This window comes from Embleya hyalina (assembly GCF_003967355.1).
Taxonomy (GTDB): domain Bacteria; phylum Actinomycetota; class Actinomycetes; order Streptomycetales; family Streptomycetaceae; genus Embleya; species Embleya hyalina.
In genome coordinates, this window is sequence record NZ_BIFH01000032.1 from 129975 (window position 1) to 218296 (window position 88322).

The 88322-nt window shown below is 73.6% G+C and carries 55 protein-coding genes, 2 pseudogenes and 1 riboswitch (1 of these 58 only partly in view); of the genes and pseudogenes, 32 read left to right on the forward strand and 25 right to left on the reverse strand.

Annotated elements, in window-relative coordinates; all coding sequences use genetic code 11:
• The 4 genes and pseudogenes from EMA17_RS34835 to EMA17_RS34850 form a co-directional block, all read right to left on the reverse strand.
• A pseudogene (locus EMA17_RS34835) lies at nucleotides 1–3556 on the reverse strand (type I polyketide synthase) (its annotated part extends 4778 nt beyond the left edge of the window); the annotation flags it as partial.
• 163 nt (nucleotides 3557–3719) lie between these two features.
• Nucleotides 3720–13274 carry a type I polyketide synthase gene (locus tag EMA17_RS34840; RefSeq protein ID WP_126641166.1) on the reverse strand — a complete coding sequence of 3185 codons (9555 nt, stop codon included), beginning with the start codon at nucleotides 13272–13274 and terminating at the stop codon, nucleotides 3720–3722.
• 131 nt (nucleotides 13275–13405) lie between these two features.
• Nucleotides 13406–23005, reverse strand: coding sequence for a type I polyketide synthase (locus EMA17_RS34845; RefSeq protein WP_126641228.1), 9600 nt, complete (start codon nucleotides 23003–23005; stop codon nucleotides 13406–13408).
• Nucleotides 23006–23230: 225 nt separating this feature from the next.
• Entirely contained in the window at nucleotides 23231–26197 is a 2967-nt protein-coding gene (locus EMA17_RS34850; protein WP_126641167.1) for a helix-turn-helix transcriptional regulator, read from the reverse strand.
• 650 nt (nucleotides 26198–26847) lie between these two features.
• Between EMA17_RS34850 and EMA17_RS34855 the strand changes: the two genes are divergently transcribed.
• From EMA17_RS34855 to EMA17_RS34870, 4 genes are read left to right on the forward strand one after another with little or no spacing between them, the layout of a single operon-like run.
• Nucleotides 26848–28512 (forward strand): ABC transporter substrate-binding protein, encoded by a 1665-nt coding sequence (locus EMA17_RS34855; RefSeq protein ID WP_126641168.1) that lies wholly within the window; start codon nucleotides 26848–26850, stop codon nucleotides 28510–28512.
• Nucleotides 28509–29537: an ABC transporter permease gene (locus tag EMA17_RS34860; RefSeq protein ID WP_246127100.1), complete on the forward strand. Its 1029-nt coding sequence runs from the start codon at nucleotides 28509–28511 to the stop codon at nucleotides 29535–29537. Before EMA17_RS34855 ends, EMA17_RS34860 begins: the two co-directional genes overlap by 4 nt.
• Before the next feature lie 4 nt (nucleotides 29538–29541).
• Nucleotides 29542–30402: an ABC transporter permease gene (locus tag EMA17_RS34865; protein WP_126641169.1), complete on the forward strand. Its 861-nt coding sequence runs from the start codon at nucleotides 29542–29544 to the stop codon at nucleotides 30400–30402.
• Nucleotides 30399–32165 (forward strand): dipeptide ABC transporter ATP-binding protein, encoded by a 1767-nt coding sequence (locus EMA17_RS34870; protein ID WP_126641170.1) that lies wholly within the window; start codon nucleotides 30399–30401, stop codon nucleotides 32163–32165. Before EMA17_RS34865 ends, EMA17_RS34870 begins: the two co-directional genes overlap by 4 nt.
• On the opposite strand, the gene EMA17_RS34875 is transcribed toward EMA17_RS34870, so the two are convergent.
• Nucleotides 32143–32895 carry a TetR/AcrR family transcriptional regulator gene (locus tag EMA17_RS34875; RefSeq protein ID WP_126641171.1) on the reverse strand — a complete coding sequence of 251 codons (753 nt, stop codon included), beginning with the start codon at nucleotides 32893–32895 and terminating at the stop codon, nucleotides 32143–32145. The genes EMA17_RS34870 and EMA17_RS34875 overlap by 23 nt on opposite strands.
• Before the next feature lie 80 nt (nucleotides 32896–32975).
• On the opposite strand from EMA17_RS34875, the gene EMA17_RS34880 reads away from it, so the two are divergent.
• From EMA17_RS34880 to EMA17_RS34910, 7 genes are all read left to right on the forward strand, one after another.
• Nucleotides 32976–34457 carry a DHA2 family efflux MFS transporter permease subunit gene (locus EMA17_RS34880; RefSeq protein ID WP_126641172.1) on the forward strand — a complete coding sequence of 494 codons (1482 nt, stop codon included), beginning with the start codon at nucleotides 32976–32978 and terminating at the stop codon, nucleotides 34455–34457.
• A 479-nt stretch (nucleotides 34458–34936) separates the two neighbouring features.
• Nucleotides 34937–36406, forward strand: a complete 1470-nt coding sequence (locus EMA17_RS34885) for a hypothetical protein (protein WP_218043166.1) — start codon at nucleotides 34937–34939, stop codon at nucleotides 36404–36406.
• A gap of 109 nt (nucleotides 36407–36515) precedes the next feature.
• Nucleotides 36516–36944, forward strand: a complete 429-nt coding sequence (locus tag EMA17_RS34890) for a GNAT family N-acetyltransferase (protein ID WP_246127101.1) — start codon at nucleotides 36516–36518, stop codon at nucleotides 36942–36944.
• A gap of 167 nt (nucleotides 36945–37111) precedes the next feature.
• Nucleotides 37112–38629 (forward strand): CYTH and CHAD domain-containing protein, encoded by a 1518-nt coding sequence (locus EMA17_RS34895; RefSeq protein ID WP_126641174.1) that lies wholly within the window; start codon nucleotides 37112–37114, stop codon nucleotides 38627–38629.
• 226 nt (nucleotides 38630–38855) lie between these two features.
• Nucleotides 38856–40385 carry an ATP-binding protein gene (locus tag EMA17_RS34900; RefSeq protein WP_126641175.1) on the forward strand — a complete coding sequence of 510 codons (1530 nt, stop codon included), beginning with the start codon at nucleotides 38856–38858 and terminating at the stop codon, nucleotides 40383–40385.
• The gene (locus EMA17_RS34905) at nucleotides 40382–41440 is read left to right on the forward strand and encodes a PD-(D/E)XK motif protein (protein ID WP_126641176.1); all 1059 of its coding nucleotides are present in this window, start codon (nucleotides 40382–40384) and stop codon (nucleotides 41438–41440) included. The genes EMA17_RS34900 and EMA17_RS34905 overlap by 4 nt, the downstream gene beginning before the upstream one ends.
• Nucleotides 41437–44358, forward strand: a complete 2922-nt coding sequence (locus tag EMA17_RS34910) for a Z1 domain-containing protein (protein ID WP_126641177.1) — start codon at nucleotides 41437–41439, stop codon at nucleotides 44356–44358. Before EMA17_RS34905 ends, EMA17_RS34910 begins: the two co-directional genes overlap by 4 nt.
• 85 nt (nucleotides 44359–44443) lie before the next feature.
• On the opposite strand, the gene EMA17_RS34915 is transcribed toward EMA17_RS34910, so the two are convergent.
• The gene (locus tag EMA17_RS34915; protein ID WP_126641178.1) at nucleotides 44444–44665 is read right to left on the reverse strand and encodes a hypothetical protein; all 222 of its coding nucleotides are present in this window, start codon (nucleotides 44663–44665) and stop codon (nucleotides 44444–44446) included.
• Nucleotides 44666–44932: 267 nt separating this feature from the next.
• Between EMA17_RS34915 and EMA17_RS34920 the strand changes: the two genes are divergently transcribed.
• Nucleotides 44933–45319: a DUF427 domain-containing protein gene (locus tag EMA17_RS34920; protein WP_126641179.1), complete on the forward strand. Its 387-nt coding sequence runs from the start codon at nucleotides 44933–44935 to the stop codon at nucleotides 45317–45319.
• Here the strand turns inward: EMA17_RS34920 and EMA17_RS34925 are convergent.
• The 6 genes and pseudogenes from EMA17_RS34925 to EMA17_RS34950 all read right to left on the reverse strand — a co-directional run bounded on the left by EMA17_RS34925 (nucleotide 45282) and on the right by EMA17_RS34950 (nucleotide 50647).
• Complete coding sequence (locus tag EMA17_RS34925) at nucleotides 45282–46325, reverse strand: amidohydrolase family protein (protein WP_126641180.1); 1044 nt, start codon at nucleotides 46323–46325, stop codon at nucleotides 45282–45284. The genes EMA17_RS34920 and EMA17_RS34925 overlap by 38 nt on opposite strands.
• A 79-nt stretch (nucleotides 46326–46404) precedes the next feature.
• Entirely contained in the window at nucleotides 46405–46989 is a 585-nt protein-coding gene (locus EMA17_RS34930) for a 3-hydroxyanthranilate 3,4-dioxygenase (protein WP_126641231.1), read from the reverse strand.
• Nucleotides 46990–47085: 96 nt separating this feature from the next.
• Nucleotides 47086–47484 (reverse strand): annotated as a pseudogene (locus EMA17_RS34935) (RidA family protein); the annotation flags it as partial.
• Nucleotides 47485–47498: 14 nt separating this feature from the next.
• Complete coding sequence (locus EMA17_RS34940) at nucleotides 47499–48284, reverse strand: 2-keto-4-pentenoate hydratase (RefSeq protein WP_126641181.1); 786 nt, start codon at nucleotides 48282–48284, stop codon at nucleotides 47499–47501.
• On the reverse strand, nucleotides 48281–49135 hold the full coding sequence (locus tag EMA17_RS34945; protein WP_126641182.1) for a 2-keto-4-pentenoate hydratase: 855 nt from the start codon (nucleotides 49133–49135) through the stop codon (nucleotides 48281–48283). Before EMA17_RS34945 ends, EMA17_RS34940 begins: the two co-directional genes overlap by 4 nt.
• A gap of 48 nt (nucleotides 49136–49183) precedes the next feature.
• On the reverse strand, nucleotides 49184–50647 hold the full coding sequence (locus EMA17_RS34950) for a 2-hydroxymuconic semialdehyde dehydrogenase (RefSeq protein ID WP_246127102.1): 1464 nt from the start codon (nucleotides 50645–50647) through the stop codon (nucleotides 49184–49186).
• A 271-nt stretch (nucleotides 50648–50918) separates the two neighbouring features.
• Here EMA17_RS34950 and EMA17_RS34955 point away from each other — a divergent pair, with 271 nt between their 5' ends.
• From EMA17_RS34955 to EMA17_RS34965, 3 genes are all read left to right on the forward strand, one after another.
• Nucleotides 50919–51788, forward strand: coding sequence for an alpha/beta fold hydrolase (locus tag EMA17_RS34955; RefSeq protein WP_126641184.1), 870 nt, complete (start codon nucleotides 50919–50921; stop codon nucleotides 51786–51788).
• A gap of 107 nt (nucleotides 51789–51895) precedes the next feature.
• Nucleotides 51896–53047, forward strand: a complete 1152-nt coding sequence (locus EMA17_RS34960) for a cytochrome P450 family protein (RefSeq protein ID WP_126641232.1) — start codon at nucleotides 51896–51898, stop codon at nucleotides 53045–53047.
• Between the two features lie 249 nt (nucleotides 53048–53296).
• Entirely contained in the window at nucleotides 53297–53530 is a 234-nt protein-coding gene (locus EMA17_RS34965) for a hypothetical protein (RefSeq protein ID WP_126641185.1), read from the forward strand.
• A 72-nt stretch (nucleotides 53531–53602) separates the two neighbouring features.
• Here the strand turns inward: EMA17_RS34965 and EMA17_RS34970 are convergent, their stop codons facing one another.
• On the reverse strand, nucleotides 53603–54217 hold the full coding sequence (locus EMA17_RS34970; RefSeq protein WP_126641186.1) for a TetR/AcrR family transcriptional regulator: 615 nt from the start codon (nucleotides 54215–54217) through the stop codon (nucleotides 53603–53605).
• A gap of 83 nt (nucleotides 54218–54300) precedes the next feature.
• On the opposite strand from EMA17_RS34970, the gene EMA17_RS34975 reads away from it, so the two are divergent.
• A complete protein-coding gene (locus EMA17_RS34975) occupies nucleotides 54301–55782 on the forward strand; it encodes an MFS transporter (RefSeq protein ID WP_126641187.1) in 1482 nt (493 codons plus the stop codon).
• Nucleotides 55783–55985: 203 nt separating this feature from the next.
• Nucleotides 55986–56714: a polysaccharide deacetylase family protein gene (locus tag EMA17_RS34980; RefSeq protein WP_160161676.1), complete on the forward strand. Its 729-nt coding sequence runs from the start codon at nucleotides 55986–55988 to the stop codon at nucleotides 56712–56714.
• 100 nt (nucleotides 56715–56814) lie between these two features.
• On the opposite strand, the gene EMA17_RS34985 is transcribed toward EMA17_RS34980, so the two are convergent.
• Entirely contained in the window at nucleotides 56815–57279 is a 465-nt protein-coding gene (locus tag EMA17_RS34985) for a Fur family transcriptional regulator (protein WP_126641189.1), read from the reverse strand.
• Between the two features lie 100 nt (nucleotides 57280–57379).
• Between EMA17_RS34985 and EMA17_RS34990 the strand changes: the two genes are divergently transcribed.
• The 3 genes from EMA17_RS34990 (at nucleotide 57380) to EMA17_RS35000 (ending at nucleotide 61049) form a co-directional block, all read left to right on the forward strand.
• On the forward strand, nucleotides 57380–58699 hold the full coding sequence (locus EMA17_RS34990; protein ID WP_160161677.1) for a ferredoxin-like domain-containing protein: 1320 nt from the start codon (nucleotides 57380–57382) through the stop codon (nucleotides 58697–58699).
• Nucleotides 58700–58809: 110 nt separating this feature from the next.
• Nucleotides 58810–59436: a precorrin-8X methylmutase gene (locus EMA17_RS34995; protein WP_126641191.1), complete on the forward strand. Its 627-nt coding sequence runs from the start codon at nucleotides 58810–58812 to the stop codon at nucleotides 59434–59436.
• 68 nt (nucleotides 59437–59504) lie between these two features.
• Complete coding sequence (locus EMA17_RS35000; RefSeq protein ID WP_126641192.1) at nucleotides 59505–61049, forward strand: precorrin-2 C(20)-methyltransferase; 1545 nt, start codon at nucleotides 59505–59507, stop codon at nucleotides 61047–61049.
• A gap of 56 nt (nucleotides 61050–61105) precedes the next feature.
• On the opposite strand, the gene EMA17_RS35005 is transcribed toward EMA17_RS35000, so the two are convergent.
• Entirely contained in the window at nucleotides 61106–61906 is an 801-nt protein-coding gene (locus tag EMA17_RS35005) for a cobalt-precorrin-6A reductase (RefSeq protein WP_246127103.1), read from the reverse strand.
• Between the two features lie 17 nt (nucleotides 61907–61923).
• Here EMA17_RS35005 and EMA17_RS35010 point away from each other — a divergent pair, with 17 nt between their 5' ends.
• Nucleotides 61924–63018, forward strand: a complete 1095-nt coding sequence (locus tag EMA17_RS35010; RefSeq protein ID WP_126641193.1) for a cobalt-precorrin-5B (C(1))-methyltransferase — start codon at nucleotides 61924–61926, stop codon at nucleotides 63016–63018.
• Between the two features lie 11 nt (nucleotides 63019–63029).
• On the opposite strand, the gene cobM is transcribed toward EMA17_RS35010, so the two are convergent.
• The 6 genes from cobM to EMA17_RS35040 form a co-directional block, all read right to left on the reverse strand.
• Complete coding sequence (gene cobM / locus EMA17_RS35015; protein ID WP_126641194.1) at nucleotides 63030–63794, reverse strand: precorrin-4 C(11)-methyltransferase; 765 nt, start codon at nucleotides 63792–63794, stop codon at nucleotides 63030–63032.
• Complete coding sequence (cbiE, locus tag EMA17_RS35020; protein WP_170222310.1) at nucleotides 63791–65047, reverse strand: precorrin-6y C5,15-methyltransferase (decarboxylating) subunit CbiE; 1257 nt, start codon at nucleotides 65045–65047, stop codon at nucleotides 63791–63793. Before cbiE ends, cobM begins: the two co-directional genes overlap by 4 nt.
• 43 nt (nucleotides 65048–65090) lie before the next feature.
• Complete coding sequence (gene cobN, locus EMA17_RS35025; protein WP_126641195.1) at nucleotides 65091–68738, reverse strand: cobaltochelatase subunit CobN; 3648 nt, start codon at nucleotides 68736–68738, stop codon at nucleotides 65091–65093.
• Between the two features lie 189 nt (nucleotides 68739–68927).
• Nucleotides 68928–69029: riboswitch (cobalamin riboswitch) on the reverse strand.
• Nucleotides 69030–69177: 148 nt separating this feature from the next.
• Nucleotides 69178–70305, reverse strand: a complete 1128-nt coding sequence (locus EMA17_RS35030; RefSeq protein ID WP_126641196.1) for a threonine aldolase family protein — start codon at nucleotides 70303–70305, stop codon at nucleotides 69178–69180.
• A 97-nt stretch (nucleotides 70306–70402) separates the two neighbouring features.
• Nucleotides 70403–70603: a cold-shock protein gene (locus tag EMA17_RS35035; RefSeq protein WP_126641197.1), complete on the reverse strand. Its 201-nt coding sequence runs from the start codon at nucleotides 70601–70603 to the stop codon at nucleotides 70403–70405.
• 241 nt (nucleotides 70604–70844) lie between these two features.
• The gene (locus tag EMA17_RS35040; protein ID WP_126641198.1) at nucleotides 70845–72020 is read right to left on the reverse strand and encodes a CaiB/BaiF CoA transferase family protein; all 1176 of its coding nucleotides are present in this window, start codon (nucleotides 72018–72020) and stop codon (nucleotides 70845–70847) included.
• Between the two features lie 95 nt (nucleotides 72021–72115).
• On the opposite strand from EMA17_RS35040, the gene EMA17_RS35045 reads away from it, so the two are divergent.
• Entirely contained in the window at nucleotides 72116–72865 is a 750-nt protein-coding gene (locus tag EMA17_RS35045) for an ArsR/SmtB family transcription factor (protein WP_126641199.1), read from the forward strand.
• 4 nt (nucleotides 72866–72869) lie between these two features.
• Here EMA17_RS35045 and EMA17_RS35050 read toward each other — a convergent pair whose 3' ends face one another.
• A complete protein-coding gene (locus EMA17_RS35050; RefSeq protein ID WP_126641200.1) occupies nucleotides 72870–73949 on the reverse strand; it encodes a hypothetical protein in 1080 nt (359 codons plus the stop codon).
• 175 nt (nucleotides 73950–74124) lie between these two features.
• On the opposite strand from EMA17_RS35050, the gene EMA17_RS35055 reads away from it, so the two are divergent.
• Nucleotides 74125–74967 carry a DUF4344 domain-containing metallopeptidase gene (locus EMA17_RS35055; RefSeq protein ID WP_126641201.1) on the forward strand — a complete coding sequence of 281 codons (843 nt, stop codon included), beginning with the start codon at nucleotides 74125–74127 and terminating at the stop codon, nucleotides 74965–74967.
• Between the two features lie 27 nt (nucleotides 74968–74994).
• Here EMA17_RS35055 and EMA17_RS35060 read toward each other — a convergent pair whose 3' ends face one another.
• Nucleotides 74995–75552 carry a DUF4240 domain-containing protein gene (locus tag EMA17_RS35060; protein WP_160161678.1) on the reverse strand — a complete coding sequence of 186 codons (558 nt, stop codon included), beginning with the start codon at nucleotides 75550–75552 and terminating at the stop codon, nucleotides 74995–74997.
• 199 nt (nucleotides 75553–75751) lie between these two features.
• Between EMA17_RS35060 and EMA17_RS35065 the strand changes: the two genes are divergently transcribed.
• Genes EMA17_RS35065 through EMA17_RS35090 form a run of 6 tightly spaced genes read left to right on the forward strand, consistent with a single transcriptional unit; the run spans nucleotide 75752 to nucleotide 80554 of the window.
• Nucleotides 75752–76180 carry a TOBE domain-containing protein gene (locus EMA17_RS35065; protein WP_078974592.1) on the forward strand — a complete coding sequence of 143 codons (429 nt, stop codon included), beginning with the start codon at nucleotides 75752–75754 and terminating at the stop codon, nucleotides 76178–76180.
• Nucleotides 76181–76194: 14 nt separating this feature from the next.
• A complete protein-coding gene (modA, locus tag EMA17_RS35070; protein WP_170222306.1) occupies nucleotides 76195–77046 on the forward strand; it encodes a molybdate ABC transporter substrate-binding protein in 852 nt (283 codons plus the stop codon).
• Entirely contained in the window at nucleotides 77043–77873 is an 831-nt protein-coding gene (locus tag EMA17_RS35075; protein WP_246127104.1) for an ABC transporter permease, read from the forward strand. The genes modA and EMA17_RS35075 overlap by 4 nt, the downstream gene beginning before the upstream one ends.
• Nucleotides 77870–78970, forward strand: a complete 1101-nt coding sequence (locus EMA17_RS35080; RefSeq protein WP_126641203.1) for an ABC transporter ATP-binding protein — start codon at nucleotides 77870–77872, stop codon at nucleotides 78968–78970. Before EMA17_RS35075 ends, EMA17_RS35080 begins: the two co-directional genes overlap by 4 nt.
• A 39-nt stretch (nucleotides 78971–79009) precedes the next feature.
• Nucleotides 79010–79441 (forward strand): very short patch repair endonuclease, encoded by a 432-nt coding sequence (locus EMA17_RS35085; protein WP_174861482.1) that lies wholly within the window; start codon nucleotides 79010–79012, stop codon nucleotides 79439–79441.
• A 9-nt stretch (nucleotides 79442–79450) separates the two neighbouring features.
• Nucleotides 79451–80554 carry a DNA cytosine methyltransferase gene (locus tag EMA17_RS35090; protein ID WP_126641204.1) on the forward strand — a complete coding sequence of 368 codons (1104 nt, stop codon included), beginning with the start codon at nucleotides 79451–79453 and terminating at the stop codon, nucleotides 80552–80554.
• Between the two features lie 17 nt (nucleotides 80555–80571).
• On the opposite strand, the gene EMA17_RS35095 is transcribed toward EMA17_RS35090, so the two are convergent.
• Both EMA17_RS35095 and EMA17_RS35100 read right to left on the reverse strand, forming a co-directional pair.
• On the reverse strand, nucleotides 80572–81234 hold the full coding sequence (locus tag EMA17_RS35095; protein WP_126641205.1) for a hypothetical protein: 663 nt from the start codon (nucleotides 81232–81234) through the stop codon (nucleotides 80572–80574).
• Between the two features lie 130 nt (nucleotides 81235–81364).
• Complete coding sequence (locus EMA17_RS35100) at nucleotides 81365–82780, reverse strand: tetratricopeptide repeat protein (RefSeq protein WP_126641206.1); 1416 nt, start codon at nucleotides 82778–82780, stop codon at nucleotides 81365–81367.
• A gap of 740 nt (nucleotides 82781–83520) precedes the next feature.
• On the opposite strand from EMA17_RS35100, the gene EMA17_RS35105 reads away from it, so the two are divergent.
• The 3 genes from EMA17_RS35105 to EMA17_RS35115 all read left to right on the forward strand — a co-directional run bounded on the left by EMA17_RS35105 (nucleotide 83521) and on the right by EMA17_RS35115 (nucleotide 87987).
• Nucleotides 83521–86046: an ABC transporter permease gene (locus EMA17_RS35105; RefSeq protein ID WP_160161679.1), complete on the forward strand. Its 2526-nt coding sequence runs from the start codon at nucleotides 83521–83523 to the stop codon at nucleotides 86044–86046.
• A gap of 85 nt (nucleotides 86047–86131) precedes the next feature.
• A complete protein-coding gene (locus tag EMA17_RS35110) occupies nucleotides 86132–87340 on the forward strand; it encodes a sensor histidine kinase (protein ID WP_126641208.1) in 1209 nt (402 codons plus the stop codon).
• Nucleotides 87337–87987 carry a response regulator gene (locus EMA17_RS35115; RefSeq protein ID WP_126641209.1) on the forward strand — a complete coding sequence of 217 codons (651 nt, stop codon included), beginning with the start codon at nucleotides 87337–87339 and terminating at the stop codon, nucleotides 87985–87987. The genes EMA17_RS35110 and EMA17_RS35115 overlap by 4 nt, the downstream gene beginning before the upstream one ends.
• The last annotated feature ends 335 nt before the right edge of the window (nucleotides 87988–88322 follow it).

The following is an 88322-nucleotide window of genomic DNA, read 5'->3' on the forward strand; positions in this document are numbered from 1 at the left end:
GGCCGGTCGAGCCGATCCGGATCCGCAGCTCGGTCGCACCGGACGCGTGCAGCCGCACCCCGTTCCAGGCGAACGGCAATCGGCGCCCCTCGGCCGCGTCCGAGTCGGCCAGGCTCCGCACCGAGGCGATGTGCAGCGCGGCGTCGAGCAGGGCCGGGTGGATACCGAATCGGGCCGCGTCCCGGTGTTCGTCGGCCGGCAGCGCGGCCTCGGCCAGGATCTCGCCGCCGAGCCGCCAGGCGGCGCGCAGACCGCGGAAGGCCGGGCCGTAGTCGATGCCCGCCTCGGCCAGGACCGCGTACGCCCCCGCAACGTCGATCGGGCTCGCGCCGGCGGGTGGCCACGCCCCGGCGTCACCGGACCGGGTCGGGGCGTCGACGGCCTGCCGCGTGCCCTCCGACCCGCTCAGGAAGCCCACCGCGTGCCGGGTCCAGGACGCGTCCGCGTCGGCGTCGGCCGGTCGCGCGTACACCGCGATCGGCCGACGGTCGGCGGACTCATGGGCCCCGACGACCACCTGAAGCTGTACCGCGTCGCGCTCGCGCAGGATCAGCGGCGCCTCGATCACCAACTCCTCGACGGTATCCAGGCCGACCTCGTCCCCGGCCCGGATCGCCGCCTCCACGAAGGCCGTTCCGGGCACCAGGACCGATCCGAAGACCACGTGCCCGGCCAGCCACGGATGACTGCGCAGGGACAACCGCCCGGTCAGCACCACCGTCTCGGCACCGCCGTCGGCCGCACCGCCCGCCACCCGCAACGAGGCGGCGAGGAGGGGGTGATCGGCCGCGCCGAGCCCGAGCCCGGACGCGTCGTCGGCGCCGATCGCGGGCTGGTCGATCCAGAACCGCCGGTGTTGGAAGGCATATGTGGGCAGGTCCACCCGACGGGCGCCGGAATCGGCGTACCACGCCGGCCAGTCCACGGCCGCGCCGTGCACGTGGGCGGTGCCGAAGGCGAGCAGTGCGGTCTCGGCCTCCGGCCGGTCCCGGCGCAGCGCGGCGGCGAACGCCGGTACGCCCGGCGCCTCGGTCGCCGCCGCCGGTGCGTCCCCGGCCTCGCCCGCGTCGGCCAGGCTGTCCTGGGCCATCGCGGTCAGTACCCCGTCGGGTCCCAGTTCCAGGTAGGTGGTCACGCCCGCGTCGGCCAGGTGGGTGATCACGTCCCGGAAGCGCACCGCCTGCCGAACGTGTGCCACCCAGTGCGCGGCGTCGAGCGGTCGCTCGGCGTCGGCGGGTCGACCGGTGAGGTTGGAGATCACCGGGATGCGCGGCGCGTGGTGGGTCAGGCCGGCCGCGATCCGACCGAACTCGTCGAGCATCCCGCCCATCAGCGGCGAGTGGAACGCGTGGCTGACCCGCAGTCGTTTGGTCTTGCGGCCCCGCGCGGCGAAGTCGGCGGCGACCGCGAGCGTCGCGTCGGCGGCCCCGGACACCACGATCGAGCGTGGCCCGTTGATCGCCGCCACCGCCACCTCGGCCTCGCGACCGGTCAGCGCGGCGGCGACCTCCTCCTCGGTGGCCTGGACGGCGACCATCGCGCCGGTCGTGGGCATCGCCTGCATCAACCGAGCCCGGGCGGCGACCAGGGTCGCGGCGTCGGGGAGGGTGAGTACGTCCGCGACATGTGCGGCGGTCAGTTCGCCGAGCGAGTGTCCGGTGACGAAGTCCGGCCGCAGGCCCCAGGACGCGTACAACCGGTACAGCGCCACCTCGATCGCGAACAGCGCCGGTTGCGCGTACACGGTCCGGTCGAGTTGTTCGGCCGCGTCCTCGACCAGGCCGAACACCACGTCGCGCAGCGGGTACGGGACGTGCCCGGTCAGTTCGGCGTCGAGCGCCGCTGCGACCTCGTCGAAGGCGGCGGCGAACACGGGGTGGGTATCGTGCAGTTCGCGGCCCATGCCGACGCGCTGGCTGCCCTGGCCGGTGAACAGGTAGGCCAGTGGCCCCGATCCGCCCGCACCGCCGCGCACAAGGCCGGCGGCCGGTGCGTCGGCCGCGAGCGCGTCGAGCCCGGTCAACAATCCCGCCGGGTCGTCGGCGACCACGATCGCCCGCTCGTCGAACCGGGTCCGGGCGGTGGCCAACGAGTAGCCGACGTCGAGCACGTCGGCGCTCTTGAGCGCCGCGCCGCGCACATGCGCCGCCAGTCGGGCCGCCTGGGCGCGCAATGCGGTCGGGGTCCTGGCGGTGAGCAGCCAGGGCGTCGCGGAGGACGGTCGCCGCGCACCCGCCTCCCCCGGTGCGGCCGGCAGACCTCGATCGGCGGCCTCGGGTTGTTCGAGGATCAGGTGTGCGTTGGTCCCGCTCGCGCCGAACGCCGAGATCCCGACCCGCCGGGGCCGGCCGGTCTCCGGCCACGCCCGGGCCTCGGTGAGCAGCCGGACCGCGCCCGCCGACCAGTCCACGTGCGGGGTCGGTTCGTCGATGTGCAGCGTCCTGGGCAGTACGCCGTGCCGCATCGCCTCGATCATCTTGATCACGCCGACGATCCCGGCGGCGGCCTGGGTGTGTCCGATGTTGGACTTGGCCGAGCCGATCCACAGCGGTCGGTCCTCGGGCCGGTCCCGGCCGTAGGTCGCGATCAGCGCCTGCGCCTCGATCGGGTCGCCCAGGGTGGTACCGGTGCCGTGTGCCTCGACCGCGTCGACGTCGGCGGCGCTCAGCCGGGCGTCGCGCAGCGCCTGGCGGATCACCCGCTGCTGCGAGGGCCCGTTGGGCGCGGTCAGGCCGTTGGACGCGCCGTCCTGGTTGACCGCGCTGCCGCGCAGCACCGCGAGGACCCGGTGGCCCAGGCGGCGGGCGTCCGCGAGCCGTTCGACCAGGACCAGGCCGGTGCCCTCGGACCAGCCGGTGCCGTCGGCGGCGCCGGCGAACGCCTTGCAGCGCCCGTCGGCGGCCAGCCCGCGCTGTCGGGAGAACTCGACGAAGCCCAGCGGCGACGCCATCAGCGTCACCCCGCCGGCCAGCGCGAGATCGCATTCGCCGCCGCGCAGCGAGTGGGCCGCCAGGTGCAGCGCGACCAGCGAGGAGGAGCACGCGGTGTCCACCGTGACGGCCGGGCCCTCGAAACCGAACGAGTAGGCGATGCGGCCGGACGCGACGCTGGCCGCGTTGCCGTTGCCGATGTAGCCGCCGACCTCGTCGGGCACCCGGCTCAACCGGGCCGCGTAGTCCTGGCCGTTGAGGCCGGCGAAGACCCCCGTGCGGCTGCCGGCGAGGGTGGTGGGGTCGATGCCGGCCCGCTCGAACAGTTCCCACGCGGTCTCCAGGAGGAGCCGGTGTTGCGGGTCGGTGGCCAGCGCCTCGCGCGGCGAGATGCCGAAGAACTCGGCGTCGAAGCCCGCGATGTCGGGCAGGAACGCGCCCTGGCGCGTGTACGACTTCCCCGGCCGGTCGGGGTCGGGATCGTACAACTCCTCGACGTCCCAGCCACGATCGGCGGGGAAGTCGCCGACCACGTCGATGCCTTCGGCCAGGATGCGCCACAGCTCCTCGGGGGATTCCGCGCCGCCGGGCAGCCGGCAGGCCGCCGAGACGATCGCGATCGGCTCGGGCGTCGGGTTGCGCGCCTCCTCCAGCCGGGCCTGCGTGTCGTGCAGTTCGACGGTCAGCCGCTTGAGCAGGTGGCGGATCTGCTGGTCGCTCATGGTGGTTGTGCCTTTCGCGTGGACCGGCCGGTCGGGAGCCACCGGCGGGTCGGGGAATACCGGCGGATCAGGAGATGCCGAACTGCTTGCCGATGAATTCGATGAGTTCGGCGTCGGTGGCGGCGTCGATCTCCTCGTCGATCGCGCCGACTTCGGGCCCGTCGGGCGCGGTGGCGGGCGCCGCGGCCGCGGCCCAGCGGGCGGCGATCGTGGTCAACCGCTCCGCCGAGGCCGCGTGTTCGGCCGGATCGGCGGCCGGGTCGCCGGCCGCCTGGGCGAGCAGCGCCTCCAGGCGGTCGATCTCGGCCCGCACGGTCTCGGCGTCCGGGATCGTCCGCGGGACGAGTTCGCCGTGCAGGAACTCGGCGAGCGCGTTCGGGGTCGGATGGTCGAAGACCAGCGTCGCGGGCAACTTCAGCCCGGTCTCGGCGGTCAGCCGGTTGCGCAGTTCGACCGCGGTCAGCGAGTCGAATCCCTGGTCCCGGAACGGCTTCCCGGCCTCGACCGAGGCGGCGGACGCGTGCCCGTGCACGATCGCCGCCCGGGTCCGGACCAGGTCGACCAGGTGTGGTCGGCGCTGCTCCTCGGGGAGTTCGGCGAGCAGCGCGGTCAGCCTGCTCGCGGGCGTGTCGGCACCGGCGGTGGCGCCGTGCGTCGCGGCCGCTCGGGCCGCCGGCGCCCGAAGCAGCTCGGCGACCAGCGGGTGCGGGCGGTCCCGGAACAGCACGTCCCAGTCGATGTCGCAGACCGTCAGGTGGCTCTCGTCGGCGTCGAGGACGTGTCCGAGCGCCTCCGCCGCGCGGACCGGGTCCAGCATGGTCAGGCCCTGCCTGCCCAGTCGTTCCTCGATCTCCGGCGCGGCGATCCCGCCGCCGGCCCAGTGTCCCCAGGACACCGAGGTGGCGGCCCGCCCGGCCTGCCGGCGGCGGGCCGCCAGCGCGTCCAGATAGGCGTTGCCCGGCGCGTAGTTGCCCTGCCCGGCAACTCCGCAGATGCCGGCCACCGAGGAGAACAGCACGAATGCCGACAGGTCGAGATCGCGGGTGAGTTCGTCCAGGTGCCGGGCGCCGTCCACCTTGACCCGCGACACCCGCTGCTGCTGCTCCGGAGTCAGGTCCCCGATCACCGCGTCGTCCAGGATCGCCGCCGCGTGCAGCACCGCAGTCAGCGGGAACGGTTCCGGGACCCGGTCCAGTACGGCCGACAGCGCGGCTCGATCGGCCACGTCGCACGCGGCGAACGAGACCGTGGCGCCGAGCGCGGTGATCTCCTCCGCGAGACGTGCCGCTCCGGGCGCGTCCGCGCCGCTGCGACTGACCAACAGCACGTGTTCGGCGCCGCGTCCGGCCACCCAGCGGGCCACGTGTCCACCGAGCGCGCCGGTGCCTCCGGTGATCAAGACCGTGCCGGACGGCCGCCAGGTTCCGGTCGGCCGTGCCGCGCCGCGCGGCGCGCGCACGAGTCGGCGGCCCCGAAGCCCGCTCGCCCGAACCGCCACCTCCTTCTCGTCCGCCGCCCCGGCCAGCACGGCCGTCAGTCGGGCCCACACCGGTGCCGCGGCGTCCCCGGTCGGGTACTCGCCCGGCAGATCGATCAGGCCGCCCCACGACCCGGGACTCTCCGCCGCGACGACCCCGCCGAAGCCCCACACCTGCGCCTGCTCGGGCACCCGTACCGGATCCCGCGCGTCGATCGACACCGCGCCGTCGGTCGCCACCCACAGCGGCGCCGACACCCCGGCATCGTCCAGCGCCTGGACCAGCGCCACTGTGGCCGCCGAGCCCCACGGCACCGCGTCGAACCCGGGCGCCGTGCCGTCGGCGAGCGCCAACAACGAGAGCACGCCGGCGATCGGCCCGCGCGGTCCCGTCACCAGGCCCCGCAGCGCCGCCCGTTCGCCCGCGCCGCGCGCCACCGGGATCGGCTCCACCCGGGCCCCGGCGGCCGTCAGGACCGCCGTCAGGAACTCCGCCCAGGCCGTCGCCGCCTCCGTCTCCGGGACCGGGAGCAGCCAGGTGCCGGCGAGCCTGCCGGGCCCGGCATCGCCGACCGGACGCCAGACGACGCGGTGCCGCCACGCGTCGATCGTGGCGTCCGAGCGCCGCCGGTCCCACCACGACGACAACGCGGGCAATACCTCGCCCACCGACTCGGCCGAGGCGTCCGTCCCCAGCGCCGCCGCCAGTTCGACCCGGTCGCCACGCTCCACCAGGTCCCAGAACGCGGCGTCGATCGACGCCGAACCCGACGCCGAACCGGTCGCCGAGGCACCCTGCGCGGCGTCCCGAATCCAGTACCGCCTGCGTTCGAACGGGTAGGTCGGCAACTCGACCACCCGTGCCCGCACCCCGGCGAAGCCGGCCGTCCAGTCCACCGCGACCCCGCGCACGAACGCCTCGGCAAGCGAGGTGTGCAGGCGCTCCGCGCCACCCTGATCGCGCCGCAACGTGCCGACCACGACCGGGTCTTCCACGCCGACCTCGTCGAGGGTGGCCTCGATCGCGGCGGTCAGCACGGGATGCGGACTCGCCTCGACGAACACCCCGTGCCCGGCGGCGGCGAGACCCCGAACCGCCTCCTCGAAGCGCACGGTCTCGCGCAGGTTGGTCGCCCAGTACGCGCCGTCCATCTCCGCCGTGTCCAACCACCCCCCGGTGACCGTCGACCAGAGCGGAATCGTCCCGGAAACCGGCGCCAGCCCGGCCAAATCGTCGACGATCCGGGCGCGTATCTCCTCCACCTGCGCCGAATGCGACGCGTAATCCACCGGGATCAGCCGGGCCCGGCCGTCCTCCTCGGTCACCGCCGCCACCAACTCGGCCAACGCGTCGGGCTCGCCGGACACCACCACCTGCCCGGGACCGTTCACCGCCGCGACCGAGATCCGCCCGTCCCACGCCGCGATGCGCTCGCGCACCGCCACGAGCGGCTCGGCCACCGAGGCCATCCCGCCGCGACCGGACAGCGCCCCGATCGCCCGACTCCGCAGCGCCACCACCCGCGCACCGTCGCGCAGCGACAATCCGCCGGCCACCACCGCGGCCGCGATCTCGCCCTGCGAGTGCCCGACGAGCGCGTCCGGGACGACCCCGTACGCCCGCCACACCTCGGCCAACGACACCAACACCGCCCAGAGCACCGGCTGGACCACATCCACCCGATCCAACGACGGCGCACCCGCGACCCCGGTCAACACCTCCACCGGCGACCAGTCGACGAACTCCGCGAGCGCGGTCGCGCACTCGGCGAACCGGGCCGCGAACACGGGCGACTCGTCCAGGAGTTCCGCGGCCATACCGGTCCACTGCGAGCCCTGCCCCGGGAACACGAACACGGTCTTGCCGACCGGCCCGGCCGTCCCGGTCACCACACCCGTCGGGTGATCACCCCGGGCCAGCGCCTCCAGGCTCGCCGCTCGATCCGCCGCGCCGACCAGTACCGCACGCTCCACGAACGACGCCCGCGAGGCGACCAGCGAGAACGCCACGTCCACCGGGTTCTCGTCGAGCACGCCCCGCGCCCGGGCGGCCTGCGCCCGCAGCGCGTCGGGTGTCCGGGCCGACAACACCCACGGGAACACGTCGTCGACGGCCGGTCGTTCGTCGGCCGGTTCGCTCTCCTGCGGGGACGATTCGAGGATCACGTGCGCGTTGGTCCCACTCACCCCGAAGGCGGACACCGCCGCCCGCCGGGGCCGATCCACCTCCGGCCAGGCGCGGGCCTCGGTCAGCAGCCGCACGCCGCCCGAGGACCAGTCCACGTGCGGCGTCGGCTCGTCCACGTGCAGCGTCTTCGGCAACACACCGTGCCGCAGGGCCTCCACCATCTTGATCACCCCGGCCACCCCGGCGGCGGCCTGGGCGTGCCCGATGTTGGACTTCAACGAGCCCAGCCACAACGGCCGGTCCTCGTCCCGGCCCCGGCCGTAGGTGGCCAACAACGCCTGCGCCTCGATCGGGTCGCCCAACGTCGTCCCGGTCCCGTGCGCCTCCACCACGTCCACACCACCGGCGGACAATCCGGCATCGGCCAACGCCGCCCGGATCACCCGCTGCTGCGAGGGACCGTTCGGCGCCGTCAACCCGTTCGACGCACCGTCCTGGTTCACCGCCGAGCCACGCAGCACGGCGAGCACCCGACGACCCTCGCGCCGCGCGTCCGACAACCGCTGCAACACCACGAGCCCGACCCCCTCGGCCCAGCCCGTGCCGTCGGCCGCGCCGGCGAACGCCTTGCACCTGCCGTCGACGGACAGGGCGCGCTGCCGGGAGAATTCCACGAGCATGTTCGGCGAGGCCATCACCGCGACCCCGCCGGCCAGCGCGAGATCGCTCTCGCCCGAGCGCAGCGACCCGGCCGCCAGGTGCAGCGCCACCAGCGACGACGAGCACGCGGTGTCCACCGTCACCGCCGGGCCCTCGAAGCCGAGGGTGTACGAGATCCGACCCGAGGCGACGCTGCCCGCGTTGCCGGTGCCCAGGTAGCCCTCCAGGCCCTCCGGGGTCTCGGTCAGGTCGCGCAGGTAGTCCTGGCCGGCCAGGCCGGCGAACACCCCGGTCCGGCTGCCGCGCAGCGTGTCCGGGTCGATCCCGGCCCGCTCCAGCGCCTCCCACGAGGTCTCCAGGAGCAGCCGCTGCTGCGGGTCCATCGCCAGCGCCTCGCGCGGCGAGATGCCGAAGAAGGCGCCGTCGAACTCGGTCGCGTCCGGCAGGAAGGCGCCGTTGCGGGTGTACGACGTGCCGGCCCGGTCCGGATCGGGGTCGTACAGCCCCTCGACGTCCCAGCCCCGGTCGGTGGGCAGGCCGCCCACCGCGTCCGTCCCGGCCGTCACCAGGTGCCACAGATCGGCGGGCGAGGCCACCCCGCCGGGCAACCGGCAGGCCATCCCGACGATCACCACGGGATCGTCGGTGGTGTCCACCCCGGAGGCCGCCTCGACCACGTCGACCGCCTCGACCCCGCCCAGCAGTTCGCCGCGCAGGAACTCGGCGAGCGCGTTCGGGGTCGGGTAGTCGAAGACCAGCGTCGCGGGCAGTTTCAGCCCGGTCTCGGCGGACAGCCGATTGCGCAGTTCCACCGAGGTCAGCGAGTCGAATCCCTGATCCCGGAGGGGCTTTGCCGCATCCACGGCGGCGGGGCTCGCGTGCCCCTGGACGACGGCGGCCTGGGCCCGCACCGCCTCCACGAGGAAGCGCGGACGGTCGGCCGCACCGAGCGCGGCGAGTCGGGCGGCGAAGCCGTCGACGGTCGGGGCGTCGAGCGCGGCCGGGCGGGCACCGGTGCCGCCGCCGGTCGCGTCGAGCAGTTCGCCGACCAGCGGGGCGCGGCGATCGCGGAACAGCACGTCCCAGTCGATGTCGCAGACCGTCAGGTGGCTGTCGCCGGCGTCGAGGACCTGGCCCAGCACCCGGATGGCGAGTTCGGGATCGAGCATGCGCAATCCCTGGCGCCCGAGCCGTTCCTCCACCTCGGGCGCGGCGATGCCGCCGCCGGCCCAGTGGCCCCACGAGATCGCCGTCGCGGGCAGTCCCGCGGCCCGACGGCGGGCCGCCAGCGCGTCCAGATGGGCGTTGCCCGGCGCGTAGTTGCCCTGTCCCGGCACACCGCAGATGCCCGCGAGCGAGGAGAACAGCACGAACGCCGACAGGTCGAGATCGCGGGTGAGTTCGTCCAGGTGTCGAGCGCCCTCCACCTTGACCCGCAACACGCGGTCGAGTTGATCGAGGGTCAGATCGGCAATCACCGCGTCGTCGAGCACCGCGGCGGTATGCACGACGGCGGTCAGCGGCAGGTCGGCCGGGATGCCGGCGAGTACGTCGGCCAGCGCCGCACGATCGCCGACGTCGCACGCGGCGAAGGAGACCCGGGCACCGAACGCGCCCACCTCGGCCGCGAGCGCCGCCGCTCCCGGGGCGTGCGCCCCGGACCTGCTCACCAACAACACGTGCGGCGCGCCGCGTTCGGCCGCCCAGCGGGCCGCATGCCCGCCCAGCGCCCCGGTGCCGCCGGTGACGAGCACGGTCCCCGTGGGCTGCCAGGGCGTCGGTTCCGGGCCGGTGGTCGGCGCGGCCCGGACCAGCCTGCGCGCCCAGAGCGCCGTGCCCCGCAGCGCGATCTCGGTCTCACCGGTGGCCCCGGAGAGCACGGCGACCAGTCGGTCGGCCGCCGCCGCGGTCGGGATCCGCTCCGGGAGGTCGATCAAGCCGCCCCACAGGTCCGGGAGTTCGGCCGCGGCGATCCCGCCGAAGCCCCATACCTGGGCCTGTTCGGGCACCCGTACCGGGTCCTCGGCACCGATCGACACCGCACCGTCGGTCACGGCCCACACCGGGGCGACCACACCCGCGTCCCCCAGGCCCTGGACCAGCGCCAGCGTCGCCGCCGCACCCCACGGCACCGCGGCGAAGCCGGTCACCGGGCCCTCGGCCAGGGCGAGCAACGACACGATCCCGGCGACGGGTCCGTCCGCCGCCGCGACCGCGTCCGTCAGCCGGTCCCGCAACACTCCGCGATCCGCGTCCTCCCGCGCCACGGCCAGCGGCAACACCCGGGCACCGGCCGCCGCGAGCGCATCGCCGAACCACGTGGCCCAGGGCGCGGCTTCCGCGTCGTCCGGCACCGCGAGCAGCCAGATCCCGCCCGGCCGCGACCGCCCGGCATCCGCCACGGGACGCCATACGATCCGGTGTCGCCAGGACCGGGTCACCGCGCCGGACCGCCGCCGCTCCCACCAGGACGACAGGGCCGGGAGTACCGCGCCCAACGGCTCGGCGAGATCACCGTCCACGTCTCCGAGAGCGGCGGACAGCCCCGCCGGATCGCCACCCTCGACGAGTTCCCAGAAGGCCGAGTCCGCCGCGGCCTCCACCGGTTCGGTGTGCTCGCCGGTGTCCAGCCAGAACCGCTCGCGCTGGAAGGCGTAGGTGGGCAGCGAAACCCGCGGCAGGGTGCCCTCGGCGAACGCGAACGCCGCCTCCCACGACACCGGCACCCCACGCACGAAGGCCTCGGCCAGCGAGGTGTGCAGCCGGAGCAGATCGCCCTGCTCCCGGCGCAGCGTGCCGACCACGACCGGGTCGACCGCGCCGGCCGCCTCCAGGGTGTCCTGGATCGCGGCGGTCAGCACGGGATGCGGGCTCACCTCGACGAACACGCCGTGTCCGGACTCGGCCAGCCCGCGCACCGCGTCCTCGAACCGCACGGTCTCGCGCAGGTTCGTCGCCCAGTAGTCGGCGTCCATCCCGGCGGTGTCCAACCAGTCCCCGGTCACCGTCGACCACACCGGCACCGACCCCGAAACCGGCACGATCCCGGCCAGATCCGCCACGATCCGGCCCCGGATCTCCTCCACCTGCGCCGAATGCGACGCGTAATCCACCGGAATCAACCGCGCCCGACCACCCTCGTCGGTCACCACGGCCACCAACTCGGCCAACGCATCAGGCTCCCCGGACACCACCACCTGCCCCGGACCGTTCACCGCCGCAACCGAGATCCGCCCACCCCACGCCGCGATCCGCTCACGCACCACCGGCTCGGACAACGCCACCGACGCCATCCCGCCCCGCCCGGACAGCGCCAGGATCGCCCGGCTGCGCAGGGCGACGACCGCGGCGCCGTCCTCCAGGGACAACCCGCCCGCCACCACGGCCGCCGCGATCTCGCCCTGGGAGTGCCCGACGAGCGCGTCCGGAACGACCCCGTACGCCCGCCAGACCTCGGCCAACGACACCAACACCGCCCAGAGCACCGGCTGGACCACATCCACCCGATCCAACGACGGCGCACCCGCGACCCCGGTCAGCACGTCGACCAACGACCAGTCCAGGTGCGGTTCGACGGCCTTGGCGCACTCGTCGAAGCGGGCCGCGAAGACCGGTGCCTCCGCGTACAGGTCGGCGGCCATGCCGGTCCACTGCGAGCCCTGGCCGGGGAAGACGAAGACGGTGCGGCCGGGTGCGCCCGCCGTCCCGGTGACCACGGTCGGGGTCTGCTCGCCGCGCGCCAACGCGGCGAGTCCGTCCGCCAGTTCCGCACGATCCGCGCCCAGGACGACGGCGCGCTCGCCGAAGACCGAGCGTGCGGAGACGAGGGAGAGGCCGACCTCGGCCGCGCCGGGCACATCGATCAGTCGAGCCGCCTGCGCGCGCAGCGCCGGTACCGACTTGGCGGAGAGCACCCACGGAATCGACGGCGCCGACACGGTCGTCGGCGACTCGGCGACCTCGCGGTCCTCGTCCGGCAGTTCGATGATCACGTGTGCGTTGGTCCCGCTCACCCCGAACGCCGACACCGCCGCCCGCCGAGGCCGATCCACCTCCGGCCACGGCCGAGCCTCGGTCAACAACCGCACCCCGCCCGACGACCAGTCCACATGCGGCGTCGGCTCGTCCACATGCAGCGTTCCGGGCAACACGCCGTGGCGCAGCGCCTCGATCATCTTGATCACCCCGGCCACTCCCGCGGCGGCCTGCGCGTGGCCGATGTTGGACTTCAACGAGCCCAACCACAACGGCCGTTCCGGCGCCCGGTCCCGGCCGTAGGTGGCCAGCAGGGCCTGGGCCTCGATCGGGTCGCCCAGCCGGGTGCCGGTGCCGTGCGCCTCGACCGCGTCCACGTCGGCGGGGGTCAGGCCGGCGTTGGCGAGCGCCCTGCGGATCACCCGCTGCTGCGACGGGCCGTTGGGGGCGGTGAGTTGACTGCTGGTGCCGTCCTGGTTGACCGCGCTGCCCCGAAGGACCGCCAGCACCCGCCGGCCGGCTCGGCGGGCGTCCGAGAGCCGTTCCAGGACGAGCAGGCCGACGCCCTCCGCCCAGCCGGTGCCGTCGGCGGCGCCGGCGAACGCCTTGCAGCGGCCGTCGGCGGACAGTCCGCGCTGGCGGGCGAACTCGACGAACATCCCGGGCGAGGCCATCACGGTGGCCCCGCCCGCGAGGGCGAGATCGCACTCCCCGCCGCGCAGCGACTGCGCCGCCAGATGCAGCGCGACCAGCGAGGACGAGCACGCGGTGTCCACGGTCACCGCCGGGCCCTCGAAGCCGAAGGTGTACGAGATCCGCCCCGACGCGACACTGGTGGTGCCGCCGGTCAGCACGTAGCCGTCGACCCGGTCGGGCGTGGACTTGTACAGGCGCGGCGTGTACTCCTGCGCGATCACGCCGGCGAAGACTCCGGTGGCCGAGCCGCGGACCGCCGCCGGGTCGATCCCGGCGTCCTCCAGCGCCTCCCAGGCGGTTTCCAGGAGCAGCCGCTGCTGCGGGTCGGCGGCCAGCGCCTCGCGCGGCGAGACGCCGAAGAAGGCCGCGTCGAACTCGGCCGCGTCGTAGAGGAATCCGCCCTGTCGGGTGTACGTCCTGCCGACCGCGTCCGGGTCCGCGTCGTAGAGGCCGTCCAGGTCCCAGCCACGGTCGGTGGGGAAGCCGCCGATCGCGTCCCGACCCTCGGCCACCAGCCGCCACAGGTCCGCCGCCGAGTGCACGCCCCCGGGCAGTCGGCAGCCGATGCCGACCACGGCGATCGGCTCGTTCCGGGCTTCCTCGTTCTCCCGCAACCGGCGCCGGGCCTGGTGCAGGTCGGCGGTCACCCGGGTCAGGTAGTCACGCAGCTTCTCTTCGTTCGCCATGGGGTATCAGCCTTTTTCCGTGCGGCGGCTTCGCCGTGATGTGGTACGCGTCGGGGTGCCCTGCGGGCCCGCGTGGATCCACGCGGGCCCGCTCGGGCCTGCTCGGGCCCGGGCGAGGGTGCTGCGCCGGCTCAGGAGATGCCGAGTTCGTTGTCGATGAAGTCGAAGAGGTCGTCGTCCGTGCCCGCGCCGAGTCGGGCGATCACCGCCGAGGTCGGGTCCTCGGGGGCGTCGACACCGAGCCGGCCGAGCAGCCCGTACAGCCGGGCGACCGCGTCGGCGCGGAAGCCCTCGTCGGGATCGGTTCCGGCGTCGAGCAGGTCGGCCAACGAAAGTTGCCAGCGGTCGAGTTCGTCGAGCAGTCGACCGCCGTCCGGGGCCGCCGGGGCCGGGGCGAGCAGGTCGCGCAGGTGCTCGGCCAGCGCGATCGGGGTGGGATGGTCGAAGGCCAGCGTGGAGGGCAGGTCCAGGCCGGTGCCGGCGTTGATCCGGTTGCGCAGCTCGATCGCGCCGAGCGAATCGAACTCGGCTTCCAGGAACCCGCGTTCGGGCACGATCGAGGCCGGTCCGTCGTGGCCGAGCACGGCTGCGGCGGTGTGGCGCACGAACAGCAGGAGTTCGCGGCGCTGTTCGTCGACCGAGCGGCCGGCGAGTCGGTCCCGCAACCCGGCCGCGGGTTTGCGGCCGCTGCGCCCGGCGCCGCGCTGAGCGGGCACCCGGGCCTGACCGGCCGCGCGGGTCAGGCCCGCGAGTACGCCTCCGGTCGCGTCCGGGCGCAGCGTGCCGGTGTCGATCCGGGCGGCGATCGGTGCGGGCAGCGGGGTGTCCAGGGCCCGGTCGAGCAGGTCGAGGGCGGTGTCGGTGCGCATCGGGGCCAGACCGCTGCCCGCGAGCCGGCGCCGGTCCACGTCGGTCAGGTGTGCGGCCAGGCCGCCCGCCTCGGCCCAGTGGCCCCAGCCGATCGAGGTGGCGGCCAGGCCGAGGCTGTGCCGGTGGTGGGCGAGCGCGTCCAGGAAGGTGTTGGCCGCGGCGTAGGCGCTCTGGCCCGGGTTGCCGAGTACGCCGACGGCGGACGAGTAGAGCACGAAGGCGGACAGGTCCAGGTCGGCGGTGAGCGTGTGCAGGTGCCAGGCGGCGTCGACCTTGGGCCGCAGTACGGCGTGCAGGCGATCGGGGTCGGTGCCGGTGAGCGCGCCGTCGGCGACCACACCCGCGGTGTGCACGACCGCGGTCAGCGGGTGTGCGGTCGGGATGCCGGCCAGCAGTTCGGCGAGCGCGGTCGGGTCGGCCACATCGCACGCGGCGATCTCGACCGCGGCACCGGCCGCGGCCAGTTCGGTGCGCAGTTCGGCGGCGCCGGGGGCGGCCGGGCCGTGCCGGCCGACCAGGAGCAGGTGTCGGGCGCCGTGTTCGGCGACCAGGCGGCGGGCGGCGAGGGCGCCGAGGGTTCCGGTGCCGCCGGTGATCAGGACCGTGCCGGTGGGGTCGAACGGGGTGCGGGTGGGCGCGATGGTGAGGACGAGTTTTCCGGTGTGTCGGGCCTGGCTCAGCCGGCGCAGTGCCGGGATCGCGTGTCGGGCGTCCCATGCGGTGACCGGCAGCGGGGTGAGCGTTCCGGCCGCGAACAGCGGGGCCAGGGCCCGCGACATGCGGGCGATGTGCGCGGGGTCCAGGGTCAACAGGTCGAAGGCGCGGTAGTCGATCCCCGGGTGGGCGGCGCGTACCTCGGCCGGGTCGCGGGGGTCGGTCTTGCCCAGTTCGACGAACCGGCCGCCCGGAGCGAGCAGTCGCAGGGACGCGTCGGTGAACTCGCGGGCGAGCGCGTTGAGCACGATGTCGACGCCCCGGCCGGCGGTGCCGGCGCGGAATCGGTCCTCGAAGTCGAGGGTGCGGGAGGAGGCGATGCGTTCGTCGGGCAGGCCCTGGGCGCGCAGAGTCGGCCACTTGGCCGGGCTCGCGGTGCCGTGTACGTCGGCGCCCAGGTGGCGGGCGAGTTGTACGGCGGCGGTACCGACCCCGCCGGTCGCGGCGTGCACCAGGACCGATTCCCCGGCGCGCAGTCCGGCCAGTTCGACCAGGCCGTGCCAGGCGGTCAGGAACGCGACCGGGACGGTCGCGGCCTGGGCGTACGTCCACCCGGTCGGGATCGGGGTGAGCAGGCGGTGGTCGACCACGGCCTGTGACCCGAGCACCCCGGGCAGCAGGCCCATCACCCGATCGCCGACCGCGAATTCCGTGACGTCCGGAGCGACTTCGAGGACCCGGCCGGCGCCCTCCGCGCCGATCCTGGCGGTGCCGGGGTAGACGCCGAGGGCGATCAGTACGTCGCGGAAGTTCAGTCCCGCGGCGCGCAGCGCGATCCGCACCCGGCCGGGCGCCAACGGCGCGGCGGCCTCGGGGGCCGGCAACATCGCGACGTTGTCGATCGTGCCGGGTTCGGTGACGTCGAGCCGCCACGGCACGTCGGCGTGTGGTGGTTCGAGCGCGTCGTCCGGACGCACCCGGGCCACGCGCGGGGCGAGGATGTCGCCGCCGCGCAGCGCGAGTTGCGGTTCCGGGCCGGCGAGTGCGGCGGGCAGCGCGGCGAGCGAGTCGGGATGGGTGTCCAGGTCGAGCACCCGCAACCGGCCCGGGTGTTCGCCGGAGGCGGCCCGGACCAGGCCCCACAGGCCGGCGGCGGTCGGGTCGCGCACGTCCTCGCCGGGGTGGGTGGCGATCGCCTCGCGGGTGACCAGGACCGGTGCGATGTCGCCGAGTTCGGGGTCGGCCAACCAGGCGCCCAGCAGCGTCACGGCCCGCTCGGTGACCGCGTGTGTGGCCACGACGGTGCCCAGTTCCGGGACGGGTCGGGCGAACGGGACCAGGACGCGGGCGGGTCGGGCCGCGCCGGCGGCCAACGCGGTACGCAGTGCGTCGAGGTCGCGGTGGAATACGACGGGCCGGTCGTCGGCTTCGGCGAGCGCGGTGAGACCGAACGGGTCGGCGGGCTCGCCGAGCACCACCCAACCCCCGTGCGTCGCGGCCGACTCCCCCGGCGGCACCGGCATCCAGTCCACCCGGTACCAGGAGTCCGCGGCCGAAGCCGGGCCCGAACCGGGACCGGCGCCCGGTCGGGTCGCGAGCCGGTCCACCGGGATCGCGCGCAGGGTCAGCCGGTCGATCGTCACGACGGGTGTGCCCCGGTCGTCGGTGGCGGTCAGGGCGACCGTGTCCGCGCCGATCGTGTTGATCCGGACCCGCAGTTCGCGCGCCCCGTCGCCGTGCGCGGTGACCCCGGCCCAGGCGAACGGCAGCCGGGTCGGCGCCGCCGGGTCGGCGCCGGGCAGCAGCGCCACCACGGCGTGCAGCGCGGCGTCGAGCAGCGCGGGGTGGACCCGGTGGCCGATCTCCGCGACCTCTTCGGGCAGTTCCACCTCGGCGAGCAGGTCGTCGCCGGCCTGCCAGGCGGCGATCAGGCCCTGGAAGGTCGTGCCGTAGTGGTAGCCCAGGGCGGCCAGGCGGTCGTAGACGTCGTCGACGTCGATCGGGCTCGCCCCGGGCGGCGGCCACGCCGTGTCGGTCGGCGCGGGCGTCGTGTCCCGGGCCGGGTCCAGCCGGCCGGTGGCGTGTCGGGTCCAGGTCTCGGTGTCGGCGGCGCGCGAGTGCACGGTCAGCTCCCGGGTGCCGTCCGGCTGTTCGGCGCCGACGGCGAGTTCGATCCGGACCGGTTCCGCGTCGGGCAGCACCAGCGGTGCGGCCAGCACGAGTTCGCCGACGCCGCCCGCGCCGGTCTGCTCGGCGGCGTACAACGCGAGGTCGACGAAGGCGGTGCCGGGCAGCAGGACCGTGTCCTGTACCGCGTGGTCGGCGAGCCAGGGCAGGGTCCTGGTGGACAGGGTTCCGGTCCAGACCCGGCCGGAGCCGTCCGCGCGGGTCAGATCCGCGCCCAGGAACGGGTGTTCGCTCGGGTCGAGCCCGGCCGAGGTCGGGTCGGCGCCCGCCCGGGGCGTGTCCAGCCAGTACCGGCGACGCCGGAACGCGTAGGTGGGCAGCTCGACCCGGCCCGCCTCGTACCCGTCGCGGGTCGCGGTCCAGTCGATCGGCGTGCCGGTGACGTGCAGCCGGGCCAGCGCGTGGGTGAAGGTCGCCGGTTCGGGGCGGTCGGCGCGCAGCGCGGCGACCACGACCGCCGACGGGTCGTCCAGGTTCGCCAGGGCGAGCGCGGTCAGCACGGCGTCGGGGCCGAGTTCGAGGAAGGTGGTGGTGCCGAGGTCGGCGAGTCGGCGGATGCCGTCGCGGAAGCGCACCGCCTCGCGGATGTGCCGGACCCAGTAGTCGGGATCGGCGAGCTCGGCGGCGTCGGCGAGGTCGCCGGTCAGATTGGACACGATCGGGATGCGCGGCGCGCCGAAGCGTATGCCCGCCGCCACCGCGCGGAACTCCTCCAGCACGGCGTCCATGTGCGGGGAGTGGAACGCGTGGCTCACGTGCAGTCGTCTGCTCTTGCGACCGGCGGCCCGCCACCGGTCGGCGAGCGCTTCGACGAGGTCGGCCGTACCCGAGATCACCACCGAGTCGGGGCCGTTCACGGCCGCGATACCGACCTCGGTGCGGTGTTCGGCGATCAGCTCGTCGATCTCGTCCTCGCTGCCCTGGAGTGCGATCATCCCACCGGTGGCGGGCAGTTGCCCCATCAATCGGCCCCGGGCGACGACCAGCGCGGCGGCGTCCGGGAGGTCGAGCACACCGGCGATGTGGGCCGCGGTGAGTTCGCCGATCGAGTGGCCGATCAGGTGGTCCGCACGCACCCCGTACGCCTCGGCGAGGCGGTACAGCGCGGTCTCGATCGCGAACAGCGCGGGCTGGGTGTACGCGGTTTCGCCGAGCAACGCGGCCTCGGCGCTGCCCGGTTCGGCGAACAGCAGGTCACGCAGCGGCCGTTCGAGGGCGGCGTCCAGGTGTGCCAGCGTCTCGTCCAGGGCGCGGGCGAACACCGGTTCGGCGGCGTAGAGTTCGCGGCCCATACCGACACGCTGGCTGCCTTGCCCGCTGAACAGCACGGCCAGCGGCCCGCTCGGGCGGGCGGCGCCCTCGATCACGTTGACCGCGTCGACCCCGTCGACGAGCGCGTCGAGCCCGCGCAGCAGGTCGTCCCGGCCCCTCCCGGTGATCACCGCGCGGTGGGCGAGGGTGTCCCGGGTGCCGGCCAGGGCCAGGGCCAGGTCGCCGAGCGCGAGGTCGGGACGCTCGGCCAGGTGTGCACGCAACCGGGCGGCCTGGGCGGGCAGCGCGTCCTCGCTCGCGGCGGACAACGTCCACGGCCCGGCGTCGTCCCGGACGGCGGCGGTCGGCGGCGCCTCGATCGGGGCCTGTTCCAGGATCACGTGCGCGTTGGTGCCGCTGATCCCGAACGAGGACACCGCGGCGCGGCGCGGCCGGTCGGTGGCGGGCCAGGGGGTGGGCTCGGCGAGCAGGCGCACCCCTCCCCGGGCCCAGTCCACGTGCGGTGACGGTGCGTCCAGGTGCAGCGTGCGGGGCAGTTCGCCGTGCCGCATGGCCTCGATCAGCGCGATCACGCCGGTGACGCCGGCGGCGGCCTGGGTGTGGCCGAGGTTGGACTTGACCGAGCCGACGAGGAGCGGGCGATCGGCCGGCCGGTCCGCGCCGTACGTGGACAGCAGCGCCTCGGCCTCGATCGGGTCGCCGAGGGTGGTGCCGGTCCCGTGTGCCTCGACCGCGTCGACCTCGGCCGCGCTCAGCCCGGCGTCGTGGAGCGCGGCGCGGATCACCCGCCGCTGCGCGGGCCCGTTGGGCGCGGTCAGCCCGTTGGACGCGCCGTCCTGGTTGATCGCGCTGCCCCGGAGCACGGCGAGTACGGGATGCCCGTTGCGGCGCGCGTCGGAGGCGCGCTCCAGGAGGACCAGGGCGGCGCCCTCGGCCCAGGCGGTGCCGTCGGCGGCGGCGGCGAACGGCTTGCAGCGGCCGTCGGGGGCGAGCCCGCGCTGCCGGCCGAACTCGGTGAACATGCCGGGCGTGGACATCACGGTGACCCCGCCGGCCAGCGCGAGGGTGCACTCGCCCGCGCGCAGCGAACGCGCCGCCAGGTGCAGCGCGACCAGGGACGACGAGCACGCGGTATCGATGGTGAGCGCCGGGCCCTCCAGGCCGAGGGTGTACGCGAGCCGCCCGGACGCGACGCTCGTCAGCGCGCCGGTGAGCAGGTGTCCGGCGTAGTCCCCGGGGGCCTCGTGCAGGCGCGGCCCGTACTCCTGCGGCATGGTGCCGACGAAGACGCCCGCCCGGGTGCCACGCAGCGTGCTCGGGGCGATGCCCGCCCGCTCGACCACCTCCCACGCGGTCTCCAGGAGCAGTCGCTGCTGCGGATCCATCGCGGCGGCCTCGCGCGGGCTGATCCCGAAGAAGCCCGCGTCGAAGGTGTCGGCGGCGTGCACGAACCCGCCCGCGCGTACGTAGGTCGTCCCGGGTCGGCCGTGCTCGGGGTCGGGGTCGTGGAGCGCGTCGAGGTCCCAGCCCCGGTTGGTCGGGAACGGGCCGATCGTGTCGGTGCCGGTCGCGAGCAGGTCCCACAGCGCCTCGGGGGTGTCCGCGCCACCGGGCCACCGGCCGCCGGCCGCGACGATGACGATCGGGTCGTCCTCGGGCGCGGCCGGCGCCGGGCCGGTCCCGGGCCGGCCGGCATCCGCGGGCACGGTGCCGGCCGTGCGGTGCGCGAGATGGCCGGCGACGGCCCGGGGGGTCGGGTGGTCGAACGTGAGCGAGGCGGACAGCGAGGTCCCGCTCGCGGCGGCCAGTCGGTCGCGGAACTCCAGCGCGCCGACCGAGTCGAAGCCGAGGTCCTTGAAGGTGCGATCGGGGTCGACCGCACCGGGGCCGGCGTGGCCGAGGACAACGGCGGCGGTGGCGCGGACCAGAACGAGGGGGTCGGGGGCGGCGGTACGGGGCTCGGCGTGGCCGGACCCGTCGGCGCGATGCGAACCTCCGGTGCCGTCGGCGCCGTCGCCCGCCTCGGCGGGCACCGCGCTCCGGGCCGGCGCGGATCCGGCTTCCCCGCTCGCCGGCGCGTCGTGCGGCGTCCCCGGCGGTTCCGCGATCCAGTGCGGTGTCGGCAGGAAGGCGTACGTGGGCAGTTCGGTCCGTCGGGCGTCGGCCGGCAGTGCGGCGGTCCAGTCCACGGGGACGCCGTGGACGTATGCCTGGGCCAGCGAGGTCAGCAGTCGGCGGGCCCCGCCGTCGTCGCGCCGCAGCGTGCCCACCGTCAGCGCGGCGGCGGCCCCCTCGGAGCCGGCTCCGTCGAGGATCTGCCGAAGTCCCATGGTGAGCACGGGATGCGGGCTCGCCTCGACGAAGGTGCGCCGGCCGTCGGCGAGCGCGGCGTGGACCGCGTCCTCGAAGCGCACGGTGCCGCGCAGGTTGCGGTACCAGTAGTCGACGTCCAGCCCGGCGGTGTCCAGCGGGCCGCCGGTGACCGTGGAGTAGAACGTGATGTCGCTCGATACCGGTGCGAGCCCGTCGAGTTCGCGGGCCAGGTCGGCGCGCAGCGGCTCCACGTGCGCCGAGTGCGAGGCGTAGTCGACCGGGATGGACCGGACGTCCACGCCGGCCTCGGTGTAGTCGGCGAGCAGCGTGTCCAGCGCGTCGCGGTCGCCGGAGACCACGGTGGACGACGGCCCGTTGATCGCGGCGATCGCGATCCGGCCGGCCTGTACGGCCGGAGCGGCGCGCACCTCGTCGGCCGGGAGCGGTATGGAGGCCATGCCGCCGCCGGGCGCGAGGCCGGCCAGGAGCCGGCTGCGTCGGGCGACCAGGCGCGCGGCGTCGGCCAGGGTGAGCGCACCGGCGATGTGCGCGGCGGCGATCTCCCCCTGCGAGTGGCCGACCACCGCGTCCGGGCGCACGCCGAACGCCTCCCACAGACGGGCCAGCGAGACCATCACGGCGAACAGCGCGGGCTGTACGACGTCGACGCGGTCGAGCCCGGGCGCGCCGGGCACGTCCCGCAGGACGTCGTGCGGCGACCAGTCGACGTGCGGCGCGAGCGCGTCCGCGCAGGCGTCCAGGTGTGCCGCGAACACCGGGGACTCGGCGCGGAGTCGCCGGGCCATGCCGATCCACTGGGAGCCCTGGCCCGGGAAGACGAACACGGTGGAGGTGTGCGGGTGGGCGACACCGGTCACCGCACCGGCACTGGGCAGTCCGGCCGCCAACGCGGCGGCCGCGTCCCGGAGTTCGGTCGAGTCCTCGCCCAGGAGCACGGCCCGGTGGGCGAATGCGGTGCGGTGGACCGCGAGGGTGAGCGCGACGTCCCCGGGCGCGGCGTCCACCGTCGCGAGCCGGCCGGCCTGGCCGGGCAGCGCGCGCGGGTCCCGGGCGGACAGCGGCCACGGCAGGACGGGCGCGACGAGCGCGCGGGGGCCGTCGGGCGCGGGCGCCTCACCCGCCCTCGCGGGGGCCTCGCCCACCACCACATGGCAGTTCGTCCCACCCATCCCGAACGAGCTGACCCCCGCGAGCAGCGGCCGGTCCGGGTGCGGCCACGGTCCCGGTTCGGTCCGCACCCGCAGTCCGTTTCCGGCCGGGTCGATCGCCGGGTTCGCGGTGGTGTGGTGCAGGCTCGCGGGCAGCGTGCGCCGGCGGATCCCGAGCACCGTCTTGAGCAGTCCGACGATGCCGGAAGCACCCTCCAGGTGACCGATGTTGGTCTTGACCGAGCCCACCGCGAGCCGGTCCGCGCCGGTGCGGCCGGCGCCGTAGGCGATACCGAGCGCGGCGGCTTCGATCGGGTCGCCGACGCGGGTGCCGGTGCCGTGCAGTTCGACGTACTGGATCCGGTCGGGCGCCACCCCGGCGGCGCTCGCGGCGCGGCGCAGCACGTCGGTCTGGGCGCCGACGTCCGGCACCGTCAGGCCGTCGGTGTCGCCGTCGCTGGTGACCGCGCTGCCGTGGATCACCGCGTGGATCGGGTCGCCGTCGGCGAGCGCCCGGTCCAGCGGCTTGAGCAGCAGCACCGCGCCGCCCTCGCCGCGCACGAAGCCGTTGGCGCGGGCGTCGAAGGTGAACGAGCGGTGGTCCGGGGACAACGCGCCGAAACGTTCCGCGGCGACGGTGCTCTCCGCCGCCAGGTTCAGGTGCACGCCGCCGGCGAACGCGACGGTGGACTCGCCGCTGCGCAGGCTCTCGCAGGCCAGGTGTACCGCGACCAGCGAGGAGGACTGCGCGGTGTCGACGGTCAGGCTCGGGCCGTGCAGGTCCAGGGCCCAGGACAGGCGATTGGCGATCAGCGCGCGGGCGACGCCGGTGAAGGTGTGCCGGGTGATCGCGTCGGTCCCGTACCGGTGCACCACGGTGGACCAGTCGCCGGCGATCGCGCCGACGAACACGCCGGCCCGGGTGCCCGCGAGGGATCCGGGCACGAGGCCGGCGTCCTCGGCGGCCTCCCACCCGAGTTCGAGGGCCAGCCGCTGGTGCGGGTCCATCGCGTCGGCCTCGCGCGGCGAGATGCCGAAGAACGCCGCGTCGAAGGTGTCCACCCGGTCGAGGTATCCCCCGGGACGCAGGTCCGCGCCGCGTCGGCGCTCGGCGCCCGCCTCGCCGACGGCGTCCACGCCGTCGGCGAGCAGTCGCCAGAACGCGGCCGGGTCGGCGGCGCCCGGCAGCCGGCAGGCGGTTCCGATGACGGCGATCGCGGCGCCGTGCCGGTCGCGGTCGCCGGCGGTGTTCTCACTGGTCGTCATCATCGCGGAGTGTCGCCCCCCATGCCGATCGGTCCGATCCCGAACGGCGACGTGTGCGCCGAACGACCTCAGGATTCGTCCGGCGCACCCCGCCCGAATACCCCTGTCGATCCCCTACCGACCCCATAGCGGAGGGGGTCCGGAACGACCCCTGTCGGGGCATGCCGAGGGCCGCCGAACGTGCGGCTCGGCGGCCCTCGGTCGTGCTCCCCGATCGGGGTCTTCTCAGCCCGCGATCTCCTCCTCCAGCCAGGGCGGCAGGTCCAGTCGGCGGGCCACCCCGAGCTTGCGGTACACCCGGGTCAGGTGTTGTTCGACGGTGCTGACCGTGATGAACAGCCGGCGGGAGATCTCCCGGTTGGTCTGGCCCTGGGCGGCCAGCGCGGCGACGCGGCGTTCGGCGTCGCTCAGGCCCGCGCCGGGCTGCTCGTCGACGCCCGGGGAGGCGCTCGGGGACGTGGGCGGGGACGTGGTCGGCAGTGTGATGCGCGCCGTTTCGCGGTGTTCGGGTCGCCCGGGGCGTTCGGCGATCCGGTCCGCCTCGCGGTTCGTCGCGGGTTCGTGGATCGGCGCCGGTTCGGGGGTCGTGCCGCGCAGGCGCGCTATCGCGCCGTCCCGGTCGGGTACGGCGGCCAGCCGGTCGGTGCGCGGCAGGGTGTGCGGCAGCTCGGCCCGGCACACCTCGGACAACTGCCGGGCGCGGCGGGCCGCTCGCCGGGCCCGGCCGAAGTCGCCCAGTTCGCGGTAGGCGTTGCCGAGCTGGGCGAACACCAGGGACAGCTCGAAGCGGTCCCCGCAGGCCTGGAGTTCGCGGATGGACTCCCACAACAGCGCCGGACGGCGCCGCAGTTCGACCACCGACGCCTGCACGCCGAGCGCCAGCCCCCGGGTGCGCGACGGTTCGTCCGCGAGCCGGTCGAACTGTTCGGCCAACAACTCGCGGGCCGCGTCGTGGTCGCCGAGGTGCACGTGGGCCCGGGCCGCCTCGACCCGCCAGGGCACCAGGCCGGGCAGGTCGATCCGCCACGCCGTCATCAGCTCGCCGCAGGACAGGAAGTCGTGCAGCGCCGCGTCGGCGCGGCCGGTGGCCAGGTTGTACCGCCCGCAGGCGTGCAGGTAGTGCAGTCCGGCCGGGGTGTGGAACATCGCGCCGGGGACGGGGAGTTCGAGGAGCCGGGCGGCCTGGTCGCGGTCGCCGCGCGCGACCGCGGCGACGATCCGGGCGGCCAGCGGAACCCCTACTGCCACCCCCCAGCCCTCGGGGGCGATCCGGGTCAGCGCGGTCGCGGCACTCTCCTCGGCGCCGAGCAGGTCGCCCTGGCGGACGGTGATCTCGCCGAGCACCGCCGAGAACAGCGCGTGGGCGATCGGACTGCGCCGCCCGGCCGCCCGGTCGATCAGCGCGACGCACCACTCCTGGGCCTCGGCGGCCCGGTCCGCGTAGACCAGTGCGGTCAGCGCGGAGGTGAGCGATTCCACCGTGGCGTCCTCCAGGCGCGAGCCGCGCAGGATGCGCTCGGCCCGGTCGCAGACCCGGTCGGCGTCGAGCCGGCCGGCCAGGACGTCGGTGAGCAGGTCCAGTCCCTCGATCCGGCCGATGGTCGCGGGCAGCGGGGACACCTCGGCCCCGTATTCGGGCAGGTCCGCGTCGACGGCCGGGTACCAGTACTTGAGCCAGACCCGCGCGGCCCGGGTCTCGGCGGCGGTGACCCACTCGGCCGACTCGCCGGGCGAGCAGGACTGCCGGCCCGCCTCGATCACGGCCCTGGCCTCCTCGAGCCGGCCGTACCAGGCGAGGTAGCGCACGCACGCCAGCGCGTCCCGGCCGCTGAGCCGGCCGTCGCGCACCGCGGTGGCCAGCCACGGCACGTGTCGCGCGGCGGCGGCCGGGTTGACCAGCCACTCCAGTCCGATCAGGAAGGCCTTGATCGACACCCGGGTGCATTCGTCCGGCGCGATGCGTTCGGCCAGTTTGAGGTAGTCGACGGCGAGGCGCAGATCACCCTCGGCGACCACCGCCTCGGCCGCCTCGCGCAGCGTGCGCACCGCCCACGGCGCGCGGAACTCCCCGGCGCCCGCGAGGTGTTTGGCCACCGCCTCGGACGGCGCGCCGTCGATGTGGCGCAGCGTGGCGGCCCGGCCGTGTCCACGTTCGCGTTCCGGCCGGGTCATCGTGTCCAGCACGGCCGCGCGGGCACGATCGTCGCGAAATCGTCCGCAGGCGACCAGTCCGGCGTCGTTGAGGGTGCGCGCCGCGCGGGTGGCGGTGGCGGGTTCGAGGCCGACCAGCTCGGCCAGGCCCTCGCTCGTGCCCGACTCGCCGAGCAGCGCCAACCCGCGCGCGACCTCCACGGTGGCCGGGTCCAGGCGGTACAGGCAGCCGACCAGTGCTCGGCAGTAGGCGTCGGCCGCGGTCGCCCGGAGCGGGCGCCGGGCGCTGTCGGAGCGGTGTCCCGCGCCCATGTCCTCCAGTAAGGCTCGGATCAACAGCGGGTTGCCGCCGCTGAGTTCGAGGACATCGGCGGTCAGCCGGGCGGCGGCGGTCGGGCCGACGGCGGGTTCGAGCAGTTCGCCGACCGAGGCGCGGCCGAGCAGGCCGAGCCGGATCCGCCGGTGGTGCGGCTGGCGTTCGACGTCGGCGGAGAAGCCGGCGAACGCCGCCGAGGCGGCCGCGGCGTACTCGCGTTCGCCGAGCAGGACCAGCACTCGCGCGGTGCGGATCCGCCGGATCAGGTGGGCCAGGAACTGCAACGACACCGGATCGGCGTGCTGGATGTCGTCCACGACCACCACGACCGGCCGCGACTCGGCCAACGTCAAGACCACCGCCGACAGTTCGTGCACCGCGCGGACCGTGGTGGCGTCCAACGCGTCGGTGCCGCCGAAGGCGGCGGTATGGGCGCCGTCGTCCAGGAGCCGGTCGATCCGGGCCGGGTCCTCGTCGGCGAGCGGGGCCGACTGGAGCAGTTGGCGCACCACCCCGAGCGGAAAGTCCTGCTCCATCGGGGTGCCGACGGCGCGCAGGAACAGCGCCTCGTCGGCGGCGGGCCGCTCGGCGAAGGCGTGCAGGAGGGCGGTCTTGCCGACCGCCACGGGCCCGCAGACGGTGGTCGCGCCGCCGACCCCGGTCGCGCAGCGGGCCCGGGCGGTATCCAGTCGGCTGAGTTCCTCGGTTCGCCCCACGAAAAACACGTGCCACTCCCCCGGCGGAAATCCAAGTGTTTCCGCTTGTTGAATTAGCTATTGCCTCTGATTAACATTTGCGCACGCCGGTGACACATCGGGGCCGCGGCGTCGCGGAATATCCCGGTTCGGCGGCTCGTCGACGCGCGACGGCCGGAACACGCGTTGTCGGGCCCGATCCGCGGGGGCCGCCGGGCCTGCCGACACGCCGAGGCAACCTCGGACGTCGGGGTGTGATCGATCCGACCCCGGTCGGATCACGGAGGATTCAGCGACACAGCCCGCTGGACATGCGGGCGAGATCCACGTCGAGGCGGGACACCAGTGCGAGGCGCCAAGCGCTCGCTCCACGGGTCCCCTGCACGGCCGTCTCCGAAAAAAGAAGTGGAAGAGTCCCGAATCGGTGATTCGGACTTTCGCTCCATAGCTGACCGGCAGTCTAGAAATCCGCCCGCGTCGCGTCAACACGAAGGTCCCGCGAAAGAAAGGCGACATGCGGGCGCGAGGATCGTCCGGGTCCGCACGCGCAAGGGTCGGTAGGGGTCCGCTAGGGGTGCTGGGCGTCCCGACGGCGCGGCTAGTTTCCTCAGGGCCGGGGCCGGTGTTCGCCCCGCTCTGCGCCGCTTCGTGACATCCCCGACTCTCGACAGGACTCGACCATGCGCGTCATCCGACCACGCCTACCCAGAATCGTCGGTGCGGCCCTGGCCGCCGCGTTCGTCCTGTCGGCCTGTTCCTCCACCACGAAGACGGGCCCGAACGCGGCCGAGCCGGCGGCGGGACCGCCGGTCAAGGGCGGTTCGGTGACGGTGGCGATCAACACCGAGCCCACGTGCTTCGACATCCACGTGAGCCCCCAGGACATCACCGCGTCCATCCAGCGCAACGTGTTCGACTCGCTGGTCGCCCAGGACGATCAGGGCAACTTCCAGCCGTGGTTGGCCACTTCGTGGGAGGTGACGCCGGACCTGACCGGCTACACGTTCAAGCTGCGCACCGACGTGAAGTTCACCGACGGCACCCCGTTCGACGCGAACGCGGTCAAGGTCAACTTCGACCGGATCGCGGCCAAGACCACCAAGTCGCAATACGCGGCGAGTCTGCTCGGCCCCTACGCCGGCACCGAGGTGCTCGACCCGGCGACGGTGAGGATCTCCTTCACCAAGCCGTTCGCCCCCTTCCTCCAGGCCGCGAGCACCGCCTACCTGGGCTTCTACTCGCCGCAGACGCTCGCCGCCAACGGCGACAAGCTGTGCGCGGGCGGACCGCAGCTGGTGGGCACCGGCCCGTTCCGCTTCGCCGCGCACACCAAGGGCCAGAGTCTGACCCTGGAGAACAACCCGGCGTACAACTGGGCACCGGCCGGCGCCAAACACCAGGGCGCCGCCTACCTGGACAAGCTGACGTTCCGGTTCCTGACCGAGGACTCGGTCCGGGTCGGCGCGTTCGCCGGCGGCCAGGTGGACATCGCCGGGTCCATCCCGCCGGTCAACGTCAAGAGCCTGGAGGGGCGTTCGGACGTTCGCATCCTGCGCCACGACTTCGCGGGCGCGGTCTACAGCCTGTTCCTGAACACCACCCGGGCGCCCTTCGACGACGAACGGGTGCGGCGGGCGGTACAGCGCGCGATCAACATCGGGCCGAACGTCCAGTCCATCTACTTCGACCAATACCGGCGCGCCTGGGGCCCGTTGGGACCGGCCACCCCGGGCTACGACAAGGCGCTGGAGAACACCTGGCCGTACGACCCGGCGCTGGCGGGCCGGTTGCTGGACGAGGCCGGGTGGACGGGTCGCGACGGCGACGGATACCGGACCCGGGACGGCAAACGTTTGAGCGTGCAGTGGCCCAGCGCTCCCGCCGCCGTGCGCGAACAGCGCGACATCCTGGCCCAGGCCGTGCAGTCGGATCTGAAGAAGATCGGCGTCGAGGTGCAGCGGCCGGCCCTGGACCTGGGCGCGTTCACCACGAACGCCTACGCGGGCCGGTACGACGTGCTGGACATGAGTTGGGCCCGCTTCGAACCGGACGTATTGCGGCTGTACTTCAACTCGGCGAACCTGCCCAGCGCCGGTGGGCAGAACGCCGCCTGGCTGAGCAATCCGCAGATCGACCAGTGGACCGACGCGGCGGCGGCGACGCTGGACCGGGCCGCCCGCGACCGGCTGTACGCGCAGACCCAGGGGTGGGTGATCGAGCACGCGGCGGTGGTCCCGCTCTACGCGGCCACCACGCTCTTCGCCACCGGCAGGCAGATCAACGGACTGCGTCTGGACCCGAACGCCTGGCCGCTGTTCCACGACGTGTGGAGCACGCGGCGATGAGTTCCCCACCGACCATGGCGGACGCGCCGACCCCGGTCGACGCGTCCGCCCCGGCCGAGGCCGCGCCGTCCGCCGATCCGGGCCCGCGGGCGCCGATGCGGCTGCTGCGCGCGGTCGGCGCCCGACTGGTGGCCGTCGCCTCCGTGCTGCTCGGCGCGGCGACGCTCGCCTTCGTCGGGCTCAAGCTGCTCCCGGGCGATCCGGTGGCCACGCTCCTGGGCCCGCAGACCACCGCGTCGCCGGCCGTACGGGCGCAGATCCGCGCCGACTACGGCTTCGACGAACCGGTCTTGCGGCAGTACCTGCACTATCTGGGCGAGTTGCTGCACGGCCGACTCGGCGAGTCCTATCAGCTCCAGCAACCCGTCTCCGCGCTGATCGGCGAGCAGTTCCGGCCGACCCTCGAACTGGCCTCGGCCGCGCTGGGGTTGGCGGTGGTGATCGCCGTGGTCTCGGCGATCACCACCGCCGGGCGCCGGTCCGGGCTGCGTTCGGCGTTGAGCGCGTGGGAGTTGGTCGCGGTCTCCACGCCGTCGTTCTGGCTGGGCATCGTGTTGCTCACCGTGTTCTCGTTCCGGCTCCAGTGGTTCCCGGTGGCCGGCACCGAGGGTGTACAGACCCTGGTGCTGCCGGCCGTGACGCTCGCGCTGCCGATCGCGGGGGTGCTGGCCCAGGTGTTGCGCGAGGGCTTGGAGACGGCGCTGGCCGAGCCGTTCGTGGTCACCGCACGGGCGCGCGGGCTGAGCCGGATCGCGGTACGTGTGCGGCACGCGTTCCGGCACGCGGCGATTCCGCTGCTGACCCTCTCGGGCTGGCTGACCGGCACCCTGCTCGGCGGCACGGTCCTGGTCGAGAAGGTCTTCGCCCGACCCGGGATCGGCGCACTGACCCTGCAGTCGGTGAACACCAAGGACATGCCGGTGGTGATGGGCGTCGTCCTGCTCGCCGCCCTGGTGTTCGTGGTGATCTCGCAGGTCACCGATCTGCTCTACCTCGTCATCGATCCACGGCTGCGGAAGGGGTGACCCGATGGCCCAGGCAACGATCGACAAGGCCAGGCCGGTACGGATCCGGCGACGCGGGCGGGTCGGCCCCGGGGTGGCGAGCGCATTCGCCGTCCTCGCGCTGTTCGCGCTGATCGGCCTCGCGCCGGGGTTGTTCACCGACACCTCGCCGATCGAGACCGACCCGCTCGCCGCGCTGCGCGGACCCGGCGCCGGGCACTGGTTCGGCACCGACCAACTCGGCCGGGACGTGTTCGCGCGAGTGCTGCACGGCGCCCGCCCCTCGCTGCTGCTCGGCCTGGGCGCCACCGTGTTCGCGCTGATCGGCGGCACGCTGTGGGGACTGGCCTCGGCCCTGGGCGGGCGGGTCGCCGACCAGGTGGGCATGCGGCTGGCCGACATCATGCTCTCGCTGCCCGAGTTGTTGCTCGCGCTGTTCGTGGTCACCCTGCTCGGGCGCGGCACGGTCGACGTGATGATCGCGGTGGCGGTGGCGGCGATGCCCGGCTACGCGCGGCTGGTCCGGGCGGAGGCGCTGGTGGTGCGCCGATCGGGCTATGTGGAGGCGGCGGCCGGCCTCGGTCTGCTCCGGGGGGTGCTGATCGTGCGGCATGTGTTGCCGAACGCGATCGGGCCGCTCCTGGTGCTCGGCACGGTCGGCTTCGGCACCTCGCTGATCTACGCGTCCGGGCTCAGCTTCCTGGGCCTGGGCGCGCAACCGCCGTCCCCCGAGTGGGGCGCGATGCTCTCCGAGGGGCGCGGCTTCCTGGAGACCGCGTGGTGGATCGGGGTGTTCCCCGGCGCCGCGGTGACCTGCGCGGTGATCGCGGTGAACGTGGCCGGTCGACACGCCCGCGCCCGCTTCGCCGGAGGGATCGCCCGATGAGCACCGACTTCTCCCCCGCTCCCGCCTCGGTCTCGGCCTCGGCCGAGCCCCTCCTGGTCGTGGACGGACTCGACGTCGCCTTCCCCGGCCGCGAACCCGTGGTGCGGGACGTGTCGTTCACCCTCGACCGGGGCGAATGCCTGGCCGTGGTGGGCGAATCCGGATCCGGGAAGAGTGTCACCGCCCGCACCCTGGTCGGACTCACCGGCGGCGGCGCCCGGGTGACGGCCCGTCGGCTGGCCTTCGACGGCACCGACCTGAGCGCGCTGTCCGAGAAGCGGTGGCGCGCGCTGCGCGGGCGGCGGATCGGTCTGGTGCTCCAGGACGCGCTGGTCTCGCTCGATCCGCTGCGCACGGTCGGTGCCGAGGTCGCCGAGGCACTGCGTACGCACGCGGTGTTGCCGCGCGGGCAGGTCGGCGCCCGGGTGCCCGCACTGCTGACCGACGTCGGCATCCCGGATCCGGCCCGGCGGGCCCGGCAGTATCCGCACCAGCTCTCCGGCGGCCTGCGCCAGCGTGCGCTGATCGCCTCGGCGCTGGCCGCCGGGCCGGAGCTGCTGCTCGCGGACGAGCCGACCACCGCCCTCGACGTCACGGTGCAGGCCCAGGTCCTCACGCTCCTGGGCCGACTCCGGGACGAGGGCACGTCGGTGCTGATGATCAGCCACGACCTGGCGGCGGTGGCCCGGCTGGCCGACCGGGTCGCGGTGATGTACGCCGGTCGCGTCGTCGAACACGGGCCCACCGAGCGGGTCCTGACCGAGCCGGAACACTCGTACACGCGGGCGTTGCTCGCGGCGGCGCCGACCGGGCGGGCCAAGGGCACCCGGCTGTCCGCGCCGGTCGGTCCGGCCCGGACGGCGACACCGCCCGCGCCCCCGGTCGGCGACGTCCTGCTCGACGTGACCGGCATCGGCAGGAGTTTCCGCGGCCCGGACGGGACCCGGCACCACGCGGTCCGGGACGTGTCGTTCACCGTACGTGCCGGGGAAACCCTCGGGGTGGTCGGCGAATCCGGCTCAGGCAAGACCACGGCCGCGCGGATCGTGCTCGGCTGGGAGCGCCCCGATACGGGCACCGTGCGCTTCCGGGACGCCCCGTGGAGCACGCTGCCGGAGTCCGCCCGACGGGCCTCGCGCGGCCGGATCCAGGCGGTGCAGCAGGATCCGCTCGGCTCGTTCGACCCCCGGTACTCGGTGGCCCGCATCCTCGGCGAAGCGGTCGCCGCCGCCGGTCTGCCGGGCGGGCGACTGCGCCCCACCCGCGCCGCGCATCGGGCCCGGGTGGCCGAACTGCTCGACCTGGTGGGCCTGTCCGCGGACCTGCTCGAACGTCGGCCCCGCGACATGTCCGGTGGTCAGCGGCAACGCGTGGCGATCGCACGGGCGTTGGCCCCCTCACCCGATCTGATCGTCTGCGACGAGCCGGTCTCCGCGCTGGACGTGTCCATCCAGGCGCAGATCCTCGACCTGCTCGCCGACCTGCGGGCCGAACTGGGCCTGGCCCTGCTGTTCATCTCGCACGATCTGGGCGTGATCCGGCACGTCAGCGATCGCATCCTGGTGATGAAGGACGGCCGGGTGGTGGAGAGCGGGGACGCCGAGCGGGTGTTCACCCGGCCCGAGGCCCCCTATACCCGGGAGTTGCTGGCGGCGATACCGCGTGCGCCGACACCGGTCGACGACGGCGCGGGACGCGGCGCCGGGCCGGATTCGGCGGAGCGTACGGCCGGTCGGGTGCTCAGCGGCGGGGTGGTGCCGTGAGCGTGCCGGACGCGGGGGCGCCCTCGCCCGTGCCGGGCGCGGGTGGGCCGGCGGATTGCGCGCGCGGGGTGAACGCGCGCAGGAACGTGGTCACTCCGGCGGTCACCGCGCGGTGCAGGGCCGCGTCGTCCACGGGCCGGGTGCCGAGCGCGGTGAGCGTGGGCAGGTCGCCGGAGATCAGCGCGAGGAACTGGTTCGCGGCGGTGACCGGGTCGTCGATGTCCAGGTGTCCGCCGTGCGCGAGCCGGGCCAGCCGACCGGCCAGGGCGTCGACGATCCGGACCGTGCCGCCCTCGCGGATCGTGTCGTACAGGTCCGGGAAGCGTGCCGCCTCGGCGTACACCAGGCGCTGCAGCGCCCAACCCTTCTCGCCGGCCTGGCACTGCACCACGCGGTGCGCGATCGCGGTCAGGCGCGGATGCAGTTCCTCGGCGTCGGTCGGGAACACCTCGAGGGCGGCCAGGATCCGGCCGCTGGATTCGATCGCGGCCTCGACCACGACGGTGCGGAACAGGTTCTCCTTGCCGCCGAGGTGGTTGTAGATGGTCGGCTTGGACACGCCCGCCTCGGCGGCGATCGCGTCGATCCCGGCGAGTGTGTAGCCCTCGCGCGTGAACACCGCCTCGGCGGCGGCCAGGATCGCCCGCCGCTTGTCGATCCGGCCGCGGGTGGCGGCGGGCGCGGGGGCGGCCGGCGTCGTCGTCGTCGACCGTTTCGTTTCCTCGACCATGTTGCGACGTTACCAGACGTGCTGTTAATTTTTACTCGCGAGTTTAGTTAACTGATCTCATCGGTAACTTGGAGGCGTACATGCCCGCCGCACCCCCCGATCCCGAGACCAAAATCGACGGACCACTCCTGCGCCTGATGCTGGTCATGCTGCTCGGCGGCGTGATGGGCATCCTCGACACCACGATCGTCAACGTCGGCATCGACACCCTCGGCGCCCACTTCGACGCGCCGCTGGAAACCATCGAATGGGTGGCCACCGGCTACCTGTTGGCCCTCGCCGCGACCGTGCCGCTGGCCGGTTGGGCGGCCGGCCGCTTCGGCGGCAAAACCGTCTGGCTGACCGGCCTGATCGTCTTCCTGGTCGGCTCCGCACTGTCCGCGGTCGCCTGGAACGCGGGCAGCCTGATCGCCTTCCGGGTGATCCAGGGTGTCGGCGTCGGCGCCCTGGAGCCGACCCTGCTGACCATGCTGGCCGTCGCCGCCGGACCCAAGCGGGCCGGGAAGATGATCGGCATCGTCGGCGCGGTGGTCACCCTCGGCCCGATCCTGGGCCCGGTGCTCGGCGGCGTGCTGCTCGAACACGTCGACTGGCGCTGGATGTTCATCATCAACCTGCCGATCGGCCTGGTCGCCCTGGCACTGGCATACCGGCAGATCCCCGCCGACCCGCCGCGCGAGGGCGACCCGCCGCCGCTGGACGCCCGGGGCATCTCGCTGCTGTGCCCGGGATTCGCGGTGGTCGTCTACGGCCTCTCCCAGGCCGCGGGCGACAGCGGCTTCGGGGCACCGCGCGTGCTCGCGGCGCTGATCGCGGGCGTCGCGCTGATCGCCGGCTACGTCCTGCACGCGCTGCGCGTCGAGCACCCGCTGATCGACGTACGGCTGTTCCGGATCCGCGGCTTCGCCGGCGGCATCGGCGCGGTGTTCCTGACCGGCATCCTGCTCTTCTCGCTGCTGTTCCTGATCCCGCTCTACTACCAACTGGCCCGGGACCGCGGCGTGATGGCGGCCGGTCTGCTGCTGGTGCCGCAGGGGGTCGGGGTGTGGATCGGCATGCCGATCGCGGGGCAGCTGTTCGACAAGGTCGGTGCCCGCGCGCTGATCCCGTTCGGCGGGGTGTTGGCCGCGCTGGGCATCCTGGGCTTCAGTACGGCCGACGGGGGCACCGACACCGCGCTCCTGGTGGGCTATTCGGTGGTGACGGGAGCCGGACTCGGCTTCGTCGGGGCGCCCGCGATGTCGTCGGTGTTCGGCTCGGTGGCGCCCGAGTCGGTGCCCAGCGCCACGGCGGCGGTGTACCTGAGCAACCAGATCGGCGGCACGCTCGGCATCGCGATCGCCGCGCTGGTCCTGCAGAACCGCTCCGAGGCGCACTCGGTCGTCCCGGCCTTCCAGGGCACGTTCGGCTACCTGATCGCGATCGCCCTGGTGGTCGGCGCGGTCGGCCTGGTGCTGCGCCGCGGTCCGGCGGCGGACGCGCCCGCGCCCGCGCCCGCGCTCGCCGAGGCGGCGGAGGACGGCGACGCGGCCCTGCCCGAACCCGCCCGCCAGGAAGCCTGATCGGCACCGGGCCCGGTTCGCGTCCCCACGATCCGGCGACGCGAACCGGGCTCAGGCTCCGGTCGGGCACCTCGATCCGGGGCCGGAGTGACGCGGGTCACTCGCGCCGATCCGAAAATCTTTGCGAACGAACCGTGAGCACGCGCCGTTCGGCGTGTCCCAAGAGCACGCGACCCGACGGGAGTCGGTGCGTCTCGACGGTGCACACGGGGGATGCGATGGGCGATGGCAGACAAGCGGAAGCGATCGTTCCGGTCGATCTGCGCAAGGAGCGCCCGGCGGCGGGCGCACGAACGGGCACCGATGCGGGGCCGGCCGATCGGCCGGTCGAGCGATCCGGCGATCGGCCTGGAGACCGGGCCGGCGATCGGTCCCGCGATCGATCCGGCGATCGGTCCGGGAGCGCCACATCGTCGGACGAGCCGACCGGGCTGCTCTACCACCTGATCCGCTGGCCGATCCGTATCGTCGCACTGATCGTGCTGCTGCCCGCGCGCCTGGCCTGGGAACTGCTGAAGGTGGTCGGGCGCGGGGTCCGGGATTGGGTGCTGATCCCGGCGGGGCGACTGGCCGCGGTGATCGGGCGCGGGTTGCGGTGGTTGTTGTGGGACCGGCTCGTGGTACCGATCGCACACGCGCTCGCGGCCGTCGGCCGGGGGCTGCGCCGACTGGCCGTGAACGTGGTGTGGCGGGGGCTGACGGCGGTCGCCCGCGTGGTGTGGCGTGGGCTGCGCTGGGCCATGGTCGGGCTGTGGCGCGGGGCGACGGCGGTCACCCGCGTGACCTGGCGCGGGCTGCGGTGGGTCCTGATCGGGCTGTGGCGTGGGCTGCGGCTGCTCGGGAACGGCCTTCGGCGTGGGCTGCGGCTGCTCGGGCGATACGGGATCGTGCTGCCGCTGCGGTGGGTTCGGGATGCGCTGGCCCGGCCCCTGGCCGGCGGGCTGGTCACGGCCGGTCGGTGGGTCGCCCATGCGCTCGGGCGCACGCTGTACTACCTCGCGGTGGTGCCCGGACGGTGGTCGTGGCGCGTGGCTCGGGTACTCGCACGGGGCTTCGGGCGGTGGCTGTACTACGTCCTGGTCGTACCGGCGAAGGCGCTGTGGCGTGGCCTCGTCGCCTGTGGTCGGGTCGCGTCGCGCGGGATGGGCGCCCTGCTTCGAGGTCTGGCGGTGGTGGGGCGCGGTGTCGTCTTCGTCCTTCGACGGCTGGTGCTGATCCCCGCCCGGTGGGTGTGGCGGGGCGCGGTGGTGGCGACCCGGGCCGTCGGATGGGGCCTGTACCACGGCCTGTTCGTCCCGGCGCGCCGGCTCGCCCGCGGCTTCCTGCGCGGACTGCGCGCGACCGGGCGCGGATTGCGTGTCGGGTTCGTCGTACTCGTGGCCCGGCCGGTGGCCTGGGCCTGGCGCCGGGGCGTCCGGCTCGGCCGCGCGACCGGCCGGGGTCTGTACCTCCTGACCGTGCCGCCGGCGCGATGGGCGGCCCGCAAGGTCGTGCTCCTGGTCCGCTTGCTCGGCCGGGGGCTGTACGTCCTCACCGTGCTCCCCGCGCGATGGGCCGGTCGCAAGGTCGTGCTCCTGGTCCGCCTGCTCGGCCGGGGGCTGTACGTCCTCACCGTGCTTCCCGCCCGGTGGGCCGGTCGCAAGGTCGTGCTCCTCGGCCGGGGGCTGCGGTTCGTGGTCGTGCGGCCCGCGCTGTGGGGCGGGCGGCGTGCCCGATCGGGTGCGCGGATGGCCGGTCGCGGACTGCGGGCGACGGTGGTGCGGCCGTCGGCGTGGGTGCGTCGGACGGTTCTGGCGCCCGCCGGTCGGGCCGCCCGGTACGGCTGGGGGCAGGGCGTCGCCCCGGTCCGGGCCGTGTTCCGCACCGTCTGGGAGCAGACCCGCCTGGCCGGCCGCGACGTACGCCGCGCGCTGAGCTTCCGAAGGCGCGGCTCCTCCGACGACAGGTAGCTCGATACCGCCATTTCGCCCCGTACCATCCCGAGAGATCCCCCAATCATGGGGTGTCCATTGCCGACTGCGGCTTCTGGAATGGGACCAAATCTCGTTGAATGTCGTCGTGGATACGAATGTGGCGTCGATTCGGCGTGTGACGACGGTGGCCGATGTGCTCGCGGCCGGGGACCTGTTCGACGAACCGGTACGCCCGGACTGGGCCGCCCGCTTCCTGGGCGAGGCGGGCCATCACATCTTGCTCGCCTACGTGGCCGCCACCCCGGTCGGGATGGTCACCGGCGTCGAGACGACCCACCCCGACAAGGGCACCGAGATGTTCCTGTACGAACTGGCCGTCGCCGACGGCCACCGGCGTCTGGGCATCGGCCGCGCCCTCACCGAGGCCCTGGCCGAACTGGCCCGCAAACGCGGCTGCTACGGCATGTGGGTCCTGACCGAACGCGCCGACGAGCCCGCGATGGCCACCTACCGCTCCACGACCCCCACCACCGAGTCCGACCACACCATGTTCGCCTGGACCTTCGACACCTGACCCCGCCCGGCTCGACTCATCCGTGTCGGACCGGCCGATTCGGGCACACGTATCCGCGAGCCCGGTCGGCGGGCTCCGATCCCGGACGTGCCGACCATCCGCCCCCGAGGATCGTTCGACCTCACGGTCGAACGCCTCGTGCCGCCCCCAGGAAGCAGGTGCGTGCCATGGCAGAGGTCGTGCGTGAGGTCGAGCGGAAGTATGTGGCGCCGGACGGGGTGGGCGTGCCGGACTTCGTCGGGATGGCGGACGGGGTGCGGGTCGAGGTCCGCGAGACCGTCGAGTTGGACGCCATGTACTTCGACACGCCCGGCCTGGCCCTCGCCGCGCGCGGCATCACGCTGCGCCGGCGGACCGGGGGCGGGGACGCCGGGTGGCATCTGAAGTTGCCCGCCGGGGTGGACGCGCGCGACGAGGTACGGGCACCGCTGGGTGCGTCCGAGCGGGTGGTGCCGGACGAACTCGCGGTGCGGATCCGGGCGTACACGCGCGGCGCGGAGCAGGTGCCGGTGGTGCGCCTGCGGACCGTGCGCGAGGTGCGGATCGCCCGGGCGGACGGGCCCACGCTGGCCGAGATCGCGCACGATACGGTCACCGCGGACGTCTTCCTCGGGTCGAAGGTGACCACCACCTCCTGGTCCGAACTGGAAGTCGAACTGGTGGACGGCGAACCGGCGTTGTCGGACGCGCTGGAGCGGCGGCTGATCAAGGAGGGCTGGCGGCGCTCCGAGTCCGCGTCCAAGCTCGGGCAGGCGCTGGCCGAGGCGGGGGCGAAGCCGAAGCGTCGGATCGCGAAGCCGCGGTCGGGCACCGCCGGGGCGATGGCGCTGGACTACGTCCGGGAGCAGGTCGACACCCTGTTCGCGTACGACCCCCGGGTCCGACTCGACGAGCCCGACGCGGTGCACCGAATGCGCGTTGCCACGCGACGTCTGCGCAGCGCGTTCCGGGTGTTCTCACGGGTCCTCGACGAGCGGGTGACCCACATTCTGGGCGCCGAACTCAAGTGGCTGGCCGCCGAGTTGGGTCGTGCGCGGGATCAGGAGGTATTGGCCGCGCGGTTGCGCGAGCGGGTCGCCGCGCTGCCGGCCGAGGCGGTGCTCGGCCCGGTGGAGGCCCGCCTGACCGCCTGGGACGCACGGCGGCGCGGCGAGGCCCGGGCCCGGATCCTGGCCGATCTCGACGGCCCCCGCTACTTCGCCCTGCTCGACGCGCTGGACGCCCTGATCGCGCGGCCGCCGTTCACCGTCAAGGCGAATCGACCGGCCCAGCGACCGGCCGCGGCGGCCCTGCGCCGGGCCGACAACCGTACGTTCCGGCGCGCCCGCGTCGCACTGCGCACACCCGCCGGCCGGGCCCGGGACACCGCCCTGCACGAGGTGCGCAAGGCCGCCAAGCGGGTCCGCTACGCCGGCGAGGCCACCGGCCCGGCCCTGGGCAAGCCGGCCAAGCGGCTCACCAAGCGGGCCAAGGCGATGCAGGGCCTGCTCGGCTCGCACCAGGACAGCGTGCAGACCCGCAAGGCGCTGCGGCGGCTGGCGATCGCCGCGCACGCCGCGGGCGAGAACGCCTTCACGTGGGGCCTGCTCTACGGCGAGGAGGTCGCGCTCGCCCGGCGGGTCGAGGCCGACTTCCCCGCACACTGGGCGGACTTCGCCCGTTCCCGGCTGCGCCGCGAGCTCTGACGGCGGCCTTTCCGATCACGCCCCTCGGCCGCGATCTCCGGCCGTGTTTTCCGACCGTGTTTTCCGGCCATGATCCCGGCCCGCACATCTCCGCTCGGGAACCACCCGGTCACGACTCGGGGGTTCCGCTTTCGGCGCGTCGGTCCAACCGCTACGGTCGGTCCGGCGCAAGTGGGGGCGGGCGCGTGACAGCGCGCACCGAAGGTGTGGGGATCCAGGGGTGGGCATGGACGACTGGCGTATCGACGTACCTACGAGCGGCAGCAAGCACCTGCCTCCGGATCCCGGGTACATCAAGGGACTCGCCAGTCAGGGCTATCGCTTCGAGGAGGCGGTGGCCGACCTCGTGGACAACTCGATCGACGCCGGCGCGTCCGAGGTCGTGGTGCATTTCCGGCGTACCGGCGACCTGTTGACCTCGCTGGTCGTGGTGGACAACGGACGCGGCATGACCGAGGCCGAGTTGGACACCGCGATGACCGTCGGCAAGCGGCGGGCGTACGGCGACACGGCTCTCGGCATGTTCGGCATGGGCCTGAAGGCCGCGTCCTTCAGCCACGCCGACAGCGTCACGGTGATCAGCCGGGCCAAGCGCGCCGGCACCGTCGGCCGGCGCTGGCGGACCGAGTCGGCGCAGGAGAGCTTCCAGTGCGACATCGTCGAGGTGGAGTTCGCCAAACGTTTCCTCGACCTGTACGACGAGTACGTGGTGTGGAACGGCACGGCGGTGCGGTGGGACGGCGTCCGTGACTTCCCGGCGCGCGGTGACGCCGGCCAGACCGACATCTACGTGACCAAGACGATGCGTTCGTTGGCCGATCACCTCGGTCTGCACCTGCACCGGTTCCTGGCCGACGGGCGGATCCGGATCACCATCGCGGTCTCCGGTACCGACGCCGAGGTGCCGCCGATGACCTGGCAGGTCCAGGCCGTGGACCCGTTCGGCTACGCCGTGTCCGGACTGCCGGGCTACCCGCGCGTGTTCACCACCACGCTGGACGGCGTCGGTCCGCTCACGCTGACCGCGCACATCTGGACACCGCGCTCGAACGCCGAGCAATTCCGCCTGCCCGGCGGGATCCTGGCCCGTCAGGGCCTGTACGCGTACCGCCACGACCGGCTCGTCCAGGCCGGTGGCTGGTACGGCCTGCGCCAGAGCGAGCAGCACCTGTCGCTGGCCCGGGTCGCGTTCGACCTGCCGGCCGACTCCGAGCACGCGTTCGGGCTGACCGTGAAGAAGGCCGAACTCCAGCCCGTACCGGGCTTCGTGGACGCGGTCGAGCGGGCCGTGGACGCCGACGGGCACAGCTTCCTCGACTACCTCAAGGACGCCGAGGGCGCCTATCGGCAGGCCCGAACCACCACGCGAGAGCGCAAGGCGGTGCTGCCGCCCGGGAAGGGGTTCGCGCCGGAGCTGCGCGCGGCGATCGAGGAGGAACTGCCTTTCGTCCCGGGCGAGGAGCCGATCGAGGTGCGCTGGGTGCCACTCGGCGGGGACGTGTTCTTCTCGATCGACCGGGACGAGCGCCGACTGCTGCTGAACAAGCAGTTCCGCGCCGCGCTGCTCGGCGGCCGACGCGGCGGGCTCAACGACGTGCCGGTGATCAAGACGCTGCTGTACCTGCTGATGAACGAGGCGTTCACCGGCGAGCGCATCGGCCCCCGGGTCAAGGACAACCTCGACCTGTGGCAGTCGTTGCTGCTCACCGCGGTCAAGAGCGAGACGGCGAAGTACGGTTCGGAGGGCGGCGCGTGACCGGCGCGGACGGGCGGAGCCGACACCTGGGCTGCGAGGCGCTGCGCGACCATCTCGACAACGGGGCACCGATGTTGATCCCGGTCGAGGGCGACCCGCCGCTGTACTGGCACCTGGAGGCGGGCGGTCGGCGACCCGCCCTGCGCATCCCGGTCCCGGCCGGCACGAAGGCACCCCGGCTGGGCATGCAGGGCGTGCGGGCGGTGTGCGTCCTGGACGGCGGCGAGCAGTTCATGCATGTGTACACCGAACGGATCGAGCTGTTACGCGAGTTCCACATCGTGTGCTGCGAGATCGCGGATCGCGTGCAACTGGAGAGGACGGCGCCGGTCCAGGCGGTGCAAAGCACCGTGCTGGCGTGGCGCAAGCTGCTGGCCCGAGGACGACGCATGTCCCTGGAGGCGGAGATCGGCCTGTTCGGCGAACTGCTCACGCTGATCGGCCTGGCCGACACCCGAGGATGGCATGCGGCCGTCGACGCCTGGCAACACCCGGACTGCGCGGACCACGACTTCACCGTCGGGCCCTACGACATCGAGGTCAAGACCGTCACCGGACGCGCCCGCGTGCACACGGTCCACGGGCTCGGCCAACTCGCGCCCCACTCGGACCGACCATTGTGGTTCGTCTCGCACATCCTGGACGAGAGCGACACCGGCCGGTCGGTGCTCGGCCTGATCGAGGGCATTCGCTCGACGATCCGGGTGCACGCGCCGGGCGTGCTGGACGACTTCGACACCCGACTCCAGCTGGGGACCGACAACGAGGCCGCGATCCCCCGCGAGCGTCGGTGGACGTCGGCCGGGGACCCGTTGGCTTTTCCCGTCGACATCGGATTTCCCCGGCTGACCGGGAGCATCCTCGCGCCGCTGCCGGAGGCACTCGCACTGCGCATCGTCGACATCGACTACCGCATCGACGTCGCCGACCTGGTCCCGTCGATCGCGCCGGCCCCGGACGGAATCGACCACGCCGTCGACCTCGCCCGGGTGCTCCCACCCGACGTCGCGTCGGACCTGTCCGAGTCGTACCAGTCCAAGGACGGCGCCTTGTGACCGACGAACTCGCACTTCTCGCGCTGCACCGCGCGGCGTTCGGCGGGATGTCCGCCGGCCCCAGGAATCTGGCCAAGGCGCTCGCCTACCATGCCGACGAGCACCCCGGCCCGCTGCCCGACCTCGGCGAGACCGCATTGCGTCGGCGACTGCACCACGCGCACCCGGACGACGCGCTGCTCATCCTGTGGCGCGATCGACTCAGCCGCTGGGACTTCGCCGACGGCGACATCCCGCCCAACACCGACGCCCGCCGCGCGTCGACCTACGACGCCCTCGGCCTGGAGCGGGTCACACGTGACCTCCTGGATCGACGCGCGCCGTTCGCACGCGCCTCGGGTGCGGTGGTGATCACCGACGAGGGCTGGGATCCCTGGTACACGGAGGAAGTCGCCCGACACCACAGCCACTACTGGGACGCCTACCGGAACACCCTGCTCGGCAAACGATGGGCACCCGAGGCAGTCGCCGCGCTGGACCGAAACACCACCCGAGTCGTGGAACGCCTGGCCGATCCCACCTGCGAACAGCCCTACCAAGCCAAGGGGTTGGTGGTCGGCTACGTACAAAGCGGCAAGACCGCCAACTTCACCGGCGTCGCCGCGAAGGCGATCGACGCGGGATACCGCATGGTCATCGTGCTCACCGGCACCATCGAGGCGCTGCGCGCGCAGACCCAGCGCCGCCTGGACATGGAACTCGTCGGCGTCGAGAACATCTACTACGGCCAGGACCCGGACTCGGGCACCCTCGCCTTCCGCGACTACGACTATCTCGACGACCGGGACCGGCTGGACGGCAGGTTCCTGCGCCACGGAGCACTGCCGTCCCGACTCGGCGGGTTCGACATCGTGCGGCTGACCCGGCATCAGGACGACTATCAGGCGCTGCGTCAGGGGCTCAGCGCGCTGGAGTTCGAGAAGGCGGACCGGTTCACGCCGCTGTACGCACCGGAGAACCTGCATCGCAGTTCGGCCCGACTGATGGTGGTCAAGAAGAACGCGTCGGTGCTGAAGAAGCTGGTCAAGGACCTGGCCCGGATCAAGACCGAGCGCGGTGAGATCCCCGCGCTGATCATCGACGACGAGTCCGATCAGGCGTCGGTCAACACCTCCGACCCGAAGAAGTGGGCGCAGGACCAGGTCCAGCGCACGGCGATCAACGGGATCATCTCGGAACTGCTCGGCATGCTGCCGCGCGCCCAGTACATCGGTTACACCGCGACCCCGTTCGCGAACGTGTTCATCGATCCGGCCGACTCCGAGGACATCTTCCCGAAGGACTTCGTCATCTCGCTGGACCGCCCGGAAGGTTACATGGGCGTCGCCGACTTCCACGACATCGACTCCACGATCCCCTCGGCCGAGCGCACGGTGGCGAACTCGGCCGGGCTCGCGCACGTACGCTCGGTGCGGCCGGCGCATGACGACGACGACAGCGATCTGCGCGCCGCGATCGACATGTTCGTGCTGACCGGCGCGATCAAGCTGTTCCGCGAGGACCACGGGCTGGGCGCGGACCACTTCCGGCACCACACGATGCTCGTGCACGAATCGGTGCGCACCCACGTGCACCGGGACCAGGCCGAGCTGATCAACGGGATCTGGCGTCGTGCGGGGTATCTCGGCGCGGGGGCACAAAAGCGCCTGCGCGCGCTGTACGACGAGGACGTGTACCCGGTCAGCGAGGCGCACGCGGCGGGTGCCTCCATCCCCGACTCGTTCGCCGACATCGCCCCCTACATCGGCATCGCGGCGATGCGGATCGAGGACTCGAACGGCAGTCCCGTCGTGGTGGTCAACGGCGACAAGGAGATCGAGCAGCGCGCCGCCGACTTCGATCGCGACAAGGTCTGGCGGATCCTGGTCGGCGGTGCCAAGCTCTCGCGCGGCTTCACCATCGAGGGCCTGACCGTCTCCTACTACCGCCGCAAGACGCTGACGGCGGACACGCTCATGCAGATGGGCCGCTGGTTCGGCTTCCGCAAGAACTACCGGGATCTGGTCCGGCTCTACATCGGCCGCGACGAGGGTGGTCGCAACGGGGACCTGTACGAGGCGTTCGAGGCGATCTGCCGGGACGAGGAGGAGTTCCGCGACCAGCTCCGGTTGTACGCCGAACTCGTGGACGGCGCACCGCAGGTGACACCGGCTCAGATTCCGCCCCTGGTCACCCAGCGACTGCCGTGGCTCAAGCCGACGGCGCGCAACAAGATGTTCAACGCGGAACTCGTGGAGACCCGATCGCCGGGCCGCTGGGTGGAGCGTTCGGCCTATCCGAGCAAACCGGCGGAGCTGCGCCACAATGTGGAGCGGTTCGAGCCGGTGATCCGGTCGCTGGCGGCGGAGCGCACCGAACTGGCCTATCCCGTGGAGGATCGGCTGCTGCGCTTCCCCGCCTACATCGGGCGCATCGCGCACGCTCCGCTGTTGTCGGTGCTGCGCGAGCTGCGCTGGGCCGAACCCGCCCAGTTCCGGCCGGATCTGGCCTATCTGGAGAACCCGGAGATCGCCGCGAAGATCGACGACTGGGTGGTGATCGCCCCGCAGTTGCAGAGCCCCAATCTCGACCCCGTGACACTGCACGGCTTCGGTCCGCTCGACGTGGTGAGTCGACGTCGACGCGAGGGGGGACTGTTCGACCAGGTCAGCTTCGGTACCCATCGATTCGCGGCGCGGCGGATCGTCGGCACCGACACCTCGATCGGCGACCGGGTCGCGGACGGCCTGGCCGGACCCCGGCGGGGTTGCCTGCTGGTCTACCCGACCATGGAGCCGGAGAAGAACGACCTCGTGATGGCGTTCGCGCTCGTGCCTCCGGTCACCGCGGTCGGTCGGGATCGGCGGCTCGTGGCCTTTCGGGCCAAGGACTCCTCCCGGGGCGCGGCCGCGATCGTGGCGGCGCCGGCGGCGGTGTGACGCCGTCGGGCGGGGCGGCGTCGTCGTGCGATGACGCCGCCCCGCCCGACGAGGCGGTGGGTAGCCGTCCCTGGCTACCGATCCGTCAGTGCACCCAGAGGGCGTAGACGGTGCCGCCGTTGTTCAGACACAGGTACACCGGTCCATGCGCCGGGACCGTGGCCTTGCCCGCCGCGTCGCACGACTCGGCGTTCGGGTAGTAACCCCAGAGGTAGAAGCCGCTCGGATCCGCCATCGCGGGTTGCGCGGCAACCCCCACGCCCAACATTGCCGCGGCCAACGCGATACCCGCCATAGCCTTGCGCATGTGCTCGACTCCGTTCTCGACCCGAGGGCGACTCGGGGCGTTGGAAAGGTCGTTCGGGGCAGTACATGTGGAACATGTGGTGCCGGCGCGCACGCGGAAAACGCTAGCCGGTGCCCTCGACGCGAGCAATAGGTCTATACCAATTGAATCGATCCATACAGCTATCCACACGTTGCTCACACGTTCGGCCCGCGAACGGCCGGAATGCATCCCGGGTTCGGGCGGTTGTGCCGACGAAGGACACCCCCGCCCACCGGAGGAGACCCCGTGCCGACGTCCACACCCGGCCACGTCGTGACCACCGTGCACAGCACCCAGACCGTGACCGTCGAGATCGACGGCGAGGTGGTGGCCCGGTCCACCCGCCCCGTCGTGCTCTACGAGACGGGTCTGCCCATCCGCTACTACCTGCCGCCGGACGACGTCGACCTGACCCGTTTCGAGCCCACCGACACGCACACCACGTGTCCGTTCAAGGGTGAGGCGTCCTACTGGACCTACCTGGGCGGCGCCGACTCCGCCCCGCGCCCCGACGTGGCCTGGGAGTACCCCGAGCCCATCGCGTCGGTGCCCGACATCGCCGGCCACCTGTGCTTCTACGACTCGGTCGCGCGCGTCACGATAGAAGGCGAACCCCCGGCTCCGCCCGCCTGATCGCGGCCGGGTCGGCGAGTGCGAAGAAGCGTGCCGCGTTGCCGCCGAGGATCAGCGCCCGCTCGTCGGGGCTCAGCTCCGGACAGTCCCGGACCACCCCGCCGGGGTCCGACTCGCCCAGCGGGAACGGGAAATCGGTGCCGAGCATGACCCGGTCCGCGCCCATCACCTCGACCAGCAACCGCAGCGCGCGCGGGTCGAACACGGCCGAGTCGACGTAGAACCTGCGCACGTACTCCGACGGCGGCCTGGGCGAGTCGGCCCGCACCAGATCCCGGTTGTGCCACGCGTTGTCGGCCCGCCCGAGCAGGAACGCGAAGCTGCCGCCGCCGTGGCAGAAGCACAACTTCAACGACGCGGGCAGCCGTTCGAACGCGCCCCGCAGGATCATCCCCAGGATGCTCAACTGGGTCTCCGCGGGCATCCCGACCAGCCACGGCAACATGTGGTCGCGCATCCGGTCGCCGCCGAGCATGTCCCACGGGTGGACCAGGACCGGGATGCCCGCGTCCCCGCAGTGCGCCAGGAACTCGACGATGCCGTCGTCACCGAGGTAGCGCTCGCCGACGTGGTTGCCGATGTGTACGCCGCGATGCCCGGCCGCGACCGCCCGCGACACCGTCTCCCGCGCCGCGCCGAGGTCCTGCAACGGCACCTGGCACAGCGGCAGCAGCCGCCGCGGGTCGGCCGAGCAGTAGTCGAGGATGCGGTCGTTGACCAGGTCGCACCACTCGACCGCGCGCGCCGTCTCGGCCGCGTAGCCGAACATCAGCGGCGTCGAGGAGATCGCCTGGACGTCCACGCCGAGCGTGTCCATCTCGGCCAACCGACTTTCCGCGTCCCACAGCGGCGCGCGCACCGGGCGGTACTCGTCCGGGCCGCTCATCATCATCCCGGTGCCGTCCCCGCGCACCCGCAGCCACGGCTCGCCCGCGCCCGTCAGCACGCGGCTCTCGGCCCGCGAGATCCTGGGGAAAACGTGCGCGTGGACGTCGATGACAGTCACGGAACCTCCGTGGTGCACCGCCGGGCTCGGCCGGCGGTCGGGGCGTGGTGGCGGGAGCGGGCGGCGTCGCGGTCGGGGCTCACCCGGCCGCCCCGCGTCGGGGCACGATCCTCGGCCGCATCGCCTCGGGCCAGTCCCGGCCCGGGTGGATCGCGCCGCAGTGCGGGCAGGCGCGGTCGCCGGCGTAGAACGCCTCGAACAGCGGCGGCAGATCGTCCACGATCGAGCGCACCTGTACCGGCGAGCGGTGCACCAGGCGGTGGCACTCGACGCAGTACCACTCGAACGCGTCCACCTCGCCCTCGGCCCGAGCGGACTCGATCACCAGTCCGACGCTGTCGGGCTCGGGACGTTGCGGGGAGTGGCGTACGTGCGGCGGCAACAGGAAGACGTCGCCCTCGTCGATCGGGATGTCGACCGGCGGCCGGCCCTCCTCCTCCATCACCCGCAACACCATGGAACCGCGCAGCTGGTAGAAGAACTCCTCCAGCGGGTCGTCGTGGAAGTCGGTGCGCTGGTTGGGGCCGCCGACCACGGTGACCACGAGGTCGGTCCCGGTCCAGATCTGGACGTTGCCGACCGGCGGCCGGAGCAGGTCCCGATGCTCGTCGATCCAGGCGGTGAAGTTGAACGGCAGGCCGTTGCTCGGCTTCGGCAGGCTCATCTCGCCCTTTCGGGACTCGACGACGGAGGCGACGGTGGGAACGGTGGAGACGGTGGCGACGTTTCGGATCGTGGCGGCGTCCTCGGACGGCGCGGGCCGCGGGATGTAGGCGACGCAGGAGATCTCGATCAGCAGGTGCGGGTGCGGGAGTTGGTGCACGGCGACGGTGGTGCGCGTGGGGCCGGTCTCGTCGAAGTACTCGGCGTAGACCTCGTTGTAGCCGCCGAAGTCGTTCATGCTCACGAGGTACGTGGTCACCGAGACCGCGTCGGCGAGCCCGCCCCCGGCGGCGGCGAGCAGGTCGGCGATGTTCCGGATCACGGCCCGGGTCTGCGCGCGGATATCGAGGTCGGTGGTGCCCGTCGGGTCCACCCGGGCGCCGACGAAGCCGCCGTCGGGGCGCCGTGAACTGGTTCCCGACACGTAGACGAAGTCGCCGGCCCGTCGCACGTGCGGGAACCGGCCGCGCGGGGCGGCCTTGCCGGCGACCACGATGGCGTCGCCGGCGCTCACCGGGTGTTCACCTCGGCCCGGCCCAGCCCCGCCGCGGACACCCGTACGTGGACGCCCTTCGGCAGCGGCAGCGCGGCGGTGGCGGCGCCGGCCAACACGATCCACCCGGGCCGCAGTTCCAGGCCGGCCTCGGCGACGAGCCGGGCGGCGGCGATCAGCGAGCGCAGCGGGTTGCCCAGGATGGCCGCCGACGACCCGGTCGCCACGGGCCGACCGTCGATCTCCACGAGCAGGCCCAGGTTGGCCGGGTCGACCGCGCCCGGGTCCCGCCAGGGGCCGACGCCGAAGCCGGCCGCCGACGCGTTGTCCGCGATCACGTCGGGCAGGGTGAAGGCGAAGTCGGCGTAGCGCGAGTCCAGTACCTCGTAGGCGACCGCGACCCCGGCGACCGCGCGCACCGCCTCGGCCGGGGTGATCGCGCCGGCCAGCGGGCGGCCGATCAGGAAGGCGATCTCCGGCTCGATCCGCGGCTGGATCAGGCCGGCCGTGTCCAGGACCCCGCCCTCCTCGATCAGCATCGCATCGGTGAGCAGTCCCCAGATCACGTCGTCGACGCCCATCTGGATCATCTTGGCGCGGCTGGTGAAGCCCATCTTGACGCCGATCGGCGCCTCGCCCCGGGCGATCCGCCGCTCGATCACGGCGCGCTGGACCCGGTAGGCGGTCGCCGGGTCGAGGTCGGCGGTGTCGGTGGGGCGCTCGGCGGTACGCCCGGCGAGCGCGGCCTCGTCCAGCCGGGCGGCGAGCGCCGCGACCGGGTCCACGTCGTGTGCGTCGCTCATCGGTCGTCCTCCCGGGAGTCGACGGCGGCCTCGGCATCGCCGGCGGCGAACGCGACCCGGACGTCGCCGAGTCCGTCGATCCGGGCCTCCAGCACATCGCCCGGGGCGACCGGCACCATCGGGCCGAGCGCGCCGGTGAGCACGGTGTCCCCGGCGCGCAGCGGGCGGCCGAGGCGGACCAGGTGGTCGGCGAGCCACAGGGCCGCGTGCAGCGGATGGCCCAGGCAGGCGGCGCCGATGCCGGTGGAGACCGGTTCGCCGCGCCGCTCCAGGACCATGCCGGCGAGCCGCAGGTCGACGTCGGCGAGCGCCACCGGGCGGTTGCCCAGCACGTACATCCCGGAGGAGGCGTTGTCCGCGATCGTGTCCACGATGGAGATGTCCCAGTCGCGCACCCGGCTGCCGCACACCTCGATCGCGGGCAGGACGAACGCGGTGGCGCGGATCAGGTCGGCGACGGTGTGCCGCTCGTGCGTGAGGTCGGCGGCCAGCACGAGGGCCACCTCGGCCTCGGCGCGCGCTTGCGACACCGCGCCGACCGGGATCTCGGCCCCGTCGGGCACCGCCATGTCGGCGTACAGCATGCCGAAGTCCGGCTCGTGCACCCCCAGTTGACCCTGTACGGCGGCGGAGGTCAGGCCGATCTTGCGGCCGACGAGTCGGCGGCCCTCGGCGAGCCGGGCCAGGGTGAGTCGTTCCTGGACCGCGTACGCCTGCTCGACACCGTCGATCAGGTCGCGAACCGGTGTGCACGGCACGCCCGTTCGCTCCGCGTCGAGCAGTCGTGCGGCGGCGGCCTCGACGGCTCTCCCGCCGTTCGCCTCGCCGGCCGTCCCGCTGGCTTTCGTCACTGTTCCGGACCCTCCAGAGCCTTCGGTGTCTCGGCGTCCTCGACGCCTTCAGATCGCGATGCAGATGTTGACCGGCTCGGAGAAGAAGTCCAGCGAGTATTCGCCGCCCTCTCGACCGATGCCCGACGCCTTGATCCCGCCGAACGGGGTGCGCAGGTCGCGCAGGTTCCAGCAGTTGACCCAGACGATCCCGGCCGCGACGCGCGGGGCCACCCGATGCGCGCGGGACAGGTCGCGGGTCCAGACCGTCGCCGCGAGGCCGTACGGACTGTCGTTGGCCAGCGCGACCGCCTCGTCCTCGGTGTCGAACGGCGCCACGTGGCAGATCGGCCCGAAGACCTCCTCCCGCACGGTGCGCGCGCCCTGCGACAGGCCGGTCAGCACCGTCGGCTCCACGTGGAAGCCCCGATCGCGCTCGTCGCCGAAGGCCGGCACCCCGCCGCCGGCGACCACCGTGGCGCCCTCCTCGACCGCGAGCCGGTAGTAGGACAACACCTTGTCCCGGTGCGCGGCCGAGATCATCGGCCCGTATCCGGTCAAGGCACGTGCCCCGCGACCCAGTTCGGCGACGAAGTCGGCGTGGATCGAGCGCTCGACGTAGACCCGTTCGGTGCACAGGCAGATCTGCCCGGAGTGGGTGAAGGCGGAGCGCAGGGTGCCCGCCACGGCCTGCTCGAAGTCGGCGTCGGCGAACACGATCGCCGGGTTCTTGCCGCCGAGTTCGAAGGAGACCGGGGTGATGTGCTCGGCGGCCACCCGCATGATCGCGGTACCGGTGGCCGACTCGCCGGTGAACGCGATCGCGTCGACGTCCGGATGCGCGGTCAGGAACTCCCCGGCGGCGCCCGCGCCGTGACCGTGGATCAGGTTGAACGTGCCGACCGGCAGGCCGACCTCGTGGATCACCTCGGCGAGCAGCGTCGCGGTGGACGGCGTCTCCTCGGACGGCTTGGCCACCACGGTGTTGCCGGCCGCGAGCGCGGGCGCCACCTTCCAGGTGAGCAGCAGCAGTGGGAGGTTCCACGGCGAGACGATCGCGACCACGCCGAGCGGCCGGCGCACGCTGTAGTTGAGCGCCTGCCCGGTGCCGCCGCTCCAGCCGGGCACGGCGGTCGAGTGGGCCCGCTCGGGGCGGCCGTACAGCAGGTCGGCGTAGGCCCGGAAGTTGCCGATCGCACGCGGGATGTCCACGCTCGCGGCCAGGTCGCGCGGCTTGCCCGTGTCCGCGACCTCGGCGTCGACGAACTCGTCGAAGCGGGCCTCGACGCCGTCCGCGATCCGCCGCAGCGCCGCGGCCCGCACCTCGACGGAGGAGCCGCCCCACGCGGCCAGCGCCGCCCGGGCCGCCGCCACGGCCGCGTCCACCGTCTCCCGGTCGGCCTCGGGCACCTCGCCCACCACCGCCCCGTCCACCGGGTTCACCAGTGGGAACCGCGCGGCGCCGACGGACCGGAACTCCCCCGCCACGTAGTGCGCGGGCCGGACCGCCTTCCCGACCACCGAACGTGCCATCGCCGATCCCTTCGCCGCGGTGACGGTCGCCGTCGCCACCATCGTCCTCGTCGTTGTCCACCATCCATGCCCGGGTTTGTCACCTCGGGCGTTCCCACCCCGAGCCTCCCGCGCCGCGACATGTCCGTCCAATGCCTGTTGGAGGCTCCCGTATATCGCTTCGGGTATGCAACGCGAGCGAAGATCAAACTAATGCTTCACATCTCATTGACTCATTAGATCAAAGCTCGATAGAACTGACCCACCAGCCCGACGACGAAGGCAGAAGATCATGAACATCGCCGTGATTCCGCAGGTGGCGCACCGGTTCGTGGAGGTCGACGGGGTTCGGGTCTTCTATCGGGAGGCCGGGCCCGCGGATGCGCCCACGCTGCTCCTGCTGCACGGGTTCCCGTCGGCCTCGCATCAGTTCCGTCGGCTGATGGACGTGCTCGGCAACGACTTCCACCTGGTCGCGCCGGACTACCCCGGCTTCGGGCACACCGAGGCGCCGGACGGGTTCACCTACTCGTTCGAGCGGCTGGCCGACGTGGTCGAGGGATTCGTGGACGCGCTCGGGCTGGATCGCTACGTGCTCTACACCTTCGACTTCGGCGGGCCGGTCGGCATGCGGCTGGCCGAGCGGCGGCCGGCGGCGGTGGCCGGGCTGATCGTGCAGAACGCGAACGCGTACGCCGAGGGCCTGTCCGAGTCGGCCCGCGACTTCGTCGCGCTCACCCCCGAGGTCGCCGGTGCACGGGACCGGGCCGCCGAGTTGCTGGTCCTGCCGGTCACGCGCGGCCAGTACGAGGGCGGTACGGCCGACCCGACGCTGGTGGCCCCCGACGGCTGGACGCTGGACCAGCACTTCCTGGACCTGCCGGGGCGCAAGGAGGCCCAGGTCGACCTGGCCCTGAACTACCACACCAACGTCGCGCTGTACCCGAGGTGGCAGGCCTGGTTGGCCGAGCACCGCCCGCCGACGCTGATCGTCTGGGGCCGCAACGACATGTTCTTCCCCGAGGCCGGCGCGCACGCCTACCTCGCCGACCTGCCCGACGCCGAGGTGCACGTCCTGGACACCGGCCACTTCGCCCTGGAGGACAAGCTCGCGGAGGTGGCTCCGCTGATCGCCGACTTCCTGGGCCGAATCCCGCGCTGACGCGGGCCCGGGCGGAGCGGGTTTGGCTTCGCCCGGCGGCGTCGATAGGTTGGCGAAACGTGTTGTCGCCGATCGAAAAGCGGTTCCCGGTGGATGTCGCCCGCGCCATGGCCCACGATCCGCACGGCGTCTTCGCCCGCATGCGCGAGGCCGGTCCCGTACACACGATCGTCGCGCCCGACGGCAGCCCGGCGTGGCTGGTCACCCGGCACGCCGACGTGCAGGCGGCGCTCGGCGACCCCCGGTTCTCGCTGGACAAGTCCCGGGCCAAACCGGGTGGTTACAAGGGGTTCGAACTGCCGCCCGCCCTGGACGCCAACCTGCTGAACATGGATCCGCCGGACCACACCCGGCTGCGTCGGCTCGCCGGCCGGGCGTTCACCGCGCGACACACCGCGAACCTGCGCCCCGAACTGGAGCGTGCGGCCGCGGCGTTGGCCGACGATCTCGCCGCCCGCGAACGGGTGGATCTGGCCCGGGATTTCGCCACCCCGTTCGCGGTCGGCGCGATCTCCGAACTGCTCGGCGTACCGGCCGAGTCCCGGACCGACTTCCGCACCTGGACCAACGCGGTGCTCGGCGCCGACGCCACGCGCGAGGGCATCCGCTCGACCGTGCGCGAGATGTACGCGTTCTTCGTCGCGCTGCTTGCGGCCAAACGGGCGAATCCCGGTCCGGACCTGCTGTCCGCGCTGATCGCCGCGCGGGACGCCGACGATCGGCTGAGCGAGGACGAACTCACCTCGCTCGCCTTCCTGCTGTTGTTCGCCGGCTATGAGAACTCGGCCAATCTGATGGCCGGCGCGCTGTACGCGATGGTGGACGACGAGGTGTTGCGCGACGCGTTGCGGGCCGACCCGGAGGCGGTGCCGACCCTGGTCGAGGAGGTGGCCCGGCACATGTCGCCGGCGCTGCTCGCGATCCGGCGATTCCCGCTGGAGGACCTGGAGTTGGGCGGGGTGACCATCCCGGCGGGGGACACGGTGTTCCTGTCCATCGCGGCCGCCAACCGCGATCCGCGCCGCTATCCGCACGCGGACCGCATCCGGCTCGATCGGCCCGACCCGGCCCGCCACCTGAGCTTCGGCCAGGGCATCCACTACTGCATCGGCGCACCGTTGGCCCGCCTGGAGGGCGAGATCGCGGTCCGTACCGTCCTGACCCGCTTCCCGAAGGTCCGACGGCACGGGCCGATCTCCTGGCAACCCTCGGTCCGGGTGCGCGGACTGAGCAGCCTGCCGGTCGAACTCGGCGGCTGACCCGCCGGATCCGCCGCCCGCCGCGTGCCGTTCCCGCGGCGGGAATCCCCATGGTCGGTGTTGCCGGGACCAATGGACTGTCACAACTCTGTGAGAACCCTGTGCGGAGGGGTTCGCGCCCCGTGACGTCCGGGCCGAAAAGGACGAGAGTGGAGGCAGCACGGCAGGGGATCGACGGCGCGGGGCCACAACCGTCGAAGAGCGGCGTGCGATGGATGGGGAGTCGGAGAGATGGCTGTTCGTCGAGCGGTGGCAACGCGAACGCGCAACGACAACGAGCGGGCACCCGGCCGGGCGGCGGGCGTGCGCTGGTGGACCCGGCGGACCACACAGGCCGCCGCGATGCTCGCTCTGATGGTGGTGGCACTGGCGGTCGGGCCCTCGCTCGGCGTGCTGCCGTCGCTGTCCGAGCGGGTGCACGGGGTCAGCCGGATCACCGACGTGGTGCACGACTCCGATTCGCGGGGCCACAACCGGCACTGATCGTCGCACGGCTTCGGCGCCGGCTCGCGAGGCCGGCCCGTCGCGGGGCTCGACGCGCCCGCCCCCGGCGTCTCAGTACCGCACCGACTCGATCGCCCGGCGCAGGCCGACCTCCAGGATCTCCGGGTCCTCCCAGTCGCGGGTGACGTGGTCGAACAGCAGGCCCTGGAGCAGGGCGAGCAGGACGTGCCCGTCCAGGCGCGCGTTCGTCGATCCCAGAGCCAGTGCGACCAGTTCGGCGAAGCCGCGGAACTCGGCCTGGCAGCGGATCATCTCCTCGCGGATCAACGGCTCGCGCGCGCCCGCGAGTTCCAGCTCCAGCCGGGCCAACTGCACCTCGCGGCCGTCGTTCCACCAATCACGCACGAACCCGGCGATCCGCGGGTAGTCGATGGCGATCGGGCGCACCGCCGTCATCCGCATCAGCTCGTGGGTGATCTCGTTGGCGTACATCTTGTCCCGCGTGGCCATCCGGTCGATCACGGCCAGGATCAGCTGATCGCGCGTCTTGAAGTAGTACGTCACCGAGCCGTTGGGCAGCCCCGCCTCCTCCTGCACCGCGCGATGGGTCAGCCCGCGCAACCCCTGTGAGGCGAGCACCCGGATCGACGCGTCGAGCATCAGCGTGCGGCGGTCGGCCCGTGCGGGGGGCGGGGACGACGTGGCGGGTTCGTTGTCGTGCGGCATGGGTCCATTATCCCTGAGCTTGACGCTTGTAGAAATTTTCTCTACAACTATAGAAATTGCTTCTACGAACGTAGGAATGGCCGATGGCTGCCTCAGGGATACCCGTCACCGCCGCGCCACGGGGGATCGACACTTCCGCGTCCGGACGTGCCGGCCGCCCGACGAACCCCAGGCTGGTGCTGCTCCTGGTGTGCGTCGCCCAGTTCGTCCTGCTGGTCGACGACACGATCGTCAACGTCGCCCTGCCGACCATCGGCGACGACCTCGAATTCGGCGAGAGCTCGCTCTCCTGGGTCACCAACGCCTACTTCCTCACCTTCGGCGGCTTCCTGCTGATCGGCGGCGGGCTGGCCGACCTGCTCGGCCGGCGCCGGCTGTTCGGGATCAGCCTGACGATGTTCGTCCTGGCCTCGGCGGTCTGCGGGCTGGCCCCGAACGCCGGGGTGCTGATCGGCGCCCGCGCGGCGCAGGGCGTCGCCGGCGCGCTGCTCTCCCCCGCCGCGTTGTCGATCCTGCTGGCCACCTTCCGCGACCCGGCCGAACGGGCCCGCGCGCTCGGCACGTGGGCCGCGCTCACCGGACTCGGCGCGGCCACCGGGCTGCTCCTGGGCGGTGCGCTCGTCGAATGGACCCACTGGCGCTGGATCTTCCTGATCAACCTGCCGATCGGCGCGCTCGCGCTGTTCGCGCTGCCCCGGACGATCGGCCCGGACGACCGGGACGCGCCGCGCCGGGTACCGGACTTCGCCGGCGCGGCGCTCGGCACCGCCGCCGTACTGACCCTGGTGTACACGGTGGTCGAAACCGACAAGCACCCGTGGGGTTCGACCCGGACGCTGCTCGGCCTGGGCGTGGCCGTCGTCCTCGCCCTCGGCTTCACCGTGCGTCAACGGGCCGCTGCCGAACCGCTGTTGCCCCGGGCGCTGTTGCGGATGCGGCACGTGGTGCTCGCCGACGTCCTGGTCCTGGTCGCGGCCGGCGGGCTGTTCGCGATGTTCTTCTTCCTGACCCTGTACATGCAGCGCATCCAGGGCTGGTCGCCGATGCGCACCGGTCTGTCGTTCCTGCCGTTCAGCGTCGGCATGGGCGCCGGCGCGGCGGTGTCCACCAAACTGCTCGCGCGCCGGGGACCGCTGCTGCCGGTCAGCCTGGGTCCGGCGGTCGCGGCCGGCGGCATGTGGTCGCTCAGCCGACTGGACGCGCACAGCTCGTTCACCGCGCACCTGCTGCCCGCGCTGGTGATCACCGGACTGGGTCTGGGGGTGGCGTTCGTCGCGATCATCAACACCGCGACCGGCGGCGCGGACGAGGCCGAGGGCGGGGTCGCGTCGGCCATGGTGACGACGTGCCAGCAGATCGGCGCGGCGATCGGCATCGCGGTGCTCGTCACGGTCGCCACCGATCACACCAGGAACCGGGTCGCGTCGGGCGTGGAACAGGGCCGGGCGGCGATCGACGGATTCGCCCGGGCCTTCGAGATCCAGGCGGGCCTGATGGCCGCCGCGGCGGTGATGGGCGTCGTGGTCGGACTGGCCGCCGAGCGGCACCGGGCCGCGCGGGAGTAGGCCGCGCGGGTGACGCCGGCTCGGGTGGACCACCCGGGCCGGCGTCGGGATGGTGGGCCGGCCTCGGGGGGTGGTGGGCCGGCCTCGGGGGGTTCGGCGGGGCGATCCGCGCCGGTGTGATCATGTGCTCCGAACCGGTGAACTCCGCCCGACTCGCGCGTGTCCGCACCGAAGTGACCACGGACGTATGCCAGATACACGACATGGACACCACTTCCGCCACGTCGTCGCGCCGCACGTTGCTGATGGGCGCCGCCGCGGCCACCACCCTCGGTCTCTTCGCCGCCGCTCCGTCCGCCTCCGCCACGGACAAGCAGCCCGCCCCCCGCCCCGCCTTCGTCCCGGAACCGGTGCGCACGGTCGACGCCGGCCCCCGACGCGTCGCGGTGACCTTCGACGACGGGCCACATCCCGACTACACCCCCGGGGTGCTCCGGGTACTGCGCCGCCATCGGGTGCGCGCGACGTTCTGCGTCGTGGGGAGCGAGGTCGAGAAACATCCCCAGTTGGTGCGCGCGATCCACGACGCCGGACACATGATCGCCGGCCACTCGTGGTCCCACCCGGACCTTCGGCGCCTGAACCCGGACGAGGTGGCCGAGCAGGTCGACCGCAATCTCGCCGCGATCGCGAAGGTGTTGCCCCGCTATCGGGTCGAGTGGTTCCGCGCCCCGTACGGCGGCTGGTCGGCGGAGGTGATGGGTGCGCTGAGCGCCTCCGGCCTGCGTCCGCTGGGCTGGTCGGTCGATCCGCGGGACTGGTCGCGCCCGGGTGCGGACGTGATCGCCGAGCGGGTGCGCGGCGCCCTCACGACCGGCTCGATCGTGCTCAACCACGACGGCGGCGGGGAGCGCGACCAGACGATCGCCGCGCTGGAGGTATGGCTGCCCGAGGCGCTGTCCGACGGGTACCGCTTCGTCCACCCGGCCTGACCCGCCCCGGTGCGGGCCGCCGCTGCCGCCGCCGGCCCCCGGGCCCCGACCGCCACCCGCACGCGGCCGACCGGGCCCGGATCCGGCCGGGCCGAGAACGCTAGGTCGGCGTGGCGCAGCGTGCGCAGCGGCCGGTCAGGGCCACGGCGGTCGGGTCGAGGGCGAAGCCCTGCTCCGCGGCCAGCCGGAACGCCACGTCGTCCAGCAGGTCGCCCGGGGCGTGGCCGACCGTGCCGCAGACCCGGCAGCGTACGTACACCCGCGCGCCGCCGACGAGATGGCCCGCCAGGTGGTAGGTGGCCGCGTCGTGCCGGAGCCGGGTGAAGGCGACCAGGTCGAGGCGTTCGAGGGCGTCGAGCGCTCGGTAGATCGTGGTCCGGTGCACCCCCGGCGCCGCACGGGAGACGGCGGCGAAGATCGCGTCGGCGCTCAGGTGTTCGTCGGCGTCGGCGAGGACCCGCAACACCGCCGTCCGCGCCACCGTGACCCGCTCGCCGTGCGCGCGGATCTGCCGCACCGCCTCGGCCACGGGGTCGGGGGTGGGGTGCTGCACACCGTCGTCCATATGCAACAGTGTCGCATCTGGCCGGTGCACGATCCGGCCCGGGGCGACCGACCGGACACCCCGACGCAGGCCGGCGAGGCGGCACGAAGGGGGTGGGGCGGTGCCGATCCGAGACCGCGACGACGCCTGTCCCGGGGTCGTGGACACGTCCCCCGCCGACGACGGACTGATCGCGCGCGTACGCCTGCCGGGCGGCCGGCTCGGGCCCCGCCAGGTACGTGAACTCGCCGCCCTGGCACGGCGGTTCGGCACGGGATCGGTGGACCTGACGGCCCGCGCCAACATCCAGCTGCGCGGCCTGGCCGAGGCCGACCTGCCCGCCTTCGCCGACGCCGTCGCGGCGGCCGGCCTGATGCCCTCGCGCAGCCACGAGCGGGTGCGCAACATCCTGGCGAGCCCGCTGGCGGGTCGCGATCCGCGGGCCCTGCTCGACGCCGACCCGATCCTGGCCGCCGTGGACGAGGCCGTGTGCGCGGCGCCGGACCTGACCGCGCTGTCCGGCCGCTTCCTGATCGGCGTCGACGACGGCGGCCTCCCGATCGCCTCCGCCCGCCACGACCTGGACCTGGTGGCCCGGTCCGCGCACACCGTCGCGCTGTACGCCGCCGGCCACGACACGGGGTGGCGCTTCGCCCCGGCCGACGCGGCGACCGCGATCGTCCGCGCGGCCCGCGCGTTCCTGACCGCCCGCGCCGACAGCGGCGCCTGGCACGTCCGCGAACTCCCGCTCGGCGCGGTCGCGTTCGCCACCGCACTGGGCGCGGATCCGGGACGCCCCGGGCAGCCCGACCCGGCCCCCGACGACGCGGCGACGCACCCGGATTCGCGGCGACGCGACGCGGGGCCGCCGATCGGGGTGCTGCGTCAGGGTGACGGCCGCTACGCCGTCGGGGTCTCGGTGCCGCTCGGCCGATTGACGCCGGAACACATGCACGCGCTGGTCGCGACGGGGGCCGAGGTACGGATCACCGGCTCCCGGGGCCTGGTCGTCCGGGATCTGTCCGACCCGGCGGGCGTGTCGGCGGGATTGGCGGCGGCCGGCCTGTCCGCCGATCCCGCGTCGCCGTGGCGCGGGGTGAGCGCGTGCAGCGGCCTGGGGGCGTGCCGCCGGGCCCTGGCCGACGTCCGCGCCGAGGCGACCCGCCACGCACTGGGCCGCTCCCGGGCCGCCGCACTCGTCCTCGACGAGAACCCCGACGCGACGCTCGACGGCGACCCCCACGGCGACGCCGGTCCGGCCTCCCCGGGTCGGGTCGCCACGCACTGGGTCGGTTGTGCTCGCGCCTGTGGCACGCCCGCCGGGGCGACCGTGCTGGTGGCCCGGGAGGACGGTGGCTACCTGGCCCTGCGGCCGGGTGCCGCCGGCCCACCGGGTGCCGAGGGGGCGACCGCGCCGACCGGGCCGCCGAGTCGGACATGAGCGTCGGCGCGCGCCCCACGACCCGCCCCCGCCGTGGCCGGCCGCCACGTACCCCGATCACCATCACCCCGACCACCATCACCCCGCTCGCGGGCGAAGGAGCAGCCGACGTGGACGACTGGATCAAGGACGGCCCCGAGATCTATCGGCGTTCGTTCGCGACCATCCGGGCCGAGGCGGACCTGTCCCGCTTCCCCGAGGACGTCTCGCGCGTCGTCGTCCGGATGATCCACGCCTGTGGCATGACCGACCTGCCGCAGGACGTCGGCTTCCATCCCGACGTGGCCCGCGCCGGCTCGGCCGCGCTGCGCGACGGGGCGCCGATCCTGTGCGACGCGAACATGGTCGCGTCCGGGGTGACCCGCAAGCGGCTGCCCCGGGACAACGACGTGCGCTGCCTGCTCGCCGATCCGCGCACCCCCGTGCTCGCCGCCGAGCAGGGCACCACCCGCAGTGCCGCCGCCGTGGACCTGTGGGTGGACGACCTGGGCGGCGCCGTGGTGGCCGTCGGGAACGCGCCCACCGCGCTGTTCCGGCTGCTCGAACTGATCGACCTGGGTGCCCCGCGCCCCGCCGCGATCATCGGCATCCCGGTCGGCTTCATCGGCGCGGCGGAGTCCAAGCAGGCCCTCGCCGAGCACCCCGCCGGCATCCCCTACCTCGTCGTGCACGGCCGCCGCGGCGGCAGCGCGATGACCGCCGCCGCGCTGAACGCGCTCGCGAGCGAGCAGGAATAGCCGATGCCCCGCACAAACGACCCGCGGACCGGCGGCACCACCCCCACACCCACCCCCAGGAGCACAGCGTGACCACCACCGGCCGCCTGTACGGCATCGGCCTCGGCCCGGGCGACCCCGAGCTGATCACCCTCAAGGCGCATCGCCTGATCACCTCGGCCGACGTGGTCGCGTACCCGGTCAAGAAGGGCGCCCGCGGCGTCGCGATCACCATCGCCGAGCCGTACCTGACCGAGGCCCAGCTGCGCCTGCCGCTGGAGTACCCGGTGACCACCGAGAGCACGGATCATCCCGGCGGCTACGACGGCGCGCTCGCCGACTACTACGACACGACCGCCGCCGAGCTCGCCGCGCACCTGGACGCCGGTCGCGACGTCGCGGTGTTGTGCGAGGGCGACCCGTTCTTCTACGGCTCGTACATGTACTGGCACGAACGGCTCGCCGACCGCTATCCCGTCGAGGTGGTCCCCGGGGTGACCTCGGTCAGCGGCGCGGCGGCGGTGCTGGGCCGCCCGCTCGTCCAGCACGACGAGGTGCTGACGATCCTGCCCGGCACACTCCCGCCCGACGTGCTCGCGGCGCGGCTGCGCACCGCCGACTCGGCCGCGGTGATCAAGCTCGGCAAGCGGCATTTCCCGGCCGTCCGGGGCGCGTTCGAGCGGGCCGGCCTCGCCGATCGCACCTGGTACGTGGAGCGCGCCACCACCGAGCGGCAGCGGGTGCGGCCGCTCGCCGAGGTCGACCCGGCCGAAGTCCCGTACTTCTCCCTGGTGATCACTCCCTCCACCGCGCCGGGCGGCGAGTTCGCCACGAACCGCACCCCGCGCGAGCCGGAGCCGGACTACACGATCCCCGAACCCACCGGCGAACTCGGCTCGATCGACGTGGTCGGCCTGGGCCCGGCCGGCCCCGAATGGCTCACCCCCGACGCGCACGCCGCGCTCGCCGCCGCGGATCACGTGGTCGGCTACGGGCCGTACGTCGACCGCGTCCAGCCCCGCCCGGGCCAGAAGCGGCACCGCACCGACAACCGGGTCGAGGCCGAACGCGCCCGCCACGCCATCGCGTTGGCCGAGGCGGGCGGTCGGGTCGCGGTGGTCTCCTCCGGCGACGCGGGCGTGTTCGCGATGGCCTCGGCCGTGCTGGAGGCCGCGCACGAGACGGCCACCGAGGTTCCGGTCCGGGTGGTCGCGGGGCTGTCCGCGATGCAGGCCGTGGCGGCGCGCGCGGGCGCGCCGTTGGGCCACGACTTCTGTGTGATCAGCCTGTCCGCGATCCTCAAGCCGTGGGACGTGATCGAGCGCCGGTTGACCGCCGCCGCCGAGGCGGACCTCGCGGTGGCGATCTACAACCCGGCCTCGAAGACCCGGCGGACCCAGGTCGCCGAGGCCCGGGACCTGTTCCTGAAGCACCGCTCGCCGGACACCCCGGTGGTGGTCGGCCGCGACGTCGGCGGTCCGACCGAGTCGGTACGGGTGGTGCGCCTGGCCGACCTGGACCCGGACGTGGTCGACATGCGCACGCTGCTGATCATCGGCTCGTCCCGAACCCGCGCCTACCCGCGCCCCGACGGCGGCACCGGCGTGTACACGCCGCGTCGCTACCCGGCCTGAGCGTCCGGGGCGGGATCGGCATGTGGGTTTGTGTCACAGTGACTGATATGTACGACTCACGCCCCGCCCGCCGCTCCGTCGGCGGCCGCCCTGGCCAGGACCCAGCGCGCGGCGCTCGCCGCGTCGGCGACCTGTTCCGGCGCGGTCGCCTCGGGACGGCGGATCAGCACCACGGGCAGGCCGAGTTCACGCGCCGCGGTGAGCTTGGCCGCCGTCTGGGTGCCGCCGCTGTCCTTGGTGACGATCGCCTCGACGCGGCGGTCGCGCATCAGCGCGATCTCGTCCTCGACCGTGAACGGGCCTCGGGCCAGCAGCACTTCGCAGGCGCGGGGCAGTGCGCCGGTGGGCGGCTCGACGCTGCGCAGCAGGAACCACAGCCGGTCCAGACGCGCGTACGGCGCGGTCTCCAGGCGCCCGGTGGTCAGGAACACCCGGCGGGCCAGAGCCGGCAACACCCGCGCGGCGTGCTCGGCCGAGTCGACCGGGTGCCAGTCGTCGCCGGGCACCGCCGTCCAGCCCGGCCGTTGCAGCCGCAGGAGCGGTACGCCTGCCTCGGCGCAGGCGGCGACCGCGTGCGCCGAGATGCGGGCCGCGAACGGGTGCGTGGCGTCGACGACGCCCGCCACGTCCCGGGCCCGCAGCCACGCCACCAGGCCGGGTACACCGCCGAAGCCGCCCACCCGGGACTCGCCGACCGGCAACACCGGCGCCCGGGTCCGCCCCGCCAGCGACGACACCACCCGCAGTCCGGGCGTGTCCGCGACGAGTGCGGCCAGGGCCCGGGCGTCGGAGGTGCCGCCGAGCACCAGGAGCACGCGACCGTCGGCCGGCCGGTCGGATGGTGTGGTCCCGCTCACGACCGGCTCCCGCTCCGATGACGCGCCCCGATCGCCCGCTGCGTCGCGGCTGGACCACCGGGGCGTGTGCCACGGCGGCCACGACGGCCGCCTATCAGGCCCTGCTGACCGGCGAGTTCCCCGATCCGGTGACCGTGTACCTGCCCGGCGGGCAGACGCCGGCGTTCGCCCTCGCCGTCGAGGAGCGCGGCACCGACGCGGCGATGGCGGGTGTGGTCAAGGACGCCGGGGACGATCCGGACGCCACCCACGGCGCGCTGATCCGGGCCATCGTGCGGCACGCGGCCGTCGGCTCCGGGGTGACGTTCCGGGCCGGGCCCGGGGTCGGCACCGTGACGCTGCCCGGCCTGCCGCTGCCCGTCGGCGAACCGGCGGTCAATCCGGTCCCGCGCATGCTGATGCGCGAGGCGGTGGCCCGGGTGGCCGGAGCGTACGGCGGCACCGGTGACGTCACGGTCGAGTTGTCCGTGGACGACGGCGAGCGCATCGCCGAGCGGACCTGGAATCCGCGCCTGGGCATCCTCGGCGGCCTGTCCATCCTGGGCACCACCGGCATCGTGATCCCGTACTCGTGCTCGGCCTGGATCGACTCGATCCGCCGGGGCATCGACGTCGCGGCGGCCACCGGCGAGACGCACGTGCTCGGCGCCACCGGCACCACGTCCGAGCGGGTCGGCGCCGAGGTGCACGGGTTGTCCGGCACGGCCCTGCTGGACATGGGCGACTTCGCCGGTGCGCTGCTGAAGTACCTGCGCCGGCACCCGATTCCGCGGTTGACCATCGCGGGCGGCTTCGCCAAGCTCTCCAAACTCGCCGACGGCCATCTCGACCTGCACTCCGGCCGCTCGCAGGTGAACCTGGACCACCTCGCCGACCGGGCCGAGGCGGTGGGCGGCGACGCGGACCTGGCCGCGAGCATCCGCGCCGCGAACACCGCGCTGCACGCCCTGCAACTGGCCCGCGCCGCCGACGTCCCGCTCGGCGACGCGGTGGCCGAGGCCGCCCGGGACGCCGCGCGCGACCTCCTGCGCGGCAGCGAGGTCCCGATCACCGTGGACGTGATCGCGATCGACCGCGGCGGCACGATCGTCGGCCGGGCCGATCCGGCCTGACGCCACGCCGCTCATCCGGCCGACGACGCTTCGACCGCCCGATCCCGCGCCTCGCTGTACAGGTGGCTGTCGCAGAAGCCCGGTTCGCCCAGCACGCGGCCGACCATGATGACCGCCACCGCCCTGATCCCGTTGTCGCGCACCAGCGATACCAGGTCGGCGAGTTCGCCGCGCACGATCGACTCGTCGGCACGCGACGCGCGGGCGACCACCGCGACCGGGCAGTCCGGGCCGTACAGCGGGGTCAACTCGGCCACCACGCGCTCGACTTGGCCGATCGCCAGGTGCAGCACGAGCAGCGCGCCGGAGCGGCCGAGGGTGGCCAGGTCCTCGCCGGGCGGCATCGCCGTCGCGTTGCCCGCGACCCGGGTCAGGATCACCGTCTGACCCACGGTCGGCAGCGTCAACTCCCGGCCCATGGCCGCCGCCGCGGCGGCGAACGCCGGTACGCCCGGGGTGATGTCCCACGGGATGCCGAGCGCGTCGAGCCGGCGCTGCTGCTCGGCCACCGCGCTGAAGAACGAGGTGTCCCCCGACTGGAGGCGGGCCACGTCGTGCCCGGCCGCGTGCGCCGCCCGCAGTTCCTCGACGATCTGATCCAGGTTCAGGTCGGCGGTGTCCACGAGGCGGGCCCCGGGCGGTGCGGCCTCGACCAGTTCGCGCGGTACGAGAGCGCCCGCGTACAGGCACACCGGCGACGCGGCGATGATGCGCAGCCCCCGCACCGTGATCAGGTCGGCCGCGCCGGGGCCGGCGCCGATGAAGTGGACGGTCATGGGCGGGACTGCTCCTCGTCGGAGGGGAAAACGGACACGGGCTTCACGGCCACCCACTGGGTGACCGGCATCGCCGGCCGCCACCCGGTGAACGAGCCCACCGGGCCGGACCGGGTGACCTGAAGGCGGGTCAACTCGCCGCCGAACACCGCGCGTTGCCGCACCAATTCGGCCTCGGACTCGGCGACCACGGCGTTGGCCACCAAACGTCCGCCCGGGCGCAGCGCGTGCCAGCAGCGCTCGACCACGCCCGGCACCGTCAGCCCGCCGCCGATGAAGACCGCGTCGGGCGTCTCCCCGTACAGCGCCTCCGGCGCCCGCGCGACCACGATCCGCAGATCCGGCACGCCGAGCACGATCGCGTTCGCCGCCGCCCGCTCGGCCCGATCCGCGCGCGCCTCGAACGCCGTGGCCCGGCAGTGCGGATGGGCGCGCATCCACTCGATCCCGATGCTGCCGCTGCCCGCGCCGACATCCCAGAGCAGTTCCCCGGGGCGCGGCCCGAGGGCGGCCAGCGTGACCGCCCGGATCTCGCGCTTGGTCAACTGCCCGTCGTGCGCGTATACGTCGTCCGGCAGACCGGCCAACCGGCTCAGTCCCGGCCCCGGCCCACACGCGACCGCGACCACGTTCAGGTCCGCGAACCGCCGCTCCGGGGCCGCCGCGAGCGCGTCGGCCGTGCCGCGCCACACCGACTCGGCCGGGCCGCCGAGGTGTTCGAGCACGGTGACCTCGCTCGTCCCGAACCCGCGCGCCACCAGCAGCGCCGCCGCCCGACCCGGCGTCAGCCCATTCGCACTGAGCACCAAAACCCGCCGGTCCACGGCCAGTTCGGCGGCCAAGGTGTCGAGTGGTCGGCCCACCGCGCTGACCACCGCCACGGTCTGCGTGGACCAGCCGAGCCGCGCGCACGCCAACGACGCCGACGAGGCCACCGGCAGCACCGTGACCCGGTCCGCGCCCAGGCTCCGGACCAGCGTGGCCCCGACGCCGTGGAACATCGGGTCACCACTGGCCAGCACGCACACCCGCCGGGAAGCGGCCAGGTGGGCGACGAAGCCCACCCGGAACGGCGACGGCCACGCGACCCGCTCGGCCCCGGTGTCGTCCACCATCGCCAAGTGCCGCGCGCCGCCGACCAACACCTCGGCCTCGCGCACCAACGCCCGGGCCGCCTCGGACAGTCCGGCCCAGCCGTCGTCCCCGATCCCGACCACGGCCACCGGGCCGGTGCCGGTGAACGGCGCCCCCATCAGGGACACCGCCTCCGACACCGGCCCGGTCCCGGCCTCCCGCTCAGCCATCCCCCGCGTCCTCGCCGCCTTCGAGATCGCCCTCGACATCCAGGTACACCTCGCGCAGCCCGTCGAGCGTGGCCGCCTCCGGCTTCTCCCACATGCCCCGGTCGGCCGCCTCGAGCAGCCGCTCGGCGATCCCGCGCAGCGCCCACGGGTTGGACGTGCGCATGAACTCGCGGTTCGTCTCGTCCAGGACGTATTCGCCCGCGAGCTTCTCGTACATCCAGTCCGCCACCACGCCGGTGGTGGCGTCGTAGCCGAACAGGTAGTCCACGGTGGCCGCCAGTTCGAACGCGCCCTTGTAACCGTGCTTGCGCATCGCCTCGATCCAGCGCGGGTTGACCACCCGGGCGCGGAACACCCGGGCGGTCTCCTGCCGGAGGGTGCGGGTGCGGACCGCGTCGGGCATGGTCGAGTCGCCGATGTAGGCGGCCGGCGCGGTCCCGGTCAGCGCCCGCACGGCGGCGACCATGCCGCCGTGGTACTGGAAGTAGTCGTCCGAGTCGGCGATGTCGTGCTCGCGCGTGTCGGTGTTCTTCGCCGCGACCGCGATCCTGCGGTACGCGTCCTCCATGTCCTCGCGCGCGAACACCCCGTCCAGGCCGCGCCCGTAGGCGTAGCCGCCCCAGGTCGCGTACACCTCGGCCAGGTCCGCGTCGTCGCGCCAGGTGCGCGCGTCGATCAGCGGCAGCAGACCCGCGCCGTACGCGCCCGGCCGCGAACCGAACACGCGCGTGGTGGCGCGCCGCGCGTCGCCGTGCCGCGCGACGTCCGCCCGGACGTGGGCCCGGACGTAGTTGTCCTCGTCCGGCTCGTCCGCCTCCGCGGCCAGCCGCACCGCGTCGTCGAGCAGCAGCACCACGTGCGGGAAGGCGTCCCGGAAGAAGCCGGAGATACGCACCGTGACGTCCACGCGCGGACGGCCCAGTTCGGCGAGCGGGATGGTCTCGATCCCGGTCACCCGGCGTGACGCGTCGTCCCAGATCGGCCGCACACCGAGCAGCGCCAGCACCTCGGCGATGTCGTCGCCGCTGGTCCGCATCGCGCTGGTGCCCCAGACCGAAAGGCCGACCGAACGCGGCCAGTCGCCGTCGTTGTCCGCGCGGTAGCGGGCCAACAGCGAGTCGGCGAGCGCCTGTCCGGTCTCCCAGGCCAGTCGGCTGGGGATCGCCTTCGGGTCCACGGTGTAGAAGTTGCGGCCGGTCGGCAACACGTTGACCAGCCCGCGCAGCGGCGAACCGCTGGGCCCGGCCGCGACGTAGCCGCCCTCCAGGGCGTGCAGCACCGCGCCGATCTCGTCCCCGGTGCGGTCCAGGCGCGGCACGATCTCGGTCGCCGCGAACGCCAACACCTCTGCGACGGCGGGCGATTCGCCGCCCAGCACCTCGGCGGTGACGGCCGTCGCCCGGGTCGGGTCCCAGCCGGCCGCCTCCATCGCCGCGACCAGCCGGTGCGCCCGGTCCTCGGCGTCGTCGGTCTCGGTGCGCGAGGCACTGCCGCCCTCGACCAGGCCGAGCGATTCGCGCAACCCCGGCAGCGCGGCGGCCCGTCCGCCCCACACCTGGCGCGCCCGCAACATCGCGGTGACCAGGTTGATCCGGCCCTCGCCGGTGGGCGCGTCGCCCAGGATGTGCAGGCCCTCGCGGATCTGCGCGTCCTTGACCTCGCAGAGCCACCCGTCCAGGTGCAGGATCAGGTCGTCGAACTCGGCCTCGTGCGGCCGGTCGGTGATGCCGAGGTCGTGGTCCAGCTTGGTGGCCTGGATCAGCGTCCAGATCTGGCTCTGCAGGGCCGGGCCCTTGGCCGGGTCCAGCGCCTGCACGTTGGCGTATTCGTCGAGCAGTTGCTCCAGCCGGGTCAGGTCGCCGTACGTCTCGGCGCGCGCCATCGGCGGCACGAGGTGGTCGACGATGATCGCGTGCGCGCGCCGCTTGGCCTGCGCGCCCTCGCCCGGGTCGTTGACCAGGAACGGGTACACCAGCGGCAGGTCGCCCAGCACCGCGTCGGGACCGCACTCCGCGGACAGCCCCAGGTTCTTGCCCGGCAACCACTCCAGCGTGCCGTGCTTGCCCAGGTGGACGAGGGCGTGCGCGCCGAACCCGCCCGGCCCGGCGGGCGCGTCCAGCCACCAGTAGGCGGCCAGGTAGTGGTGGCTCGGCGGCAGGTCCGGGTCGTGGTAGATGGCGACCGGGTTCTCGCCGAAGCCGCGCGGCGGCTGGATGATCAGGATGATGTTGCCCGCGCGCAGCGCGGCGAGCACGATCTCGCCCTCCGGGTCGCGCGAGTGGTCCACGTACAGCTCGCCGGGCGGCGGGCCCCAGTGCTCCTCGATGTTCGCGCGCAGTCCGAGCGGCAGGGTGGCGTAGCGCTCGCGGTAGGCGGCGGCGGAGATCCGGACCGGGTTGCCTTCGAGCTGACCCTCCGTCAACCACTCGGGGTCCTGGCCGCCGGCCGCGATCAGCGCGTGGATCAGCGCGTCGCCGTCCGGGGGTTCCAGGCCGGGCAGCGCGTCGGCGCCGTCGCGCGCGCCGACGTCGTAGCCGGCCGCGCGCATCGCGCGCAGCAGCGCGACGGCCGAGGCGGGGGTGTCCAGGCCGACGGCGTTGCCGATCCGGGAGTGTTTGGTCGGATACGCGGAGAGCACCACGCCGACCCGGCGCTCCGTGGCCGGTACGTGCCGGAGCAGGGCGTGTCGTACCGCGATCCCGGCCACCCGGGCGGCCCGTTCGGGGTCGGCGGCGTAGTGGGTGAGGCCGTCCGCGCCGGTCTCCTTGAACGAGAACGGGACGGTGATCAGCCGGCCGTCGAACTCCGGTACCGCCACCTGGGTGGCCGCGTCCAGCGGCGACAGGCCCGCGTCGCCGGCCTCCCATTCGGCCCGGCTGGTGGTCAGGTTGAGCGCCTGGAGGATGGTGATGTCGAGTCCGGCCAGCGCCCCGACGTCCCACTGCTCGTCGTCGCCGCCGGCGGACACCTCGGCGGGCCTGGCCCCACCGGCACCGCCCGCGGCGAGCACGGTGACCAGGAGCGCGTCCAACTCGCCGAGCGCGGCGAACAACGACTCGTCGGCGCCGCGCAGCGAGGCGCACCAGATCGGTACCGGCCGCCCGCCCGCGTTCTCGATCGCCGTGCACAGGTCGGCCACGAACGCGGTGTTCCCGGCCAGGTGGTGGGCGCGGTAGTACAGCACGCCCACCGCCGGACCGTCGCCGCCGGACGCCGTGCGGTCGAGCCGCCCCCAGGAGGGCACCTCGACGGGCGGCTCGAAGCCGAAGCCGGTGAGCAGCAGCGTGTCGGACAGGAAGCGGTACAGCTGGGTCAGGTTGGCCGGGCCGCCCTGGGCGAGGTAGGCGTGCGCCTGCGCGCTCACCCCGGCGGGCACCGTGGCCAGTTCCATCAGCGCCGCGTCGGCCGCGAGTTCGCCGCTGACCACGACCACCGGGCGCGGTCCGGCGAGCAGCGCGTCCAGGCCCGCCTCCCAGGCGCGCCGGCCGCCGAGCAGGCGGACCACGACGAGGTCGGTGCCGTCGAGGAGCGCGGGGAGGTCGGCCACGTCGACCCGGGAGGGATTGGCCAGGCGCCAGTCGCCCTCGCTCGCCTTGGCGCTGAGCAGGTCGGTGTCGGAGGTGGAGAGAAGGAGGATCACCGGGAGCCTCCGACGGGGACGATGCCGCGGGCCGACCGGCCCGGCGTGTGGCCGCCGGGCGTGTGGTGGACGGCCGTACGTCGGCCGAGCGTACGTCGGCTGGGTGTGCAAGAACGCCGGCAGGACGAAATCGTCACCTGGAAGCGCCTCTCCGGGGTCCGCGCCCCATCGGACTCGGGGTGAGACGCGCAGTTCCTGACTCCCGGTCGCGCCGTGGTCGACGTCGGACGACGTCGTACGGCGGAGCCGGTCACAGTGGCGGGACCGTCCCGGGATCACACCGGGTTCCTGCCACGCCCTCCCCGCGCCGGTAGGGCCGGCGCGGGGCCAGCATCGCTCAGTGGCCCGCCTTGACGCAACATGCCCGGATCGGCGTGGGCGGTGGGGGTGATACTTGTCACCGCCGGCCGCCGGTCGCCCGCGCCCGCCTCCCCCGCGCTCAGCCGCTCTCGCGGACCCGCTCCACGAACGCGCCGAACTCGTCGGCGACCTCGTCCTCGGTCCACTCCAGGGCGGGTTCGGCGACGGTGATCTCCGTGTACGACAAGCCGGGCAGCCCGGGCTCGACCCAACGACCGCCGAGCCACACCCCGTGCTCGACGGCGTACTCGACGCTCACCCGGTTGAGCAGCTCGGCCGGGTACGGCAGCCATGCCTGGAACTGGTGGGTGTGCGGGACCGCCGGGAACACCCGCGTCAGCGGCACCCGGGCCAGGCCGGCCGCCACCGTCGCGGCATGTCCGACGCAGGTCGCCAGCCGCGGCAGTGTCTCGGTCAGCGCGACCAGCGCCTCCAGCGCCATCGGCCACGCCTGGAACGGTCGCCCGCCGTACCGGTGGCGCCACGCGTGCGCCTCCTCGATCAGCTCGGCGTCGCCCGCGAGGGCCGCCCCGGCGCTCGCGCCGAGACCCTTGTAGTAGGACACGTACACCGAGTCGAACAGGTCGACGATCTCGGTCAGCCCGTGTCCGAGCCCCGTGGTGCTCTCCCACAGCCGGGCGCCGTCCAGGTGCAGCGCGGCGTCCCGATCCCGGGCGGCCTGCACGACGGCGATCAGGTCGTCCCAGGCGGGCAGGACGAAACCGTGGTCGCGCAGCGGGAGTTCGTAGAAGAGCGTGCCGAACCGCTCGGCGCTGCCGCGGACGTCGTCGGCGGTGATCTGACCCGGCCCCTGGGCGAGTACGAGCGGCCGGAGCCCGGACAGGACCGAGATCGCGTCGCGCTCGTAGGTCAGCGGGTGGGCGCGGGGGTGGATGCCGACCACGTCGGATCCGGTGGCCCCGGCGTGGATGCGCAGCGCGACCTGCTGGGCCATCGTGCCGGTGGGGAAGAGCAGCGCCGCCTCGGTGCCGAGCAGCTCGGCGGTCCGGGCCTCCAGGCGGGCGACCGCGCCGCCGTCACCGTAGGTGTCCGGCCATTCGTCGGGGTCGACGTGCTCGCGCGCGTAGGCGTCGAGCCGGGCCAGCCGCTCGGCGACCGTGGCGGGCCGTACCCCGGACAGGATCCGGCCGCATGCACGGATCACGCGCATGCGGCCGGCGTGCTCGTCGTTGCCGATGTATGCCATGGGGGCATCATGCAACGCGCGGGATCACTCCGGTACGCGCACACGGCCCGCCCCCGGAAGGGGGACGGGCCGTGTGGGTGGTGCGAGGTGCCGCGGCTCAGATGGTGATGTTCTCCGCCTGCGGGCCCTTCTGGCCCTGAACGGCGTCGTAGGTGACCTTCTGACCTTCGGTCAGCTCACGGAAGCCCTGCGACTGGATCGCCGAGTAGTGCGCGAAGACATCCGGGCCGCCGTCGTCCGCCTGGATGAAGCCGAAGCCCTTTTCCGCGTTGAACCACTTCACGGTTCCAGTAGCCATACAAATCTCCTTCGTGGTGCCGAATGCGGACGTGCACACATGCACATCCACAGGCCGCAACAGCAATTCACTCGTCACACGAATCCGGTTCTGGGACAAACAAAAAGCGCCCGACGGTCACGACCGTAAGGCGCTCACAAAATTCATGGGAACCACTACTGCAACTGCCCCGAGGCTAGCACGGAAATGTCGCGGGGCCCGGAAGGCGGAGAAATATTTCCGGTCGAGGGTCGCGGGCCGCCTACTCGCGGATCGTCTTCGGCTCCGGTCCCGGTTCGGTGAATCCCAGCTCCGCGAGGATCGCCGCCGTGTGCTCGCCGGCCGCCGGGATCGGGCCCATCGCCGGCTCGCGGCCGGCCACCGTGACCGGCGGCAGCAGCGCGCGCAGCGGGCCGGCCGGGGAGTCGACGGTGCGCAGGCGATCCCGGGCGGCGAGTTGCGGGTGGTCGGCGAATTCGGCGACGGTCCGCATCCGGGCGTTGGCGATGCCGACCGCGTCCAGGCTCGCCACGATCTCGTCGGCCGTACGGTCGGCGAAGGCCGCCTCGATCAGCCCGGTCAGCCGCTCGTTGGCGGCCACCCGCAGCGAATTGGTCAGAAAATCCGGATCCTCGACCAACTCCGGCCGCCCGAGCACCCGTTCGCAGAGCGCGGCCCACTCCCGATCGTTCTGCACGCCCACGAACACCTGCCCGCCGCCGGCCACGCGGTACGGCCCGTAGGGCGCGATCGCCGCATGCCGGGCCCCGGTTCGCGGCGGGGGTGTGCCGCCGTAGGTCGCGAAGTAGTACGGGAACCCCATCCACTCGCCGAGCGCGTCGAGCATGGAGACCTCGAACGAGCTGCCCTCGCCGGTGAGTTGCCGCTCGTAGAGCGCGGTGAGCAATCCGGTGAAGGCGTACATCGCGGCGGCGATGTCGGCGATCGGAATCCCCGCCTTGGCCGGCTCCTCGGCCGTACCGGTGACCGACAGCAGTCCCGCCTCGCACTGCACGAGCAGGTCGTACGCCTTCTTGTCCCGATAGGGTCCCGCGGTCCCATAACCCGATATTCCACAAACGATCAGCCGGGGAAATCTGGCCCGCAATTCCGCCGCGCCGAGCCCGAGCCGATCGGCCGCGCCCGGGGCCAGGTTCTGGACGAACACATCGGCCCGGGCCAGCAGTCGATCCAAAATCTCCGGCGCCCGCTCGTCCTTCACATCGAGAGTCAGACTTTCCTTCCCCCGATTGGCCCAGACGAAGTGGCTGGACAAACCCTCGACGGTCTCGTCGTACGCCCGGGCGAAATCCCCCGCGCCGGGCCGCTCGATCTTGATCACCCGGGCGCCGAGATCCGCCAGTTGACGCGTGGCGTAGGGCGCGGCGATGGCCTGTTCGAGCGAAACGACGGTGACACCCGTGAGCGGTAGGAACACGTCCCCATCCTGACAGAGCCGGGCGCGCGCACGGCCGCTCGGCGGCGGCGAACCCTTCGGTCCGGGCCGAAGCGTCCCGGGGCGATGATGGCGGCATGGACTCGATCGCGCGTGCCTCCGATCCGGATTCGGTGCCTCGCCTCGCCGCGCTCGCCGCGTTGCTCGCGGACGAGACGCGGGCGGGGGTGTGCCTGGCCCTGCTGGATCGGCGGGCCTGGACCGCCGGCGAGTTGGCCCGGCACTGCGGGGTCGCGCCGTCCACGATCAGCGAGCACCTGACCCGCCTCGTCGAGGGTGGCCTGCTGGTCGGGGAGCGGCAGGGGCGGCACCGGTATGTGCGGTTGGCCGACGCGGGGGTGGCGCGGATGGTCGAGGACCTGGCCGCGTACACGACGCCGGCGGCCCCTCGGCCGGCGGCGTCGCTGCGGGCCCACTCGGCCGGTGCGGCCCTGGCCCGGGGGCGTACCTGCTACGACCACCTGGCCGGCCGCCTCGGCGTGGCGATCACCGACGCGCTCACCGCCCGGGACCTGCTCCGCCAGGACGCCGGCTTCGCGATCACCGACGCGGGCCTGGCCTGGCTCACCGACCTGGGCGCCGACCTCACCACCGCCGGCAAACGTCCCCTGGCCCGCCCCTGCCTGGACTGGACCGAACGCCGCCACCACCTGGCGGGCACGGCCGGCGCCGAACTGTGCCGCCTGCTCCTGTCCCGAGGCTGGACCGAACGCGTCGGCACGGGCCGCGCGGTCCGAGCCACCGAGACCGGCCGCACCGAACTGGGCCGGATTCTGGGCATCCGGGCGGAGGAGTTCGAGGTGTCGGCGGGCACGACCCCGGCCTGAGCGGTCACCGTGCGTGGCGACGGGGGCGGAGCAGGCGCCGCAGACGGTCGAGGCGGGAGGGAATCGGTTCGGGGCCGTCGGGCGTGGGCGTGGCGGTGAGGGTGCCGGATCCGGTGCCGTGGATGCTTGCCGGGAGCAGGGAGAACCCGTCGCCGTCCGGGCAGTCTGGGTCGTCCGGGCCGTGCGACGGGACGAGGGATGTGGTCCGGATCTCCCATTCGCCCGCCGGGTCGTGAATCCGGACGGGGACACCGCGTGCCCAGAGTTCGGGGCCGAGCCGGAAGCGGCGGCTCGGGTGATCGGGGCCCAGGCGGTATGTCGGGCCGTACGGGTAGCGGTACTCGCCGCATTGCACGGTGAGTTCGGGCCCGGAAACCCAGTCGATCCGCAATACGGACGACTCGGACGCGTGCGTGACCGGAACCACGGCCGAGAGTTCGCCGGCGCCGTGCAGCACGAATGTCCCCTCCGGGAGATCGGGTCGGATCGGCGGTGTGGGCTCGACGCGCATCCGCCAGGGGCCGGGTGCGGTGACCACCATCGTGCATGCGCCGGCGACCCGGAACTCCCGCACTTGGCGAGGAAGTTCGTCCCGGATCGGTCCCGCCGGCGGGGGTACGACCCGAACGTCCACCGCGTCGCCCGCGCGCGTGCCGGTCAGGCACCCCAGACCCACGGGTCCCGTGTACCGGACCACCTCGCTCCCGCGGCCCTCGATCCCGCGCTCGAACTCCCGTGCCGCGTCCGGCTCCTTGAGTTGCAACGACCACGGCCCATCGCACCGCACCCGCACTCCGTGCGGCGCCCCTCGTCCCTTGGCCGAGGCCGGGATCAGGATGCTCCCGTCGGCCCCCTCCGCCGGCCCGTTGTAGACGCATCCGCCGACCGGTCCGCCCGGACGTTCGATCCGCCACAACCGAAGCCGCTCCCCCGACGGGCCCACGATCTGCAGCAGCGTCGACTCACCGGGCACCGGCACGTCGAAGAAGACGTCGGCGTCACCGTGGCCGCGATACGTGAACGGCGTGTCGTCGTACCCGGGATCACCGGCGTCGCCACCGGTCGATCGATGTGAGCCATCCATCGCCCGACCCTGCCACATCGCCGCCCACCGCGGAAAGCTCGATGTCGACCGCGCGACCCCGGCCCACGACCGATGGCCCACCGACCGGCGCGCCGGGCCGCCCGAGCCGCGCCCACCGCGCACCCGTCGCGCGACGATCGCTTCGGTCGGCGGGTGGCACGGATACCTTCGGCGTATGCGGACTTCGGGTGGGGGCGGGCGGTGGCGCGGGCGGGTGTGGGTGGGGCTGATCGTGGTCGTCCTGGTCGGCGGGTGTGGCTCGTCCGGCGGCGATGCCGACGACGTTCGGCCCACGGACGCGAAGGACTCACCGTCACCGCCGCCCAGCCGGGCCGGCTTCGTGGTCCGCTACGAGGAGCCGGTTTCCGCCGATCGGGGTGACGCGGCCTTCCTGCGTGCCCGAAGGCCCATGGAGGCGGCCGTCGAGGCCCTCGGCGCGTTCGTCGACCCCGGGCGGGAGATCGCCGTCGTCGGGCGCTCCTGTGGCGGGGCGGGCTCCGCGTACGATCCCGAAACCCGTCGCATCGAGGTGTGTTACGACGACATCGCGGACGAGCGTGCCCTGTTCGAGCGTGGCGGCCATCGGCCTGCCGACGACGAGGTCGTCGCCGTACTGGTGGAAACCCTGTACCACGAGGCCGGCCACGCCCTCGCCGACGTCCTGCGGCTGCCCTTCGACGAACGGGCCGAGGAGGACGCGGCGGATCGGTTCGCCGCCCTGATGCTGCTGCGCCAAGGCGTGGGTGGGGAGCGGCAGTTGCGGGCGGCCGTGGAGGAGTATCGGCTTTCGGCGGCGGAGGCGGACGGGGCCGATCGCGATACGAAGGACGAACACGCGCCGGATCTCGTGCGCGCCGCCGATCACCTCTGTCGGCTCTACGGCGCCGCCCCCGACCGGAATCCCGACCTGGCGAACACGAGCCTCCTCCCCCGGGAACGCGTCGCCGGCTGCCCGGCCGAGTGGAAGAGTGCCCGTGACGCCTGGCTGAAGGACCTCGCGCCCATCCTCCGTCGATAGGAGGTGGGGGCGGGGGCGGGGGGCGGGTCAGGGGAAGAGGGTGTGGAGTTTGGGGAGGAGGCGGGCTCGGGCGGTGTCGGTGAGGCTGTCACCCGGTGGGTTCGGGACGGCCGGGAGGTCGATGTCCAGGGCGTCCAGGGCGTCTTCCAGGCCGTCCTCCCGTCCCGTCCGCGCCTCGTACGCTTCCGCCGCGGCGTAGGCCAACTCCTCCCACTGCGGCCATTCCGCGTCGGACCAGGACTCGAACGGCCGGCCGGCCAGGCGCCGCACCTCCGGCAGGTCGGCGAGCGCGTCCGGGTCCGCGACGACCCGCTCGTAGGCGTCGCGGCCCAGGCCGATCACCCAGGGTTGGAAATACCAGAAGCCGTCGTCGGAGCAGAAACCACCCATGATCCGCGCGGCGGCGGCCCACGCCACCCACGTGTCCAGCGGCCGGCGCACCTCGTCCAGGCCGACCTGGAAACCCACGATCTCCGGTAGCGGCAGGGTCGAGAGCCGATCGCACAACACGCGCAGCCGCTCGTTCGGGTCGGCGCCGGTCCGGCGGGCTTCCTCGATCAGGTTCCACACGTCGTCTCGATGCACGACCGCCACCCTGCCGGCCGGGTCCGACACGACGGCCCCGACAGCATCACGTATGACCGATTGGATCGAATCTGCGAGGCCCATGGCGGAAACGTCCTGGCATCTGCAAGGATGACGCTCCGCAGGCGACGGCCCGGCCGTCGCCCGCGTACATCGGCTTCGCTCTGCGGGAGAGACGCTCGTGACTAGGATCCCGGCCGTGAACACGTTCGGGATCGGTGACGCGGCGGCTCTGCTCGGTGTGAGCGCGGACACGGTGCGGCGATGGGTGGACTCCGGTCGGCTCGACGCGCGGCGGGACGAGAACGGTCGGCGGGTGGTGGACGGTGCGGCGTTGGCCGCGTTCGCCCGCTCGACGGCCGCCGGCGACGCCCGCGCGGACAGCGAACGGCTCGGCTGGTCGTCGGCGCGCAACCGTTTCCGCGGCATCGTCACCGACGTCCGCAAGGACACGGTGATGGCCCAGGTCGAGATCCAGGCCGGGCCGTACCGGGTGGTCTCGCTGATGAGCGCCGAGGCCGCGGACGAACTCGGCCTCCGGGTCGGCGTACTCGCCACCGCGGTCGTGAAGTCGACGAATGTCATGGTGGAGCGGACCGAGGGCGCGCGCGAGCACTCCCTCGAATAGTGGGAGTGGGCACAATGGGCGCAATCGGGACGGTGCGGGCCGGACGGGCGATCATGGCGACGCTGCTCGCGGGGGCGATGGTCACCCTCGCCGCGTGCGGCGGCGACGACGACGGGAAGAAGGACGAGAAGGCCACGAAGGCCGCCCCGCAGACCCCCGGCAGCACGCCCGCCGCCGACACCAAGCCGCTCAAGGGCACCGTCACCGTGTTCGCGGCCGCCTCGCTGACCGAGACGTTCACCGCGCTGGGCAAGCAGTTCGAGGCCGCACACCCCGGCGTCACCGTCAAGTTCAACTACGGGGGCAGCTCCGCGCTCGCCGCGAGCATCAACCAGGGTGCGCCCGCCGACGTGTTCGCCTCCGCCGACGAGAAGAACATGAAGCTCGTCACCGACGGCAAGAGCGCCGACGGCACACCCACCGCGTTCGCGAAGAACACCCTCCAGATCGCGGTGGCGCCGGGCAACCCGAAGAACGTCAAGTCGCTCGCCGACCTCAAGCAGGACGGCCTCAAGGTCGCCCAGTGCGCCCCGCAGGTCCCGTGCGGCGCCGCCGCGAAGACCGCGCTCGACGCGGGCGGCGTCAAGTTCACCCCGTCGACGCTCGAACAGGACGTCAAGGCCGCGCTGACCAAGCTCACCCTCGGCGAGGTCGACGCCGCGCTCGTCTACCGCACCGACGTCAAGGCCGCGGGTGCCAAGGTGGTCGGCGTGGACTTCCCCGAATCCGCCCAGGCGGTCAACACGTACCCGATCGTCCCGCTCGCGAAGGCGCCCAACGCCGACGCGGCCAAGGCGTTCGTCGCCTTCGTCCTGGCCGAGCCCGGCCGCACCGCGCTGACCGCGGCGGGTTTCCAGGCCCCGTGATCGGCTCTCCCCGGGTCCGCCGCCGCGTGCGGGCCGAACGTCCGCGCCGCGGCGGCGCGCCCCTGGCCCTGCTCGTCCCCGGCCTGATCGGCCTGGTGTTCCTGGTGTTGCCGCTGATCGGACTGCTGATCCGGGCGCCGTGGAGCGACCTGGGGAGTCAGCTCGGCAGTACGGAGGTCCGCGAAGCGCTGAAGCTCTCGCTGTTCACCGCGACCGCGGCCACCGGCATCGTGCTGGTGCTCGGTGTGCCGCTGGCGTGGCTGCTCGCCCGTACCGACTTCCCCGGACGGCGCCTGGTCCGAGCGCTGGTCACGTTGCCGCTGGTGCTGCCGCCGGTGGTGGGGGGTGTGGCGCTGCTCCTGGTGCTGGGCCGCAGGGGCATCGTCGGCGAGTGGCTGGACGACACGTTCGGCTACACGCTGCCGTTCACCACCACCGGGGTGATCGTGGCCGAGGCGTTCGTGGCGATGCCGTTCCTGGTGATCAGCGTCGAGGGCGCGCTGCGGGCGGCGGATCCGCGCTACGAGGAGGCCGCGGCCACGCTGGGCGCGTCCCGCTGGACCGCGTTCCGCCGGGTCACCCTGCCGCTGATCGCCCCGGGCGTGGCGGCGGGCGCGGTACTCGCGTGGGCCCGCGCGCTCGGCGAGTTCGGCGCCACCATCACCTTCGCCGGCAACTTCCCCGGCAAGACCCAGACGATGCCGCTCGCCGTCTACCTCGCGCTGGAAACCGATCCGGAGGCGGCGATCGTGCTCTCCCTGGTGTTGTTGGCGGTGTCCGTGCTGATCCTGGCGGGCCTGCGCGAGCGTTGGATGACCACCTCGTGACCGGCCTCGAGACCGCACTCGACACGGCACCCGACGCGGCCCCCGGCCTCGACGCGCATCTCGTGGTCGCCCGCGACGCGTTCCGTCTGGACGTACACCTGACCGCCGCGCCGGGCGAGGTGGTCGCGCTGCTCGGCCCCAACGGCGCCGGCAAGACCACCGCGCTGCGCGCCCTGGCGGGCCTGACCCCCCTGGGCGGCGGGCACACCCGGCTCGCCGGCGTCGATCTGGAGGATCCGGGCCGACGCCGCTACACCCCGCCCGAGCGGCGACCGGTGGGCGTGGTGTTCCAGGACTACCTGCTCTTCCCGCACCTGTCCGCGCTGGACAACGTCGCCTTCGGCCTGCGCTGCCAGGGCGTCGGCCGGCGCGAGGCACGCGTCGCGGCGGCCGAGTGGCTGGAGCGGGTCGGCCTGGCCGAGCACACCGGCGTCAAGCCGGGTCGGCTCTCCGGCGGCCAGGCGCAGCGGGTCGCCCTCGCCCGGGCGCTGGCCACCCACCCGAGACTGCTGCTCCTGGACGAGCCGCTGGCCGCCCTCGACGCGCGCACCAGGGTGGAGACCCGGGCCACGCTGCGCCGGCATCTCGCCGACTTCGACGGCGTCGCGGTGGTGATCACCCACGATCCGCTCGACGCGATGGTGCTCGCCGACCGGCTCACCGTGATCGAGGCGGGCCGCGCGGTCCAGGACGGCACCCCGGCGGAGGTGGCCCGGCACCCGCGCACCGACTACGTGGCCCGCCTGGTCGGCCTGAACCTGTACCGCGGCACCGCCTCCCCCGGCGGCGTCGAGCTGGCCGCCGGGCAGCGCCTCGTGGTCGCCGAACTCCCGGACGCGGCCGAGGTGTTCGTGGCCTTCCCGCCGTCGGCGGTGACGCTGTACCGCAGCCGCCCCGACGGCAGCCCGCGCAACCTGTGGCAGGTCGAGGTGGACGGCATGGAACTGCACGGCGACACCGTGCGCGTCGAGTTGACCGGCCCGGTGCCGCTGCTCGCCGACGTCACCCCACTGGCCGTCGCCGAACTCGAACTCGCGCCCGGAAGGCCGGTATGGGCGGCGGTGAAGGCCACCGAGGCACGTGCGTACCCGGCCTGAGCGCCATCGCCGCGCGCGATGACGGTGCGACCGTGCACCATGGTCACCGTGACGAGCCTGACCACCACCGACGCGACTCGTGCCCGGATGAGTCGCCAACGCAGCAAGGACACCGGCGTCGAGGTCGCGCTGCGGCGCGTCCTGCACGGCATGGGACTGCGCTACCGGGTGCACCGCCGCCCGCTCAAGGGCGTCCGCCGCGAGGCCGACGTCGTCTTCGGCCCGGCCAAGGTCGCCGTCTACGTCGACGGCTGCTTCTGGCACGGCTGCCCGGTACACGCGACCTGGCCCAAGCGCAACGCCGAGTTCTGGAAGACCAAGATCGAGGGAAACCGCACCCGCGACGCCGACACCGACCGGCGGATGGCCGAGGCCGGCTGGTTGGTCGTGCGGGTCTGGGAGCACGAGGACGCGGCCGTCGCGGCGGCCAGGGTTCGGGACGCGGTGATCGCACGCCGCACGGCCGGCTAACCTGTCCGCATGGCACGACCCATCACCATGATCGACCTGTTCGCGGGCTGCGGTGGAATGACGTCCGGGTTCGCCGCCGCGAAGGGCTTTCGGCCGGTCATGGCGGTCGAGTGGAACCTGCACGCGGCCGCGACCTACGCCGCCAACTTCGGCGAGGCGCACATGCGCTGGGGTGACATCGCGGAGATCCCGGACCGGGACATCCCGCGCGCCGACCTGATCATCGGCGGCCCGCCCTGCCAGGGTTTCTCCAATCTCGGCAGCCGCAACGTGGAGGATCCGCGCAACAAGCTCTGGAAGGAATACCTGCGCTTCGTGCGTCGCGCGAAGCCCAAGGTGTTCGTGATCGAGAACGTGGACCGCTTCCAGAAGTCCGCCGAGTTCGCGCTGTTGCTCGCCGAGGCGCAGCCCGGCGGCCTCCTGGAGGGGTACGAACTGACCGACGCGCTGCTCCCGGCGGTGGACTACGGCGTCCCGCAGCGCCGCAAGCGGGCGATCGTGATCGGCTCCCGGATCGGCCGGATCGAGGCGCCCGAGCCGACCCACGGCCCCGGCCGCCGGCTGCGCCGGGCCACCGTCCGGGACGCGATCGCGGACCTGCCGCGTGTGCCGGGGACGACCAGCCTGCCCGCGTCGAAGACCGAGTTCTTCGGCCGCCCGGTGCCCGGCGTGTTCAAGGAGGCCGACCTGCACCTGGGCCGCACGCCGACCGAGCGCTCGCTGCTGCGCTACGACTGCGTGCCGCCCGGCGGCGGCCGGTTCGACCTGCCGGACCACCTGCTCCCCGACTGCTGGCGGAACAAGAAGACCGGCACGACGGATGTGATGGGCCGGATGCGCTGGGACCACCCGTCGCTGACCATCCGGACCGAGTTCTACAAGCCCGAGAAGGGCCAGTATCTGCACCCGCAGTGGAACCCGGACGACCCGGTCGACCGGGTCAACCGGCCGATCACGCACCGCGAGGCGGCCCGGCTCCAGTCCTTCCCGGAGACCTTCGTGTGGTGCGGCTCCAAGACCGAGATCGCGCGACAGATCGGCAACGCGGTGCCGCCGGGGTTGGCGGAGGCGATCGCCCGGCATCTGAAGCCGAGGTTGCGGGAGGCGGGGTGATCGGCGCCCGCGAGCGGTCAGGAGGCCGTTTCCGCGTCCAGGGCGTACATCCGGGGCGGTAGCTGCTTCTCGGCCCAGTCGAGGTCGGCCCCGTCCAGGTCGAGCCACACCCGGTCGCGGCGCTCGGCGGGTCGGTCGAGGCCGCTCGCGGCCCAGGTGAAGATGCCGCACACGGTGGCCCGGTCCCGGTCCGGCGCCTCGATCTGCGCGGCGAACCAGACGGCGAGCGAGGTGCGGGTGGGGATCAGGTACTGCTCGTTGTCCGGGTCGGGCCGGCCGGTGGTGGCCGCGCGCGGCGGTTCGAGGATCTTCATCCAGGTCAGCGTCGCGCCCGGGGCCTGACCCGCGAAGCAGTCGGTGACCGATTCGCGCAGCGCGCCGGCCGGGTCGTCGCCGAGCCAGTCGAACCACGCGTCCCGGTCGAGCAGTTTCGCGAAGTCGTCCCGCGGCGGGCCGTGGTGCGGGTTCTCCCGGTACTCGCCGGTGAGCACCCCGTCGGGGCCGACCAGCCACGCGCCGCGGATCGCCTCGCCGGGCACGTAGCCGTTCGGGTCGTCGGCGTAGGCCGGGTCGATCTCGGCGACCGAGCCGCCGGGCGACTGCGCGGCGGCGGCGACGAGTCCGGGGTCGTCCGGGGGCTCGCGTCGTACCACGGAACCGGTCACCGGGGGCTCACCCATGCCTACCACTCTCCAGCGCTCGTCGACGGTGTCGGAGGGCTCGGCGCATCCCCGCGGCCCCGGACAGGTCGGCCATTCTCGCGCACGGCCGTCGGGCGGTCGGCCCCGGGCGGCCGGGGCCGCTCGCCGCTCAACGCCCCCAGGCGACGGTGATCGCCTTCGTGTGCTCGGCCGCGTGCTCCCGGGCCGTGGCCGCCTCGGCCGCCCGGCCCAGTTCCTCGGCCAGTCGGGCCCGGGCCAGCCAGTTGTACGGGCTGCTCGGTCGCAGGTTGACGCGCTCGCTCAGAAGGGTGCGGGCCAGGTCGTGCCGGTGTGCGCGCAGGGCCGCCTCGACCAGGGTCTGCTGGATCGCGTCGCGCTGCGCGTGACTGCCGCCGAACGTGTTCAGGCGGTGCCGGATCGGGACGAGGATGTCGACGGTGTCCCGATAGCGCCCCTGTTCGAAGGCGACCAGCGCACGACACACCGGCAGGCCGACCTCGGCGGTCATCGTGTGGTTGCTCACCCCGGGGTGCGGGTCGGCCAGCCACCGCTCCCGCTCGCGCGTCACCGCCTCGGCGTCGGCGATCCGGCCGGCGCCCAGATACGCCATCACCGCGTGCACGTCGTTGAAGGCGTAGTACGGGCCGTCCGCGCGGGCCGCCCACGCGTCGGCCAGTCGGGCCCAGCGCTCGCGTTGTTCGCCGCCCGCGAGGTGGATGCGCCACAACAGGGCGGAGGCGTCCAGGAGTTCCATCGCGACGCCCATCGAGCGGTCGTTGTGCAGCACGGCGTCGTAGATGGCCAGCGCCCGGTCGATCGCGCCGGCCTCGATCGCGTACAGGCCGTAGTGCCACCAGTTGTGCACGTTGAGGTAGTTGCCGCCGGACCAGTCGCCGACCCGGGCGTCCAGGAAGCGGATGCCCTCGGCGAAGCGGCCCTGCATCTCGTACGTGTGCACCACCGCGTGGATCGCCCACACGTCGCGCGGGTGTGCCGCCACGGCGGCCAGTCCGGCCTGTTCGGAACGCTCGTAGTGGCCGGTCTCCTCCAGGCCGAACGCGGACATCCCGAGCAGGGGCCCGTAGTGCGGATCGTCCGGGTCCCACGCGGACAGCGCGCCGCCGACGCGGTCGCGCAGCCGGGTCGCGTCACCGGTGAAGAAGTCGATCTGATGGCCGATCGCGAGCGCGAGCGCGTCCCGGGGGTGTGCCACGACCAGGTCGCGCAGGATGTCGCCGGCCCGGTGGATGTCGCCGGCCAACCACGCCTCGGCCGCCGCCAGATGGGCCGACTCGCGCGCGTCCGCCCGCGCCCCGCCGGCCGCGAAGGCGGCATATCGCTCGCGCGCGGCGGCGGCATCGGCCGACTCGGTACCCAGCAGCCCGAGATAGGCGGCGAACGCGTGCGCCATCGGCGCCTCGGGAGCCGCCCGCAACGCGGCCTCCACCTCGGCGGAAACCTCCGGCCGAAAGAACAGGAGGGCGTCGAGCGCACGTTCGTGGTGCCGAGCCGCCTCCGGCCCCATCCCGGACAGTTCGAGGCCGTGCCGATCCACCGTGCTCACCGCGGGTCCTTCCGTCGTATCCCGTGCCTCGGCCCCCGACCCCGATTAAACACGCCCGCCGTGGTCGCGGGCCCGTTTCGACAGGCGAGAGTCGACAGACAGTGAGCGGCACGCGACGGACGGCGAACGCGACGGCGGCGCGCCCGGTCGCGCGACATCCGGCCCGTGGTCGCCTTCGACGTCCCGGTCGACGACCGCACGCCGCGCACCGCGCCGCCCGGGACCCGAACACCGGCCGACCGAGGCGGGCCGAACCCCGCTCGAACCGGGTACGCGGCCGGTCCGCGTGGGCCGAGCGCTACACGGGTGATCCGCCGAACGCCCGGGCCCGGATCGCCGACGACGGGAGGACGGGGGTCGGCATGCGGGCAACTCTTCGGTGGTGCGCCCCTCGGCTCGACCTTCGCGTCCGTCGACCTCGACTCGACGGCGTGCCGGGCGAGTCGAGCGAGTCGAGCCGTGATCGGGGCTTTCGCGGCAACGGTGCGGGGAAGTTCGTCCCGGCCGCCGACACGCCGGCGCACCCGGGCGAGGCGTGCGCCCGGGCGAGAGGCGCACGTCGCCCGTGGGTGCGTCCGAATCGATACCTTCGTCGATCGGCGTGCGTCGATCGGGTCGGCGTCGGGGGGATCGGGGACACGAGTGGGCACCGTCGGCCGTATCGGGCCGATCGTGGGCGCGGCGAGGGTGGGACGCGACCCGGCGCCGGCCGGGACAGGGTCGGCCTCGGGACGTTGCTCATGCTCAGGAATGCTCTTCGTACGCTTGCCGCGCAGCGCATGCGCCTGGCGCTCACCGTGCTCGCCATCGTCTTCGGTGTGGCCTTCGTGGCCGGTGTGCTCACGCTCAAGGACACCATCACGGAGGCCGCCGCCACCTCCGCCGCGGACGACTTCGCCGGGGTGGGCGTGGGGGTTCGCGCCGACTCGGAGCACGTCGCCGGCGATCCCGCCGCCCTGGGACCCCGGCTGGTGGAGCGGCTGCGCGGGCTGCCCGGCGTGGCGGCCGTGCGCGGCTCCGTCACCGGGCCCGCCGTGGTGGTCGACCGTGACGGGGACCTGGTCGGTCGGGTGGAGGAGTCCGCGGGTACCAACTACGCGCCCGGGCCGCAGGGTTCCGATCCGCTGTACCGGCTGGCCCAGGGCCGCGCGCCGAGCGCCGCCGGCGAGGTCGCGCTGGACGAGGCCGGGGCCCGGACGGCCGGCTACCGGATCGGCGACCGGCTGCGCGTGGTCGCCGGCGGCGGCACACTGGACGCCACCCTCGTCGGCACCGTGCACGCCGTCGACGCCCGGATCCGGCTCGGCGCCACCCTCACCCTGTTCGACACCCCCACCGCGCAGCGCCTGTTCGGCGCCCCCGACACCTACGACCTGATCACCGTCACCGCCCGCCCCGGCACATCCGACGCCGCGCTCCTGGACGCCGTCCGCCCCCTCGTCCCCGCCGGCTCCGAGGCGGTCACGGGCGCCGCGCTCACCGCCGAGCGCCGCGACCTGGCCTCGGCCGGGACCGCCGGACTGGCCACCGGGCTGCTGGTGTTCGCCGGCATCGCGCTGTTCGTCGGGACGTTCATCATCACCAACACCTTCACCATGCTGATCGGCCGCCGCACCCGCGAACTCGCGCTGTTGCGCGCGGTCGGCGCCACCCGGCGGCAGGTCACCCGCTCGGTGCGCCTGGAGGCGCTGATCACCGGCCTGGTCGGCGCGCTGCTCGGGCTGCTGCTCGGAATCGCGCTGTCCACCGGCCTGCTCGCGCTGCTGCGCGACACCGACGCCGCACCGCCGCGCGGCCCGCTCGTGGTGCGGCCCGGCACGATCCTGTGGTCGCTCGTGGTGGGCATCGGCGTGACCGTCGCCGCCGCCTGGCTGCCCACCCGCAAGGTGGCCAGGATCGCCCCGATGGCGGCGTTGCGCGCGAATCCGCCGAGCCCGGCCGGGCTGTTTCGGCGCAATCTGGCCGGCCTGCTCCTGATCGGCGTGGGCGTCGGCGGCGGCTACGCCACGGTTCGGGCCGCCCCCGGAGGCAACGGCGAGCCGGTCTTGGTCACGGTGTGCGGCGTGGTGGCCGTCACCGGCGTGCTGATGTTGATCCCGCTGCTTTCGGTCGGCGTCATCGGGGCGCTCGCGCGGCCGCTGACCCGGGTGTTCGGGGTGACCGGGACGCTGGCGAGCCGCAACGCGCTGCGTGATCCGCGCCGCACGGCCGCGACCGCGTCCGCGTTGATGGTCGGCCTGTTCCTGGTCACCGGCCTGACCGTGATCGGCGCGTCGCTCAAGGACAGCCTCGACCACGCGGCGGCGCGCGGGCTGACCGCCGACTACGCGGTGTCCACGACGCTGCGCGACCCGATGGCCGCCTCGACGGTGGACCGCATCGGCCGGTTGCCGCACGTCGAGGCGGCGAGCGTGTACCGCACGGCGACCGCGCGGATCGGCGACACCGAGCAGGAGGTGGCCGCGCTGGACCCGGTCGCGGGCCCGAAGGTGCTGCGCCTCGACTTCGTCGCGGGCGGGCCCGAGGCGCTGGGCACGGACCTGCTCGTGGAGCGGGTCGAGGCCGAGTCGCGTGGGCTGGGCGTCGGCGCGACCGTGCCGGTGACGTATCCCGACGGCACGTCCGGCACACTGCGCGTCGGCGGGATCTACCGGGCCAATCCGATCGTGCTCCCCTACACGGTCTCCACCCGCACCCTGGACCCGCACCTCGAACGCCCGGTCGGCCGCCAGGTGTTCGTCAAGAGCGCACCGGGTGAGGCGCGGGCCCTGGAGGCGACCCTGAAGGACGCCTTCGGAGCCGATCCGGCCCTGCGCGTGCAGTCGAAGGACGAACTGCGCCGAGGTCTGGGCGCCGCCATCGACCTGCTCCTGAACATCGTCTACGGGCTGCTGGCGATGGCCGTGCTGATCGCGGTCATCGGCATCGTCAACACGCTGGCGATGTCGGTCCTGGAACGCACCCGGGAGATCGGCCTGTTGCGTGCGATCGGCCTGGACGCCCGCCGGGTGCGCGCGCTGATCCGCCTGGAGGCGGCGCTGATCTCGCTGTTCGGCGCGCTGCTCGGGGTCGGGCTCGGCACCACGGTGGGGGTGTTGGCGGTGCGCGGGATCGACCTGGGCAACGTCCCGCTCGGCGCGACGATCCCGTGGCCGCGGATCGCCCTGTTCGTCCTCGGCGCCCTGGGCGTGGGACTGCTCGCGGCGGCCTGGCCGGCTCGGCGCGCGGCGCGCATGTCGGTGCTCGGCGCACTCGGGTCCGAGTGAGGTGCCGATCCGCTTCGGGCGGCGTCCGTCCCCGGCGCCCGCCGACTGGCCGGATGCCTGGACACCTGCCGGTACCTTGGCGAACGTGCACCCGCCACCACCCGCGACGATCGCCCGCGCCGTCGTGTTCGACGTCGTACTGGCCGCCTCGGTCGCCGTGGTGGCCGGACTGCTCCGCGCGCTCGGCTCGTTCGACGGCGACGGGGTGCATCCGCCGCATCCGCTGCCGTGGTGGGGCGTGCTCGTCCAGGTCGCCGCGGGCGCCGCGCTCGTGCAGCGGCGACGCCGACCGATCGCCTCCGCCGGCGTCGTCTTCGCGCTCTCCCTCGGCGGCCCCGTGCTGGCCGGTCCCTTCGCGGCCTACGCGCTCGGCGCCTACGCCCCGACCCGGCGCACCGCGTGGGCGCTCGCCGCCGGGCTCGCGGTGACCATGTGCGAGCCGTGGCGGGCGCAGCCGGGGTCGGACGTGTTCGTGGAGATCCTGGCCGTCGTCACGCCGCTGCTGCTCGGGAAGTACCTCGCGTCGCGTCGCGGCCTGATCCTCGCGCTGGCCGAACGCGCCGAGCGGGTCGAACGCGAGCAGGCCGAGCGGGACCGGCGGGCACGGATCGAGGAACGCCGCCGGTTGGCGGGCGAGATGCACGACATGATCACCCACCGGGTCAGCCTGATGGTGCTTCAGGCGGGCGCGCTGCGCACCATCGCGGAACGGGACAACGTACGCTCCGCCGCCGAGGAGTTGCGGTTGACGGGCTGTCAGGCGCTGTCCGAGCTGCGCGAGTTGGTGGCCATCCTGCGCGATCCCGACGACCCGACGCCGCCCGGTACACCCGCGCGGGGCGCGGAGCCGGTCGGTCTGGACGTGTCCGACCTGGTCGCCGACTCGCGGGCGGCGGGCGTCGAGGTCGACCTCACGGTGACCGGATCGGCGCCCGCCGACCACGCGCCGGCCGCCGTACGCGGGGCGCGGCGGGTGGTCCAGGAGGCGCTGACCAACGTGCACAAGCACGCCCCCGGCGCGCATGTGACCGTGGCCGTGCGGCACGAGCCCGAGGGCATCGCGGTCACCGTCGCCAACACCGCCGGGACCAGGACCCCCGACGTCGACCTGGGCACGGGCGGCACCGGCCTGCTCGGTCTGCGCGAGCGGGTCGAACTGCTCGGCGGCCGCTTCCGGGCCGGGCCGGACGACACCGGCGGGTTCACCGTCGACGCGCTGATCCCGGTCGCCGAAACCGCCGACTCCCCGCCCCCTTCCATCACCCTGCCCGTGCTCGACGAAGGTGCCGCATGATCCGACTCCTGCTCGTGGACGACGAACGTATGGTGTGCGCGCACCTGCGCACCATCCTCGGCGGCGCCGAGGACATCGACATCGTCGGCGAGGCCTACGACGGCGCCGAGGCCCTGGAACAGGTGGTCCGGCATCGGCCCGACCTGGTGCTGCTCGACCTGCACATGCCGGGCGTGGACGGGCTGACCGCGCTGCGCCGGATGGTCCGCCTGGACGCGCCGCCCAAGGTCGTGGTGCTGACCACGATCGACACCGACGACCACGTGCTGCGGGCGCTGCACACCGGCGCGGTGGGTTTCCTGCTCAAGGACACCCCGCCCGAGGACCTGGTCGCGCTACTTCGGGTGGCCGTCGAGGGCAATACCGTGTTGTCCCCGGCCGCGGCCCGCAACCTGATCGGCGCGAGCGCGGCCCGCGAGACCGCCCGCCGCGAGGCCCGCCACACGATCCGCGACCTGACCGAACAGGAGACCCGGATCCTCGCCTGCCTGGGAGAAGGCCTGTCCAACGCCCAGATCGCCGCCCGCCTGCACCTCACGGAACCGACGGTCAAGGCCTACGTCTCCCGCACCCTGACCAAACTCTCCTGCACCAACCGCACCCAGGCCGGCCTGATCGCCCACAACGCCGGCCTGACCCCCCACTGACCCACAGCCGCGACCGCAACCGCTGCGCGAACCGGGCCACCCAGGGCCAAGGCGCGAGGCGAAGCGCAGCACTGAGCGGCGCGGGATCGCGAGGCGCTGCACCGGGTGGAGCACAAGCGAGAGAGGGAACGAAGGCGCGGCGCACGCCCCTGCGCCGGCCGGAGCCAGGGCGCGGGTTGGGGCCGGGCGGAGGCCAGGGACACGGGGCGAGCCGCTGCGCTGGACGGGGACCGAGCCGAGCGGGAGCGCAGCTTGGGGCCGGACCGGGACTTGGAGCGCGCGGCGCGGCCGGACACTGCGCTGGGCGAGGACCGGGCCGAGCGGGGGCGCCGCTT

Excerpts from the sequence above, each read along its gene's own strand:
- EMA17_RS34875 (WP_126641171.1), bottom strand. The coding sequence starts at position 32,895 with ATGGTCGAGGAAACGAAACGGTCGACGACGACGACGCCGGCCGCCCCC.
- EMA17_RS35105 (WP_160161679.1), top strand. The coding sequence starts at position 83,521 with ATGCTCAGGAATGCTCTTCGTACGCTTGCCGCGCAGCGCATGCGCCTG.
- EMA17_RS34900 (WP_126641175.1), top strand. The coding sequence starts at position 38,856 with ATGGACGACTGGCGTATCGACGTACCTACGAGCGGCAGCAAGCACCTG.
- EMA17_RS34970 (WP_126641186.1), bottom strand. The coding sequence starts at position 54,217 with ATGCCGCACGACAACGAACCCGCCACGTCGTCCCCGCCCCCCGCACGG.
- EMA17_RS34950 (WP_246127102.1), bottom strand. The coding sequence starts at position 50,647 with ATGGCACGTTCGGTGGTCGGGAAGGCGGTCCGGCCCGCGCACTACGTG.
- EMA17_RS34895 (WP_126641174.1), top strand. The coding sequence starts at position 37,112 with ATGGCAGAGGTCGTGCGTGAGGTCGAGCGGAAGTATGTGGCGCCGGAC.
- EMA17_RS34870 (WP_126641170.1), top strand. The coding sequence starts at position 30,399 with ATGAGCACCGACTTCTCCCCCGCTCCCGCCTCGGTCTCGGCCTCGGCC.
- EMA17_RS34985 (WP_126641189.1), bottom strand. The coding sequence starts at position 57,279 with ATGGACGACGGTGTGCAGCACCCCACCCCCGACCCCGTGGCCGAGGCG.
- EMA17_RS35085 (WP_174861482.1), top strand. The coding sequence starts at position 79,010 with ATGGTCACCGTGACGAGCCTGACCACCACCGACGCGACTCGTGCCCGG.
- EMA17_RS34855 (WP_126641168.1), top strand. The coding sequence starts at position 26,848 with ATGCGCGTCATCCGACCACGCCTACCCAGAATCGTCGGTGCGGCCCTG.
- EMA17_RS35010 (WP_126641193.1), top strand. The coding sequence starts at position 61,924 with ATGACGCGCCCCGATCGCCCGCTGCGTCGCGGCTGGACCACCGGGGCG.
- EMA17_RS35050 (WP_126641200.1), bottom strand. The coding sequence starts at position 73,949 with ATGGATGGCTCACATCGATCGACCGGTGGCGACGCCGGTGATCCCGGG.
- EMA17_RS35115 (WP_126641209.1), top strand. The coding sequence starts at position 87,337 with ATGATCCGACTCCTGCTCGTGGACGACGAACGTATGGTGTGCGCGCAC.
- EMA17_RS34845 (WP_126641228.1), bottom strand. The coding sequence starts at position 23,005 with ATGACGACCAGTGAGAACACCGCCGGCGACCGCGACCGGCACGGCGCC.
- modA (WP_170222306.1), top strand. The coding sequence starts at position 76,195 with ATGGGCGCAATCGGGACGGTGCGGGCCGGACGGGCGATCATGGCGACG.
- EMA17_RS34840 (WP_126641166.1), bottom strand. The coding sequence starts at position 13,274 with ATGGCGAACGAAGAGAAGCTGCGTGACTACCTGACCCGGGTGACCGCC.
- EMA17_RS34860 (WP_246127100.1), top strand. The coding sequence starts at position 28,509 with ATGAGTTCCCCACCGACCATGGCGGACGCGCCGACCCCGGTCGACGCG.
- cbiE (WP_170222310.1), bottom strand. The coding sequence starts at position 65,047 with ATGGGGGCGCCGTTCACCGGCACCGGCCCGGTGGCCGTGGTCGGGATC.
- EMA17_RS34865 (WP_126641169.1), top strand. The coding sequence starts at position 29,542 with ATGGCCCAGGCAACGATCGACAAGGCCAGGCCGGTACGGATCCGGCGA.
- EMA17_RS34980 (WP_160161676.1), top strand. The coding sequence starts at position 55,986 with ATGGACACCACTTCCGCCACGTCGTCGCGCCGCACGTTGCTGATGGGC.
- EMA17_RS34975 (WP_126641187.1), top strand. The coding sequence starts at position 54,301 with ATGGCTGCCTCAGGGATACCCGTCACCGCCGCGCCACGGGGGATCGAC.
- EMA17_RS35090 (WP_126641204.1), top strand. The coding sequence starts at position 79,451 with ATGGCACGACCCATCACCATGATCGACCTGTTCGCGGGCTGCGGTGGA.
- EMA17_RS35035 (WP_126641197.1), bottom strand. The coding sequence starts at position 70,603 with ATGGCTACTGGAACCGTGAAGTGGTTCAACGCGGAAAAGGGCTTCGGC.
- EMA17_RS34955 (WP_126641184.1), top strand. The coding sequence starts at position 50,919 with ATGAACATCGCCGTGATTCCGCAGGTGGCGCACCGGTTCGTGGAGGTC.
- cobM (WP_126641194.1), bottom strand. The coding sequence starts at position 63,794 with ATGACCGTCCACTTCATCGGCGCCGGCCCCGGCGCGGCCGACCTGATC.
- EMA17_RS34915 (WP_126641178.1), bottom strand. The coding sequence starts at position 44,665 with ATGCGCAAGGCTATGGCGGGTATCGCGTTGGCCGCGGCAATGTTGGGC.
- EMA17_RS34930 (WP_126641231.1), bottom strand. The coding sequence starts at position 46,989 with ATGAGCCTGCCGAAGCCGAGCAACGGCCTGCCGTTCAACTTCACCGCC.
- EMA17_RS35095 (WP_126641205.1), bottom strand. The coding sequence starts at position 81,234 with ATGGGTGAGCCCCCGGTGACCGGTTCCGTGGTACGACGCGAGCCCCCG.
- EMA17_RS34960 (WP_126641232.1), top strand. The coding sequence starts at position 51,896 with ATGGCCCACGATCCGCACGGCGTCTTCGCCCGCATGCGCGAGGCCGGT.
- EMA17_RS35030 (WP_126641196.1), bottom strand. The coding sequence starts at position 70,305 with ATGGCATACATCGGCAACGACGAGCACGCCGGCCGCATGCGCGTGATC.
- EMA17_RS34940 (WP_126641181.1), bottom strand. The coding sequence starts at position 48,284 with ATGAGCGACGCACACGACGTGGACCCGGTCGCGGCGCTCGCCGCCCGG.
- EMA17_RS34880 (WP_126641172.1), top strand. The coding sequence starts at position 32,976 with ATGCCCGCCGCACCCCCCGATCCCGAGACCAAAATCGACGGACCACTC.
- EMA17_RS35045 (WP_126641199.1), top strand. The coding sequence starts at position 72,116 with ATGGACTCGATCGCGCGTGCCTCCGATCCGGATTCGGTGCCTCGCCTC.
- EMA17_RS35055 (WP_126641201.1), top strand. The coding sequence starts at position 74,125 with ATGCGGACTTCGGGTGGGGGCGGGCGGTGGCGCGGGCGGGTGTGGGTG.